The sequence below is a fragment of the Trichococcus palustris genome, assembly GCF_900114465.1.
Lineage (GTDB): Bacteria > Bacillota > Bacilli > Lactobacillales > Aerococcaceae > Trichococcus > Trichococcus palustris.
Genome location: NZ_FOTD01000010.1, coordinates 1 through 99,439, shown reverse-complemented (window position 1 = coordinate 99,439; position 99,439 = coordinate 1). Strand labels below are relative to the sequence as shown.

Genomic DNA, 99,439 nt, shown 5'->3' with positions numbered 1-99,439 from the left:
ACCACAAGCTAGCAAAAGCCATCAGCGACTCCAGTTGGTCCCAATTCCGGACCATGCTGGAATACAAAGCGTGCTGGTACGGCAAGCAGATTGTTGCAGTGGCCCGAAACTTTCCGTCCAGCCAACTGTGTTCTGGGTGCGGATACCAAAATAAAGACGTGAAGAATCTCGCCGTCCGTGAATGGGAGTGCCCAAAATGTCACACCCAGCATGACCGGGATTTGAACGCAAGCATCAATATCAAGAATGAAGCCTTAAGGCTTCTAACCGCAGGAATCTGCGGGGATAGCCTACTCAATTAACCGGGGGATACTTCGGTGTTCGTAGGAATCCCCCACCTCTAAGCGAATGCATAGATGGGGGTAGTTCAATAGGCAGTTACCTAAATGTAACCCCAGATCCATCAACGCACAAAAAAAGAGTGTGACAAAAAGCGTTTAGACCCGAATAGCTTAAGCATCCGAGTTTATGGGCTCGGCCGTAGGCAAAATAAACGGATAGGTGGCACATATTCGGGTATTTTAGCTTTGGCGACCAAATCGATGTAGGATAATTGCCAAAATTTAGGGATGCCTCGAATAGTCCCAGCCTATTTTGAACCGCACAGGGTGCTAAGTCCCCTATATGACCAACATGCAACTTTCTTTCTCCCCCGTAGGATTGCAGGACTTTTTGTAGCTGCAATGATCGCACAGGGAACGTTTCCCTGTCTCAAAAAGCGGCAACGATTCCCCGGCGGCAACTTCCGTCAACCGGACTTCCACCGATCTTCCTCTGTATATAAATCCGGCTTTTTTTGCTTGTTCTGCTTGCAGATGCTTTGGAACCGTATAGCTTTTCCCATCCTTCACAAAATGATTTCCCGTCTCTATGAATTCAAAATTCACATTGTGTTTCAAGCAGCTTCGGTATAATCGTTCCACCCACTCATAATGGCAGGGACGTGCCCCTTCATAGTTCTCCCCACCAACAATGACGTGGGCCAGTTTACCGGTCTTCAGATAATCGTCGAGCCTGACTTCCCCGATAAGCGGCGCTGCCATAAGCCCCTTATGTTTAAACGGCAACGCTAGTAATTGGGGGATCCGGCGGTCGGCTGCCCGTTGATTCTCCACCGAGACGTTCAGCCACACATTCTCCCAGCCGTCCCCCCAATCTTGCGGCAGGCATTCCGGGACACGTTCGATTCGTTTCGTCAACAAAAAGAAAAAGACATCGGAACGTTTTTTTATCATCGACCAGACCTCGTCCCGCCAACCGTCCGCTTCCTTCAAAAAGAAATCCGAAGTCATGCACACTCTGATGGTAGAACCTGACGGGATATAGAATTCCCCTCTTTTATTCCGCTGGAGCGGAAGATCGAAATTCCCTTTTACCTTGTAGATATCTGACCCTTTCCTGTCTCTTTGTTTGTCCAGACTATACATATAGCAATTTCGGCAGCCTTCGCTCACTTTCTTGCATCCATGCCAAGGATTCCATATATCACTCATCGCCCTGCTGCTCACCCCTTGTTCGAACCATTATCTTTAATTTATATGAATGAGCTGCCGCAGTAAAGTAGGCACATTTTTGTAACCCGGACCCATGCCATTGAATGTTCGGTAAATTTCCTTTCTCGAGGAAATAAAAAAAGCCCGTGAAAGACTATTTTTTAGTCTCTCTCGAACTTTGGAAAACAAGGGAAGGCGCTACTCTGGTGCACTTTCAGCCTTGAGTTCTTCTTTATTCAATATATAGTTGGTGCCCCAAGCCTGCATAGCCGTGATGATAGGACGCAAAGAATCGCCTAATTCACTGAGGGAATATTCTACTTTAGGCGGTATGACGGGATAGACGACCCTGTCTACAATCCCATCCCTTTCCAATGCACGCAGGTTCTCTGTCAAAACTTTTTGGCTGATCCCGTCAACGGCACGTTTTAATTCGCTGAATCGTTTTGTCCCGGCCAATAATTCTCTTAAAATCAGCAATTTCCACTTATTGCCTATCAGGTCAACCGTAGTGGCGACTGGGCAATAAGGAAGTTCCTCTTTTGTCAGCATCATGCATCCCCCTTTATGGTTACGATTAGTAACTTACATCCAGAATTATACCGTCAAGAAGAACCGATAGCAATGCCCAACTGCCTAATAAAAAAAGGAACATCCCTTATGCGAAATGTTCCTTCCCCTGTATTATCAAGCTAAAACATTGATATTAGCCCTTTCTTTCTTGCCGTGCAGTAAAAAGTAAAGAATAGCAGTTGCCAAGACCACAACACCTAAGATAGCATACAGGCTACTGTAGCTCGTGGATGGAATGATAAATCCAAGCAGATAAGGGCCAAATCCAAGACCTGCATCAAGGAATATAAAGAACGTCGACGTTGCTAGTCCCATACGATGAGGTGGAGTCAACTTTACAGCAATCGCCTGAGTGCAGGACTGCATATTACCAAATCCGAGTCCAATCAGGATACCCGATAATAATAAAGTGATGCTGTTGTGGGTTAAACTTAAAAGCAGCATTCCGGCTGTAAAGAGAATAAAGGCCGGATACATGACATAGTTTGCTCCTTTCACGTCCATTAAACGGCCTGTGAATGGGCGCGAAACCAATATGGCTATTGAATATACGAGAAAGAAGAAGCTTGCTGTACCAACCAGGTTAATTTCAAGGGCATAGAAATTAATAAAAGAAAGGACGCTAGAGTAACAGAAAGCTACAACCAGAGTAACCAATGCAATCGGAACTGCTTTCGGCTCAATCAAGCTGGAAAGTTTGAATCCTTTTGTTTCAGCTGTTTTTGTGGATGCTTCCAAAGGCGGAACATCAACAAAGAAGGCTGTAATCAAACTGACGATCCCCAAAGCTAGGCAGACACTAAAAATCATTTGAAAATTTGTATGCTGGCTCATATATATTCCAACGAATGGCCCGATTGCCGTAGCCAAGGTCGCACTCATGCTGTAATAACCAATCCCTTCTCCTCTGCGTGTCACCGGGATAATCTGGGCTACGATCGTCCCTGTTGCTGTGCTGGCTATACCCAGCGCAATCCCATGCAAGAAACGATTAATAAGCAGGAAGGTGATACCGTAATTGAAAAAATATAAAAGTGTCATCAAAATAAAAAGGATTAACCCGATGAATAACGTTCGCTTGCGCCCAATGGACTCGATGCTGCGGCCGATAAACAGCCGTCCGATTAAAGCCCCGATAATAAAAATCCCGGTTACAAGACCAGCTTGGCTTGCAGAAGCATTAAATCCCTTTACTGCATAGACCCCCATGATTACGATCAACAAATAAAAGACCAATGTTAAGAAAAAATTGATAGCGGAAACAATGATAAAATCTTTCGTCCATAATTTAGCTTTACTCACTTTTGTTACCCTCTCCATTTCTGATATTATGCTGTATTTTAGGAAGAATGTGAAAAGCAACCTCTTGCTCTTCTTTGGCGATGCCTTCCATAACACTATTTTCTAAATCAGTTATTTTCTTTCTGCACGTTTGGTAAATCTCTTCTCCTAATGCCGTTAACTGAGTGATCTTCTCACGTCTGTCTTTACTAGGAATTTGCCTTACCAGTTGCAGTTCTTCTAAACGATGTACCCTTCTTGTAATCGTTGGCTTTTCCACATTGTAATAATTTGAAATATCTACAAGTGTAGAAGGCCCCTCGTTTTTCAAATAAAATAGAACCTGCCACAAAGAATAAGAAAGCTGGTACGGGGCCAACAGATCATTCAAATTTGTAACCAATGGACGATACAGACTTAAAAACCGGCGAAAAAAACCTTCCAATTCTTCCACTTCCTTCCACATAAAATAATTACCACTCACAACTGTTACCCAAGGTAACTATAAATCGTTTTAAAAAATATGTCAATGGGGTTTCTTTAACATAGTTCCGAAAAAAGTCTCCCGTCTCACAAATATTTACGTCCCTCAGGACGAAAATATACAAACAACTCCGAAAATTTTGCATGACGGTAAGTTCGAAGAAAAACTATCACAATAATCAGGAAAATAAACCGCTATAGAAACGAACAAAGGAATCTTTACCGCTACTTCGGCAAAGACTCCTGTATAAAATGTTTGCAACTGAACCGTGCTTCCGAACAGCCACGCAGCGTCCGTTCCTTTAGCCTATTTCCCCGATAAGGCATCCACCATGCGGATGGCGGCTGCTACATCTTCCGCGCCGATCGATGGGCACATCATCCCGATTTCGGATGTCAATGACCCTGTCTTTTCCGAAAAAATGATGGGCGATGGCTTCGGCATCATACCGGATATGAAGGATGGCACTGTCTACTCGCCAGTCGACGGCGAAATCGTCTCGGTCTTCCCGACCAAACACGCGCTGGGCATCCGGACAACAATCCGGATTGGAAATGATCCTCCATGTCGGATTGGATACCGTGAACCTGAACGGCCAAGGCTTCGAAGCCCTCGTCAAAGAAGGCGACGTCGTCACCGCCGGTCAGCCATTGCTGAAGGTGGACTACGCCTACCGGATGAAGGAAGAAAAAGACACCGTCACCTTGGTCGTGTTTACGAACCTCGTTGAGAAGGCCATCCACTTGCTGAACACCGGAAAAATAAAACATAACCAAGACGTCGTAGTCGATTTCGACTGATCGATTGGAAAGCACCAAGACTTAACTGAAATAAAAAATGCCCGACTTGCCAAACTCCAGTAGCTTGGCAAGTCGGGCATTTTCGTGTAAATGAATATTTACCGAATGGCATTTCTGCATGACCAGCCGGGACAAAGAAGTCCAGCCGCTCGCTTATAACAATGTTTCGATTGCCGTATAGGCCAATCCAAGCGATTCGGCGACATCTTTATTGGTCAACTTGCCCCTGTGGACGTTGAATCCCGTCAAGATGGTCGGATTGTCGGCTGCTTGCAACGCTCCTTGGTTCGCTATTTCCAATGCGTATGGCAGTGTAACATTCGTCAGGGCGATGGTGGCGGTCCGCGCCACGGCACCCGGCATATTCGGCACCGCGTAGTGCAGCACGCCATGCCTTACATAGACAGGATCATCGTGGGTAGTCGTATGATCCTCCGTTTCAAAGATGCCGCCCTGATCCACCGAAATATCGACAATCACGGATCCCGGTTGCATGCTTTTCACCATCTCTTCCGTCACTAACGTCGGTGCTTTCCGACCCGGAATCAAGACCGCTCCGATGACGACATCCGCATCCTTGAGGGCATTTGCGATGTTCCACTCGTTCGATAGCAGCGTGATGACCGCATTCCCGTACAAGTTCTCAATTTCCGTCAGTGTTTCCGGCTTGATATCCAGGATGGTGCAATGTGCGCCTAGTCCGAGCGCAATCTGCAGAGCATTGCGTCCAGCAACGCCGCCGCCGAGGATGACGACTTCCCCATTTGGAACACCCGGCACGCCGCTCAAAAGGACGCCTTTCCCACCGTAATGCTTTTCCAGGAATTGCGCACCGATTTGGACAGACAAACGGCCCGCAACGACACTCATCGGAGTGAGCAACGGCAAGTCGCCTTTTTCCCCTACCATGGTTTCATAGCCGATAGCAGTCATCCCCGATTGCAGCATTGCCCTCGTCAACTGCGGTGCCGCCGCCAGATGCAGATAGGTAAACAAGATGAGGTCCTCACGAAGGTATTTGTACTCGGACTCCAGGGGCTCTTTTACCTTGACAACCATCTCTGCAGCCCATATCTGAGCAGCATCGTCCACCACCGTCGCTCCCGCTTTTTCATACTGTTCATCTACGAACCCCGAGCCGATGCCGCTTCCGGATTGTACCCTGACCTGATGGCCGTTTTGGACCAACAAGTGCACGCCTGCCGGTACCACTCCCACCCGATTTTCATTGTTTTTGATTTCCTTTGGCACGCCGATAATCATAAGATCATCCCTTCCATTTTTGAGTTTCCATGAAGGCTTATGCAAGTCATGTTCCGCAGTCAGCCTGGATGCAATTCTATTCCGGTGGGGTTCAGTTTTTGACCAAAGCATCCACAGCAATGATCGCTTCCGCAACTGCTTCTGCCGTGATGTGTTTGCTCAAATTATCCATTGTGTTGCTTTCGGCAATGGCAAGCCGTCCCACTTCGATGAGCTCTGCTCGCGTCGTAGTCGTTAAGTGCATTTCTTCCAACGTTGTCGGCATTCCGATGGCTTGGAAGAAATCGATGTATTTTTTAATTTCTCCATATGGGCGATTTTCCAGCACCAACTGCACGAGCACCCCATAAGCCACTTTCTCGCCGTGCGTCAAGCGATGGATCTCTCCTGTCAAAGCAGTAAAACCGTTATGGATGGCGTGAGCCCCAGCCAAACCGCCATTCTCGAAACCCAAACCAGACAACAAAGTATTGGCTTCCACGATTGCTTCAACAGCCGGTGTCACCACACGTTTTTCGACGGCGCGCAAAGCACTGATGCCATCCCGGAAAAGCGTTTCCTCACAGGCTCTTGCAATCGCGATCCCTGCAATCGTCGGATGCCCTCCGGCAATCGTTGTTCCGCCGGACTTTTTCGTTGCCGCTGCTTCCACACACGTCGCCATCGCGTCTGCCATGCCGCTGGCAAAAAAACGGATCGGTGCTTGGATCACAATTGCCGTATCGACCAGCACCAAATCCGGATTTCTATCGTAATAACGATAAGCTTCGAAGGAGCCGTCCTCGGAGTAGATGACGGACAATGCACTCGTTGGCGCGTCCGTGGAAACGGACGTGGGCACGATCACCACCGGTAGGCCGCAGTCAGCGGCGACTCCCTTCGCCGTATCGATGATTTTCCCGCCTCCGAGGCCGATAATCACCTCCGCCGCTTCTTTTGAAACGACTTCACCCAAACGGACCATTTCTTCCCGAGAGGCTTCTCCATTGAAAGCTTCATAGTAATAGGGGAAGCCCCCTAAGCTGTTCTCCACTTTTTCATGGATAAGGCCCCAGACAACATCATCAGAAATAAGAAAGCCTTTTTTTCCATATACGGATGCTTCCTTTCCCAATGCTTCTATGACTCCAGCCCCTTGAATGTACAAGCTTGGTGATCGAAATGCGTAACGAACCATGCAGAAATCCCCCTTACGATTTTTTATCCAATTTTTATCATATATCCTGGAATATTCACGCCTTCCAGCACGAGAGGCCCAACCGATTGCCCATCATATATTCTGGCTTGATAGGCTTGCATCATTTTCGTATTGGTTTCTATTTTGGAACAATTTATCCTCATATTTGAGGACGCGCTCTTCATAGCCATCGATTTTGTTATCCAATCGTTCCAGCACGCTCTGCAGTTCGCTGATCCGCTCGGCCAGCAACCGGCGTTGCTCCAGCAATATCTGTTTGCGTTCCGCAATGGTGTTTTTCCCTTGCTGAAAAAGCGAAATGTATGTCTTCAACGCTTCCACTGAAATGCCTGCGCTGCGCATAACCAACGTGAAATAGATCCATTCGCAGGCTTCATCATCGTATTCCCGATAGCCGCTCTCGTTCCGCTTCACGTATGGAAGCAAGCCGATGCGCTCATAGTAGCGCAGGGTATCCGGACTGATGCTGAACTTCTTGCTGACTTCTGCTATGTTCATTTTGCATCTCCTTCGCTGTCTTACTCTCTTTCTCAAAAACCACTATTATGCTTCTACTTTATTCAGGAATTGCATCCGCGAAGACAGTCCCTTGCACCAGCTGAATCCCCTTTCCTTTTGCACATGTTCCATTTTTTTCAGTCTACCGCTTCAGCGCTCTTTTCGCAAGCGCATTCATATGGAAGCAACACAAACACAGGGTGAAGAAGTACCCGAACATCGGACCGCGTTATGCCAGCGCAGAAAGCACATTCATGCAAAACGAATGATTCCCAGTCACAAGAACTATGCAGGAAACCAGCTTTCAAGCTCTTAAGCGCTGCTTTTATTTTTTCGAAAAGATGGATGAGTCAGCTTTTACAAAAGCGAAAAAGAGCAGTATGATAAACATGTGAAAGCGTAATCTTTCCTGAAAGGCATCCTATTGCCTTTCTTTTCCAGCCCATTCCTAAGCCAAGTATGCAAGATTCCCCCTGCCAAGCACTTGTTGAAAGAAAAGGTCTCAAACTACAAAAGCCGGATACATTTAGGTTAAGAGAGGAAATGAACAAGAGATGACTGCATTCAAAAAAAGTATCTTCATCGATGCCCCGTTGGAAAAAGTCTATCAGTACACGATAAACCCTGAAAACTGGTCACACTTCTACAACGGCCTATCTGAAGCAGAAAGCATCAGCGGTAAAGGCGAAGTCGGGACCATCGTCAAAACCAAATATTCGATGTTGGGCATGCACTTCCCGGTAACGATTGAAGTAACCGCGTGCGAAATGACACCCGAAGGGGCAAAATGGAGCGGCGAGATGACCGGGAACTTCCCCAGCAAACAAACCAGTACGTATGTACCAAAGGACAATGGTACCGAGTTGACTTTTGAAATTGACAGTTTCGGCACCCCGGACAGCTTATTCGGTAAGATCATCGATAAACTGGTGACGGACAAGATGGAAGAAAATTCCGCTATGCACACCTTGGAAAACATCAAAGCAATTTGTGAACACTCCGATGTGAAAAACGCTTAACCCAACAAATAATGCCCGCCTTGTCAAGCTTCAATAGCTTGATAAGGCGGGCATTTTCTGTTTCTTTACTAAACTCAGACCCGGCATTCATTAAACTTGCACAGCACGGAATCGCTGCAAAAATTGTTTGGTTCGCTCTTCTTGCGGATTGTCGAAGAAGGATGCCGCATCGCCTTCTTCCACAATATTGCCGTCCGACATGAACACGATATGGCTGGCGACTTCTTTTGCAAAGGCCATTTCATGGGTGACGACCACCATCGTAGTACCCTCATCCGCCAGCTTGCGGATGACTTGCAGCACTTCCCCGACTAATTCCGGATCCAAAGCTGAAGTTGGTTCATCGAATAAAATGACGTCCGGATTCACCGCAAGAGCGCGGGCGATCCCTACCCGTTGCTGTTGCCCTCCGGATAGTTGCGAAGGATAGTAATCTAAGCGATCGCTTAAGCCTACTTTTTCCAACGCTCTTATGCCGGTTTCAACAGCTATTTTTTTCGGCACTTTTCGTCCGATGATAAGCCCTTCGGTGACATTCTCCAAAACCGTCTTATTATCGAACAGCCCATAATTTTGAAAAACAAAAGCGGATTTCTTCCGTACTGCATTGATTTCCTTTTTGCTTGCTTTCGAAAAGTCGGTATGGATGTCGTCGAAAAGCAAGGTCCCTTCATCGGCGCGTTCTAAAAAGTTGATGCAGCGCAATAAAGTTGTTTTGCCCGAACCGCTCGGTCCTAAAATAACGACGATGTCACCTTTTTCAACCTGGATATCCACACCCTTCAATACTTCCACATCACCGAATTTTTTATGAATATTCTTCAACGCCAACATGAAATCCCTCCTTTATCGTCCCCTCGAAGGGCACCGTTTGGTTTACTGCCTTTTTGGGGGTTGCCCGGCCTTTTTTATAAATAGATACTCGTTGTTCCAACAGCTGGAAAATCACTTGAACAAGCGAGCAGAGTACGATATACACAATAAAAATAACAAGATAGGACTCCAAATAATTGTAGCCAAATGCCGCCTCCGTTTTGGCGATGGCCGTAATATCCTGAACGGACATCAAAAAAGCCAATGAGGTTGATTTCAGCAAATTAATGGTTGTATTACACATATTCGGCAAGGCAGCCACCAACGCCTGCGGGATCAAAATCCTGCGATAGGCCTGAACCGGCAACAGACCGATCGAAATGGCTGCTTCAAACTGCCTCTTATCCACCGTTTCAAGCGCCGACCGGAACACTTCCGATAAGGTAGCGATGGTATTGAGCGTAAAAACAATATAGGCGTAGTAAATGGGGTTTATCCCGAATACATCCAATTCCAGGCCCCCTTTTAGCGCAAGGGCATTCAACAGGCTTGGAACCAGACTGTATATCACTAGAATCTGAACGACTAAAGGCGTTCCTCTTATGAAGGAAACATAGACTTGAACGATTCGTGAAAGTATCCTCACGTTCCTTTGCCTGACTACTGCAAAAAGAAAAGCGAGCGGCAACGCGATGAGCAATGGGATGACTGTCAAACGCAGCGTTGTCGGAATACCGTTTAAAACAAGAATCAGGATTTCCTTCACATAGGGTAAATCAATGGCCATCTGGTTTGCTCCTTTCTATTGCACGCGTACAGGTTGCTTTCCGACCGAAAGTTTCGCCTCCGTCAGGCTGAACAGCTTTTCAATGATCAGCGTCAGCACCCAGTAGATGCCGGCCAACGCAATGTATGTTTCGATGGAATAGCCACCGAAGTTACGGGCAATGATCAACTGCCCTTTCCCCATGATATCAACAATGCCGATCGTAAATGCCAAGGCTCCCTCCTTCATTAAACCGATAAAAGAGTTGCCGAGATTCGGCAGCGCACTTACTAAACTTTGCGGCAAGACGATCCTGCGGAAAGCCTGGGCTTCCGTCAAACCGATACTGATGGCAGCTTCACGCTGCACTTTATTAACGGCTAAATAGGAGGAACGCATAATTTCCGAGCAAGGAGCTGAAAATAAAATAGACAATGAAATAATGACGAAATACAGGCGATTCCAACTATTGATATCAATATTGAAGACGCCGAGCAACACTTCCGGCAAGCCATAAAACACTAAAAACATCATGACAATGGCGGGTGTACAACGAATGATCCAGATGTAGCCATGGACAATCCCTTTTAACCATTTCGGGCCGCTGATTTTTGCCCAAGCCGACAAAAAACCTAAAATGCCACCGAACACGATCGTACCCAACAAAAATTGGAGGGTAACGCCTAACCCGGATAATATTTCCGGTACAGCCTTCCAAATATAAGTTAAATCAAATGGACGATTCATGCATCCTGCCCCCTCTATTTATTAAATAGTCTCTGTATGACCATAGGAGACACCCCTCTCACAGCTTAACGCACTGCTGTGACTAAGTTTGTCTCCTGATGGCAAAAGCTTGTTATTTTTTGATGTATTGGAATGTGTTTTCTCCCAAGAATTCATTCATCAATTTATCGATTGTTCCATTTTCTTCCAATTGCACAAACGCTTTGTCATAAGCATCCGCTAAAGCTTGTTGGTCTTTGTTGAATAGCGGCCATGTTGGCAAAGCTTCATAGACGAAGTAAGAAAATTTATCTTTGTACTGACTGTACGGTGCCCCTTCTTTCAACACATTCGCTTCATAAGCGGTTTTAACACTGAAGAACCCATCATAACGTCCTTCCAGCAACCACGTATAGGCATCAGCAACTTCAAACGTATCTGCCGGAGTCAATGCGATTGGCGTATCCGGATGGTTGGTATTGAAATCTTCGATCACGTTATATTGCGCATTGTTTGGCGAAATCGGAACCAAGCTCTTTCCGGCTGCCGCAAACGATTCTAAGTCCGTTATTTTAGCTGCGTCTTCAGAACGGATGAGCATCCCGATACTGCTCGCTCCGATATAATGTTGAGGGAATAGGAATTTTTGGGCGCGTTCTGCTGTATACCAAGCGCCTTTGGTTCCGACATCGTATTTGCCGGACTCAACCCCGATCAGCAAATCTTCATCCGAAGTAGGGACATATTTAAATTCATACTGTGGCAACAGGTCATCGATCGCCTTCAATACACTGACTTCGTACCCTGTTGATACGCCTTTGTCATCGACATAGTCCATCGGTACCGAATTTTGCGTATGGGCCACTGTAACGGTTGTCACTTTAGTGCTTTCCGCTGCTGTTCCGCTTGTCGCTTCACTCGTTGTATCCGCATTGGTTTGGCCGCATCCTGCCAGTAAGGCTATTCCTAATAAGCTCGCCGTCGCAAAAAATCTTTTTCTCTTCATAATTTATTCCTCCAAATTAGTTTATTTATACTTTTGTGGCCCAAACTTCTTTGGCTGCAGCGCCAATACGTTGATAAGCTATATCGCTAGCTTCCAAGGAAATCGCACATCCCGGTGCAAACACAACACCCGTGTCGCCCGTTTGGGCAAGGATGCCTTCCAAACGATTTGTTAATAATTCGCCAATTTCTTGTGGGTTGTCCGAAAAGGTTAAGTCATTTTTCGGCGAAATTCCCCCGACCAATACTTTATCCGTTAAGGAGCGCAGTTTCTGGAAGCTCAAACGGGATGGATTTCCCGGTTCATCGCCGCCGTCTTCCCAGTTGTAGGCTTGCACATCGTAGTCTAAAATCCGATCGACAGCGAGGTCATCGTGACCATGGGCATGCAGCACATTGAACCAAGTGCGCTCTTTGATATAGGCCAATAAATCTTCCGTATAAGGCTTGCTGAAAATAGCGTAGTCGTCTTCCGAAATATCCCCGCTTTGGCTGTATTGTTCAGCGATGAAAAACCCATCCACGCCTGCATCGATCAACGCATCCACCAATACTTTATTGGATGCATGCAGAGTATCCAATGCCGTTCTCAATTCCTCGCGATGATCCTGCAGGAACTCTTTGATCGGACTTTCTTCCGGCCCATCGACGATATGTGCAATCGAATCATTCCCCGGCGTAAATTGCTTCACCCAAGATAAGGGTGAAAATACTGTTCCAACCACCACTTTTTCTTTTTGATAGTGTTCCACAATGTTCCGGGCAAAGGCAGCTTCCCGCTGGATGATGGCATTATCTGCCTGCAGTGGTTTCAGCTTCGTCAGATCTTTCGCTTCCTGAATGGGATATTTCAAAATTTTGCCTGCCCATTCTTTCGCATCCGTAGAGAAAGTGATCGGTGCTCCGTATGCTTCGACAAAGAATTGCCCTTGTGACATGAGTTTGATCAGATCCCAGTCATTCTCATCGGTAAACGCGATAGTGGCTTTGGCGAAAGCCTCGACATCGCGGTCGACCAACGGCATGTGGCGCCAGCCTGAGATGGCAGGTCTGTCCAATGGCTGTTTCGCTATAGCCGCTTCAATCCGTTTCCGTCCATTAAATCGTTCTGTCATCGTTCATCCTCCTCATGTGTGATCCTTGTCCATGCTTGTGTCTGTTGCGATTCATACGCAGCGGCTAATACGCGTAAAGCCAGCGTGCCTTGTTCGCCTGTTACAAAAGGCTCTGTATCTTGTTTGATGCTTTCGACAAATTTTTCGATGATGGGTGTCAGCGGCTCTGCGTATCCTTCCGCTTGTGGCGGATAGTGCAGCTGCTCCCTCGCTCCGTTTTTCCGATAGAGAGTGACAGAATGGTCATCCGCATAGGTTACGGCAGTGCCATTTTCGCCGTAAAGGATGGTTTGCCTATCGTTCGAATAATCAAACCAATTCGTCAGCAGCGTGCCTTGTACACCCGATCGATGTTGCAATTGTAAGGTTGCATAATCTTCGTAGGGAACCGGATCGCCATCTGCGAGTGTTTTACTTTGCGTAGTGCTATGTGTTCGCACCTGCACAATGGGGTCTTCACTGAATAAATAATTCAATAAGTCGATGCGATGGATCCCCACTTGCGCCAACGCACCATTCGTGTGACCGATGCGATCATAGAAATCCGGGGCGGCGTTTCCCTCTTCATCGATCTCCTGGCCTTGGTTGGCCAACGTTGTCCGATAAGCATGGATTTTCCCGAGGGTCCCCTCCGTAATCAGCCGTTTCAATAATTGATGCCCGGGATATAGCCTTTGATTGTGGATGATCATCAGTTTTTTCCCGCTTCTGTCCGCTGCCTTCTGCATTCGTCTGGCTGCGGGCACCGAATCGGCCATGGGCTTTTCGCACAGGACATGTTTGCCTGCTTCTAATGCGGCGACGCTGATGTCGCTATGCGATTGTTCATTTGTCGCAACAATGACGGCCTCCACCGCTTCATCAGCCCAAACATCCGTTAATGTTTGATAGACTTTCCCACCGTATTGTTGTTGAAATTCTTCGGCTTTCGCAACTGTCCGATTGTAAAAACCGATCAATTCTACCTCTTTATTGCGGTGACATAACGGAGCATGTCTATGTTTTGAAACATCTCCACAGCCAATAATGACGATTCCGACCACAACACCACACCTTTCCCCGTTATCTTCCCGGTCTATCCGGATATTTTCTCATTGTAATCTAATCTCGTTGCTTTTATGGTCATGATTGTAGCATGTCCATCTTGGTAAGAATAATACCGATTCGCTATCAGAACTGACCGCTTTTTCCGAACACCGCAATGATTTAGGCAATACGAGTGTTTTTAATGATGTGATGCTTCTACCGGTTCTTTTTTGTTGCCGGATACACCGGCTGCTGTTTCACGCACCAACGCTAACCGATCCAGATCGATTTGAGGATTCACGGTGCAATCCGCCCCGATGATGACGCCTGTTTCACCGGTTTCCTGGATGATATCGACCGTAAATCGGGCAATCTCCGCTTCGCTTCCGGCATCCAGCAATGTGCCGGAATTGTTGTCGAAGCCGCCGATCACCGCTTTGTTTCCGAAGAAGGCTTTTCCATCCTTCAAGCTGATTTTCTCGGTATGGACTGCCCAGTTGTATGCTTTCGCCTCATAGTCCTGGTAGAACGTCAGATCATTTTGGTGGTGCTCATATCCGCAAATATGCAGGATGTTGTAGTCGCTCAAGCTGTTCGCCGCAGCCAATACCGCCAATTCGCTCGGTGCGACATATTTTTGATAAGCTTCTTTGGTGGCCGCTTTGCTTTGGACATTCTGAACGCTCAGATAGATGCCGTCCACTCCGGCTTCCGCAATCACTTTTTGGGTCAATGTCGCGATGTCTTTGGCGATTTCATTTTGCGCATGGGCAAGTGCTTCCGGCTCCGTTTCGAAGAAGCGGATGAACTTGTCATAGTCCTTGTCCCAGGCTTCAAACTTGATGCGGATATAGTTTGCCGGCGAAAAGATATTGTAGAAGGTTGCGATCTCCCCGTTGAAGGATTCCTTGATTTCCTTCACCAGCTTGACTTGCTCGGTGATCCAAGGATGTTCCGGCCCTACCGCCTTTATGTTGTACAGGTCACTCGCTTGATTGACTTCGTTAGCCAGCAGACTCGGGTGCCCGAAAAAGCCGTCGCTCATGATTTTTACGAAATCAGGTTGGAATTTATCGTAAAATTCCTTGTGCCCTGCGATCACCTCAGCCAGTATTTCCTTCTTCTCTAATCCGCGGAACTGGTCATCCCCAAGCACAAAATGATACCAAAACCCTACCGGCACCCGTTCGGTTGCCTTGTTGTCGAATGCGTCAAAAATCAATTTCCTTCTGTTGTTTGCCATGTGTTTTCCTCCTATCAATTTGTAAAAAAAATCGCCTCCCTGGATCAGCTCCAGAAAGGACGACGTATTTATCGTGTTACCACCTTTTTTCGCGGCGACCTTGCGGCTGCCACCTCTAACGGTGCAAAGAAGAAAAAAACTTCCTGATACCGTTGCATGTTTAACGGATGCATCCGGACGCACCTAAGGGGTTACCCTGTCAGCGCATCAACTCCGAGGCCATTTTCCCTATGCTTCCGTCCACTCTTTTTCACCAGGCAAGAGCTCTCTGCAGAACGTTTCAGCAAGTACTTTCCTCTTCTATGTCTTTTTTTGTATATCTCAATTCCATAGACAAAGTCTACCATCCGAGAGACTTTGTGAAAAGCACACGTTTCCGAACAGTTTTGACAGGCAAAAGCGAACACCGCTTTGCCTGCTTCCCGCCCTTCTAGCTTAATTTGACAAGCGAAGAGTTGTAGATTCCTCTGCGGACAGCAAAAATGTTCTTCTCGGTGGATAGTTGATCGGAACAGCAGCCCGGCCCAATAATAAGCCCTCTTCCACCCACTTCATCGATCGCTTCAATGACATGCTCTTCAACCTCTGAAACCGTCCCGGATACCAATAAGCTTTCCCGGATGACCTCGTTCTTTTGATTATAGTAGGGAACTTCGCGGATGCCGCCCAACAAGCACTTATCTGTCCTTTTCCTTGCTTCCGTCAACGAGATCGATGTCCAGCGATCGTGCCAATTGATGCAATTCACCGGGTATTTTTCAATTAAATCGAACATGACATTATCGCCATGAATATGCGCCACATTGAAATAGGTTACATCTTTATACGCATTAATCACCTGCAGATCATAGTATTGACCAAATTCCAGGTATTCCTCTTCCGTCAGAAAGTCATAATTCGCGCATTGCGTAGCGAAAAAGAAGCCATGTACACCCGCTTCGATATTGGCTTTGACAAAATTGATCGTTGTCTCGGTAATGGCCTGCAAGGCTTGTTTGACCAATTTCGGATTTTCCTTCATATCCCATAGAATTCTGTCGCCGGCTAATTTTCTTGCGTTTGTGAGCGGACTGAATATCGTTTGTATGAAGGGAATCTTTCCTTGCGTCAATTTGGCTGTATGCTGCGCCAGCTGAACTTGCTTGCCGAATGTTCCATAGTATCCGGGAAGCACGTCAATCTTTCCCCAATCATCGATTTCATGGATGCCGTAGTCAGCAACGATCGGCGGTTCATTGACCTTGTTGAATATCTTAACTTTAGCGCCATAATCCTGTACGCCATACAGCCCGAAAGGCATCAGTTTTATAAAATCAAAATTATATTTTTGGGCAAACTCGGTTTGTGCTTCCGCTAAAGTCCGGGGATCCTGATCGGCCGCTGAGTAATGCATCCAAATATTTGAGGGTACATAATCAACTTCCTCTGAATTTAGCGCTGCTTTAATTCTATCGATTTTATCCATAATTTTCGCTCCCATTTTTTATTGGTGGTGAAGATGCCTTCAGAATGTCTTGCCTCTAACTTGCTGAACAACAGTGTCAGCACGCAACACAAAGCCCAATAGAGTATCCCTGCTGCTGTGTACGATTCTAAATAACCGAAATTGACGGCGGAACTCAATTTTGCCTGCGCCAACATATCAACTAAGCCAATGGTAAAGCCTAATGACATCCCTTTAATGATGCCTAAATACATATTGAAAAAGGCCGGGATGGCAACTCTCAATGCCTGCGGGAACACAATTCTCATCATCGTCTGAAATCTTGTCAATCCGATCGAATAGGCTGCTTCATATTGACCCGGTTCCACGGATAACAATGAGGCCCTGATGTTCTCTGACTGCGTGGCGGAAGTATACAAAGAATAGGAAATAATGATCGTCCATACAGGCGAAATCGATAGCTCGGACGGACGCTCAAGCACGTTGGGAAGATCGTTCAATAATTTCGGCAACGTATAATATGCTATGTAAAGGTGGATGATTAACGGTATTCCCCTTACATACGAGACAAAGGCACGAACTAATTTGTCGAATACCGGTACTTTAAATAGCCTGATGACTGCCAAGATTCCGCCGATGATAATGCCGGATAGTAAAATTACCAATGACATAGACAACGTGCCTGGAATGACAGTTGCTATAGAGAACAGGTCTTCAAATAAAAGATTCCATTTAAACATAGTTCACTACCCCCTACCCGCTTAGATTCTGACTGCCGGTCAAGTTATACCTTTTCTCAAACCCATTGATTATTACATTGGATAGGTTGGTAATGACCCAATAAATGATGCCTGCTGCAATATAAACCTCTAATTTTTTCACCCCGTAATCACTCGCGATCAGGAGCTTTGATTTCCCCATGATGTCAATCAATCCTATGACGAACAATACCGATGTATCTTTTATTAAATCGATCAGGGCATTCCCCAAGCCGGGAAGCGCAATGGGAACCGCCTGAGGTATGATGATTCTGTGAAGCTTCTGAAACTTGGTTAAGCCGATGCTGTCGGCTGCATCATGCTGCTCTTTGTCGACCGCCAAATAGGCAGGCCTCAGAATTTCTGAAAGATACGCACCATTAAACAATGCCAACGACAAAACGGCAAAGACCGATTTATTCCACGAGCTGATGTCTATGCCTATTTTGCTTAATACTATCGGCATTCCATAGTAGACCAAAAATAGATGGATCAGAGCGGGCGTACTTCGAAAAAAAGAAATGTATACCCCTATTAATGGATTTAATCCTTTTATTTTGTTTATTCTGATTGCCAGGATCAAGACTGCCAGGAATAGACCGGCTAGACCGGAAACCAACATGATCAGCAGTGTGTAAGGCACTACCTTCATTAACTTAACCAATACTTCAATTACGTATATAAAATCTATTCCCAGCACCATCCTGACCTCCTCTCTATCTAATAAATTTACTCTTGATAATACGTAAACGTATCTTCACCAAACCACTTGATGGAAAGCTCCGATAATTTCCCGTCTTCTCTCAGTTCTACGAGCGCTGCATCCAGCTTCTCCTTGAGATCGGTCTGGTCTTTGCCTAAAACAAAGTAGGTTGGATTCACTTTGACAGGCTCTGCAACTGCCTTGACCTTCAGGTTCAGCGTTGCTTTAATTTCATCAAAGCCAAGATTATTAGGCAGTACGATTGCATCATATTCACCCGAAGCTAACGACTTGAAACGATCAGCCACGGAAATTCCCTCAGCCGTATTGATGGTAATTTTTGCGTTTGCATGTTCTTCGTTATAGGCCGTCAAAAGATTGTATATCCCGCCATTCGGACTTGAAGGAGCAACTTTTTTCCCTACCAAGTCATCCAATGATGCAATGCTGTTGTCATCCTCTCTCACATAGATGTTGATCAGACTGACGCCGCTTATTTCATCCGGGAAAAGATACTTTGCTTCTCTTTCAGGGGTTTTATAGAGTCCCCCGCCGATTAAGTCATATTTCCCTGCATCCAGCCCAACTTGCACTGAGTCTTCCTCAACGGATTCCAAATTGAAATCATATTCATCAATTTTGTCATCCGCTGCTTCAAGCAGTTCCACTTCATAGCCTGTAAGTTTGCCGTTTTCATCCTCGAAGCTTAACGGTTTTGAACCGGCGTTAAGCGCTACATTTACCGTTTTCACCTCGGCTCCCGCGCTTTTTTCGGTGTCTTCCTTTACATCTGCTTGGGTATTGCCGCAAGCTGTGAATACCCCCGCAAGGCTTAACGTTACTAGTGTTTTAATTAATTTTTTCATATTATCTCCCCTATTCTTAAATGATATATGTGAAATTCTGATATATTTTGTCTATGAACTGTTTTGTTCTTTGCTCTTTTGGATGGGTGAAAATCTCACTTGGTAAACCTTGTTCGATGATTCTGCCATCATCCATAAAGACCACTTTATTGGCGACTTCTTTTGCAAACGACATCTCATGGGTTACGATTATCATTGTGATGCCTGTTTTAGCTACGTTTTTTATTGCACTCAGTACTTCACCGACCAGCTCCGGATCAAGGGCTGATGTTGGTTCATCGAAAAGGATGACATCCGGCTTCAATGCTAACGCTCTTGCTATGCCGACTCTTTGTTGCTGACCGCCTGATAGTTGCGATGGATATGAATTTATTTTGTCACTCAAGCCGACTTTCTCAATTTCCTCCCTGGCAATTTTTATAGCCTCTTCTTCAGGGAGCTTCTGAACCGTAATCAATCCTTCTAATACATTCTCAAGTGCCGTTTTATTTTTAAAAAGATTATAGTGCTGAAACACCATTGCAGTCTTTCTCCTTAGCCTGTTTACATCCTTTTGGCGTTTGTGGCTGCTGTCCACCGATAAACCGCCTATCGATACTACCCCACTATCCGGTTTCTCCAAGTAGTTCATGCATCTGATTAGCGTTGTCTTTCCAGCACCGCTTGAACCGATCAATGCAACGATGTCTCCTTTTTCAACTTTTAAATCTACCCCCTTAAGAACTTCATTGCCACCAAATGATTTGTGGATATCCTCTAGTTCAATCATACTTTCTCCCCTCTCAAAGAACGGATAGCCGAAGGTGCTGCAACAGCTACCTCTTCTTGTTATTCTATTCACAGACTTTCTGAATAGCTAATGAATGAACGCGTCAAAAATCAATTTTCTTCTGTTGTCTGTCATGTGTTTTCCTCCCATCAATCTGTAAATAAAAAAATCGCCCTCCCTGGATCAGCTCCAGAAAGGACGACGTATTTATCGCGTTACCACCTTTTTTCGCGGAAACCTTGCGGCTGCCACCTCTAACGGTGCAAAGAAGAAAAAACTTCCTGATACCGTTGCATATCTAACGGGTGCGCCCGGACGCACCTGAGGGGTTACCCTGTCAGCGCATCAACTCTGAGGCCATTTTTCCTATGCTTCCGTCCACTCTTTTTCACCGGGCAAGAGCTCTCTGCAGAACGTTTCAGCAAGTACTTTCCTCTTCTTTGTCTTTTTTTGTATGTCTCAATTCATAGACAAAGTCTAACATCTAAATGACTTTGTGAAAAGTATCCTTTTCCGAACAGTTTTGACAGGCAAAACCGAATATCCCCTTCAGCCGGCCTAAAATATACGGCAAAGAACCCGGAAACCTGCCGAGAGGTTTCCGGGTTCTGTTTCCCTTATTTTGGAGATGTATTATTTTGCACTTGCAGCTCGATAATCCAATTCACCGGTCATGCCATAGTCAATATACAGAACCTGACCGCTCAGATAACTAAATAGGTCGCTGCCGATAAACACCAGCGGATAGCCCATTTCTTCCGGCAAACCTGCACGCCCATTCCAGCTCTTCAGGAACAGATCGTACATTACTTTTTCGCCGCCGGCTTCCGTGCCATCATTGCTGGCAGCCAGGTTAAACTCTTTGATCAAAGCCGTAGAAGTAAAGCTCGGGGCGATAGCGTTGATCCGGATTTTGCGGCCGATGAACTCCGGTGCACGCGTTTTTTCTTTTACGTATGCGCTGACGCATTGTTTGGAAAACTGATAAGGATCCGGGGATTGTCCATCTGTAAATAGATCCAAGTGCTCATCAACCCATTTTTCACTCGCTTCAAAGGTTGAACAAGCCAACACTTCACCAACATGCTGCATATTATGCTCCCAGCCATAACCACCTGTCGATGAAATGAACGTCACCGATCCGGCATCCACCAATCTCGGCAATAATTGCTCAACCATGTAACGTTGGCCAACAAAATTAACCATCTGGATGAATTTTTCTTTGCCTTTGCCGATGCCTACACCATGACACATAAACAGAGCGTCAATCTTCGCGGGTAATTGTTCAACAACCTCATCAATGGTCACTTTTTTGCTTAAATCACCAGAAATGAATTGAAACACGGGCAAATCAGTCTCATTGCGATCGACCACATAAACTTTCGCTCCTAAGCTCAATAATAATTCTGTGGCAGCCTTTGCCATACCGGAAGCCGCACCCGTGATTACGACTGTCTTATTTTGATATCCTAATAATTCCTCGATACTTTTCATGATTAGCATTTCCCTCCTTTTGTTTTCAGCATTCATCAAATGCAAAGCAGCATTGGTGAACGCTTAACGTCTGAAGCCCCCGATAGGCGCCCTATAGTCAGCACCAAAACCGTCCAAAGCTTCAATTACAGCTGCATTCGGTGCGCCATAAACGACAAAATTTGTCGCATCGCCAAATGTCATCAAACGAGCAGCATATTTTTCTTTAAACATCGCAAGATGCGCTAAAGTAGCTTCATCACTCGCATAACATTCATAAATATGGCAAATTGTCCCATCTTCTGAAACAGTCCATTCGTAAGCTAGTGTTCCGGGTTCATTTTCCTTTGTTGCGTCTACCATTTCATTCATTAATTCTTTCAGCCCGGACAAGTCCTTACTGTTTAATGTCACCTCAAAAATCCAAGAGATATGTTCAAACATGTTCCCAACCCCAATCAAATTTAATAATCATTATCTTATCTGACAACCTTACGGCTGACTAGTACGCACTTTTTTGTAACCCACTAATAAAAAAGTACCTACTTACAAAATGATAGCCGGGATATCTATAATACATTCATGGGATAAATAGCCCATTCCATTACTATCAAATTTATTAGGAGGAACTTAAAATGAACATTACAATCTTCGGAAAAGGCAATATAGCGGCAGCAATCGCAAAGAATTTTGAAACTGCAGGAAACGTCGTGAAATACGTTGTCCATGAAACTGATGCAAAACTCGATGAAATCATTGTATTGGCAGTACCTTATCCTGCTGTCGATGATGTGATCAATCGATTTGAACTACCCCCACCTACGCATTCGCTTAGAGGTGGAGGATTCCTACGAACACCGAAGTATCCCCCGGTTAATTGAGTAGGCTATCCCCGCAGATTCCTGCGGTTAGAAGCCTCAAGGCTTCCTTCTTGATATTGATGCTTGCGTTCAGATCCCGGTCATGGTGGGTGTGGCATTCCGGGCAATCCCATTCACGGACGGCGAGATTCTTCACGTCTTTGTTTTGGTATCCGCATCCGGAACACAGTTGGCTGGAGGGAAAGTTTCGGGCCACTGCAACAATCTGCTTGCCGTACCAGCAAGCTTTGTATTCCAGCATTTTCCGGAACTGGGACCAACTGGAGTCGCTGATGGCTTTTGCTAGCTTGTGGTTCTTGACCAGGTTGGAAACCTGCAGATCCTTGATGCCGATGATGTCGTGGTTTTTGATGATCTCGGTCGATATTTTCTGCAGGTAATCGGTTCTGGCATTGCTGATTTGTTCATGGATTCCGGCTACTTTAGCGCGTTGTTTCTGATAGTTTTTTGATTCGGAGAGTTTGCGCCCATCTTTTTTGGCTTGCTCCCACCGTCTGGAAAGCACTTTTTGTTCCTTGGCAAGTTTCCGTTCCAGTTTGCGGAAAGGCCGCAGATTCTTGTATGCGGTTTCATCGGAAAGGACGGCAAAATCCTTCAAGCCGACGGATTCCGCCTTATGGTGGCGCTCAGGATCCTTCCGTCCACTTCCTTGGACTTGGCAAAAGGGACCAACCCCAATTTGGGCAGTTTCAGTTTGTTTCCCACGATAGCAATATTCCCGTTCGTTTGCTTTGTTGTGTAGGACTGGACGGGGTTCCGTTTGCTCTTGAAGCGCGGCGCACTGTTCTGCTTTTTGAAAAAACGGTCGAAGGAATCGCTGAGATGCCGCAAAGAGGACTGTAATGCGATGCTATCCACTTCCTGCAGCCAGAGGGTGTCTGCTTCCTTCTTCAGCGCTGTCAGATTGGCCGAGCATGTGGCATAGCTCAGACCTGTTCCTGTATCCTCATAGGTTTGGTTCCATTCGGACAGAAAGTGATTGAACACGAAACGGGAGCAGCCAATGGTCTTCCCAATCAGAACCTGCTGTTCGTTCGTAGGGTAGAGTCGGAACTTGTATGCTTTGTGGATGATCATGGCTGCTCACCTCCTTATATCATATATTATACACGAACGTAAGTTCGCTATCAAATGCAAAGGTGCAGGAGGTCAAGGATTTTTCGACAAACAAATAGGCTGACGCCTACCGACATTCATCTCCCGCCTACTCAGTGGGCTATGCCCCTATCATTCCTTGAGGTGGGAGTCTTCTGTCGGATTGAAGATAAAGAGCAATTGGAAGGAAAAGTAGTCATCGATATCACCAATCCATTAAACTTTGAAACTTGGGATGAACTTGTTGTGCCTGCGGACGGTTCTGCTGCTTCGGAAATCCAAAAGAAACTTCCAAACAGCAAAGTGGTCAAGGGCTTCAACACAAATTTCGCAGCAACCTTGGATTCCGGTAAAGTCGGCGGTGAAATCCCTACTGTCGTGTTGCTGGTTTCTGATTTCAACGACGCTAAAGAGCAATTGATCAGCGCACTGAAAGACAGTCCTTTAACTGTCATTGACGCTGGCAGCTTGAAACGCGCACGCGAACTGGAAGCTTTTGGGTTCCTGCAGATGACATTGGCCATAAAAGAAGAAATCACTTGGACCGGTGGCTTCGGCATCGTTAAATAATGTAAGCAGGATGATTCCTGGAAAGGCACGACAATGCGTTTTGTCTTTTCACAGTGAGAAGCTGTTCCGAACAAATTCCCGCCCCTTCAGGTTCATTCACCTGAAAGGACGGGAATTTCTTATTTATACCAGCTCATCATTCTGCAACATAGGCCATCCGGAAGCACATGGGAATACCGACCAGTTGTATTTGGATATCCTTCAAAGAAGGATCGATCAAAATGGCGTTCTTTCCTCGACAGGGAGAAACGCTCAAGAATATTTTCTATTTTTTCCAAAAAAAGGTTACACATTTATCTTTTCCTTCGTCTTTATTAATGACGGCAATAATCGGCGTCGCAGATGCGGCTGCCCGTTGCCGACTACATAACGAAAGAGGGCTAAGAAATATGGAAAAAATGATGGGAAATTTAGATGTATTGTCGATGGGTTACGGAGTCATCCCGAACAGGATGATAAGCGATCGGCACTTGAGCATCGAGGCGAAGGGAATCTATTGCTACATCGCCGCCTGTACGGGATCCGGGGAAACGGACTTTCCATCGGTCGAGTTGATCTGCAGTGATCTGAAGATCAGCAATCAACGTTTCCGGAAACACAAAAAAGAATTAGTGGAAAGAGGCTATCTCACCATCGAGAGCGGGCAGCACAAAGGTAAATTCATCAACAATCGTTACATTTTAGGAAATGGGAAAGGTTAATCATACCATCGCAGTATATGATGCTGCTTTTGAAAATTGAGCTTTCCACTAGATATGAAAAAGATGCTCCCTCAAATTATTTTTTGAGAGAACATCCTTTTTTGTCTTCTAATAGATTTTTGTTAGTAAAAATTTGTGTAAAAGCCATTTTAGAGTTGTATCTTAACAAATAACCCGAAAACTAAAAACTCGTTTTTCGACTGGCTGTCTCAAAACCAGAATAAAATATCTGGTTGAGGAAGCCCTTCTCTTATTGGATTATTTATATCTTCAATATCTATCCATTTTTATTTCGTAATCAGCTCAAGTGGCGAAGCGATGTATTTTTCGACAGTCTTACCAGCGAAATAATCATATGCTGCTTGTATGGCAAGTTTCCCCATTTCTTCGGGTTGTTGCGCAACGGTTGCACTTAGAGTTCCAGCTTTTACGGCAGCGAGCCCATCTTCTGTCCCATCAAATCCAACTACTTGAATTTTTCCTGTTAAACCTGCCGCTTCAATAGCTTCGATAGCTCCTAATGCCATTTCGTCATTTTGAGCAAATACGGCTTTGATGTCTGTGTGAGCTTGTAGCATATTTTCCATAACCGTTAGACCTTCTGCACGGTCAAAGTTAGCGGTTTGGCTATCCAAAAGATTCAATGATGTTGCGGCGATATTAGAGAACCCTTCTCCTCTTTCACGTGTTGCAGACGCACCTGGGGTACCTTCTAATTGAACGGTGTTGGCCTTTTCGCCAGAGATTTTTGTGATGTAGTCAGCTGCCATTTTTCCTCCGGCCGCATTATCAGAAGCGACTAAGGTTACCACTTGTCCCCCCTCGCTGGAACGGTCAATCGTGATTACTGGAATTCCGGCACTATTAGCGGCTTCGACTGCTGGAGCAATCGCTGCTGAATCAACAGGATTAATCAACAGGATATCTACCCCTTGTTGAATCAGATCATCGATATCATTCGTTTGTTTTGCTGTATCATCCTGTGCATCCACACTGATTACTTTCGATCCGTTTTCTTCCGCTAAACCATTGATTCCTGCTTCTAGAGAGATAAAAAACGGATTGTTCAGCGTCGATAAGGAAGCACCGACGACCAACTCGGAAGGCTCTTTCTCTTTAACAGCTGTGCTTTCAGCATTTTCACCTTCTAATGTTGCACCGCCACATCCTGCCAATAGTAATAGTGCTGCCGCCGTCATCCCAAATAATTTTTTCATCTTTTTTCCCCCTATTTTTTGTTTTTGCGATCAATCAATACGGCAATAATAATGACTATGCCTTTTACAACCTGTTGGTAGAAGCTGGATACTCCTAATAGATTTAATCCGTTATTCAATGTCCCTATAATCAATGCCCCAATCAATGTTCCGACCAGTCTTCCACGACCACCTGATAAACTAGTTCCACCTAATACAACGGAAGCGATCGCATCCATTTCATAAGCATTACCCGCAGTGGGTTGAGCGGAATTCAGACGCGAGGTGATGATGATACCCGCAACAGAAGCCATCAAACCCGAAATCGAATAGATTGCGATTTTTATGCGATCGCTCTTAATCCCAGCAATGTAGGAAGCTTTTTCATTGCCCCCTAGTGCAAATGTTTTTCTGCCGAATGTCATTTTGTGGAGCACGACATATAGGATGGCGAAGAAAATCAACATCAATACAACTGGGAATGGAACGCCTAGCAGATAACCCCGACCCATGAATTTGAAGATAAAGCTATCGCCGATTCCTGTAATGGGATTTCCGTCAGTATATACTAAGGTAAGTCCGCGAAATATCGTCATCGTTGCCAAAGTTGCAATAAACGGAGCCATCTTCCCTTTGGTTATCAATAACCCGTTACATGCTCCAAGAAAGGCCCCAAGCATTGCTCCAACTGTCATGGCCAATACTGGATCTAACCCTGAAGCAATCAAACCCGCCATCAAGGCACTGCTGAGAGCCAATGTTGAGCCAACAGATAAGTCAATGCCTCCCGTGATGATAACAAAAGTCATCCCAAATGCAATAAGGGCATTTGTTGATACTTGTCGTAAAAGATTCAATAGATTTGTCGTCGCAATGAAATTAGGATTTAGTATGGTAACAAAGACGATCAATACGATTAATGCAAGTAAAGGACCCAACTTCCCTAATAAATCCTTGGAATTTGTCTTATTTTTAGCGATTTTAATAGTTTTCGTTTCTGAATTCATTTACATTACCCCCGTTGCTAGTTTCATGATTTTTTCTTCGGTTGCCTCCGTTTTAGACAATTCTCCAGCTATGTTCCCTTCATGGACAACAATGATACGATCACTGACACCTAAAATTTCTGGCAAATCACTAGATACCATGATGATTGCAACTCCTCTATCTGCCAATTCATTCATCAACTGATAGATTTCACGTTTCGCACCAACGTCAACGCCTCGGGTTGGTTCATCCAAAATCAAGACCTTTGATCCGATTCCAATCCATTTGGCTAAAACCACTTTCTGTTGGTTTCCGCCTGATAAACTGGAAACAACATCTTCTTGCCCCTCAGCCTTCACGTTAAGTCGTTGCATCAGCAGTTTCACAAAGTCTTTTTCAGCCTGAATATCAATCAATCCATGTTTACGAAAGCCATCAATAGATGGCAAACTGATATTGTCCCGAATAGAATAATCAAGAATCAATCCTTCTTCTTTTCTATTTTCGGTCAAAAATCCAATACCTTGGCGAATCGCATCACTGGGATTCGTAACCGTAATCTTTTTCCCTTCGAGATAAAGCTCGCCACTTTCCAGCGCGTCGATGCCAAAAATGCTTCTCATCATTTCGGTCCTGCCGGCTCCCATCAGCCCAGAAAAACCGACGATTTCACCTGATTTGACTTGGAAAGAAATATTATTGAATTTTCTGTCCCCCATCAAATTCTTGGCTTCAAAAATGACTTTCCCGATTTTGGATGTTTTAGCGGGATAATAATCCTCCAAATCCCTTCCCACCATTTTACGAACCACTTCATCATTCGTCGTGTTTGTCGTTTTGACGGTATCAATGGATACGCCATCACGCATAACGGTAATCCGGTCGCTGATTTTAAAAATTTCTTCCATTCGATGCGAGATATAAATAATGGCTACTTGCTTCGCTTTCAACTTACGGATGATTTTGAACAGGACGTCAATCTCTCGTTCTGTTAATGCAGCGGTTGGTTCATCCATGATGATGACTTCACCGTTTGCCAGTAATGATTTGGCAATTTCAATCATTTGTTGTTGTCCAACCGACAATGTTTTAACTTCTCTATCCAAATCCAATTGAACGCCCAACTCCTCAAAAGCCTTCTCGGCAAGCGCTCTCATTTCATTGGTTTTGATCCACCCTAATTTATTTTTGATTTCGTTACCCATAAACAGATTTTCGAGAACCGTCAATTCTGGCCAAGTGTTCATCTCTTGGTGAATAAAGCTCAGGCCATATTCTTCTGCCTCTTTTGGATTACGGAATGTCTTTGCCTCTCCATTAATCAAGACCTCACCTTCATCTGATTGATGGAGACCCGTTAAGATGTTCATCAACGTGGACTTGCCAGCTCCGTTTTCGCCCATCAACGCATGGACCTCACCGGCTTGGATATTAAAATCCACCCCTCTTAAAACAGAGTTGCTTCCAAAGCTCTTCGTGATTCCTCTCATTACGACTTCCATGTTTTCACCTCCTAGAATAGGACTCCTGATTGCAAAATAATATTTGAATAAGGTGTAGCTTCTCCTGTACGAATAACGGCTTTTGCCTGTCCGGTTTGTTTTTTGAACGCCTCATGCGTAACAAATTCAATGTCGACGCCTTCTATTCGCTCTTTGACAGCCTGGAATTGCCCACTGTTCTGGTCTTTTATCTCTTCGGCTAAAATGACTTTTTCAACTTCCATTTCCTTCAATAGAATATCCAATACTTTCTGAAAAGAAGGTTCATGCAGTTGCAGGGATAAGTCGATTTTTTTCACACCATCCGGCACCGGCAAGCCAGCATCTCCGATTACGATCTGATCCGTATGGCCCAAATCAGCCAATACCTTGGCAATCTCGCTATTCAATATTCCATGTTTTTTCATATTTATCATTTCCTTTCATTTCTTCTAATGTTGGCATGCCGCCTTGAGCACCGAACTTCTGAATCGATAAGGCTGCGGCTAGATTGCCGAAATGCAAGCTTGCTTCCATATCCAACCCTGAGGTAATCCCAACGGCAAAGGCGCCGTTAAACGTATCCCCTGCTCCTGTGGTATCTACCGGCGTTACGTGATAGGATGGGATAATCCTCTCTGAAATGCCATCATGGTAGCAGACACCTTTCGAGCCAAGAGTGACGATCAATTTCTTAGGATATTTCTTAACCCCTTCCGAAACCGTTAAACCAGGAAACATCAGCTTGAATTCGCTCTCATTTGGTGTGATGAAAGTCACTTTTTCAAGACTATCTTCATCCAAGGTTCTTGCAGGTGCTGGGTTATACAAAACTTTGACATCTTTCTCGTAACAAACCGCAATGATTTTATCAACGACATCCTGAGGCAGTTCATTCTGGATGATAACCAAGTCTGTCTGTTCCATCTCGGCAGCCAACTTCTCTACTCTGTCGAGATCGAAGGCATTATTTGCGCCTGGAATATAGACGATGGCATTGTCCCCGTCCACAATCGTGATGTGGGCCGATCCGGAAGGGAAATGTGTAACCCGTTCCACATTTTTTACAGCTATTCCATTAGTCGCTAAATTCTTTACTAGCTCTTGTCCAAAGATATCATTTCCGACGGTCCCTACCATCGACACGTGGCCACCCAAGCGTGCACTTGCGACAGCCTGATTGGCCCCTTTTCCTCCAAACGTTGTTTTAAAATCTTTTCCAGTGATTGTTTCGCCCGTCTCGGGGCGTCTATCTGCAGTGACCACAAAATCTGTGGAAATACTCCCTACAACCATGATATTACGCATCTTCATCCTTCTCTCTCAGTGATTCTCTTATTATTAAGGTTACAGGTAACTGAATCCTTTTCTTTTCAATCATTTTATTTTCAATGCATTTACACAACAGCTCTGCACCTTTATAGCCTATTTCATATGCAGGTTGCGCAATCGTCGATAAGCCCGGGAACATTAATGCACTGAAAGGCATATCATCATAACCGATGATCTGTAGCTCATCCGGGATACGAATTCCTCTTTTTATCGCTTCCCGCATGACCGCTAAAGCATACACGTCATTCGAAGCAATGACACTATCCGCATTAGGGAATTGATCTAAGAAATGCTGCGCCGTTTTTTCGGCAGAGTCAAACTGATAGGTATCGGTTTGGAATAATTGATAAGGAATTCTTGCTTTATTCAACACTTTTAAATTTCCGGCTAAACGATCATGTGAACTCGGGATATCTTTTGGCCCTACCATGATGACAATATTTTTCGCCTGCCTTTCCACTATTGCTTGTGCAGCCAACTCTCCACCATGATGATCATCCGTATGAACTGCATAATCGGTTTCATTATTCACCCTGTCCAATAATACAATGGGAATACCATTCAGCTCCTTGGTGTTCCCTTGCACAGCCGATAAGACGCCGGCAACATTATTTTGTGCAAAAATCTTAAGATATTCCTTTTCCTTTTCCAAATCACCTTGGACATTGCCCAAAATTAGGCTATAACCCCTTTCGTTCACTTTATCTTCTACACCTTTGGCCACTAACGGGAAAAATGGATTTGCAATATCAGGCAACAATAACCCAATCAACTTGGACTTCTTCTGATAGAGTGATCGGGCCACCTCATTGGGATAAAAATCCAACAACTTTATGGCTCTCTCAACTTTTTCACGTGACGCTTTCCCGACATACCCGCTATTGTTCAACGCTCTCGAAACCGTCGCCACTGAGACACCAGCTAATTCTGCCACTTCTTTGATTGTCGCCATTTCTTTCACCCCATCCATCAACTACATTTGTGTAACCGATTACATAAATAGATTAACATACCATGTTAACGATTGCAACCGAAATTTATTAAAAATTTCAAAAAGGATCCCAAAAATAACCAGAAAACTTTACACTCGAAAAACGAGTCTTTAGTTTCCTGGTTATCCTTCGTTTATGATTAAGTCATTTTATCTTTTTTCTCTAATCCTTTATATTTTTTTCCGCATGCTCTTCTCAACTACAAGTTCTTTGTAGTTTTTATTCATCTTCGGATTATCTTGTCGGTAAACTTTCAACGCTATACTCGAAGCAATCAAAGCCGCTGCGATGATCCAGACGCTGTTGTTGAACATGGAAAGTGCAAATAATAGGCATCCTGCAAATAGGCTCAGATTAAAGACAAACTCTCTCTTCTTCATTATGATCACTCCACTAAATTGTATTCGTAATCTTCTACTTCCATGTTATGGATGCCCAGTCTGTCAAAAACCATTGATTTATAGGCGATGTAGGCATTATATTCCAGTCTTTCCAATGAATCATATGCTCTGTTGAGCGTTGTGTCCAAAACCAATACCCCGTGCTGTTTTAACAACATTGCTTTGGACTTTACATCGTCCCCCAGAGATTCAACATACGTCTTTACTTCCTCGGCTAATTCAGGAGAACACGCTGGATAGAAGTCCAGGCAAGGAATTCTTCCAAATTTTTGGGTTGCTTCGGTAAGATTCGGCATCTCCATCCCCATTGTAGCGAATACCATGGATTCTCTGGCGTGACCATGAATGACCGCACCGATATCTTTATGCGTTTTGAAGCAGGCCATATGCATATTGATTTCGCGCGTCAGTCTGCCATCGCCTTCGATAACGTTCTCATCCATATCCACAACCAATATTTGATAAGGGGAAATATCGCATAAATGATCTTGCGACATGAGTGTCGGTGTCATAATGATGTGTTTATCGTTCATCCGCACGCTGACATTGCCTCCAGCCGCATTCGTTTCAAATCTATCAAACATGGTTCTGACAATCTCAGCTAATCTTTCTCTCTCTTGTTGGTATAACATGCAATCCGCTCCCTTTTCCTATAGTCTGTTTATCGTTACTTCCCGTTGTAAGTCCAATGCATCTTCGATGTCAAAACTAGTACTGTCATTGTTCTTCACTTTGCTTGCGGCACACCCACTTGCAAAACGTAAACATTCTTCGATCGGCTTTTTCAGGTAGAACATGGACAGAAATGCCCCCACAAAGCAATCGCCAGCTCCGGTATCATTGACTTCCTCAACCTTGGGGGCGATGACTTGAAATTGTTCGCCCTGATACTGGCAAAAGCTGCCTTTCTCCCCTTGCGAGGCGATCACGCAGTCGACCCTTTCGGATAGTGCCTCCAGATTTTCCGTAAGACTCTGATTTTTCGAAACGATTTCCTGCAATTCAAATTCATTCGGCTTGATGAAATGAACGCCTACTTCGACCGCTTTCAGCAAAGCCTCCCCGGATAGGTCGCAGGCAATGAAGCAGCCGCTATCCTTCAAAACATACAGAAGCTCTTCCAGGTCTGAAATAAGATAATTCTGCGGGAGAGATCCGGCTATCAGGACCATGTCTTGGCTGGTTACCTTCTGCCTTACTTTCTCCAATAAATTTCTTTTTTCAAACTCAGAGACAACCAGTCCTTTCTCCGTGAACATCGTGCTTCCGCTGACCCCCTCTTCTAAGACGATATAGCATTCCCTTGTGGACTCATCGGCCACCTCGGTAAATTCGTGCCTGATGTTTTTTTCAGTCAAGATGTCGTACAAAGCGGCTTTGTTATTTGTCCCGCACAGCCCCATCGCCAGGTTATCGATCTTAAGTTTACTCATCACGTAAGAGCCATGGAGACCTTTGCCGCCTAAATCGTAGGTTACTTTGCTGATCCGGTTTGTTTTTCTTTTGACAAGCTCCTCACCGATAAACAATAAACGATCTATCGCTGGGTTTAACGTAATTGTATAGATCATCCGTATCCCTCACTTCTTTACTTTTTAAGCTTCATTCGGTTCCATATCCCAGGATTCCTCGTTGGGAACGACGGGTTCATTTGCTGCGCGCTTTTTCATGACTTTGAAGTAAAGGACAAACAAGGCTACCCATATTGCCGCTAAAACGAATCCGATAACTTTAAATTGCAACAGTTCCGTCAATACGAAGCGGACGTCCGGTAATTCCAATGTGCTCCAAGTGATTTTTTGCCCTTGAGCAAGTTCGACCGCACCGGTATCACTTGCCAATTTTGTGATGGTATTAGCGAAATGGGACGCTGCATATAAGAAGACCGGAGTCCCGATGACGCTGAGGATGAACATCCGGATCAAGTTCCCGCCAGTTACGACTAACGCCGGGACAACCATTCCGATATTCAAGATGCCCGCGAATGGAAGGACTGCGTTTCCAGGCAAAATGAAGGCAAACAGTAGCGTTACAGGCACTACGAGAATCAGGATAACCCAAACCTCACTGCTTCCTGCAAGAATCGGCCAGTCCAATCCAATGAACATTTCGCGATCTTTGAATTTATTCTTCATAAAGTCAGACATCGCTTCAGAAATCGGGGATAGGGCCTGCATGAATAGTTTCGATACCATAGGGAACAAGGTCATCGCTGTTGCTGCTTGCATACCCAGCATCAAGGATGCTCCGACTGAATAGCCGCCGCCAAGACCTAAGACAAACCCGATGATGAATCCCATGACATGATTCTCGCCGAACATACCGATTTTTTCTTTTAACATCGTCGCATCCATCTCTTTGTTAAGAGCCGGTATTCTTCTCAACAATAAATCAAACGGCATCAATAAAGCTCCCAGCATCATCATCCCATGGGACACGGTTACGCCAGGGATACCTGATAATCTTTCGATTTCCGGCTGGTTGATGTCGGCGAACAGCAATTCCAACACGACTGTTATCGCAGCGCCGATAAATGCAAGATACAGATTATTTGTCACACCGACGATCAAAACGGCAGTAAAAATTTTCCCCCAGACATTCCATAAGTCGACGTTCAATGTTTTCGTTTTATTCATCGCAAGCATGATTCCATTGATCAGCAGCTGCAACGGGAACATCAGGAAGGCATATGGCCATGCCCATGATAGCGTCGCCATGGATGTCCACCCGCCATCGATGACAGTCAACGAAATACCGGTCCGTTCAGCCAATGCCTGTGCTGCAGGTGCCAACGCACTCATCATGAAGCCGATGACTAAGTTCATCCCGATAAAGGCTACCCCAAGCGTGATACCTGCACTGATTGCATCCTTTGATTTCATCTTGACCAATAATCCAATCAGTATCATTAACGCCGGAATAAAAACTGCAGATCCTAAATTTAATACATTCTGTATAATCTGTTGCAAAGTCTCCATTGTTTTTCTCTCTCCTTCAAACTGATATTGGTTTTACTTCAAAGCATCGACTAATTTCTGTGTTTCTTCCTCAATGCCCATGCCGGTTAAAAATGCGATGCCATTTAAAGTTGGAATATTATATGTTTTCGTTGGCTTCGTAATGGAAATGTAAACGTCGCTTTGTTTAACATATTGATCCAATGATTTAATATCGACGGCATCGACGACTGCATTAATTTTCTTTTCAGTCAGAATGCGTTTCACTTTTGATGCTACGGTTTGACTTGTTGCTACACCACTGCCACATGCTACGATTACTCTTTTCATACTTCAACACTCCCAAATTCATTTTTTAGTAGTTCTTCCATTTTTGAAATATTCACCATGCTGTTAAATGCATCAATGAAATGTTTGTCTCTGAACTGTGTCATGATATTTGATAATAACCCTACCTGCTCTTGCGGTTCTTTGATGCCCAAGAAAAATACCGTGTCAATATCCACCCACTCATCGAATGTTCCCATTTGTACGAATTTGACAGGCTTGGTTAACGTCACTACGAATATGAAGGGTTTTTTCACATGGATCACATCCGTATGGGGAATCGCTAAATTCACCATATCGGTTTGCAGCCCGGTTGGGAAAACCTTCTCTCTTGCCGTAACCGCTTCAAAGAAAGTATCTTCTGTGTAGTCCTCTTCCTCCAGTATGTCACTTACATATTCGAACAATTCTAACTGTGATTCAAATTCCTTATTCAATCTGATCAACTTGCTGTCAAATAAATCGGAATATTCCATCTACTTCACCCTCTCCTAAATATATCCAACACTTCTTCCATATCATTGGATTCCAATATTCTATTTTTTTGTTCGTCGTTCAAAAAGGTATCATTCAGATTCAATAGCCACGGCACATGTTCGTTATTCCTGCATGGCGCAAGCGCTACAATAATATCCACTTCTGATCCATTCGGCGCATGTATGGCCTTTTTCAGGATAAGTATCTGGACATCCGCTTCGATGACACCCTTATCCGGAGCTGCATGCGGCAAAAATACATTAGGACCGATCACCATCGTTTCATAGGATTCATAGAAGATCTTTTTGCACTCTTCCACATAATCCTGCGTAATGGATTGTCTGTTGCCCATCTCATAAAAAGCCAAATCGATGATTTCATCCCAAGGGACATTCTCATGAACGATGGTTATTTGGGACGAATCTTTCAACAGATCCACATTTTTTTCTTGTAGTGGGACCGGTAATTTTTTATCTTCAAAAAATCCTTCCACTTTCCCGGAAATCAAATCCATTTTATCTTTCGGAATGAGTTCCGCTAAATAAGCCATTATTTCCTTCGCTTGTTTGGATGCATCCGATTCAATGGCCTCTTCCACCTGTTTCCTTAGTCTGAACCGCGATAATTCATCCAGCAGCGAGGGGACCAAAAAATTCACTATATCCGTATGGATAGGGATGGTTGAGAAAATAAAATCGACAGCCGGTGGTTGCGCCTCAAATTTCCTTAGGGAATAGACATCAATGAATTTTATTTTCGGAAATTCTTCCTTTAAGGTGCCGAGCAATAATTTTGATATGGATGTCCCGCTCCTGCAAAGGACCACCGCAGTAAACACCGGTTGAAGTTTCTCCTCATAGGTTTGATAGATTTCTCCTAAAAATATCATGGCAATCAAGGCGATTTCATCATCCGTGAAGGTTATCCTTAATTCATCTTCGAATAACCGCAAGGCTTTTTTGACAACCAGATAAATGGCATGATGTTTTTCCATGAATTGTCCAGTCAATGGATTATAGACGTGAAGTCCTAATTTCAGCCGGTAGATAGCCGGTTTCATGTGCATCAGTAATCTTTTCTTGAGATCTAGGAACTTCGGGAAGCTGATTGCCATATTTTCCTCGATCGATTTGATCAATCCGCAAACGAGTTCTTCCATATTCATTTCACTGTACTGGATGATCTCTTCCCTGAAATCGATGATGCTGGAGGACAGTACTTGCATCGTCAGATACTTCAGATCCATTTCAGACAGGAATGAGTAGCTCCAAAATATCGATTTGATCCTTGGATACTCTTTGGTCCCTTTTATGTCATGTGCAATATCAGAGAAATCCAAGTTTTGCTTGCTGAACTTAGCTCTTAGGATCGTTCCCATAAGCAAGTATGGCAGCGCATCCAAAACCTCGTCCGAAAAAAATATTCCCAGCTCGATCTCAATCTTCTCCAACCTTTTTCTTAAATGAAATATTTCATCTTTCTCCATAATGCCCTTTTCAAACAATATGAATTTCCCAGCGGGTATTTTTAACAACGTATGGATAGAATCAGCTAGTGTATTCCGGACATCACATTCATGGCCTTGGATATTATACCCGCAGCTCCTGGAGTATTTAATTTCTATACTCTCCGAAATGTCACTTTTCAATTCTTTTATATCCGCCAATGCCGTATTTTTGCTGACATACACATAATCTGCCATTTCCTGGAGCGGGTTATATCCTTCGCCGATCAACAGCTTAATGAGAATAAGCGTCTTCCTTATCTTTGGACTGTAGAAGGAATACAGCTTTTGATTCTTTTTCAAAACATATTGATACGTTACATCAACTCCCTCTTCAGTCAAATATAAGTGGCTTCTTTTACGGACGATGACAGTATCGCCCAATAGAGCGTTGATATTATCCAGTTCGTCACTTACTTCTTGTTCGCTCATGCTAAATGTCTTCATTAAGCTGTTTAATGTTACTTCTTCACTAGTCAAGAAATAAGACATCACATCCAGCGAATATGTTTTGATCATATTTCATTCCTCCTTACACATAAAATATTACCAGACAAATCTTTTATTTTTGGATGATTCATCCCAATTAAAAATAGCGCTTTCACTATTTGTTGTGATGAACTTCCGAAAGGTCCATTCAGTCCTTATTAAGCAGCGATAAAAAGAAAAAAATAAAGACCATCACAGTCCACGTATAGTAATTTTCATATCACTATACTGATGAAAAGGAATTGTCTCTATTCTTAAAATTATAACAGGAAGCGAACTTTTATTAAAGCGGTTCAAAGATAGTTTGGTTTTCGAACACATTTACGAGTTTTGTCCGCTATAATTACGTAAAATAAAAATAAACGCTACAAAAAATTGTTTACATTCCTATAAAAGCCTCACAATCAGTTCATCCAACTACTTTCTGATTGTTTCGAACTTAGCATTAATCCATCTCGGCCTATGTACTCACTGGGAAGCTTACGTCAAGCCGTCTCAAAAAGACCCAAAAAACATTTCCCCATCTCCCTAAACACCTGAGAACTTCCCTGCTGTCACTATGTCTTTATAGAAACCTCGGCCCAATGTTCCTTCTGTAATATTATATGTATTAGAGAATGGTAGTTTTGTTTCTTTTAATTCGGCAATCTCTTCTAACTCACCATTTAAGTACGCTGTTACACGGTCAATTGTCGTATCCATTCTTGCGATTGTTCCGCCGTAACGGATATCCAACACTTCCCATCCAAACGGTTTATTGTGTTCCATCCAAGCCTTGCGATGTGCCAATCTCAAGTTATTAAGCGATCCTTTGAGAGTGATAGCCGTATCCAGACTTTCCTGAAGCAGTTCTTTATCATTGCTGTCGTATGCTTTTTTCAAGTGAAGACCAATTTCTGCTTTCAGACTCAAAGTTTCGGCGAGTTGTTGATAAAATTCAAAAATAGAAGTTAAATCTGAATTTGGGTGGGCTAATTTCCCCAGATCCTCAGCTAACTGCAGATAATGTTTCTCCATACTCAGCCCAGCGATGTTCGCATCAAAGAGCCCCAAAAGCGGATCTTGCCATAATAGAATCTTGGATCCAGCGGATGTATTGATATTATTTTTCGCTACACCAGGCGTTTCATCAAATTGATTCAAAAGCCCGAATTCTGCTAATGCATAGCCAGTATTATGTTTGAACTCTTTCGACATCTGCACCTCATCAACTTCATCCCGGTAAGACATATCAGCAAACAATTGTAATCCCGGCAGGGCTGATAAAATAGGGGTTTCGCCACCATCATCACCCCATAACGTTGCGAATACTTCTTGAATGCCATTCCGCTTGCAACTCCTTAAAGATGCTTTTGTGGTTTCAAAAGACTTCCCATAGTTTGGCGCCACCCCATTCCAAGTCCAAACGCCGCCAGCAAAAATAACTTTTTTCTTCATCGTTTGATGCTTTCTCAATAAGATATCATAGGTTTCTTCACTTTCGTGGTAATAATCCCATAAGACCATATCAACATTCGGTATACCATCAATGATTTCGGTGGGGATATTACTGTCTAAATCATAATAGTCACCCGTCTTGGATCCAAAGCGGTAATACATATCGCTCCATATCATCGGTTCCAAACCGTATTTCTCCGTAATCTTAACCACTTCCGCTAAGTGCTCGTTCATTATCTCAAAGCGATTCCGGCTACCATTTCTCATGTGATAGACACCGGTTCCTAAGCCGAATGCCTCATCCATGCCTATATGGATCCGTTTGGAACGGAATGGTTTTGAGGCCGAGTGAATCAGTTTTTCCAAGAATTCATAAGTCTTCGGCTCTCCGACTAACACCACATCTGAAGTATCCCTGATACTCCTTACATACTCGTATTTTAAGGCTGACTCCAAATGTCCGAGCGTTTGGATGCATGGAACCATCTCAATCCCTAAGTCAAAGGCATAATCATCTAATTCTTTTAATTCCTCTTCCGTGTATCGTCCGCGCAAATAACCAAAATAGGGGTATTCCTTTACTTCATAGGTATCTTCGGTGTACAGCATCGCTAAGTTCAATCCCAGCTTCGCCATATACTTCAAAAGTATTTTCATTCCATCAAGATGTAATACGGCATTCCGGGAACAATCGACCATGACGCCGGCCTTCTCAAATTGGATGCTTTCCTGTTTATTAAAAAATTGTCCTTGGTTATATTGGTGAAGCCATAAATTCAAAAGGCGGAAAAAGGAAGTTTTGGAACTATATTCAATCACCCCATATCCCCCATCGAAGCGATAATTCAATTTCTTCGAGTTAACTTTTTTAACCTCAATGGGTATGCCCGCTTCATCGATTTGAATATCCAAAGATTTGGCCAGCAATTTCAAACCATTTGCCACTTCTGTCATATCACCTAAAAAACTCAACCTAATCATGCTGCCATTCCTCCTCTACGATTAATAGTTGTTCACTCAATCCCATCTTAAAAGAACATGGGAACCTTTACAAAAAATACATATCTTGCAACATCTACACATTCGCAGATCTATCGGTTTATTCAACCAATTGTAGCACTTAGCAAAGACGTTAGCGCCCATGTTTATATCCGCTGAAGGATAATACCTGAAAAAATAAATTTTTCGATAGCCTTTAGAAGTCCCATGTTCCCTGAAATCATCATATCTTCTAACGTCAAACTGATTTATGAGGAGTTTCATGCGTATTTCCGTGGAATTCTCCACACCAATCTTTGATTGTTTTTTACCTTTCAACTAACAAAGGAAAGAACCATTTTCGATGCCGTATTCAGATAAAAGGTTTAAGTGGAATTTAAGCTACTTTTTCAGCGCCTCGCGGCTTATGCAATCAGCTTTTTTATGTGCTATAGGTATCCATGTTTCTCGATCTGTATACAGCTATTTTTGGTTCGAAATTGCTATTTAGATATTATTAAATTGAATTCATATACTATAATAGTTGCTATTATAGTATATGAATTCAATAGGAACACGGCTGTCATCAAAGGTTATTCGCTCTTTATATAAAATTGGGAAAGAACTTTCTTTGTTGAGATATTCCTGGATTTTAGGACTGGCACTGAAGAATAGTGCGCTCGAAACAATCATTCTATTCCTGAGAATTGAAAAAACCCAGTGTTCGCCAGGATGAGTGTCATTCTGGCCAATACTGGGTTTTTATCCTTTTTTACGTATCAAACAGCAACTCTGGCATTATTAACCTATTTAGTTGCTCCTTCCACTTTAACGGTTATATTCTTTCTCAATTTCTTTAATCATCTCTACACGATTTTGATGCCTGCCACCTTCAAATTCGGCATTTAACCATTCAGAGACGATCATTTTAGCTAATTCAATTCCTACAACTCTTGACCCAAAAGCCAGAATGTTCGTATTATTGTGTTCTTTTGATAGTTTTGCGGAATAAGGTTCACTACAAACTACTGCTCTAATTCCTTTTACCTTGTTCGCAGAAATTGAAATACCAACTCCCGTACCGCAGATTAGAATACCCGCATCAAAATTTTCAGCAACTACCTCTTCAGCAACTTTTTTCCCATATTTAGGGTAGTCCGTTCGTTCAGATGTATAAGGACCAAAATCTTCCACTTCATGACCTAATTCTTTTAAATATTCGATAATAACGGGTTTTAATTCAAACCCGACGTGATCGCTCCCGATAGCAATTTTCATAATAATTTCTCCCCTTCTATACAAATAATTTATCTTTTTTTAAGCGTGAAATAATTTCATTGTAACTTTCTTCTTTACCGAACAATGCTGAAGTACCCAATACAAATCCATCTACCCCGATGTTACTTAGTTTCTCAATTTTTTCAGGCGATATTGCCCCGTCTACCATAATCTCAAAATTAAATTCTTCTTTTAACTCAACCAATCGTTCAATTTTTTGATCAGTAAAATCCAAGTATTTCTGTCCAGCAAAACCAGGATTAACCGTCATAACCATCACATAATCAACTAATGGCAAAAGATCCGTTATTGTTGAAACAGAGGTTCCTGGATTGATTGCGATACCAGCTCTTTTCCCTAAACTGCGTATTTTATCTAGTGTCCTTGTCGGATGAATATCCGCTTCTGGGTGGATATAAATGATATCCGCTCCTAACTCTGAGAACATTTCCACATAATTTCCTGGGTTCATAATCATCAAGTGAACATCTACAAGTTTGTCGGTACTTTTTCGAACAAGCTCAAAATCTTGTAATCCCATTCCAAAATTTGGAACAAAACATCCATCCATTATGTCCATATGAAAAATATCAGTGCCAGCTTTATCCAGTTCTTCTACATCCTTCTCTAAATTCGCAAAATCTGCACACATCATAGACGGACAAATAATTCTTCTCATAAAAATCAGCTCCTTAATTTGAGTAATCGTTTACCCATTACCCAAAAAAATAAATCCGATATTTTTGGGTAATCGTTTACCTATCGCACGTAAAATATACCACTGATAAATCAATCTTGTCAAGCCTAAGTTTGTACTTCGTTTTCAACTACATCTTTTATTTTTTGAGAAAATAGTGTAAACTCATGGGAAGATGGGTAAACGTTAACTCACGAGAGGTGAAAAATTTGGAAAATATTTCGATGAAAGACATTGCAGAATTAAGCGGAGTTTCTATTGCGACGGTTTCAAGAGTCCTTAATAATAATGGCCGATTTTCAGAGGAGACTAAGGAAAAAGTATTAAAGGTAATTGAAGAAACCGGCTACCAAATAAACTACTCGGCAAAAACATTACGGATGAATAAGAGTTTTTCGATTGGCATTTTGGTGCCGGATATTACGAACTTATTCTTCGCAAATGTCGTTGAACAGATTGAGGAAATTCTTTTTGATAAGGGATATTCAACAATTATTTGTAATACAGCAAGGGATGCCAAAAAGGAGAAAGCTTACTTATCTGTGCTAGTAAGTAAACTAATTGATGGTCTTATCATTATTTCTGGGGCTGATGATTTTGAGTTTGAACATCAATCGGCGAAGAAAGAAATTCCTTATGTATGCATAGACAGAGAGCCTAAGGATAAAGATAGAACGATCTTTATTTCATCTAACCACTATCAAGGTGCATTTGAAGCAACTGAAAACTTGATCGCGAATGGTGTCAAACATCCTGCAATAGTTCTTCATAAAAAAAGTTCTTCTAGCTCAAAAGAACGTTTTAGTGGATTCAAAGACGCGCTAAAGAAGAATAATATAGATTTCTCAAACGAAGAGAACACATTGTTCTTTCATACTAATAAACAAGAGAACAAAACCCTATTGAAAAATTTCGTTAATGATCATCCTGATACAGATGGATTATTTACGGTAAATGACAACATTGGATTGGATATCATCTTATTCCTCAAAGAACTGAACATTGATGTACCCAAAGACATAAAAATTATTGGATTTGACAACGTCCCTACTTGCGAATATTCCAACCCAACATTAAGCTCAATCAAACAAGATACAGAAAAAATTGCCAAAAAGGCAGTAAGTTCATTGATTAAACTAATCGATGGCCAAACAGAAGATAAAGGAAAAATTTATTTACTTCCAGTACAATTAATTGAAAGGGAGTCCAGTAAACTACAGTAAAAAAATACGCAAGATCCATCATCTTTCATGATGGCCCTTGCGTATTTCTGTTTTTTTATTTATTGCTCTTGAGAGCATCGACGCTTCCCACATGCATTCATTCTAAAATCTCAATATGAGCCATCGGCATATTAACCTACCAGCTTAACAAATCCAACATATTCATTCTCTGGATTTGTAGTTAAAGTAAATTCTCTACTTTCTAAATTGGTAATAATAACCATAACATCTGGGCTTTTGTTATTCTTCAAAATATAATCAAAATCCACTCTTCCCAATAGTTGTCCCTGCTTGATTATTTCTCCTTCATTAACAATCATGTCAAAGCCTTTTCCTTGAAGTTCAACCGTATCAATGCCTATATGAATTAATACCTCTAGTCCATTGGTGCTTTTCATTGCAATCGCATGCTTTGTAGGAAACACACTTAGTATTTCTCCATTTATTGGTGAAAATATTTCTTTTTTATTTTCCCCAGCAACCATCGCATACCCGTCACCTAACGCTTTTGAAGAAAATAATGGATCATCGACTATAGATAGCTCTTTAGTCTCCCCATCTACTACTTTAGTGAAATATTCTTTTTCTTCAGCTACAATAGTCTGCTTTTTTTTATTAAATAAATTTTTAAACATGCCTTCGCACCTTCCTTGCACTATGATAATTTAAATATTTCTTCATTTTGACTGTCACGGTGTTTGCATCCTGAATTCCGCCAGCAAACATAGGATTCTTTATACCACCTAGATCAATAACATCTCCGTTTGAAGCATTATAGATTTCTGCGCTTTTTCTAAACAGTCCCATCATGTTTCTCCGTTATTCAGAAATAATTGTCATTTCTTTTTCCAAATCTTTATCTGACTTATCAGATATCAGAACAATATCGCCTAAATCAAATGATTTTATAGTAGATACTTTATGGAATTTTGAACTGTCACACAGTAGAAAAGTCTTTTTAGAATGTTTGAAGACTTCTTTTTTCTTGGTTGCTTCAACCAAGTTTGGCGTTGTCACACCGAAAGTTAAATCTATCCCATTAGCGCCTAAGAATGCCTTGTCAAATATATAGTTTTTGATATTTGCTTCAGTCAAGGGGCCGCTTAATGACGATATATTGGGATTGTATGATCCTCCCAGGACGGTGATATCTGCTTCAATTTTCCCAGTTATCCCTAAAACGTTTGCATTTGTAGTGATAATATGGATTTTTTTATTGAGCAATTCTCCTAACAGAATCGTACAGGTGGATCCGGAATCTAAGTAAATTGTTTCACCTTCAACAATTTCTCTCATCGCAAGTTCCGCAATATATCTTTTTTCTTTCGTTTGTAAAGCTGTTTTTGTAGACATGGGTAGTTCAGAAATACTCGAACAAATCTTTACAGCTCCGCCCGATAACATCTGAACCTTATTGGCATTCTCCAGTTCCTTTATGTCTCTTCTCAGAGTGGAAACGGAAACACCCGGAATAAATTTTTGCAGCTCTTCTATTCTGATAAGTCCCCTATTTTCCAATACTTCTAATATTCTTTCTTGTCTTTCATATGGAATCATATAAATCTCCTTTCGACTATTTCCATAACTATATTATCAGCGCGAAACATTTTTTTCAAAATGGTGTATTTCATCAAAGCAATAATCCATGCTCTTTTAAAATACCACATTCATTCATAATATAGTAATGTAAATATTCATTTTGAAAGGAGACGTTTTTGATTCATTTATTCGAATAACGCATCATCTTTGTTTGTAAAGATATACCCTAGTACAGCCGAAACAATTAACGAAATAGCCAAGCCGATCATAGCTTGAATAAAATTCGATGAGTTTTCACCAACAAAAGCCGGGAAGGTTGTAACACTACCAAATACAAATGCGTTAGTGACAACTTTCATCAGACCTAGGTACGCGCCACCAACTGCTCCACCAATAATTTGAGCTAAGAATAACTTCTTATTTTTTACTAATAATCCAAAAAGTACTGGTTCAATAATCGCAGATAAGGCAATGGTAACTAACCCTGTGACTGCAAAATTGCGTAATTTTTTATTTCTTGCTTTAAAATATACTCCAATTGTTGTACCAATAACCGCAAAGTTACAAGCAAACGTAAAGGGTACAATATAGTCAAAACCATAAGTTGAGATATTATTGATCATAATTGGATTAACTGCCCAGTGAATACCTAAACTTACAAGAACACTCCAGCCGCCACCAATTAAGATTCCGGTTAGAACGCTGCTGCGTTCAATTAGCCAGTTAACGATGTTAGCGACAAATTCACCACTATATACACCGATTGGCCCGATTACAATCATTGTTAGCGGAATCATTATTGCCAATGAAACTAGCGGAACCACTACAAGCTTTAATGTTTCTGGGACCTTGGCATCCAAAAATTTGTACAGATAAGAAAAAGCCCAAATGGATAGAATGATCGGAACGACCGTTGAGTTATAGTTCATCAACACTACTGGAATCTTTAAGAAAGTTGTTGTAGCGCCATTACCAGTATTACCCATCAGAGCAATGAAATTAGGATTAAGCAGAGCAGCGCCGATTAGAGCTGAGAGATAAGGACTGGCTCCAAATCTCCGCGCGGAAGAAAACGCTAACAATACAGGCAAGAAATAAAAGACGCTAGTCGAAGCAACAGATAAAATGGTATACGTTCCACTGGTGTCACTTACCAAACCTAATTGTACGGCTAAAATTAATAACCCACGTAAAATCCCTGAACCTGCTAACGCTGGAAGCAAGGGTGCGAAAATTGCTGAAATCGCGGAGAAAATATTACTGATGATACTATCTGATTGCTCAGCTCCACTGCTGTCTATCTGAGCATTCGCATCACCTTTCACCAACGCCTCAAACTCATCGTATAGTTTTGGAACTTCAATGCCAATTAAAATTTGGTATTGACCAGCTTTGTTAACAACATTGACTACTCCATCAACATCTTTTACTGCTCTATCATTCGCTTTGGACGGATCCTTTAATGTCAATCTTAGACGAGTAGCGCAATAAGACATATTTGATATGTTCTCTGCTCCACCAACATTTTCCAGAATTCCTTTTGCGGTTACTTTATAATTCATTTTTCAACTTCCTCCTAATAAAATGATTATTGCTTAGTATTAGCAGTATTAGAAATCTTAGCTTAAGATTTCTAATACTAAATCGCTTACTTTTACTGCGCTATTTTGACTAATGATTTCCCCGATATAATCCATGCCTAATCTATCGATAAGAGAATCAATTTTTTTGATCATACGCATGTTTCTTTCACATTCTTCAGCTGGATCTTCAATAACTGGGAAAGTATCAAAAAAGTATGCGTGATCATAATTATGCAGTTTCGTATAATACATGAATTCAATTGTCTTAACCAGACTAGTTGTGCCAATCATCAAACCATCATCGTTCAACCCATATCCATCATTCAGATGAATACCAAACAATTTTCCTCGACTGCCTAAAATACTTGCCCCATAAGCCGGATTCTCATGTTTCATTAACATATGACAATAATCTAAAGTAATACCGATATTTTCTCTGTTGATCTCATACATCATTGACATCGCTAATCCCAGGCTGTCAATTAAAGCATACGCTCTTGGTTGAAATGGTTTGTATTCGATACTAATTTTAACATCCGGCGCATAATCTGCAATTTCAATCATACAGTTTTTGACTTGATTCCAAACTTTTTCATAATCGATTTGGAATGAATAGTCAAAGCCATCATACCCTAACCAAATAGTTACTACTTCTCCATCAATAGCACGGCAATAATCGCATGCATCTTTACATAACTGTAATGCATTATCGGAAATGTTTTTATCTGCATTTCCTAATTCTCCATTGATGAATTCATTTCTGAATCTTAACGCTACCCCATTTGCCTTAAGGTTATTGTCCTCTAAAAACCCTTTCATCTTCTCAGCAGAAATATCCTCAACGTGTTCGGGATAGTTCAAGTCTACATGTGTCAAACCAATTCGACTGAATTCTTTCAAAACTTCCTCTAAATCATTGTTGAATTTTGGCAAAAACGAATTGATTCTTGTCGCTAACTTCATCTCTTGTTCCTCCTTATTCTTTTCTTCCACATCATAATAGCATGCTCTCCCTCCAAATACAATCATTTATTTCCATTTTATTTCACTTTATTTCACTTTTTGTCAAAAAATAATTAAATGGCAAAAAATTTTACTACACGAAAAAAATGTAATTCGAATTTTATTCGCCCGTATAATCTAAACAGTATGTGGCAAAAACCGTTTTATCAGCCTCAAGGATCCTCCCAACGGACTATTTCTATTTTTCGGGGAAAAAATAGTGCGGCGAGAAACATTCCTGTACGAAGATTAGTATCGAAATGATATAATAGAAGCATATGAATCCGCTGCCAATAACGATTCAGAAATGGGAGGGCACCACTATGAACGAGTCTGAACTACTAGCGCAAGGTTATCGAAAATATACAGGGGAAAATGTCGATGTCTACTTCAACTTAAGCGTCTGCACACATTCGGGAAACTGCGTCCGGGGGAATCATGCCATCTTTGACATGAAAAGAAAGCCTTGGATATTACCTGATGCGGATTCGGCCGAGGAAGTGGCGCGCGTCATCCACACTTGCCCATCCGGAGCACTGAAATACAGACTGAAAGGCCAAGAAGAAATTCTGCCGACCTTCCCATTGGGAAATGTAAAAAAATAATTTTCAGTGAAATCTGAACACAGCGAAATGGGATATGTGCGATGCTGATTGTCAATGAAGCTCAGAAACAGCAAGCCCGTATTCACTTTTCAGCGAAAAAATAACCCGCGAAGGACGTCTCTGCGTCTTTCGCGGGTTATCTTATTTCACTCTAATGATGTTCGTTTCGAACCCTTCTGGAATCACTCCGCCACAAGCGGCTGCTCGTCTTCGACCGGCTTTTTCGTGGCCAACACCACCCCGATCAGCGCCAAGATGACCATCATGGCCGCCTCGATGAAAAAGATATCGCGGACGGAGCTCACAGGGTATACCCGTTCCAGCAGAGCGATGCCGTAGGGAGAAAAGGCGGAACCGAAATTAAACCCGACCAACAGCAAGGACGTCCGGTAGCCTGCATTTCCAGCGGTGGAAGCATTGATTTTATTGAACAAGTACGGGATGAACGTCCGGACGGAAAAGCCGCAAATGATCGCTCCTATGCCAGTCTGAAAAATACTGTTGGATGAACCGATCAGCAGCATCCCGATGCTCATAAAGAAAAAAGCCAGCGGAAGTGTGTATTTTTTCGTGACCCGATAGACTTTCCCGAAAAGAAAGCCGGCGGCCATGGCGCCTACCCCGATCAGAGCCAAGATGTTGCTGCTGTCAGTCGCATCGCCGTATCCTAGAGTAGTCATCAGAGTCGTAACCTTTACTGCGATGGACATATAGATGACGACAACGATAACCAACAGCACGATATAGCCAAGGAAGGCTCTTTTCCCGACTTCCGCTTCGTTGTTGGCCTTATTATTCGCCACCCTTTTCACGCTTGTGTTGAGTGATTTTTCTTTCCTGATTTCATCATAGGTGACATTCGGAACGAACAATAGGAATAGGATGAGGACTGGCAATGCGCTCAAATAAACCCAAAAAGAAGTTTGCCAATCGATCTTCAACAGCTGCCCCACAGCGAAAGTTGCCGTCATTCCACCCAAGCCTTCAAAAGCGCTCTGGAAACCGATCATGGCTGACCGCTCGTCACCGTCATAAAAATGGCTGATAATCGCAATGAGCAGAGAATTGAACAGCCCTATACCAATGCCGAACAGCGCCCGCGAAATAAAGATGATCCAAAAATTATTTGTAATGGCCGGGATGATGCCGGAAACCAAGACAATCGCTATCCCGATCGCGATTGTCCGCTTATATCCCAAATACCGCGCAATCGTATTGCTCATCAGCACCGAAACGATGATGAAGAGCGCCGGGATCGTCGATAACATCTCGACTGTCGATAAAGGGACATCAGCGAATGTCTTGGCCATGGCCGGGATGTTGGCTGCGACAGCCCCTCCCGAGACGACAATAAACGAGACCGATAGGATCGATATTTTCTTCAATAGTTCGTTCTTCATAAGGAATCCGCCTTTCCGCGTTGTATGCTCCTCTGTATTTTTTCTGGAGCGAGTGTCCGATTTCATCAATCCTAACACCTGGAGTGCACTCCAGGTCAAGACTATTTAAAAAGGTTTTCTCTTTTTAGAAGAATACTTGACTTCGAGTTAACTCCAGGGTGTAGAGTATGTTTGTAGTAAAAGATGGTGGCGGCGAAAAAACATAATAAAATATAAATTTTTTCTTTTAGATGCTCCACCTCTTGACTTGGAGTCAACTTCAAGTTAATGTAGTCGTTAACGAGGTAAGATCCATCTTTCCGGAGGAGGCCATTATTTGAAGAAGACTTTTTATTTGATGCGGCACGGGCAGACACTATTCAATGTCCGAAGAAAAATACAGGGATCCTGCGATTCCCCTTTGACCGAACTCGGCATCCAACAAGCCAAAGTAGCATCCGCTTATTTCAGCGATATTTCGCTGGACCACGCCTACAGTTCCACAGCGGAACGCAGTAGCGATACGTTGGAAATCGTCACCAATAATGAAATGCCCTATACGCGGCTAAAAGGCTTGAAGGAAATGCATTTCGGGGCGTTCGAAGGCGAAAGCGAAGACCTGAATCCCGAAGATAAGAGCACCTTTTTCCTTCAGTACGGCGGCGAGTCTGGGGAACAGGTAAGGGAACGGGTAGTCAAAACCTGTAAGGAAATCATGGAGCAGGATGACCATCACAGCGTCTTGGCCGTTTCCCACGCTGGGGCTTGCATCCATTTCTTGAGCGCCTGGCAGGATCCGCATGAAGTCCTGCAGAAAGGAGTTCCCAACTGCTGCATTTTCAAATATGAATATGACGTCACCGACAAGAACTTCACCCTGCTGGAAGTCATCCAGCACGGTATTTAGAACATACCCACACTTCAGACAACGGGAGGATCCATTATGAACATTGCAGAGGTAAGCAGAATCAATGGTATTTCAAGCGACACGCTCCGCTACTACGAACGGATCGGGCTGATCCCAACCGTCAAGCGGACCCAGGGCGGAATCCGGAATTACGATGAGACAGACATGAAATGGATCAACTTCGCCAAATGCATGCGCTCTGCCGGCTTACCAATTGAAGTATTGATCGAGTACGTCCGTCTGTTCCACGAAGGCGATACAACACTGGAAACCCGCAGAACGTTGCTGATAGAGCAACGGGAGCAGCTACAAAGCAAAATGCAAGACATGCAGGCAACACTGGACCGACTGGACCACAAAATCGAAAACTACGATACGGTCCTGCAGCAAAAAGTCGGGGAACTTATGATTTAATATGCTTCAGATAAAAAACATCACCCAAAAATATATTTCGGGTGATGTTTTTTTGTCTTCCTATAGAAATTTGCATCCGACTAACGATGCTTTCGCTGCTTACTGTTGCTTTAAGTGGTCAACCACTTTGATGGTTGCCTTGGCTGCAACGACAGTAAGGAATAGCCGGATTAATCCTTTCCCTACAAGTTATCAACTTTCACATAGCTGATGGACTCATCAAAATCGACCAGTTTGTTGCTGACGTCATTCAAGTTCAACTTATCCGATACTTGCGCCCGATAAGTGAAACAATTGATCGTATCACCTTTCGCATTGTACTCCTCCCGGAAGTCCATCTTCAGGATGTCCATCCCCATACCCTCAAACAGCTGGGAAAGCTTATTTTTAAAATCCTTCGGGCCTTTGAAGTACACAGTAAGCTTGATGGTCTTTTTGCTTTCGAATATTTTTTTGAGGACACTCAACACGATATAGATGATCGAACAGCCCGTGAACGCGAGATAATAATAGCCCATTCCGACGGCTATGCCTAGCCCCGCCACAGACCAGAGCGAAGCGGCGCTCGTCAGACCGGCGACCTTATTGTTTTTGGTCACCAGGATGGTACCCGCGCCGATGAACCCGATTCCGGAAACGATTTGGGCGGTTATCCGCGTGAAGTCGGTGCTCAGTACGGACTGCAGCGCTTCATTTTGCAAGGCAAGCGCAACGACTTCCTGACTGGACAACACCTGGATGATGGTTATGATGCACGCCGCAAGGCAGACGAGTATATTCGTACGCAATCCCGCAGCCTGTCCTTTCATTTGCCGTTCCGATCCAATCACCGTGCCTATGACGACGGCGGACAGCAAGCGGATGTTAAGTTCCATTAAATCTAAAGATGCCATAGATACATCCCTCCTATCTTTTTTCGTTCCATACATGTTTCCATTAAATATACCCTATGACGAAAGCAGAGGATAGCACTATCTTGCGGAAATGGCTGCATTCATTTTCAAGTCGTCCGTTATCGTGTTTTATCTGTTCAATTTGATGATGAGACGGGATTTATAGACGAACTAGGGCTTCGTCGGGGATTTAACGTACTTTTCTCTTTTGTTTCCCGATGAGGTGGGCCTCGTCGATAATTTGACGTACATTTCTCTTGTAATTATCGGCGAACAGGGCTTCGTCGGGGATTTAATGTAAAAAAGTCGATTCCTCGTTGCAAGAAATCGACTCTTTTTATTTACTTACTAAATTCTTTTTGCTCCATTCGCCCATGCTCTGCAGGATCGGGATGAAACTTTGCCCCAATGGCGTTAAGGAATATTCTACTTTTGGCGGAACTTCCTTATAAACTTCTCTATGAACCATCTGATCTTCTTCCAATTCCCTCAATTGCCTTGTCAGTATCCCTTTCGAAATATTAGGCAACAACCGTTGGAGCTCATTGAACCTTCTTGTCTGCGTGCTTAAATTCCATAAGATGATGATCTTCCATTTCCCCGCAATGATGTCTTGCGTTTGCGTTACGGGGCAAACCTCTATTTGCTCCCCTGCAGGTTCACCAAACCGACTTCTTGCCATAATAAACCCCTCCCGTTCTTAATGGTACTGTTTTTGTGACTAGGTCATTAAAAAGTGCCTACTTTCAAAAAGATGTCTATTGTTATACTATTAGCTTACTATAAAAAAGTAAACAAAAAAAGGGAGAGATGCATGATGAAATTATTAGTAACCGGAGCAACTGGAAAATTCGGAACCAAGGTTGTAGAAATGCTGTTGAAGACTGTACCAGCCAGTCAACTGGCTGTCAGTGTTCGTAACCCGGAGAAAGCGGAAGAATTAAGGGCACGTGGAGTGGAAGTCCGACAAGGGGATTTCGATCATCCGGAAACATTGGATGCTGCTTTTGCAGGTGTCGATCGTTTATTGCTTGTCTCTGCAGATGGGGATAATGAAACAAGAATCCGCCAGCATGCCAATGCGGTAGCTGCGGCAGAACGCGCCAGCGTCGCTTTCATCGCGTATACCAGTTTAGCGAATGCAAAAGAAAGCAAAAATTTATTCGCTCCCACGCATCAGTTCACAGAAGAAGCGATCTTGAAGACAGGGATCCCCTACTCCTTCTTGCGCAACAACTGGTACTTGGAGAATGAAATTTCAAGTATTCAAGGTGTCCTGGCAGGATCTCCTTGGGTCACATCAGCAGGAGCCGGCAAGGTCGGCTGGGCATTGCAACAAGATTATGCAGAGGCTGCGGCTGCCGTACTTTCCGGTGACGGGCACGAAAATACAATCTACGAGCTTTCTGGCAAGGTATCGACTCAAGAAGAAATAGCAGCAGCTCTCGGAAGCGTACTAGGTAAAGAAGTAAGCGTGCAACAGGTTGATGACGCTGCCTATGCTGAAATCATGCAGGATGCTGGTGTGCCGGATTTCGTTATTCCTATCCTTGTTGAGATCCAAAAAAGCATTCGAGTAGGCTCCCTGGATGTTGAGAGCAACGATTTCGAGAAACTGCTTGGTCGTCCGGCAACCCCGATCAATGAGGCGTTGAGCCAAATCGTAAAGGAAATCACGCAAAATAAATAATTGAATTGTGCCTAACCTTTTCAGCGTAATTGCTTGTGACCCTGAAAAGTTATAGTTTTGGCTCTATAAAAAATGAGGCCCCTTATACCAGTGATCGACTGGGTATAAGAAGCCTCATTACTTTTTAAAATAGGGTCTTTCTTCGGCAGCGCACCCATCTACCAATCTATTCGATGACGGCATTGGATATTAAGAAATCCGATAGATTTCCGCACCGAACGGCATCAGTGCCAATTTGGCATGCTTGAAATGCTGCAGCCCAAAAGGAATGCCCACAATTGTTAGGCAGAAAGCAACACCCAGGATGACTTCTTCAGCCGCCAATGCCAATCCGCCCAACAGCATCCAGACAATGTTTATGATCAAAGATGTGCCGCTGTCGCTTATGCGGATTTCCCTGCCGAAGGGCACTGCCGCCATTACCGCGAACTTGAAGCATTGCATGCCGACAGGAGTCCCGACAATTGTCAGGCACCACAGGATTCCGATCACAATCCAGGAAAAAAAGCTGATAAACCCACCCAAAACAAACCAAACCAGATTCATTAAGAAATTCATGATCCTCAACCTCTCTTTCCTTTACATTATAATCCCTGTTGAGTGCTTAGGCATCGGTCTAAGTACTGAATTTTCCACTCAAAGATGCACATTCACGTGCGAGAATTCCTTACTTCCCAACCCATCAAGTGCTAAAATAAGACCAATACCTACTAATGTCGGCTGGGAAGACGTGTACCACTTCTATCAGCCCACGGATTTTGAGAAGGCCAAGGAAATCTATGAAAAAGGCCTTGCCCAGACGACGGATTTTGCTGAGGACAGAGATGTGTTGGAAGAATGGCTGGAGATACTGAAGAACGAAATGAAATAATAAAAAAGCCAAGAGCATTCATCAGAGTTAGTTGTCGTTGGAACCATTTGTGATAATCCCGAGCTGACCAAACCAAAGAATCCAGCCTTAGAGATAGCAAGTAATTTGGATACTTATCGTAAACTGATTGAAGAAAAAGTCGCGGAAGGATATCCCGCTATACCTATTTATTCTCATTAAATGGCAAGATTACTTAGCGAAAGTCAAACTGATAGATACTTTTTTGTATCGTGATTTGAATAATTTCCAGATCATATCTGTCAAGTTATATAATACAAAAGCAAATAATAGGATTAGAAACATTATAAAATTAATGTCTCTAACCCCTTTTTATCAATCTAATTGTAAAAACCCGTGATAAATAATTAGAATCAAATCATTGTACATTCATGTACACCTTCACAAAAGATTGGACTCATGTCTGAAAAGTGTTACCCCCACTAAAGCGTTCTCAATTTATTCAACAAATCCGTATAGTCTACCTTAGAAAAATCAGACACATCATACTCATACAGTTGACCTAATGAGAACTCGTTATATTGTCGCGTTTCAATAATGTTCCTGAATTCTTCTTCCGTAATCAGACTATCTGCTTTTGAACGATCATCCAGAGAATCTCCAAAATGATAGTGTGACATTACATGACTCAAATGCCTATCATTTTCGATATCTCGCACTTTTCTTCTGGCCCATAAAGCATCAAAATCGGCTACTAGTCTAATCGTTATAACTTTATATGAATATTTGTTTGCTAAACTTTCTAAGGAAGAGCGTTGTTTATTGGAGAACGGATATTCCGATAAAATGAATCGTTTGCCCGCACTCATATATAGATCCAATGCCCCATAATAGAATTCCCAAACTTTTTTTTCTAATTGTGCCTTCTCCTCCAAGCTATCAAAACCTACTGAGTCGGCGAATATCTCCTTTCCTTCATCCGGAGTAAGGATGAACATGTCTGGTAGAACTTTTTTTATCAAATTGATTAAGTAGCTTTTTCCTGTTGCTGGACTCCCTGCTATTAAAATAAGATACTTATCCATTTGAAGCCTAGCCTATCTTTAATGGACTATCTACATTCATAAATAATCCGATTTTATGTTTTACAATCTCTTTCACTTTCATGTTAGCAGGGATGACATTGTGTCTGAGTGATTTGTTCAGTTCAGTGGTGCTAAAACAGTCTTTTGCCTCTTTGTTCCAATTCACTAATAATTCAGTACCTACGTTAAATTTGCGGATACCATTATTGATCAGTTCAGGATAATCTTCTTCCTTCACGCCGGTACCGCCATGGATCACTAAGGGCACATCAACTACGGCATTGATTTCTTTGAGCAATGGAATATTTACCTCTGTTTTGGATTTGAATTGACCGTGGTTAGTCCCAATCGCAATAGCTAAAGCATCTACACCCGTTTTCTCAACAAACTCAACGGCATCCTCCGGTTTAGTGTAAACTTTGTCATTTTCCGCAACTGAGATACCTTCTTCTGTTCCTCCGATTGTACCCAGTTCACCTTCTACAGACACACCATGGGCATGTGCATATTCCACGACGGCTCTTGTTTTCGCTATGTTTTCTTTGAACGGCAAATGCGAACCGTCATACATTACGCTTGAAAACCCTGCATCGATAGCTGCCTTGATCTCATCGAAATCTCTCGCATGATCCAAATGTAGAACTACATCAACCATCTCGTCTGCTGCTATTTCTTTAACTACAGCAACGATGAGTTTATAGCCAATATATTTTGCTGTATCGATACTCGTTTGAATAATGATCGGGCTACCCATTTCTTTTGCTCCGCGAATCATTTCTGGTAACATTTCTAGATTGTGCGTGTTGAATGCGCCGATTGTCATATTCAGTTCTTCTGCCATAGCAGTAACTTCTTTTAAATTTTTATACATATTTTCATCATTTCCTTTGCTGTATATTATTTTGATCCTGATATGGTTACTTTCTTAGCAATCTGTCTCATGTTATCCATTTTCCCCATGTATTCTTCGATGCCTGCATCACTGCCGTTTCTTGCTGCTTCAGCTCGTTTGGCATTGTAGATGCTCATTAATTTTTTGTAGCCATCCCCAATCGTCAATTTGTAATCCAAACTCTTTTCTAAAGTGGCAAGAGCCTGATCATCCTCACCCAACTCAGCATAAGCCAACCCTAATTTTTCATGCAGCGAAGCCAACAACACGTTTTTTTGTGTATCTGCTGAATCAATTTCTTGGATTTCCGTAGTGGTTTTTTCGATTACATCCCGTAATTCGGAGATGCGCTCATCAGATAACTGAATTTTTTCTTTAACTTCTTGAACTTTTTCCTTCTTTTTTCCAAAAAAGTTAAACATTGATTTTTCCTCCAATACTTACTGATTAGAACGCCTTTAAGATTGGGCTCAAGATCCATGCGTACAACATTGCAGCTGAAACTGTATCAACGTCTGTTGCTGTAGCGTTTATGAATCCCATACCATTAAAGATTGTCACTAGAAGTGCTGGCAATAATGTAATGAAGAATCCATGGGCAATACCGCCAATAATTGCTCCTCTGCGGCCGCCTACAGCATTACCAAAGATACCTGCTGTACCTCCAGCGAAGAAGTTTGTCAGCATTCCTGGCAAAATCATTGCTAGTCCGAATACTGGAAGTGTGAACATTGCGATAATTGTACCGATTGTTGTTGTGATGAATCCCAAAATTACCGCATTTGGAGAATATGGGAAGAATACTGGGCAATCCAATGCAGGGATAGCATCCGGCACTAATTTCATTGCAATACCTCTGAATGCTGGCACGATTTCTCCTAGCAATAAGCGTACACCGGCTAATAATACATACACCCCAACAACGAACTGGATTGCTTGTAGGAACGCGAACATCAAGTAATGTTGTGACCCAGGATCGCCTACACCAGGACCAGCAAAGGCTGCTGTGATGATGTATAGAGGAACCATAACTACCATTACAGATAGATAAGTATCTTGTAGGAATTCAAACGATTCAGGTAATTTGATATCTTCAATCGATTTTTTGTTTTCCCCTTTTTCGCCAAAAATCTTAGCAACGCCTGCTTCGAATAAATAACCAATGGTACAGAAGTGACCTAAGGCGATATCATTTGATCCAGTAATCTTACGAATGATAGGTTGGGCAAGTGCTGGCATAGCTACTGCAAAAACACCACCTACAAATCCGCCAACTAGTATTAGCACAATACCTCTTAGCCCGGCAAAGAAACCGAATACTGTGGTCATTGTCGCCATCCATAGAATTGCCTGACCGGTTAAGAAGATATATTTCCATTTAGTGAAGCGAGCAATCAGAATATTAAATATAAAGATAGCTAAGAAAGTAAGGGCAATATCTCTGCCTAGCCCAAGTTCATTCATTGCTTGACCGTTAATGGCTTCAATCGATGGGATAATCCCTTGCATATGGAAACCCGCTGTAAATATCTTCCCAAAATAAACCAAGCTACCTACAATGATGCTGGAACCCGCACTCAACACTTGGAATCCTAGCAACGTTTTTAAAGTGCCTGATATAATTTGTCCGGCCGCCTTCTTCTGAAGCATTAAACCCATCATAGCAATTAAAGCAATCGTAATTGAAGCTTGTGTGAGAACGTTATTAATAATAAAATTTACAACACCCATTAATATCACCTCTTATAATTTTTAATTATAGTGCGCCTTTAGCTTCTAGAACCGGTAAAAGTTTTTCTTCAATTTCAGATTTAGATACGATGTTTTTCAAGTAAACAATGGCTGTCTTTGTTTCATCAATACTGAATTTTTCGAACTGGGATTTAAAATTTTGGGCTGTAATGATGATGTCCGGTTGCAAGGATGCCGCACTGGATATATCTACGTGATCCAACTTTGCTTTTACATTGTGACTGTTCAATACATCCTCCGCTGCCATTTGGGCTGCAAAACTACTGCCTAACCCTGCTCCACATACGAATAGAATATTTACTTTTTTACCCATAAAAATCACGCTCCTATTTCATTTTTATATTATGGAAATCATTCCCATTTCCTAATTACCCAAACAGCACTTGCTTGAATTCCTCTTCAGATTTCACCTCAGCTAATTGATCGATTTTCTCCTCGTCATTAATCAGATCAATCAGGTTCTTCATAATGTTCAAATGGGAAAATGAGTCGATGGCTGATAAACAGAAAATAATCTTAACCGGATCATTCGTCTCGTGCCCAAAATTTACCGGCTCTTCTAAAGTTGCTACACTCAATCCAAGCCTGTTAGCTCCCTCTTCCGGTCGTGCATGTGCTAAAGCAAGATGTGGACCAATTACAATATATGGACCAAACTCCTTAACTGTGTCTATCATTGCTGTTACATACTGATCTGTAATTGTCCCATCATCAAGCAGTGGTTTTGAAACAATTGTTATCGAATCTTCCCAACCACTCGCTTTAGCCTGGATTATGATATCCGTATCCTTCAAAATGTCTTTGATCATAGGCTGAATCTCCCTTGTATTGAATGACAAACGATTTTTTCTAAAGATTTCTTCCACATCACTATAAATCTCTTTCGTAATCTTAATGTCCTGCTTCTCCATCAAGTTAAGTATGGAAGAAAACATCTGCGTCGCATTTTCATGATGACTTATTAATCGTTTACAATCAGAATTTTGATTTAAGAAGTTGTATATCACTTCTTTGCTCTCCCGCTTTATTATTGGATCGATTACCAACAGTGGTTTTGACACCTCTGATATAGGTACAGTAGAAAAAACCAAATCCACATCTAATTTATTAATCAATTCAGTCTCTCTAGAGCTAAGAACGGCAAGAACTTCAATATTAAATAACTCCTTCAGATTCTCTGCCAAGAGTTTTCCAGTAGCCACACCATGATTACAAATAACCACCGCTCGATAACAATATTCAATCTCCTGGTTCAATTCACTTAATGATGTTGAAAAGTGAATAGTCAGAAATGCGACTTCATCTTCAGTAATTTCTTTATCCAGGGTTGTGCTCATTACTTTCGAAAAGCCCTCGACTGCTTTGTAAATTTCGCCATAATTGCTTTTGATGTTGCCTTTCATCGGATTAGCGAATTGGGTGTCATAGCGAAGCCGATTCAACAACCCCCCGATATGTTTATACAGCCCTTCCTGTAAAGCCGCTTCCTTCTTGGAGAATGGTATTTTTGTTGTATTCTCGACGTACTGAATCAGCTGTATAGACAGGATCTGAGCCTGCGCCCACTCAACTGAGTTGTTCATGTCCTTAGAATTGAATGTATTTAACATAAATACCAAGTAGTTGAATTCATTTTTATCTGGTGCTAATCCGAACTGTTCAAAAATAGCGGTTACAAAAACATGCAAGCCATTGGGAGCATTTTCCGTAGCTCTTACCCAATTTGTATTCTTAACATAAAACCCCATGTTGTACCTGACCATCCAAATACCAGTAAACAGGATCCGGTTTTTTCGGTACAAATTTTCTTCACTAGAAGAAATAGATTGATCATATATTTGATTGATTTCATTTATGATTCCCAGAGGAATATATTTGAAAATGATCTGCTGTAATGTAGATTGATTTTTTATGTTATCTATCAGAGCAACGTTATCTATAGCCTTATTGACCAGAGAGTACAGCATGGTTCGGATAATTCTTTCCTTACCTTCAAAAACTAGACCTTGTTTCGGTATGCTTAACACCTCAACACCATATTCTTTTAATAACGTTCTTAACCTCCTCATGTCTTCATCTAAAGTGCTTTTAGATATTTTGTATTCCTCTTCCTTTTGATACAGGAAGACTTTATTTTGCCCTAGTGCTATGTCTAAAACTAAATCGATTATTCTTTCATCCCTGCTATAAAATTCGTCTTTTAAATCACTCCCAAAAAGGCCCATTAAATCAATCATTTGACTTTTACTCAATGTCAATAGAAATCCCTTTCCTCTAACGGTCTCGATGATAGGAAATTCATTATTCATCAAGCAATCATTCAGGTTCTTTATCTCACTCCTCAAAGTCCTCTGACTCAACTTGAATTCCTCGCACAATGTCTCGATGCTAACTGGAAAATCAGAAGCAACAAATTTTCTCAATAGTTCTAATGATCTATCTCTCATATTCTTTATCTCCTTGCTTGATTGAAGTATACGTTCCCTTCAAAAAATTTGTTAGTAGATATTATTGCCATCTAATTTTGCAAAAATGTAAACGCTGTCTTAACCTGTTCCTGATTAGCTCATTTTAATTTAAATTATTCGCAGCTTCTTTAACATTGAGCATGCAAAAAAATCCACACTAGGCTCTAGAATATTGGTGAACCCACCAACATTCAATACCTAGTAGGATTTTTATGTTCGTAAAAAATTAGTTTAACTTACCCCATTTGGATTTAAAAGTATTATTTTGTTTTGTGCTAACAAAAGTGTGCAATGGTTTTCAGCGCAACAAAGCCTTTACAAAATTAAGTTCATTTTGAAATCATGCCCCAAAACAAAAACACAAGCCACCTTGTTTCCAATCACTCACTGGAAACAAGGTGGCTTGCATTATTTTATTCAGTATCCAACAGCACTATTCTCAGAGCCTTATGACAGTCTCCCGCTCAATCACTTCATGCGGCACGATCATCTTCGGCAGCAGCAGGCTCGGTTCGTGCAGTTGCCGCAGCAGTTGCGTCGCTGCCTGTCTGGCCAATTCCTGCACATGGATATCCACGGTCGTCAGGAACGGATGGGACAAGGTCGCGAATACGGAATTGTTGAAGCTGATCAGGGAAATGTCGTCCGGCACCTTGTAATGATCCAGCTGCAGATACTGCAGGACCTTCAGGGCCAGGCGGTCGTCACCGACGACCAGTCCGGTCGGTTTGGTCTCTTCGAGGAACTCTTGGAAGGCCATGAAATCATCCGGCGTTTCGAAATAGAGTGCCGGATGGACGATCAGATCGGCGTCCCGTAGGGCATCGGAGTAGCCCTTGTAGCGCTCCTTATCGACCACCTGGGAAGGCGTCAAACCGACATAGCCGATCCGTTGGTGCCCGTGCTGGACCAGATAGTCCGCCGCCGTCTTGCCGGATAAGCGGTTGTCGTTGTCGACGTAGATCGTCTCGTTCTCGTAGGCATCCGGTTTCCCAAGCAAGGCATAGGGAATCTTCTCATCATGTAGGAATTTCCGGATCGGATCCTTCGCCTCCGAATACAGCAGGATGAAGCCGTCGACCAGTTTGCGCTGATGCATCAGGCGTACGCTGTCCTTCAATTCCGCCATCGTTTTTCCGGTCGCCAAGGAGATCATGTACTTCTGTTCGTTGCACACGACCCCGATTTCCTGGATCATCTCCAGGAACAACGGATTCTGGGCCGGGTTCCCCATCGTCGCCACCGGCAGGATTACGCCGATTGTCTGCGTTGATTGATTGGCCAGATTCTGGGCGGCGAAGTTGGGCGTATAGCCGAGTTTCTGCATCGCTTGGCGTACTTTTATTTTTGTGTTTTCGCTGATCAGCGGGCTGTCCTTCAACGTCCTTGAAACGGTCGAAGTGGCCACGCCGGCTGCTTTTGCGACATCTTTTATCGTAACGGTCATAGGCGGATTACCTCAGATTTCATTTTTCTCACCTAAGATTACCACGTAAAGTGATAATTTTGAACCCTTTTCGCCAAAGTGTGGGGCTGCAGGACAATATTGTCCCACTCCGGATGACGGATGGCATCCGGCGCTTCCTGCGCCTCGATCGCCAATCCCAGATGGCTTTCCATCGGGCGGCCGTTCACAAGGTACGGCTCGTTCATATCCGTCGTCGAAAAGAGGACGATGCTGCTGCGGTTGCTCGAAAGGATCAGCTGACGGCCGCTTCCTTCATCCCTCAGGATCAGTTGCGGTTGCTTGCCCGGTCGCATCCAGAAAACATCGTCAAACCCTTGCTCGCGTTTGCCGATGGCTTCGCCGATGCTGCGCGCTTGGCGGAAATCGAAAGCCGTGCCGGCCACCGCTTGTCTGGTTCCGGTCGGCAGCTTATCGGCATCGAGTGCCAGTACTTCCTCGCAGGCCAACTGCAGCGTGTGGTCGGTTATGCGGCGTTTCGCGTCCCCGCTCAGATTGAAGTAGATGTGGCTGGTCGGGTTGAACAATGTTTCCTCGGCGCTGATTCCCTGCATCTCGACCGTCAGCCCGCCGGCCGCATCGAGGGTATAGCTGACTTTCGCCTGCAGCTTGCCTGGATAGCCGACCCTTTCCGGTGTCGAAGTCAAGGAGAAGGTGACCGTTGCGGCCTCTTCCGTTTGTTCGGTCGTGTAGTCCCAGAATTGTTGGCCCCAGCCGCGGCTGCCGCCATGGATATGGTGGTCGCCGGCATTTTTCTCCAGCTGCACCGCTCCCCATTTCCCGACGGCAATCCGGCCCGCGACCGGCCCGACGGTGGCGCCGAAGGAAGCCTGATCTTTGCCGTATGCCTCCGCATCGGCAAGTCCCAAGACGACGTTTTCGCTTGTCCCTTCCCGATCCGGCACAAGCAATCCGGTCAGCCGCGCGCCGTAGTTGATGCAGCTGACGGCCATCCCGTTCGGTTGGCGCATGGTGATGCGCATGACTTTTTCCGGTCCGATGCTGCCCCATTCGGAAACAGCGATGCTAACCATTGGCTTTCGCCTTCATCCATGTTCGGCGCAGGACGGCAAGCGACAGATTGGCCGTGCTCGGCAGGACGTGGTCAGCCAGCCACAATACTCGTTCGTCCCCTACCGCGACCGCCGCGATGGCGGCAGCCTTGATGGCTTCCACGCCTGAAGCGGCATCCTCTACGCCGATGCAGTCAGCGGGCTGGACACCGGCCAAGCTGGCGCCCGCCAAAAAGATGTCCGGCGCCGGTTTCCCGGCCGCAACAGTTGCCGGATCGACGATGTCGTCGAAATAATCCCTCACCTGCAGGAGCGCCAATATCCCGGGGGCGTTCTTGCTGGCGGATGTTATGATTGTTTTCAGTTCCGCTGCCCGCAATTCCTCCAGCAGCGGCAAAATGCCCGGCAGAATATCGTCCGGCGTCATTTCCTGGATCAGTTCCAGATAATGCTCATTTTTCTTCGTGCACAGCGTTTCTTTTTCGGCCGGGGAATATTTGTCGGAAACCCCGCCCTGCGCCAGAATGCGTTCCAAGGAATCCAGGCGGCTGACGCCCTTCAACTCCTCGTTGAATTTTTCGTCGACCTCAATCCCCAACTCAGCCCCCAACTCGCGCCAAGCCAGAAAATGGAATTTGGCTGTATCGGTGATCACACCGTCCAAATCAAACAATACTGCTTTCATGTCATCGTCCCTCTCCGTTTTCGGTTGCCTGCTCATCAGGCGTTCACCGTTTCTTTTATGGCGACTTCGATTTTAGCCGCCAGCTGCATTTCTTTTTCATAGACCTGGACGGTCATCGGTTCGCCCTTCACCAGCGTCAAGCTGACCGTTTCGCCGGTCACTGCGATCAGGATCAGACGGCCGCGGTAGTTGATGTGGAATTGGTAATGCGTCCAATCCTTCGGCAGGAACGGTGCAAAGCGGAGACCATCTTTGGCGCGCATGCCGGCGAAGCCTTCCGCGATCGTCAACCAGCTGCCGGTCATCGACGTGATGTGCAGGCCATCTTCCGTATCGTTGTTGTAGTTGTCCAAGTCCAGGCGCGCCGTCCGTTGATACAGCTCGACCGCTTTCTCTTCCTTCTTCAATTCGGCGGCCAGGATGGCATGGATGCACGGCGACAAACTCGATTCGTGGACCGTCATCGGTTCATAGAAGTCGAAGTTGCGTTCTTTTTCCGCTAGCGTGAATTCATCCTCGAACAGATAGATGCCCTGCAGCACATCGGCCTGCTTGATGAAGCAGGAACGCAGGATTTTATCCCATGACCAGTGTTGGTTCAACGGCATTTCGGCCGGATCCAAGGCGCTGACCGGTTTCAGATCCTTGTCAAGGAAGGTGTCGTGCTGGACGAAGACCTGGCGCTCCTCATCATACGGGAAGTACATACGGGCGATGATGTCCTGCCATTTGGCTTTTTCTGCATTGCTTATTCCCAACGCTTTTTCGCGCTCCGGATATTTTTCCAGACTTTCCAGCGTATAGCGCAGCACCCAGACGGCCAATTTATTCGTATACCAATTGTTGTTGATGTTGTTTTCGTATTCGTTCGGCCCGGTCACCCCGTGGATCATGTAGCATTGTTTATGCTGCGAGAAATGGACCCGGTCCGCCCAGAAACGGCTGACGGCACTGAGCACGTCCAAGCCTTCCTCCGCCAGATAGCTCTCATCGCCGGTATAGGCTGTATAATTGTAGATGGCATAAGGGATCGCCCCGTTGCGGTGGATTTCTTCAAACGTGATTTCCCATTCATTGTGGCACTCCACGCCGGTGAATGTCACCATCGGATACAAAGCGCCCTTCAGCCCTTGCTGGGCCGCATTATGGTAAGCGCCCGGCAATTGGTTGTGGCGGTATTTCAGCAGGTTGCGGGTGACTTCCGGCTTGGTCAAAGCCAAATAGAACGGCACCCCGTACGCTTCGGTGTCCCAATAGGTTGCGCCGCCGTATTTCTCGCCAGTGAAGCCTTTCGGTCCGATGTTCAAGCGGTCATCCTCCCCATAGTAGGTGGAGAACAGTTGGAACAGGTTGAAGCGGATGCCCTGTTGCGCTTCGTCGTTGCCGCCGATGACCACATCCGCGTGCTCCCAACGTTCCGCCCATAGGTCTGCTTGTTTCGCTTCCAGCTCCGCAAAGGTTTCGGGCGCTACTTTTGTTGTATGGATGAAAGCGGCGGCGGTCAGCACTTGGTCTTTTGGATAGTCCCGGCTTGTTGTCACCGTCACGTATTTCTCCAAGGAGACAGTCTGGTCTTTGCTTACGGTCCCTTCAAAGACTTGGGAAACGAACAGGTCCTTGCTGTTGCCTACCTTTTGTTCCAAGCCGACCGCTTGGTGGTGCATATTAGCAGCCACCGTGAAGCGGTCGACGCCGAATGGGTTCGGGATCGTTTCGACGACAAGCGCATCTTCGCCTTGCTCGATTAATTCCCAGAATATTTCTTCATAGTTCGCGTCTTCGTTGCGGACATTTCCGTCCAAAGCGCTCTCGATCCGGATGGCGGCATCCGCTGAAGCGGTGATTTCCACCTTGATGGCGCAAAGCTCCTTCACGTCGATGCTTAAGAAGCGCGTGAAATGGACGGTCACTTCCTTGCCGTTCTTCATGACTGTGTAGAAGCGGTCCAACCGGCCTTTTTCCATATCCAAGGTGAGCGCAAAGTCTTTCACCTCATCCTGATGCAGGTCGATCTCTTCCCCGTCCACCCAAATGTGCATATGGATGAAGTTCAGCGCATTGATCACTTTGCCGAAATATTCCGGGTAGCCGTTTTTCCACCAGCCCACACGCGTTTTATCGGGATACCAGACACCGGCCAGATAGGTCCCTTGATGATGGTCGCCTGAATAAGCTTCCTCAAAATTCCCTCTCATTCCCATATAGCCATTGCCCAAACTCGTCAGGCTTTCTTGCAGGCGACGGTTCTCTTTATCCAGCTGATGCGTGGTAATCTTCCATGGATCGATCTCAAATATTTGCTTAGTCATCATTTTCGGTTCCCCCTTAGTTGTTCTTCTCCCATAGCTTACGTGCAATCGGTTGCATTGTCAATGCATAATTTGCATATTTTTATTTTTACGCTTCCCGCGCCTGCCCCATCGGCTTTCCGAATCTTTTTTCAAAAGATGTGAATTTTCTTTGATAAACCGCTTGCATAATCCCAGAATCTATTTTATACTGCGAAGCGTAAGTACTGCAATCGATTGCACAATCATATTGAGAGGGGAATGGAAATGAAGAAAATATTTACGTTTGATTTTTGGCAGAAGTTCGGCAAGGCGTTGATGGTTGTCATCGCGGTCATGCCGGCTGCCGGTTTGATGATCAGTATCGGAAAAATGATTGGCATGTTCGCGGGGGATGTGCAACTGCTCATGCAGTTTGCCGGTGTCGTCGAAGATCTAGGTTGGGCCATTATTGTTAATTTACATATCTTATTCGCAGTCGCTATCGGGGGTTCATGGGCCAAGGAACGCGCAGGCGGTGCCTTTGCCGCATTACTTGCCTTCATCCTATTGAACCGCACGACCGGTAAAATTTTCGGTGTCACCTCCGCTATGCTTGCCACAGACGGAGCAACTACCCACACTTTATTCGGCCAAAAGATTTTGGTGAATGGTTATTTCACTTCCGTCTTGGGTTCGCCAGCCTTGAACATGGGTGTTTTCGTCGGCATCATCGCCGGTTTCCTCGGCGCCGTCATCTACAACAAGTACTATAGCTACCGCAAATTGCCTGAAGCTTTGTCTTTCTTCAATGGTAAACGCTTCGTGCCTTTCGTCGTCATCTTGTGGTCTGTCATCGTTTCCCTTGTAATGGCAATCGTTTGGCCGGTCATCCAGACCGGCATCAACAGTTTCGGCATCTGGATCGCCAACTCAGCCGATACCGCCCCGATTCTGGCGCCGTTCGTCTACGGCACGTTGGAACGTCTCTTGTTGCCGTTCGGTTTGCATCATATGTTGACGATTCCGATGAACTATACTTCATTGGGCGGAAGCTACACAATGTTGACCGGCGCAGCTGCAGGATCGCAAGTTTTCGGTCAAGACCCGCTTTGGTTGGCTTGGGCCAGCGACTTGGTGAACTTGAAAAATTCCGGTGATACAGCCGGCTATACCCAACTGCTGCACGCATTCACCCCGGCACGATTCAAAGTCGGCCAAATGATCGGCGCTGCCGGCAGCTTGATGGGCTTAGCCTTCGCTATGTACCGCAACGTGGATGCAGACAAACGTCCGAAATACAAATCCATGTTCTTCTCGGCAGCCATCGCCGTTTTCCTGACCGGTGTGACAGAGCCGCTTGAATACATGTTCATGTTCGCTGCCCCATTGCTTTACGGTGTATACGCAGTCCTGCAAGGAGTTGCCTTCGCAATGGCCGACGTCATCAGCCTGCGCGTCCACTCCTTCGGTATGCTGGAATTCCTTACCCGCGTGCCGATGTCCTTGAAGGCCGGCCTGTGGTTGGATGTCGTCAATTACCTCTGGGTCACGCTTGCCTTTGCCGTCATCATGTACTTCGTCTCCAACTTCATGATCAAACGCTTCAAATTCGCGACGCCGGGCCGTTTGGGCAACTATACCGACTTGGATGGCGAAAGCGAAAGTGAAACGGAAGGCGTTGCTGTTGCTCCGGGAGCAGCACAGGTTCTAGCCAGTGGTGACCAAAAAGTCTTGAACATCATCGAAGCCTTCGGTGGCCAGGACAACATTTCCGAAGTCGATGCCTGCATGACCCGTTTGCGTGTCACCGTCAAGGACGAAACGCAGGTCGCCGAAGATAAGAAATGGACATCCTTGGGCGCAAGAGGCGTCATCCGCAAAGGAACGGGAATCCAAGTCGTCTATGGTCCTCAGGCAGATGTCCTAAAATCTGATATAATAGATGTATTAGGAAGATAGAAAGGTGAGGACTACATGAAACTACTGACGTTGAATACGTATAGTTGGGTCGATACCGCAGATGTTGCCGCATACGCTGCCCTGATTACGGACATTCTGGAGAACGAATACGATGCGATTGCCTTACAGGAAGTGAACCAGCTCTCTTCCGGCCCGGCAATCAGCAATCCGCAAGGCTATCTGGCTACCCAGACCGAAATCCCCATCAAGGAGGATAATTTCGCTTATTTCTTGGTAAAGGCTCTGGCAGAAAAGAATCTTTTCTATCATTGGTCTTGGGTTCCCTGCCACGTCGGTTATGTCCGTTTTGACGAAGGCATCGCCATCCTCAGCAAAGAACCGATTCAAGCCGTCGAGCAGATTCAGTTGTCGACCATCAATGATTTCCAGAGCTACCATACGCGGCGCGGCCTGCTTGTTCAGACCGAATCGGCCTGCTTCGTCTCCGTCCACCTGTCCTGGTGGAAAGACGAGGAGGAAAACCCATTCTTGACGGAATGGCGTTCATTGGAAACCGCGGTCAAAAAAACACAGGACAAACCCGTTTACATCATGGGCGACATCAACAACCCAGCTGATATCCGCAACGAGGGTTACGACCTGATTACTCGATCCGGTTGGCACGATGCCTATGCCAACGCCGCTGTCCGCGAGGGAGCCGCAACCGTTCCGCCAGCGATCGCCGGCTGGGAAGAAAATACGCGACCGTTGCGCATCGACTACATTTTTTCAAACCGGGAGCAAGCGGTCGCAAAATACGAAATCAAGTTCGACGGAAACAAACAGCCTTGCGTTTCCGATCATTACGGTGTTGCGGTAACCTATTCCTGAGCTGGATGTTTTGGTCTTCATTAAATAACGCAGAGAGAGAGCCCTAAATCACGGGAAATGATTTAGGGCTCTCTCTCTTTTTGCTTATTTCAGTTTATTGAAAGGGCAGCTATATCATTGGCAATAACGAGACTAACATACGAATTGGATAAATCCTACCTAATAGCTTGTGTATCTTTTGCATTGTTAAAAGATATTCATTTTTTCGCCTCTATCGTGACATCGGATGTGTCTGTTATTCGTAAACTTGGCAAACCTCCATTATAATAGATCTATCAGTGAAATAGGAAGGTTGAGGAAAATGAAACTACTGACATTGAATACGCATAGCTGGATCAATGACGCGGATCCTGCCACATACGCTGCACTGATCCAGGATATTCTGGAGAACGAATACGATGCGATCGCCTTGCAGGAAGTGAATCAGCTTTCTTCCGGCCCGGCAATCAGCAATCCGGAGGGCTATCTGGCTACCCAGACCGAATTCCCCATCAAGGAGGATAACTTCGCTTATTTCTTGATAAAGGCACTGGCGAAGAAGGAGCTTTTCTATCATTGGTCTTGGGTGCCCTGTCACGTAGGCTATGTCCGTTTCGATGAAGGTGTTGCCATCCTCAGCAAAGAACCGATCCAGTCCGTCGAGCAAGTCCAATTATCGACCAAAAATGACTTTCGAAGCTACCACACGCGACGTGCACTGGTTGTGCAGACCGCATCGGCCAGTTTCATTTCCGTCCACATGTCCTGGTGGAAAAAGCTGTGGAGAAAACCTTTTTTGACAGAATGGCGGTCATTGGAAACCGCGGTCAAAAAAATACAGGATAAACCCGTTTACATTATGGGCGACTTTAACAATCCTGCCGATATCCGCAAGGAGGGCTACGACCTGATCACCCTTTCCGGTTGGTACGATGCCTATGCCTATGCCGCTGTCCGCGAGGGATCCGCAACCGTTCCGCCTGCAATCGACGGCTGGCAACAAAGTAAACTGCCGCTGCGCATCGACTACATTTTTTCGAACCGGCCCCAAGCTGCCGCAAGATACGAAATCAAGTTTGATGGAAACAAACAACCTTGCGTTTCCGACCATTACGGCGTTGCGGTAACGTATTCCTGAGCTGGATGTTTTGGTCTTCATTAAATAACGCAGAGAGAGCCTACATCATGGCGCAACATTCATCACATGATATGACAACTTGAAAATAATACAACAAAACGAAATGAGGGGCACATCAACAGGATGCTCCTCATTTCGTTTTGTTGTATTTCATAGTGTCTGGTTTAACGTATTGTACGATGGAGATTGCGCGCGTTCACTCACCTATTTCCTATCATTTATAAGTTGGTAGATAATCGCCATGGGCAGCGATCAATTCATCCACCATTGCTTTTATTTCTGAAATAGACAATTCTGAATTCGCATGAGGGTCCAACAATGCTGCTTGATAGATTTTATCTTTTTCAAGTGTCATTGCAGCTTCAACCGTTAATTCTTGTACATTAATATTTGTTCGATTCAATGCAGCTAATTGCGTAGGAAGGTTACCTACATAGGTAGGTTGAACGCCATTTTTGTCCACCAAACACGGAACTTCCACACAGCAATTTTCAGGCAAGTTAGTGATCAGACCTTTATTCAAAACATTTCCAGCAATCACTGTTGGGGTCCCTGTTGTAATCGCATCCATAATATAAGAGGCATATTCGCGGCTTCTTGTATGTTCCAGCGAACCGTTATTGACGATCTCTTCTCTTTGAAGTTCCCAGCCTTCGATTTGTGTAACACATCTTCTTAAATATTCATCAATTGGGATTTGCAATTGATCAATCAATTGCGGATAATTTTTTTTGATAAAATAAGGATGGTACTCTGCATTATGTTCGCTGGATTCTGTGATATAGTAGCCAAAATGTTTCATCAATTCAAAGCGCACAGAATCCTTATGTGGATTAGCGATTTTTGAAGCCAGACTGCGAATTTCAGGGTAGAAATCTTTTCCGTTTCGGTTGATTTCCAACAGCCAAGCCATGTGGTTGATACCGGCGATTTTCCATTGGAATTCATCCAGATTGTATTGATCTTTTATCCCCAAATGTTCAAATAATTCTGGCACACAAACTTGAACACTATGACATAATCCAACCGTTTTGATTTTCGTTGCTTTCAGCATACCCATCGTTAAAATGGCCATAGGATTGGTGTAGTTCAATAACCATGCATCCGGACAAACCTCTTCCATGTCTTTGGCAATTTCAAACATTACGGGAAGTGTGCGCAATCCTCTGAAAATACCGCCGATACCAGTCGTATCCCCAATCGTCTGCTGTAATCCGTATTTTTTAGGGATCTCAAAATCGATCACAGTGCTCGGCTTGTATCCACCAACTTGAATCGCATTGATGACGAAATTCGCACCTTTCAAAGCTTCTTTTCTATCGCTGAAAGATTTTATTTTAGCGCGGTTTTGGTTCGAGTTGTTGTTGATAGTCTTAAGCATCAATTCGGATTCTTTTAATCTTTTTTTATCTATATCGTATAACGCAATCTCTGCGTCTTGGAGACTTGGTGTCAACATCGCGTCCCCTAAAACATTCCTTGCAAAAATTGTACTGCCTGCACCGATAAAACAAATTTTGACCATGTTCATGCTCCTTTTCCTTTTGATGTCTCCAGTATAGTTTATTCTTACTGAAACAAAAGTGCATGATTTTAGTTACAGGGTACAATTTTGTAGTTCTTATTTTTCAGCCTTATATCCGGTCGGCGAACTGTGAAATCTGCTCTTGAAGGCCCTTGAAAAAGAGTGCCTGTTCTGATAACCTACTGCGTTTGAGATTTCCTCAATCGATAATTCTGTTGTTTTCAACAGTTGGCTGGCCTTGTTCATGCGGTACAGGTTCAAATATTTGAGGGCGTTCAAACCCAACTCCTCTTTGATCACCTGGCTGAAATAGGAAGGGTGCAGGTACATCGATTTCGCAATTTCTTCAATCGTCAAATCCTCCCGATAATAATTATTTTCCACATACAATAAAAAGGCTTCGCTGTATTTTTTCCTTTGGCTGACTCGGACTTCCATTTCAATATTTTCATTATGGATTTTGAAGAAAGAAAAAATGTCATAGAAGAAAGCCTGATTTACTAGTTTTTGCGAATCATCAAAAAAATCGGATTGCATAAAACTCTCGAATTTTTCCCGCAATACTTCTTTCGTGTCAACTTGCCCAATATAGTCTTTAGCTCCGATGCCGTTTGTCTGCAGGATTTCTTTCACCTTGTTGCCCGAAAATCCTATCCAATAGTATTCCCAGGGCTCTTCCGTATCCGCTTCATAATCGACCAGTTCATTCGGACGAATCAGAAAAAAATCACCCGCACCCAAGTGATGCGTTGCATCGTTCACGGTATATCTTCCTTTTCCGCTGATCACAAAGTGCACAATATAGTTATCCCGTAACGAAGGGCCAAACCGATGCCCACTCTGGCACTTCTCGTATCCAACATTAAAAAAATAAAAATCCGAGAAATAATATTCTTTAAAAAATAAATCCTTAAATGGTTTTTCATTCATGGCGTATCCTCTGTTATCTGTTTATTTATCATAACCCTAAAAGCCGGGCAACGCTGCTTTCCGATTGGACCGGCTTCGATGGTGTCATTCATCAGTACCGTTATACACGTAGATTTTAGCACAGCATCTATTAAAGGTGATATAAAGGAACCTGAAACTCCGCTAAATAGGCAGTTGACTGCAGATTCATTAGGAGCGTACTGATCTTACTATTATATATCCTTCACTCCCAAAACAATATATCGTAGTCTTATTCAAACCTGTATCCACAAACAATCACAAGCGTAACCGCTTTTCAAACGATGTCGGATGCTATAATTAGAAACCGCAGTCAAAAAAATAGAGGACAAATCCGTTTACATTATGGGCGACTTTAACAATCCCGCCGATATCCGCAAGGAGGGCTACGACCTGATCACCCAATCCGGTTGGCACGATGCCTATGCCGACGCCGCTGTCCGCGAGGGATCCGCAACCGTTCCGCCTGCAATCGACGGCTGGCAAAAAAGTAAACTGCCGCTGCGCATCGACTATATTTTTTCGAACCGGCCCCAAGCTGCCGCAAGATACGAAATCAAGTTTGATGGAAACAAACAGCCTTGCGTCTCCGATCATTACGGGGTTGCGGTAATCTATTCCTGAGCTGGATGTTTTGATCTTCGTTAAATAGCAAAGAGGTAGCCCTAAATCATGGGAATTGATTTAGGGCTACCTCTTTTTTATATTTCGGGCCTACGTTTTTATTGCATCTTATTCCAAATAAAAAGTCGTTGCTCTCGTTTTCCATGCGTAATGATTGGACATTGTAGGTCATAGGTGGCCCTCATTCCGACACATGATTTTATGTAAAATAGTGTATTTAAAACTACTAATCTTAGTATGTTTTATATATGGAATAGCAATATTTTTTTCTAATTAATAAATATCTATTAACTGTTCAAGAAATCAATTGCAAATTTCGCTGTGGCCGCTACACCGTAGTAAAGGGCATCTTCATCTACATCAAAATGATCATTATGATGTTCTGCGCCACTTCCTAGTTCCTCATTTCCTACACCAACAAAAGCAAATACAGACGGTGCTATTTGACTATATCTAGAAAATGATTCAGATGCATACCATACTACATCGTGAACAAGGGATTCCGGTAAAAGTTGATTCACTCCATTTTGGGCAATTTCTGCCAGTCTAGTATCATTAATCAATGGTGTACCGATGACACCAGTGTTTGCGAATTCTACTGTACAGTTATGGGCTGTTGCGGTTAATTCAGTTACTTTTTTCAATGCATTAACTGCCTTTACGCCTTCGTCATTATCAAAAAAGCGTAAGCTACCACCAACATATACTTTATCTGGAATTATATTATTAGCAGTACCACCATGAATTTGTGTTAAACCAAGCGTAACAGTTTTACTTACATCAATTTGGTTGCTCCAAGCACTGGCTATACCGCTTAGAACTTGTGCTGCGGCAAAGACTGGATTTATAGAAAGATCTGGTCGGGAACCATGACCACTTTTCCCTACTACATCAAATTCAACCGCAGCGTAGCCGGCCATTCTCGGTCCTGCATCTAAGCAGATTTCCCCTGTTTTCATAAACGAAGTAACGTGAGTTCCATAAATTGCATCGATACCTTTATCTTTTAATTTATCTAACATCCCTGCAATCCCGGAACCAATTTCTTCTCCTTCTTCAAAGATAAAGACTATTTTCCCTGATAATCCATCTTTGAGCCCATGAAGAATTTTCATGGTTCCAAGTAGGATAGCCATATGAGCATCATGGCCGCAGACGTGGCTAGCGCCTTCATTTTTAGAAATCCATTTTTTTTGTTTTGATAAATTCACTGGATTTTCTTTAACAGGCAATGCATCTATATCTGTGCGTAGACCTACTGTTTTTCCGGGTTTCCCTGTATCCATCGTCGCAATAAATCCTGTATTTGAAGCCATTTCAATTGGTAATCCTAGTTTTTTTACTTCCTCTTGCAAGAATTTCGTTGTTTCAAATTCGTTCGCAGAAACTTCAGGGTGTTCATGTAGATATCCTCTTAACTCTCTTACATAGACATCAACGTCTTTTACCCTTTCCAATAACTGCCCTTGATCAATTCCTTTAACCATGTTTGCAACTGTCATTATTATAGCCCCCTATTATTAATAGCAACTTTTAATTGTTCAAGTCCTTGAAGCATTGTTTCTGTTGGACAAGCCAGATTCATACGTTCAAATCCATTTCCTTCATCTCCAAAAACATAGCCTTCGTCAAAGAACACTTCTGCTTCCGTATGCAAGAATGTTTCCAGCTCATCTTTATCAAGACCAAGTGCACGAAAATCAAACCACTGCAAGTATGTTCCTTCAATGTCATAGACTTTTATTTGTGGTAGATTTTCACTCATATATTCCTTTAGAATATTATGATTCTCATATATTAATTGTATTAACTGATCTAACCATCCTTCACATTGGGTATAAGCAATTTCGCATGCCTTATAACCTAAAATGTTTAATGTGTTAACTCCATTCTTCTCATTTTCTTTTACAAAACGTTCCCTGATTTCCTTGTTTGGAATGATAATATTTGATAACTGCATACCTGCAAGATTAAAAGTTTTGCTTGGTGCTGTGCATACAATGAGGTTGTTGGCTACATCATCAGATATTGTTGCAAATAGGGTATGTTCATATCCCGGCATTATTAGGTCATTATGAATTTCATCAGAGATAATCAATACATTGTTTCTCAAACAGATATCGGCTACTTTTTCTAGTTCTTCTTTCTTCCAGACGCGACCAACCGGGTTATGCGGACTACAAAATAATAAAACTTTATTATTAGGATCAGCTGCTTTTTTCTCTAAATCATCATAATCAATTGTATATGTCATCCCATCTTGAACTAATGGACTTTTAACAACTTTTCTATCATTTAGTTCAATACCACTATAGAAAGGATAATAGACAGGCGGGTTTATAATTATTCCGTCTCCGGGTTCTGAGAATGCCTTTATGGCAGTGTAAAAGGCGTATACAACACCTGGTGTACTAACAATCCATTCCGGTTCAATTTGCCAGTTATGTCTTTTTTCCATCCAACCACATACCGCATCTGTAAAACCTTTCGTTGGAATTGTGTAACCTAAAACAAGATCGTCAAGATAACTTTTTAAACCTTCAATAATTTCAGGTGGATTTTTCAATTCCATGTCAGCTACGCTAAACGGTATAACCTCTTTACTAACATTGGGGTTCCACCCTTTCATTTGTTCCCATTTATAAGAACCCGTATTGGTTCTGTTAATTAAATTGTCAAAATCATACTTTGTTTTTTGAGCTAGCATCATAAGCTCCTCCTTCTGTTAATAAAAATCACTTTACATGTTTGTTTAATCAAAATATTACCTAAAAGACGATATTTGCTACTATACCTGCTAAAATCGCCGAACAAATAGAGACAGATACAATCCCAGCCACAATCATTTTCGGCATTAAATAATCATGGAGATATGCTTCTTCTTCTTCATTTTCTGCAACACTTTTAATTGCTTCCATTGTGAGTCCATAGTTAAATGGAAAACCTAAATAACAGTTGAGCCCAATTGCAATTGACATTTGTGTTGTAAATCCTAATCTTTTTCCAATTAATGTACTTGCTATCATTAAACCAATTGTCGAAAGAGCCATTAGGATAGCAATTGTTATTAACAATTTAATGATAACGTCCACTGTTGCAAAAGCAAATGATCCCATAAAGCTTACAAACAATGCCAAGGTCAATATACCATTTGATTCCGTTTTGCTTAACGGTTTTGGTTCGAGGATACCTACTAATCTCAATGCCATACCTAAAAGAACTTGGATAATTGCATTGTTTATACCGGTAAGGCCGGTTAAGTACTCACAAATAAAGGCGAAAAATACTAGAACTGTAATATAAAAAGTAGATGTTCTGTATTGTTCCGGGACTAATTCATATAAGTTACTTCTAATTGGTGTAGCTAGTGTAGCAACATTCACTTTAGGAATTGTTTCATTTCTAACATATTTAATACCAGAGTTTCGATATTCAAGTTTCAAACGCTTACTTTCTTTATTTAAAAATATGGCAGTTAATGGGAATCCAACAAATCCATGTAATACAAAGATTAACATCGGTAACATTCCTAATTCCGGTTTGCCAGCTTCTACTGCAGCATTATTCATAATTAATGCTGCCATTCCTCCGCCAGTTAGTGGTGGGATTGCAATTAATGCAGTAGTACTGTCAATAACCAATGGAGCAAGGAAGTATACAAATGCTACTATCCCTACCATTGCAAATAAAACTGTAACAACTGTTTTCCACTCTTTAACGAGGTCCTTCAACTCAAACATTGATCCCACATGGATTAAAATCATACCCATCATAACCTTTGCCAATGTCTGTATCCCACTAATTGCCAGAATATCCTTGGGAAAAATAGTCCAGAAACCAACTAAGAAGATAATCGAAACTACAAGCATTTGTGGAACTAAACCTTTAAGTTTTATAGAGACGACTTCACCTATATACATAGCTAAACAACAAACTGTAAGTGCTAAGAACATTGTCCATTCCATTTTTTTATCCTCCTCGTTCTATTCGCCTTGAGCAATAGCTTCAATTTCTATTAACGCCCCTTTGGGTAATGCTGCAACCTGAAAAGCTGATCTCGATGGGTAAGGGCTTTCAAAAAATCCACTATAAATTTCATTCACTGTATTGAAATCCTTAATATCCGCCAAAAAAACAGTTGTTTTTACAATAGCTGACATATCTAAATTTTGTTCTTCTAATAGTTCTTTTAAATTTTTTAAAGATTGCTCTGTTTGCTCCTCAATATTTCCAGATACAATAGCATTTGTGTTGGGATCAATTGGTAGTTGACCAGAAATAAAAATAAGATTACCAGATTTCCTGTAAGCAGAATAAGGACCGACTGCTTTAATTGTGTTTTGCATGTTAGACACTTCCCTTTTATTTTTTATCATCTTAATAATATTTTATTACCGTATGCGTCAAAACTCAAGCGTTTTCATTAAAATAAATTGCAATTGTGTCTCAATATTGAATTCAACTTAATCTTGTGCAAATTGCCTAGAAGTATAAAGATAACCATCTACGTTCTTATACCAACTATATTTTGAAGAATTGACACTTCTAACGCTCCTTCCGCGATTGATAATTTATTATTAACACAAAAAAAGTTTATCACATGAAAGCGCATTAAGCAATAATAAATTATCAGATTTTAATAATTTATTATCATTAATAATTGAGATAGTGTATAATACTTGCAAGGAGTGATTAATAATGGAAGAAAACAGAAAAATTGAGTTAATTCAATTTGTACATTTTTTAGGAAATATTTTAGGCGATAATGTAGAGATTGTCTTACAGATTATTGAACCAGATCATAACTATATTGGAGCTATAGTCAACGGACACATCTCTGGACGAACTAAAAATGCCCCTTTAACTGGTCTTGCCTTAGAGATGATAAAGAACAAGGTATACAAAAAACAGCCTTATATCCAAAATTATAAAGGCATTACAAAAGACAATAGAGATATTCAGGCTTCGACCTATTTCATTAAGTCACCAGAAGGCGAACTAGAAGCCATGCTATGCTTTAATGTTGATATTTCTCCGTATGTTATTTTGTCACAAAAAATTTTAAATTTAGGGAATATAAAAATGGATGTTCAGTCTGATAAGATAGCTAAAAATCATGTAGATAGTCCTACAAGTAATGGCGTTGAATTTATCGAATATTTTTCTGAGACTCTCAAAGATATCATTTACTCGATTGTTCCCGCAAATGTATTAAATTCTAACGTAGCTTTGAAACCTGAACAAAAAATTGAAATAGTAAAAATTCTTTTTGATAAAGGTTTTTTTGAAGTGAAGGGTGCTGTTTCTCAAGTAGCTGAAATACTGAAAATTTCTGAACCAAGCGTTTATAGGTACCTTAAACAAGTGGAGAGTACCGACGAATCTATGTCTGTTTTTTAAATCTCAATTTCTTTATCCATCCCAAAAGTTAGACATAAAACCTAATGTTTGAGATACATCTATTTCAAAAAAATAAAGTTGATAGCTGGAAAGTATTCTCTTCTCAAGAACTGTACTATAATTTTTTTACAAACCATCGCAAAGAGGAAAGAGGCTGGGACATAACTAGCTGAAGTGAACGAAAAAAGGTTCCAATCACCAGATTGTGGTGGTCGGAACCTTTTTTTGAGGATTTTGGAGCAGTTTCCCTCCTAAGGAGGGCTTCACGGGCAGTGTATTTCCTCATGTTCACTGCCATGAGCGCGTATCCGTGGGATTTGGGAAAATATCTTAAGCCAATGCATATTGTAGCCGGCCTTCAGCTGGCCATTCTTCATGTAATCTTCTTTCATCCGCATGAATGTAGCATCATGATCCGTCTTGGAGTAGCTGTTTCTTTCTCCGAAAATCATCATATCACGCTGATATTTCTGCTTCCGCTTTGCCATCTCCAAAATGAGTTTGCTATACTGCTTCGGAATTTTTCGTTGGGATCGAAGTTGCTTTCTTTCACCGCCTGCCTCCGTCGTCGATATCTCTTGATCAAACTCTGTAATTTTCTCGTCCAACTGTTCAGCCACCTGAAGAAGCTCTGCGGACGAACAGTAATCTTGGATATATTTCCTCAAAATCCGTCCCCGTGCCATAAGCAAACCAAAACAGCAGAATCCCTTCACATCAAGGGATTCTGCTGTTTTGATTTAAGATTTTATCAAAAAGAATGCAATCGCGACTTATGTCATGGCAAGTCAACCTGTTGATCGGCGCTTTTGAACACGTTTATCCTTTGACAGATCCGGAAGTCACGCCTTCCACATAGAAGCGCTGCATGAAGATGAACAGAATCGTGATTGGGATGGCGATCAGCACGCAGCCTGCGGTGAATGCCATAAACAGCGAGTTCGCGGTCGTGCGGGTCATCATCGTGAACAGTCCGATTGCGATCGTGTAGTTTTGGATGTTGTCGCCCATGATGATTTTTGCGAAGATGAAGTCCATCCACGGCGCCATGAAGGCCAGCAATGACGTATACACGATGATCGGTTTGGACAACGGCAGCGTGATTTTCGTGAAAATCTGCCATTTGTTCGCTCCGTCGATCATGGCGGATTCATCCAGTGCCATCGGGATCGTATCAAAGAAGCCTTTGGCAATGTAAAAGCCCAGTGCAGAGCCCGCAGAATAAACCAAAATCAAGGCAAACAGGGTTTCTGTCAAGTTCAGGGCTTTCAGGATGTAATACACGGCAATCATGCTCATGAATCCAGGGAACATGTTCAATACCAGCGCAACTTTCAGGAACGGTTTTCTCATCTTGAAGCGCAGGCGCGACAGTGCGTACGCCATTGCGATCGTGATGAAAGTCGACAGGATGCAGCTGATGACGGAAACAAATAACGTGTTCAAGAACCAGCGGATAAACGGATAATTTCCGGATGTGTTCTGCAGGAGAATCTGATAGTTTTCCAAAGTGAATGTTTTTGGGATGATGTAAGGAACAAATGCGCCGCCTTCTGCCCGGAAGCTGGTCAAAACGATCCATACGATAGGAAACAGCCAAATGACCGACATCACAGCAAGGATGGCATAGACTGCAGCAAGCGAATACCGCCGCTGCGCTTTGTATCCTGTTGTTTTCTTTTCTTTTGCCATGTTTTTAGCCCTCCTTAAATGAATTCGTTCTTGTGTAAGCAAGCAGACTGAATACTGCGGACAAGATGAAGATCAAGATGCCGATGACGGACGCCAAGTTATAGTCCATCGTGTTGACGGTCAAATTGTACAGCCAAGTTACCAGCAAGTCCGTCGACCCCGCGCCGTAAAAATCGGAATTCGAAGGGCCGCCGCCGGTCAACAGAAAAATGACGTTGAAGTTGTTGATGTTTCCGATGAACTGTTGGATCAACGCAGGCATCATGACGAACAAGATTTGCGGGAAAGTGATGTTCCTGAAAATCTGCAATTTATTCGCGCCATCGATCCGTGCCGCCTCGATCTGGTCAGTCGGCAGATTTTGGATGATCCCTGTCGAAACAAGCATCGTTGCCGGAATACCGATCCACATGTTCACGACAACGACGGTAATTTTGGCCCAAATCGGATCCGTCAAAAACGGGATGGCGGCATCGATCAGCCCCAGACTCAGCAGCGTCGCATTGATGGGACCCGCGCCATTCAATAGATTGCGCATCACCAACAGCGAGATGAATTGCGGCACAGCCATCGTGATGACGAAAATCGTGCGCCAAACGCCTTTGAATTTCAGTCCTTTGGTATTGATCAAAAGCGCCAGGAGGATGCCGAAGAAAAAGCAAGTGACTGTTGCAAGCGTCGCCCAGGTCAGCGTCCATCCCAAGACCGGGAAGAACGTGCCCGCCATTTTCCCGGAAATGACGTTGCCGAAGTTCACCAAGCCGACCCATGTGAACAGGTTTTTCGGCGGCAGATGCGTGTGGTCATAGTTCGTGAAGGCAATCGAAACCATATAGAGCAATGGTAGGACCGTGAACAACAGTACGCCCAGCAACGGAATCGCCATCAGGGTGGCGTAGAACCGTTCATTCAGCAAACTCCCCAAATCATCCATCGTACTCGGAATCTTTTCATCCGCTTCCTTCAGTTCATGGATATGCCGCGCGCTTTTCAGATTGATGACGTACATTACAACAAGGAACACACACAGCAAAATGGCCGCAATACCGAATAATAGCAATAACATTGAGTTGTCGCCCTCTTGCAATATTTGGATCCCTAACTGTTCATCAAAAACGAGCCCTTGCTCCTTGGTGCCCAGCGTCGCCAACATGGACAACGCCTGCACGCCATTGCGGATCAACCAATAGAAAAAGGCAATTTCAGAAACTAAAAAAATCAAACCCTTTAAGTATTGTTTGTTGGCAAGATTGGCCGCTCCCATGACAACAAAGGAAAGCTTTGTTGCTAAGTCCCCTTTTTTGAACAATTTCCGAAAGGTCATCTGCTGTTCGTAACTTTTTTTCTTGAACATGGCTTTCCCACTCACTTTCATCATTTAAATAAGAGGGACGAAAGATTCGTGATCTTTCGCCCTCCTTCCTTTTTATTCTTTTACTTCTGTTACTTTGGATGTGTCGCTGACCAATTTGTCCAGTTTAGCCATATATTCGGATGCTGTGATGTTGCCTTTGTAGGTATCATTGATGATAGCATCCATCGCTGGCCAGAATGAAACGATTTCCGGAACCTTAGGCATTACGACTGAATGAGTGGGTTGGGACATTTCCATGACCGCTTTTGCCACCGCATCTTCTTGCACTGCCGCATTTGCCTGAACGACTTTATTGGAAGGGATGACACCCATTTCCTGGAATTCAGTCAACTGGGAAGTTTCATTGGAAAGGTAGTTCGCCAAAGCCATGGATGCTAAAGGAGCATCTGTCTGTTGGTTGACAGCAAACAACTTGACGCCCAAGAAAGCTTTCATTTGAACTTCGCCGCTGCCGAAATCGACTGTCGGGTAGGCCGCAACTCCCATGTTCTCGCCCAACGCTTTGATGACATCATTTTTGGACCAAGGGCCGGAAAGGAACGCATCCGAAACGCCAGATTCCAGATTGGCTAATGCTTCAGCGCCGGATTGGATCACACCCGGATTATTTTTTTGAGCAGCGATCCATTTCAGTACTTCAACACCTTTTTCGCTGTTGAAATTGGTTCCGCTTGGATCTTCGCCGTTTGCGCCGTACAAGTAAAGACCGTTACTCATGAACAAAGGCCCGAAGATATAGTTGGCGCCGTTCTCAGCAAAGTTTGTGCCGATTTTGCCTTTTGCCGACAAGGTCGTCCAGCTCTTGACGTCTTCCTCGGAAAGTTTCGCTTTGTTGTAGTAAAGGACTTGTGATTCAACACCGTATGGATAGCCGTAAAGCTGATCGTTCCACGTTACGCCTTCCACAGCCGACTCCACATTGTTTGCTTTTACTTCATCCGCGTATTTTGTGTTCGGATACAACAGACCCGCTTCAGCCATTTGACCGACCTGATCGTGAGGCATCATGAAAACATCGGCAGCCGCTTTCGGATCTTTCGATACATCCTTTTTCGCATCCGCTGAGCTTCCCGCTGCCACTTCAACCGTAACTTCGGGGAATTCTTTTTCGAAGTCCGCCACAATTCCTTTGAAGACTTCTACATGATCCGTATCAACCCACAATTTAACATCACCTTTGACTGCAACTTCCGCAGAAGTGTTTGCAGCAGCCCCCGTGTCGCTTGTATCGTTTGCGTTTGCATTTCCGCCGCATGCCGCTAAAACCATGGCGGAAGCCCCTAAAATTAAACCGCTTCCAAAATATTTTTTCCAATTCGTTTTCACTTTCATGTCCCCCTTGAAATGAATTTCTTTTACAAGTTCGATTATGCAACCGTTTGCCTAAATAGTCAAGGTGTTTTTATTAAGAAAAAGAAAACACTTCACTTTCCCGAGAGCGCTTATTGATGAATCCCCTTTATAAATTAGGGTTTTATAGTTTTTAAACAGGTTCGAAATCATCAAAAATAAATCTTCCCGCGCAAAATAATATGCAACCGATTGCTAAAAGTTCTTGCAACCGGTTTTCTTATGTGTAACAATGTGGAAAAATAGAAGAATGAAAAGGAGTCGATCGTTATGAACACTTCAGCGCTTTATCATCGCCCAGAAAGCGAGTTTGCCTATTTATATAATCCAGAAACGATGCACGTTCGCCTGAGGACCGCAAGAGGAGATGCCAGGGAAGTTGCTTTGCTTTATGGTGATCCTTACTCTCTGGAAAAAGAAGAATGGCACCGCAGACCGCTTCGGATGACCAAAACACTCTCTACGGATTTATATGATTACTGGTTTGTGGAAGTGGCTGCCCCCTTCAAACGCTTGTCCTACGCTTTTATGCTGGAGGGCCATGATGGCATCTCCGTGTTTTATGGAGACCATGGTGTGTACCCTTCTGAAGAAGAATTTTTGCTGATGCCGAATAATTACTTCAGAATGCCCTTCTTCCATGATGTCGATCGTTTCAAAGTGCCCGAATGGGTCAAGCAAACCGTTTGGTATCAAATTTTTCCGGAGACCTTTGCCAACGGCGATCCGGACAACGATCCAGAAGGAACGCTTCCTTGGGGCTCAAAAGATCCCGATAGGAAGGACTTTTTCGGCGGCGATCTGCAAGGCATAATCGACCATCTTGACTATTTGGAAGACTTGGGAATCAACGGGATTTATTTATGCCCTATTTTTGAAGCTTTCTCTAACCACAAGTACGATACGATCGATTACCTGAAAATCGATCCGTCATTCGGCAATGCCGAAACCTTTAAAAGGCTCGTAGCCGAATGCCATAGGCGCGGCATGAAAATCATGTTGGATGCCGTATTCAACCACATGGGCGATACTTCTCCGCAATGGAAAGACGTCCTTAAGCACGGGAAAGATTCGAAATATGCCGGCTGGTTCCATATCAACGAATTTCCGGTTTCTTACCAAGAAGGTGAAAATTTCGAAGAGGCCTATGACATTACCTATGATGTTTTTGCCTTTACCCCGCATATGCCGAAATTAAATACAGCCAACCCTGAAGTACAGGAACATTTGCTGAACATAGCCCGTTATTGGATCGAAGAATTTGATATAGATGCCTGGCGATTGGATGTTGCGAATGAAGTCGATCATGCCTTTTGGAAAAAATTCCGTCAAGTATGCGATGAAGCCAAAAAAGATTTCTATATTCTCGGCGAAATTTGGCATTCTTCCCAAAGCTGGCTGCAGGGCGACGAGTTCCATGCGGTGATGAATTACGCCTTCACCGATGCAATCATGGGATATTTCGTCAAAAATGAACTATCATTGAGTAAAATGGTTTCCGAAATGAACAATCAGCTGATGCTTTACCGCAATCAGACGAACCAAATGCAGTTCAACATCCTTGATTCCCATGATACGCCGCGTTTGTTGACCGAAGCTAAAGAAGACAAAGACATCATGAAACAAGTAATGGCCTTTACCTACATGCAGCCTGGGGTCCCTTGCTTATACTACGGCGATGAAATCGGGTTGACTGGCGGGATGGACCCTGATTGCCGCAAATGCATGGTTTGGGAAGAAGAAAAACAAGACCGTGATTTGCATCGATTCGTTAAAAAATTAGTCGGGATCCGCAAAGAACACCAAAAAATACTATCCGAAGGGACCCTTTATTGGAGGCAAGTATCCGAAGAGTCGGGTGTGATCGTTTTTGAACGCATGTTAGGCGGTGAGGTGCTCCGCGGTGCCTTCAATACGGGAGAACACTCCGCAAGGGTGGAGTTGATCGGAAATGCCTTGTTTGCGAATCTTGCGGCTGTGTCAGATGGCACCGTCGACTTGGAGCGTAAAGGTTTTGTGCTGATGAAAGAATAATCACTGCAGGCGAGACCGGCAAATGTCTCGGTCTATTTTCTGAAATGAACAAGAGATGAGGACGCAATATGAAAAAGCATTGGTGGCAAGAAGTTGTCGTTTATCAAATTTATCCCCGAAGCTTCAAAGATAGTAATGGGGATGGGATCGGCGATATCGGCGGCATGATCGAAAAGTTGGACTACTTGGAAAAATTAGGGATCGGGGCTGTATGGCTTTCGCCTGTCTACCGGTCACCGAACGACGATAACGGTTATGATATTTCCGATTACGAAGCCATCTTGGATGAATTCGGAACGATGGAAGAGATGGAACATTTTATCGCGGAGGCCGACAAGCGGAACATCAAGGTGGTGATGGATTTGGTGGTCAATCATACCTCGGACGAACATCCCTGGTTCATCGAAGCCAAAAAAGGCAAAGACAATCCGTACCGCGATTATTACGTCTGGGCTGACCCTTCCGCAGATGGCGGCTTGCCGAACGGATTGCGTTCCGCATTCTCCGGGCCGGCGTGGGAATTCGACGAAGCAAGCGGGCAATATTACTTGCATCTTTTCAGTAAAAAACAGCCGGACCTGAATTGGCAGAACAAAAAAATGCGCGAAGAAATCTACGCGATGATGAACCGCTGGATCGCTAAAGGGATCGGCGGGTTCCGCATGGATGTCATCGACCTGATCGGGAAAATCCCCGAAGAAGAAATCACCGGGAACGGACCGCAGCTGCATGAATTCCTGCAGGAGATGAATCAAGCTACTTTCGGCAATCACGATCTGTTGACCGTCGGCGAAACCTGGGGCGCGACCCCGGAAATTGCAAAATTGTATTCCGATCCCGAACGCAACGAACTGTCCATGGTTTTCCAATTCGAACACATCAGTCTGGACCAAAAGCCGGGTGGCGAAAAATGGGATCTGCAGCCGATGAAAGTTTCCGAACTGAAGCGGATTTTTGCGAAATGGCAGACAGAACTCGGGCTGGACGGCTGGAACTCCTTGTTCTGGAATAACCATGATCTGCCGCGGATGCTCTCGCGTTGGGGGAACGATCAGGACTACCGCTCGGAAAGCGCCAAAATGCTGGCGATTTTATTGCACATGATGAAGGGCACCCCTTACATCTATCAAGGCGAAGAAATCGGCATGACCAACACACCGATTACTTCCATTGCGGAAGCAAGGGATATCGAAACGATCAATATGTACCACGAGCGCTTGGCGAAAGGCTATTCCGAAGCAGAGATCCTGGCCGCGATCAACGCGAAAGGCCGCGACAACGCCCGTCGCCCGATGCAATGGAATGCTTCTCCGCACGGCGGATTTACGACAGCCACCCCTTGGATCGGCGTAAATGAAAATTATCCGGTCATCAATGCGGAAGCTGCTCTGGAGGATCCACATTCAATTTTTTATACGTACCAAAAGCTGATCCGTTTGCGCAAAGAGCATCCGATCATGGTTTGGGGCGATTTCGAGCTGGTGGATACGGTGGAAGAAGTGATCAGCTATTACCGGATACATGAAGGCGAACGTTGGCTGGTAGTGACCAATTTCTCCGATAAGGAACAGCCTTTTTCGGTTGATGATGAGATAGCCGAAATGATCGTCCAAAATTATGAGATGGAGCTTACCGATCTGAAGGATATGCAGTTGAAACCTTGGCAAGCATTTGTGCTGAAGGTGAAAGCATGAGCGGATGGTGGAAAAATGCGGTAGGCTATCAGATTTACCCCCGGAGTTTCAGGGATGCCAACCACGACGGCATCGGCGACCTGCAGGGAATCATCGAAAAACTGCCTTATCTGCAGTCTTTGGGCGTGGATTTCATCTGGCTGAACCCTGTCTACGCTTCGCCGAATGTCGATAACGGCTATGACATTTCCGATTACCAGGACATCCATCCCGATTTCGGGACAATGGCCGATTTCGAGGAATTATTGGCTAAAGCCCATGCTTCAGGCATCAAAATCATCATGGATCTGGTTGTGAACCACACAAGCGATCAGCATCCCTGGTTCTTGGAAGCGAAAAAAGGCAAAGACAACCCGTATCGTGATTACTATTTGTGGGCGGATGCCACGGAAACTAAAATGCCGAACGACTGGAAAAGTTTTTTCGGCGGATCGACCTGGACTTACGCCGGCTCGAGTCAGGCCTACTTCCATGTCTTCGCTCCGGAGCAGCCGGATCTGAACTGGAAAAACCCGAAAGTGCGGGAAGAAATCTACCGGATGATCCGCTGGTGGCTCGATTTGGGGATCGACGGCTTCCGTTTGGATGCCATCAGCCATATCCAAAAAGAACCGTGGGATTTCAACATCACCGACAACCCTTGGGCTCCCTTCATGAATGTCGCGGGAATCGAAGTCTATATGAAAGAGCTGAAGGAAATTTTTGATGATTACCCCATCATGACGGTCGGGGAAGCAAGCGGCGTTTCCAGCAAGAAAGCGGCGCACTGGACCAAAGAGGACGGCTATTTGAATATGATCTTCGAGTTGGAGCATAACGTGCGCGAAGGCCAACAGGGCGCGGAACGGCTCAATCTGTTGGGATTCAAAAAGGTGCTGTCCCGTTGGCAGAAGGACTTGGGTGCGAACGGATGGAACGCCTTATACGTGGAGAATCATGATAATCCCAGGATCGCTTCAATTCTGGGGGATGAATCGCCCAAATCCGCCAAAGCGATCGCGACGATGTACATGTTGCTGAAAGGGACGCCCTTCATCTATCAAGGCCAGGAAATCGGCATGACCAACTTTGCTTTCCAGTCGATGGAGCAAATTGACGCCCAGGATTCGCACAAGCTCTATCGCATTCTGTTGGAAAGCGGCTCTTCTCCGGAAGAAGCCTTAAGGAAAGTAACGCATTGGACAAGGGACCACTCGCGCACGCCTCTGCAGTGGGAAGGCGGAATGTACGGCGGCTTTTCCAGTCTGCTGCCATGGATGGCAGTGAACGACAATACCGCTCACTTGAATATTGCTGAGCAGGAAAAGGATGAGCAATCCGTTTTGAATCATTACAAGCAATTGATCGGTTTAAGAAAGAGCCAGTCCTTCTTTTCCGAGGGTACATTCGAACTTATTCTGAAAAATCATCCCCAGGTTTTTGCTTATTTACGAAAGACAGACACAAAGCAGGTCCTCGTTCTCGCAAACCTTAGCCGGAAGTCTTGCCAAATCGACCTGCCCACAAGGGTGTCCAATAAAAAATGGTGCTTACTGCTGGCCAATTCCGATCAGCCGGCTATCGAAAAGCGAATTCTAATGCAGCCTTATGACGCATGGGTATTTGAGGAAGTGACTGCAGCTGCCGGCTGACCGGAGCTGAGCGGCGGAATCGATGCGCCGCTCCGGTGAGAAATCCGCCAACCGGAGTACAGCGGTAACTTGCGGACTCTTCTCCGACGAGTCTGCACTCATCGGAGCGCAGACTTAAAATGTGGGCCGTCCTCCGGCGCAGCCTCCGTTCGCCGGAGGAGCGCGGCGGGATTGCCCTCGTCACAAGTATTAGGCAAGGAAACCCGCAAAACAAGCGAATGGCCACCCAATTCTGGACGGCCATTCGCTTGTTTATTATTTTATTCTAATAACCCAATTTTTCCAATTCAGCGGCTAAGCCGTCCGGGATGATCTGACCCGTTTCTTCGAATTTAGCGGCCTGAGCTTCCATCTTGTCCACTTGTTTTTGTGTGGCTTGGATAATTTCTTCCGCATGCTCCAACGGGATCACGCAAACGCCGTTGCGATCTCCTACAATAATATCCCCAGGGCGCACTGCCACACCTCCGCAGGAAATCGGCACATTCACTTCGCCTTTTGCGCTTCTTGTGCTTCTGCCGCAAGTGTTCGCCCGGGCGTAGATAGGGAAGCCCAGTTCCTCATTCTCTTCGATATCCCGGAAAGCGCCGTCGATCACTACTCCGGCAAGACCGATTTTCTTGGCTACGTGGCTGCGATTGTCGCCCCAAACGGCATTATTGCAGCTTTCTTTGGCATCGATCACGATCACATCCCCAGGTTTCGCTACAGAGAGAGCTTTCGGCACCATCAGGCTGTCGCCGAGCATCAACTGCAAAGTCACCGCAGGACCGATAATTTTTTCCGTTGTCACCATCGGCTTGATGCGGTAATCCATCGCCCGGAAGACATCCATCCCGTCGCATAATTCCGGCACCGTAAATTTATTCAATCTTTCCAGCAACTCGGGTTCAGGCCTCGGAATATCTTCATATACTCTGAAACCCATCTTTTGATTATTTTTACTCATTCTTATGCACCTCGTTTTTATGGTTTTGTCAGAAAAAATGACTTCGGTTCAATGATTTAACCATACCAGAGTAAACTTCTTTTTGTATATATGGTAGATGCATTGAGAACAAAGGAAAAGCACTCCACCGGCAAGATGAACAAAAACAGGCCCCGGAGAAGTCGGGAACAGGTTTGCATACCTTTGTGGAAGAAAAGAAGGATACTGGACTGTTCCAGCACCCTTCTTTTCTTTTATTTTTTATCCCTTATACAAGGACCGGTTCTTTCTTCACTGCATTTTTCACGCTGGCTGCCACAACATCAGCCACTCCCGGAGTAAAGACATCCGGCATGATGTTATCCACGTTCAAGTCTGCATCGCTGACGATGCTTGCGATCCCTTGCGCAGCCGCAATTTGCATTTCGATCGTGATGTCTTTCGCACGGGCATCCAATGCTCCTCTGAATATGCCGGGGAACGCCAGGACATTGTTGATCTGATTCGGGAAGTCGCTGCGGCCGGTACCGACAATGTACGCTCCACCCGCTTTTGCTTCGTCGGGGAAGATTTCAGGGGTCGGGTTCGCCATCGCAAAGATGATCGGTCTTTCATTCATGGATGAAATCCATTCCTTCTTCAAGACGCCCGGTGCGGATACGCCCACAAATACATCGGCTCCTACCACAGCATCCTTCAATGTGCCGGTTCTGTGCGCTTTGTTTGTCACCTTGGCAATTTCGGTATGTCGTTCGACTAATTCTGGATCCGTTTCGGAAATGATACCGCTTTTATCTACGACCATCAAATTTTTGACGCCTGCAGACAGGAACATTTCGCTGATTGCCATGCCGGCCGCTCCGCCGCCATTGACGACCACTTGGATTTCGTTTATTTTTTTGCCGGTCAAGCGCAAGGCATTGTATAGGGCTGCAAGCACGATGATCGCAGTGCCGTGTTGGTCATCGTGGAATACCGGAATATCCAACAGTTCCTTTAGTCTTCTTTCGATTTCAAAACATCTCGGTGCACTGATGTCTTCCAGGTTGATGCCGCCGAAAGAAGGTGCGATGGCTACTACATGGGAGATGATTTCTTCAACGTCCTGCGTATCCAATGAAATCGGCACGGCATCGACATTTCCGAAGCGTTTGAACAGCGCGGCTTTTCCTTCCATTACTGGAATGGCAGCTTCTGGCCCGATGTTCCCTAATCCCAAGACGGCCGATCCGTCCGTTACGACGGCAACCAGGTTTCTTTTTGTCGTGTATTCATATACGGCTTCTTTATTGTTGGCGATCGCCATGCATACCGCAGCAACTCCCGGAGTGTAGGCGATGCTTAGATCTTCCATCGTTTCGATCGGAACTTTTGAGATGACTTCTAATTTACCGCCTAATTTTTTGCTGATTGCCAATGCTTTTTCATTTACGTCTGTCATTTTGAACACGCTCTCTTTCGTTTGTCATTAGATTTTTTGTTTTTATGTTAGATTAAAAAAGGAATCTCAGTAAAGCTGTCATTGAAATAACCGTAATGGCCCCGCCTAGGCGTGTAGCGACTTGTGCAAAAGGCATCAAATTCATACGATTGGAAGCTGACAGGATGGCAACATCGCCTGTTCCACCCATGCCGCTTTGGCACGAAGTAACGATGGCTGCTTCGATTGGGTTCATGTTCATTTTGCCGCCGACAAAGTAGCCTGCCAAAACGACCGTCAAGACGACTGAAATCACGACTACAAAATATTGCCAAGATAGCATGCCGACAACGTCTTTCAACGGGATGTACAGCAAGCCCAAGCCGACCATCAATGGGAAGGTGAAATTGCCTGAAATGAATTTATACAACTGCTTCGATCCTTTTTCCACGTCTTTCGGCAGCAAGCTCAAATATTTGATGGCTGCGGCGAGCAGGATCATCAGAACCGGACCAGGGAACCCTGTAAGCCTTTGCAATAATCCGCCGGCTATGAAGAGTGTGCAGGCAGTCAAAACGCCGGCTCCCATCAATTTGATATCCAAGGGACTGTTGTCTTCTTTCATGGCATCGGCCATCGTATCATCACCATTGCCGCTTAATTTAACCAGTTGGCCTTTTCCGCTTTTCTCAGGATATTTTTCGCCTAAACGATTCAAAACACCTGAACAGATGATGGCGAAGAAGTTACCGATGATGGTTGCCGGAATCAATTGCCCTACCAGATCTCCACTTGCGACGCCTGTAATGGCACTGTAGCCAAGCGATAGCGGCAATATGCCTTCGCCGATTCCCCCAGCGATAATCGGGGTCACGATGTAGAACAAAGTATGCTTAAAGCCTAGCCCCAATAGAGTACCGACCGACGTCCCTACAATCAAAGCGGCTATCATGGCGACAGCCATCGGAATGATCATCCGCATCAGCCCTTGCACCAAAATCTTGCGGTGCATCCCTAAAATACTGCCGCAGACAAGACAGGCAATATAGAAGTATAAAAAATTAGCTTGCTTCATCAGCATGTTCGCCGCATCCAGCGTATTTTGGTTGAATATATTCATGAATACCATAATCGATGGCACCATCAGCGACAGGATGGCCGAACCCCCGAAGTTCTTCAAGCCCGGTATGCTAGCACCGATCCCTCCCAACAGCCAACCCAAACTTAAAATGACCGCGAAGCCGCCCAACATATTGACGGGCAGTTCGCCCAGATAAGCAGAAGCTAAAATAATGGCTGACATCACTAAGTAGGTCGGCAACGGAATAGCCCCTACCTTCATACCCTTGAACCTATCAAAAACTGTCAACTCCGCAATGCCCGGCAGCTTTTCAAGTTCCATTTCTTTAGACGTATTTTTCACTGTCTTTCTCCTCCTTTTAATTAAAACTACGATTATGAAGCGCTTTCTTTAACCTGTTTTCATTATGCTACCGCTTACAGATTTAAAATAGATTATTTAATTAATTTAAGTGTTATTAAATTAATTAAATTGAGAACGCCTACTTTTCATCATGATATAATGGCTATGCAAGCAAGAAGGGGATTTAGTATATGAACAAAAAATGGAAAAATCAGCGTTTATGGGTGAAGCTCACGTTGATGGTTTTGATCACCGTGGCTTTGACGGTCAGCATTTTGTACCTGTTGCTGACGAATCGCATCCTAGAGACAACACAAAAACAGGAAGAAGAGCAACTCCTCACCATCGCAGAGATTGTGGCCAAACAGCCGATCGTTTCCGCCGCTCTCAGCGCCGGTGCCACCAATCCAGAAATACAGGAATATGCCAATCAGATAAACGAAACATATCAATTGGACTTTGTCGTGGTCATGACGATGGACCGCATCCGCTTGACCCATCCCGATCCGGAAAAAATCAACGCCCCTTTCCAGGGCGGCGATGAAGAAGCCGCCCTTTTGGGACAAGAGACAACCTCAATAGCGCAAGGCACGCTGGGACAATCGCTTCGCGCCTTCGTCCCGGTTTTCAATGCGGAAAACGTGGAAATTGGCGTCGTCGCGATAGGCATCAAGACGACAACGCTCGCTTCGATCGCGAAAAAAACGATGCAGCCCTTCTCCGTCAGCTTCGCGGTCAGCTTGCTGTTCGGTGTGGCCGCCGCGATCTTCACTGCTTTCAACCTCAAAAACCAAATGTATAATTTGGAGCCTACCGAAATAGCCAGGCTGCTGGAGGAACGCAACGCGATGCTGGACAACACAAAAGATGCCATCATCGTTACCGACAAAAACAATAAGATCACATTATCCAACCTCGAGGCAAAAAAAATGTTCCACTCCCTCTCTCCCGATAAAGAAATCGAGGGAACTTCCATAAAAGTCTTTTTGCCAACAGCGAAGGAACTGGGCGAGTTGAATGAGAAGAATAAGACAATCGATAAAATCTATCATCAAAACGGCGTGGATTACTTGCTCTCCGTCGCGCCCATCATCGTCTCCAAGAAGATCATCGGTCAGATCATCATCATGCGTGACGCTACGGAACTCTATTTGCTGACGGATCAACTTTTCAACACGGCAACCTACGCCACCACGCTGCAAACCCAGTCGCATGATTTTTTGAACAAGCTGCATGTGATCTATGGTTTGACCGATTTGGAAGAATACGATGAATTGAAAGTGTACCTCAGTAAAATTTTGAAGCCGGCACAGGAATTTTCCCAACGGATGATCTACCTAGTCAAGAATCCCGTCATCGCCGGTTTCCTGATCGGCGAACGCAGCAAATTCACTGAAAAAAATGTTCCGTTTATGATCGAGGTCTATCCCGATATACCGCCGACAACAGACAATACGGCCGTCCAGTGCTGGATCAACATTGTCCGCTCCTTAAACCAATTCATTCTGGACAATGATCTGGGAAATGGCTTGCAGATCCACTTCGGTTTTTGGGACGACCGACTGGAGACCACCTATGAATTGCAGCTGGATAACGCATTGAAAGAGCAACTGACGGCAGAATTGAACGCCCCCTTCATTGTGCAATTGTTGAAAAAAGTGAACGGCCAGATGGACATCGAAACCAGGGATCATTGGCTTTCAGTTTGTCTAAAAACAGAATATCGAAAGGAGGAAAACTGATGGTCTACCATGTTTTGATCGTAGAGGATGATCCGATGGTGCTGTCGATCAATCGGCGTTATCTGGAAAAAATACCGGGCTTCGTCGTGTCAGGGACGTGCGACAGCTTTGATGAAGCCATTCGCCTGACCAGCAAATATACCTATGATTTACTTTTGGTCGATATCACGATTAAGGGAAATTCCGGTTTGGACCTGATCAAGGCGCTGAGGAAAAGGGAATATCCCGCCGATCTGATCATGATCACCGCCGCCGGTGAACAGGAGGCCATCCGGATCGGTTTGCAGTGCGGGATTGTCGATTACATACTGAAGCCTTTCCAGTTCAAACGATTCCAGAAGAGCATCGCTTTGTTTCTGCAGCGGCAGGAACTGCTACACTCCGGAAGTCCCCTTACCCAACAGCAGATAGACCAGCTTCAGTCCCTTGAAGAAACAACGATCGAAAAGGAAGAAGACGCTATCGATAAGGGGCTCACCCCTTCTACGCTGGCGTTGATTCTGGAATGCATCAACCAGCAGGCGGGTGATTTTACCGTAAGCGATATCACGAACCTGACCAACCTTTCCCACGTTTCGGTCCGTAAATATCTGCATTACCTGGAGAGCAAGCAGGTCATCGAGATGCGGCTGGAATATGGCACTGTCGGCCGCCCGACCGCCTTCTATCGCAAGAAAAGCTGAACGGGTTCGTTCAGCTTTTCTTATTCCCTGGCATGACCTTCCGGAATGGTTTTAGGCTTGAGAATACGAGTGCACGTCAAAAGAAGGAACAAAGCTATTCAATACGCTTTGTTCCTTCTTTTAGGGCTTATTCTAGTCAGGCGTTTCAGGAAGCCAGGCTACAATGCAATCTGCATTGTTTAACTTTCAAACTGTTTCGCTGATTTGATTAAATCAAGTTTTTATCTTTTAATGTTTGGATTTTTTCATCGGAAAAGCCGAGAATGTCTTTAAGAATTCTCTCAGTATCATCACCGACATCCGGAGCTCCGCGCCATACTTTACCAGGTGTTTCGCTAAATTTAGGGAAAACTCCGAAACTCTTCGCTTTAAACCCAGTCTGCTTGTTTTCGTACTCTACCCAGTTATCCCGTGCTTCAAAATGAGGATGCTCAAGAACGTCCAACATCGTATTCACTTTTGAACAAGGCACACGATATCGGGACATGATTTCGTCAATTTCATCTGCAGTATGATCCAGACACCATTTTCTGAAATTAGCATCAAACTCTTGTCCTTTTTCTGATTGTAAGTTCGTTGCTCCCATCGCAACTTCTTTGAAGGGATAAGCCTCCTGATCAAAGCTTACAGCCTCAAGCACTCGGTTATAAACCCCTGGACTGGCTGACGCTATTGCTACAAAGGCATTTCCTTTTGCACGGTATAAACCAAACGGTTGAATGGAATCGTTCTCGAAACTGCGCGTTGGGTTTTTGCCTGTTCTTTGCGCTTTAACGTATTCACCGGCAGTAATTCGTGCCATCGCCTCATATTGGGAAACATCAATAATTTGACCTTTACCCGTTTTCTCAACATGGCGCAAGGCAGATACTACACCAAAGGCAACCCATAACGCTGATACGAAATCATTCGTGTATGGCTTTTCAACATAAGGCTTTTCTTCATTACCGTTTAAGCTTAAGTATCCTGAAAAAGCTTGGCCGATGATGTCATATGACGCACGTCCTGTAAATCCTTCAGCACCGCCGAATGCCTCTGATCCGAACCCGGACACATGCGCGATCACTAATTTAGGATTGGCTTCCAATAGCTCTTCATCATAAATGCCAAATTTATCCAACCATACTTGATTTTCCATGAAAACATCAGATTTTTTGATCAGTTCCATGAAAGTCTCTTTCATTTCTGGTATATGCAAGTCCAATTCTAATGTTAAGCTTAAGCGATTTCGAGCTTCTTGATGCCAAATATCCGATAATGTACGCGTGGTCACATCACCTTTACCTGGACGCTCAATATGGATAAATTCAGCTCCGAGGTCAGCTAGCATATTCCCGGCAGACGGCATAGCCACTGCACTCCCGCTTCCCAGCACACGAATTCCGGATAGAGGACCAAATTCAGGGGTTAAAAATGTTCTTTCCATCATTTCTTCATCCTTTCATTTTCCAAGTTATCATTTAATCTAATAAGATTCTGAAGCTCCTGAAATAACATCTACTTCAATATTAGGCAGTTCTTCATCCCAAACAGATACATCTTTTTCTACATAATTTTTATCCGCCACTTGATTAATGATTTTTACAAAACGAACAAAATTATCGAGACAATTTTCTAAAAACTTGACGGTTCCCGGGTCTTTTAGGTTATTAAAATCATCAAAAGCTTTTTTTACATCACCGAGCAAGAATTCATTGCCTGGCAGCACAACAGCATTGACTCCAGGTGCATCAAGAACTTGACGCAGATGTAACTGTGCTCTGGAAGATCCATAAGCAAAGTAAGAGGCTCCGACTATCATCACAGGCTTGCCATCAAAAGGATGCACATCTGACGACATCCATTCCAAAAACGATTTCAATGCAGCTGAAATCGTATGATTATGTTCTGGAGTAGCAATAATAATGCCATCAGCCGCTTCAATCTTGCGCGCTACTGCAGAAACCAAAGGCACTTCCTCCAATGGGATATCCTGATTAAACAAAGGAAAATCCTTGACTTCTACCAGCTGAAGTTCAAATTTATCGTCGAAACGCCGCTGAATATATTTCAATAAAATACGGTTAAACGAAATATCCGATGTTGAACCAACTATTCCTAAAAATTTCATCATCTGATTCTCCTTTCTATTCTTTATTCCAAGAAAATGCCTTAGCAGCTTCTATATTGCCTTGGCGTGCTTTTGAAAGCTTATTTGTGATCTCAGCAAAATAGATAAAGTCTTCAAACAAGGCATTCAACTGTTTGACCAATGCGGGATCTTTTAAATCGCCATTTTTATCAAAAGCGCCTAAAGAATTACCGACCAAAAACTCTGAATTCGGCATGACTCTCGCTTTCAATTCAGGTGCATCCAAAATTTGACGCAAATGTCCTTGAGCCCTTAAAGAACCTAATCGCCCATAAGATGCTCCAGTTAGCATGACTGGTTTATCCACTAAAGAATACAAGCCAAGAGACAGCCACTCCAATAAATTCATTAACGAGGCTGTTATAGCATGATCATATTCTGGCGACGAAATAATCACTCCGTCTGCTGCTTCAATTTTCTGTGAAATTGTCAGAACGGATTCCGGATATTTACCACGATTAAATTTAGTGAATAATGGAACATCATTTATTTCAATTAATTCAATATTGGCTGACTCCGCAAAGTGCCGTTGAATATATTGCAATAATTGACGATTGGTTGACTTTTTTGAATTTGTTCCGACAATCGCTACAATGTTTTTCATAAAATCTTCCCTTTCCTTCCCCAGAGAAACCTTACTCCCCACACATATGCAAAAATATGGCTTTTGGGGTTATATTCTATCTATTGATATCTAAGTTTTTTACCACTTCTTCTGCTTCACTGAACAAATCTTCAATAATTTGTTTGACAGGTTTGATTTCATGAATTAATCCAGCGATTTGCCCATATGTGACAATTTCGTTTTCCACATCACCTTCATTGGCGGCACGAATCAATGATGGAATAGTATAGCCTTCGATTTCCTTCACGCCCGCCTTCAAATCTTGGTCAATTTCAATATGTTTACGTGAAGCTAAATTGCGCTCGATACGAATTGGTCCGCCTGCACGACGACCTGAAACCATTGTCGACGTATCTGTCGCATTGAGAATGGCTTGTTTATAATTATCGTGAATGGGCGCTTCTTTTGATGCTACAAAAATTGTCCCCAACTGAACCCCGTCTGCACCTAGCGCATATGCCGCCACGATACCGTGTCCATCCGCAATCCCGCCTGCACAAATAACCGGAATATCGACGATCTCAGCCGCTTGTCGTGTTAAGGTCATCGTGGTCGCTTCCCCTACATGTCCACCAGCTTCTGTTCCTTCAACCACTACTCCGTCTGCCCCACTTTCTTCCATCTTTTTAGCTACACGGGCAGATGGCACGACAGGGAAAATTTTTCCTCCCGCTTTATGAATAGGCGCGATCAGTGGAATTGGATTACCTGCGCCAGTCGTAAAGAATTTCACCCCTTCTTCTAAAAGAACGGTTAACACCGCTTCTACATTTCCAGAGATGATCGCAATATTTGCACCAAAAGGTTTATTTGTTTTTTCTTTAATTTTTCGAACGTCTTGACGCACTGCTTCAGGGTTTATTCCAGCTGTTGCCAAAATCCCCATACCACCGGCTTCGGATACTGCAATCACCAATTCAGGCTTAGAAATGCCTCCCATAGCCCCACAAAAAATCGGATATTTTATCCCTAACATCTCCGTAACTCTACCCATTAACAATTCCTCCTTTGAATTTTCAAATATTTTTTATCTTATGACGAAAACAGATTTTGTTATGTTAATCACATAACAAATCAATAAAATATGTTTTAAAATCCAACCTGCTTCATTTATCGTTCTCTGAAAAACTGTGCATTATTAAGTGTTGAAGTTCCTTTACCCATTTTCAAATTTCATTTTCATTACATAACCTTACTCACCAAGAGGATGTTTGCGTTTACATTTATCCTAAAACAATGTGCTTGCAACAAAATATCTACCATCATTTTAGTTTTCCCCTCGCGCCTCCTCATGACCCCTTTAGATGAAAATTTTTCATTGAACTTTTTTCACTTAAAATAATTTTAACGATTCTATTTGCTAAAGTCAATACATAAAATTGTTATAATCGAATGCTTCATTTATCCGGTCATAGAGTTGGGTATAGGTGAAGTAGTGGGTTATCAGAAAAGACCGGCGCTATCCGTTTACAAAATGATGTTTTTCGTTTATGCTTATCCCTGAATTGAGTCCTTTATAGCGGTCTTGGGTAAGTCATCTTATCAACCATTGTAAAGGATTTTTTGTTTTGGCCCAGAATGAAGATTGTTTATTTTTATTACAACACTTATGTCGCGTATCATCGATAATCAGAAATATTGCTGATTTTCGAACCCTACGCTACTTTTTATAGAAGGGATGTTGGAAAAAATGGAAAAGAAATTCACGACAAGACAATTGCAGGCTATTGAAACTAAAAATAGAATCAAAGAAAAAGCCCTGGAATTATTTCAAAGCAATGACTATGAAAAAGTTTCCACTACCGATATATGTCAATCTTTGAATATTGCAGTAGGAAATTTTTATAGGTATTACTCCTCAAAAGAGGAAATATTGATGGAATCCTACCCAACGTTCGATAACTACGTAAATACAGAGTTCGTTTTGAATAATTTCGAAAAAAATACAGAGGCTATCAAATATCTGATCTATAAACAGACAAACGTTGCAGAGGTACTTGGAGCGAAAATTTATGCACAAATGCTGAGAGTACAGGTCAAAAACGAAGGTAAATACGTTACAGAAAGTACTCGTGCATTTCATACTTGCTTAAGGAAATTGGTTCAAAATGCAATAGATGACAAAGAAATAATGACCGGCTATTCTGCAGGCGAAATTTCTTCGCTTATTCTGCGAACCTCCAGGGGTCTGCTTTTGGAATGGGCAATGGGAAACGGACAATATTCGGTTAGCGAATATGCTGTACACGATATTGATATGATTCTCAATAGCATGAAATGCCGATGACGGACGCCAAGTTGTAGTCCATCGTATTGACCGTCAAGTTGTACAGCCACGTAACCAGCAGAAAATAGACCAGCTTCAGTCCCTTGAGAAAACCACGGTCGAAAAGGAAGAAGACGGTATCGATAAGGGGCTCCGCCTTCTATCACAAAAAACGCCGACCACTGAGTGATCAGTTTGCCTTCGTTAAAAAGAATCACCCGGAACTATCTTTGGCGATTCCCTTTTTATTCCTTGGCATGACTTTATGAATGGTTATCATTTTGTATAATTTTGCGTGTGGCTTATACTGATTGTGTAAAGTAGTCGCTTTGATTTTAAGTTAGCCACGAAGGATCATCATCGTTTCTATCATCTGGCGTTTGTTGTGAAAGCAACGGAAGTGGTTCGCTTCCGTAGGTATGAAGGGGGAACAGGAAATGGGAAAATTTTCTAGTTTTATCAAAGGGCTTGTCATCGGCGGGGGTATCGCGCTGCTGATGTCACCGAAAACCGGCAAGGATTTACGGAAAGATTTGGCGGAAAAGGCCGATGAAGCCATGGACAAAGTGATGGACTATACGGAAACGGCAAAGGAAAAAGGTTCCGTTGTCGCCGATGCGGCCAAGGAAGCCTCTGAAACTGTGAAAACCACGCTATTCGAAACCGTCGATACGGTGAAGGAAGTGGCAAAGGATACCGCAGAACAGGTCAAAGAGAAAGTGAAAGAAACGACCGACGCCGTGAAGGAAAAAGTGGCAGCCGCAGACGCTCCCAAAAAAGTGATTGATGCAGAGGTTGAAGCACCCGTTACGGAAGCGGAAGATCTGGATCCCATCGAGGAATCCCTGAAGACCCTTTAGATCCGGAAAAGCGTCAAACGTAAATGCAAATAAATAGGATGGGGCTGGGACATAACTAGCTGAAATGAATTAAAAAAGGTTCCAATCACCGAATTTTGGTGGTTGGAACCTTTTTTCGAGGGCCAAGGTGCAGATTCCCTCCCAAGGAGGGCTGTCTGAACAGCGTATTTCCTCATGTTCACTGCCATAAGCGCAAATCCCAAGTCATTGCGCACCTTCTCCTTTCCTCTGACCGAGAATCGAGTGAAGCACAAATTAGCCTTCAAGAATCCGAACACTGGTTCTACATCGATCTTCCGTTTTCCGTAGATCGCGCCAGTCTTTTCATCCGAAAGCAAATCTTTAATTATTTTTTTCTGTTGTTCCCACTTCTCGTTGTAGCGGATGGTGC

The 99,439-nt window shown here is 43.7% G+C and carries 94 protein-coding genes, 6 pseudogenes and 2 other annotated features; of the genes and pseudogenes, 25 read left to right on the top strand and 75 right to left on the bottom strand.

What is annotated here, in order from left to right; all coding sequences use genetic code 11:
- A partial coding sequence (locus BM101_RS08365) for an RNA-guided endonuclease TnpB family protein (protein ID WP_143084447.1) occupies positions 1-302 on the top strand: 302 nt, incomplete at its 5' end.
- Between the two features lie 318 nt (positions 303-620).
- On the opposite strand, the gene BM101_RS08360 is transcribed toward BM101_RS08365, so the two are convergent.
- From BM101_RS08360 to BM101_RS08345, 4 genes are all read right to left on the bottom strand, one after another.
- Positions 621-1,493, bottom strand: coding sequence for a DUF5131 family protein (locus BM101_RS08360; protein ID WP_087033780.1), 873 nt, complete (start codon positions 1,491-1,493; stop codon positions 621-623).
- A gap of 198 nt (positions 1,494-1,691) precedes the next feature.
- Complete coding sequence (locus tag BM101_RS08355) at positions 1,692-2,045, bottom strand: winged helix-turn-helix transcriptional regulator (protein WP_087033781.1); 354 nt, start codon at positions 2,043-2,045, stop codon at positions 1,692-1,694.
- 135 nt (positions 2,046-2,180) lie between these two features.
- On the bottom strand, positions 2,181-3,368 hold the full coding sequence (locus BM101_RS08350) for an MFS transporter (protein WP_218149908.1): 1,188 nt from the start codon (positions 3,366-3,368) through the stop codon (positions 2,181-2,183).
- Positions 3,361-3,801, bottom strand: coding sequence for a MarR family winged helix-turn-helix transcriptional regulator (locus BM101_RS08345; protein WP_218149907.1), 441 nt, complete (start codon positions 3,799-3,801; stop codon positions 3,361-3,363). Before BM101_RS08345 ends, BM101_RS08350 begins: the two co-directional genes overlap by 8 nt.
- Positions 3,802-4,162: 361 nt before the next feature.
- On the opposite strand from BM101_RS08345, the pseudogene BM101_RS14575 reads away from it, so the two are divergent.
- Both BM101_RS14575 and BM101_RS14495 read left to right on the top strand, forming a co-directional pair.
- Positions 4,163-4,312 (top strand): annotated as a pseudogene (locus tag BM101_RS14575) (PTS glucose transporter subunit IIA); the annotation flags it as partial.
- A complete protein-coding gene (locus BM101_RS14495) occupies positions 4,293-4,631 on the top strand; it encodes a PTS sugar transporter subunit IIA (protein WP_409373498.1) in 339 nt (112 codons plus the stop codon). The pseudogene BM101_RS14575 and the gene BM101_RS14495, both read left to right, overlap by 20 nt.
- 153 nt (positions 4,632-4,784) lie before the next feature.
- On the opposite strand, the gene ald is transcribed toward BM101_RS14495, so the two are convergent.
- The 3 genes from ald to BM101_RS08325 all read right to left on the bottom strand — a co-directional run bounded on the left by ald (position 4,785) and on the right by BM101_RS08325 (position 7,590).
- Positions 4,785-5,894 (bottom strand): alanine dehydrogenase, encoded by a 1,110-nt coding sequence (ald, locus tag BM101_RS08335; RefSeq protein ID WP_087033784.1) that lies wholly within the window; start codon positions 5,892-5,894, stop codon positions 4,785-4,787.
- A 91-nt stretch (positions 5,895-5,985) separates the two neighbouring features.
- Positions 5,986-7,071, bottom strand: a complete 1,086-nt coding sequence (locus BM101_RS08330) for a glycerol dehydrogenase (protein ID WP_087033785.1) — start codon at positions 7,069-7,071, stop codon at positions 5,986-5,988.
- A gap of 93 nt (positions 7,072-7,164) precedes the next feature.
- Positions 7,165-7,590, bottom strand: coding sequence for a MerR family transcriptional regulator (locus tag BM101_RS08325; RefSeq protein WP_087033786.1), 426 nt, complete (start codon positions 7,588-7,590; stop codon positions 7,165-7,167).
- A 554-nt stretch (positions 7,591-8,144) separates the two neighbouring features.
- Between BM101_RS08325 and BM101_RS08320 the strand changes: the two genes are divergently transcribed.
- Positions 8,145-8,609, top strand: coding sequence for an SRPBCC family protein (locus BM101_RS08320; protein WP_087033787.1), 465 nt, complete (start codon positions 8,145-8,147; stop codon positions 8,607-8,609).
- Between the two features lie 90 nt (positions 8,610-8,699).
- On the opposite strand, the gene BM101_RS08315 is transcribed toward BM101_RS08320, so the two are convergent.
- From BM101_RS08315 to BM101_RS08250, 14 genes and pseudogenes are all read right to left on the bottom strand, one after another.
- Complete coding sequence (locus BM101_RS08315) at positions 8,700-9,443, bottom strand: amino acid ABC transporter ATP-binding protein (protein ID WP_087033788.1); 744 nt, start codon at positions 9,441-9,443, stop codon at positions 8,700-8,702.
- Between the two features lie 82 nt (positions 9,444-9,525).
- A pseudogene (locus BM101_RS08310) lies at positions 9,526-10,203 on the bottom strand (amino acid ABC transporter permease); the annotation flags it as partial.
- 21 nt (positions 10,204-10,224) lie between these two features.
- Complete coding sequence (locus BM101_RS08305) at positions 10,225-10,935, bottom strand: amino acid ABC transporter permease (RefSeq protein ID WP_087033790.1); 711 nt, start codon at positions 10,933-10,935, stop codon at positions 10,225-10,227.
- A gap of 112 nt (positions 10,936-11,047) precedes the next feature.
- Positions 11,048-11,920, bottom strand: a complete 873-nt coding sequence (locus BM101_RS08300) for a transporter substrate-binding domain-containing protein (RefSeq protein WP_087033791.1) — start codon at positions 11,918-11,920, stop codon at positions 11,048-11,050.
- A gap of 25 nt (positions 11,921-11,945) precedes the next feature.
- The gene (locus BM101_RS08295) at positions 11,946-13,034 is read right to left on the bottom strand and encodes a uroporphyrinogen decarboxylase family protein (protein ID WP_087033792.1); all 1,089 of its coding nucleotides are present in this window, start codon (positions 13,032-13,034) and stop codon (positions 11,946-11,948) included.
- Positions 13,031-14,077 (bottom strand): Gfo/Idh/MocA family protein, encoded by a 1,047-nt coding sequence (locus BM101_RS08290; protein WP_087033793.1) that lies wholly within the window; start codon positions 14,075-14,077, stop codon positions 13,031-13,033. The genes BM101_RS08295 and BM101_RS08290 overlap by 4 nt, the downstream gene beginning before the upstream one ends.
- Before the next feature lie 182 nt (positions 14,078-14,259).
- On the bottom strand, positions 14,260-15,303 hold the full coding sequence (locus BM101_RS08285; protein ID WP_087033794.1) for a uroporphyrinogen decarboxylase family protein: 1,044 nt from the start codon (positions 15,301-15,303) through the stop codon (positions 14,260-14,262).
- 52 nt (positions 15,304-15,355) lie between these two features.
- Positions 15,356-15,615: a binding site (T-box leader), on the bottom strand.
- A gap of 118 nt (positions 15,616-15,733) precedes the next feature.
- A complete protein-coding gene (locus tag BM101_RS08280; RefSeq protein WP_087033795.1) occupies positions 15,734-16,768 on the bottom strand; it encodes a uroporphyrinogen decarboxylase family protein in 1,035 nt (344 codons plus the stop codon).
- Positions 16,735-17,487 (bottom strand): amino acid ABC transporter permease, encoded by a 753-nt coding sequence (locus BM101_RS08275; protein WP_087033796.1) that lies wholly within the window; start codon positions 17,485-17,487, stop codon positions 16,735-16,737. The genes BM101_RS08280 and BM101_RS08275 overlap by 34 nt, the downstream gene beginning before the upstream one ends.
- A gap of 13 nt (positions 17,488-17,500) precedes the next feature.
- Positions 17,501-18,208 carry an amino acid ABC transporter permease gene (locus tag BM101_RS08270; protein ID WP_218149906.1) on the bottom strand — a complete coding sequence of 236 codons (708 nt, stop codon included), beginning with the start codon at positions 18,206-18,208 and terminating at the stop codon, positions 17,501-17,503.
- 26 nt (positions 18,209-18,234) lie between these two features.
- Positions 18,235-19,074 carry a transporter substrate-binding domain-containing protein gene (locus BM101_RS08265; protein ID WP_087033797.1) on the bottom strand — a complete coding sequence of 280 codons (840 nt, stop codon included), beginning with the start codon at positions 19,072-19,074 and terminating at the stop codon, positions 18,235-18,237.
- Between the two features lie 16 nt (positions 19,075-19,090).
- The gene (locus BM101_RS08260) at positions 19,091-19,843 is read right to left on the bottom strand and encodes an amino acid ABC transporter ATP-binding protein (protein ID WP_087033798.1); all 753 of its coding nucleotides are present in this window, start codon (positions 19,841-19,843) and stop codon (positions 19,091-19,093) included.
- A 191-nt stretch (positions 19,844-20,034) separates the two neighbouring features.
- Positions 20,035-20,293 (bottom strand) — a binding site (T-box leader).
- 183 nt (positions 20,294-20,476) lie between these two features.
- On the bottom strand, positions 20,477-21,337 hold the full coding sequence (locus tag BM101_RS08255) for an SDR family oxidoreductase (protein WP_177194448.1): 861 nt from the start codon (positions 21,335-21,337) through the stop codon (positions 20,477-20,479).
- Between the two features lie 63 nt (positions 21,338-21,400).
- Positions 21,401-21,760, bottom strand: a complete 360-nt coding sequence (locus BM101_RS08250; RefSeq protein WP_087033800.1) for a putative quinol monooxygenase — start codon at positions 21,758-21,760, stop codon at positions 21,401-21,403.
- 191 nt (positions 21,761-21,951) lie between these two features.
- Between BM101_RS08250 and BM101_RS08245 the strand changes: the two genes are divergently transcribed.
- Positions 21,952-22,197, top strand: a complete 246-nt coding sequence (locus BM101_RS08245) for a hypothetical protein (protein WP_087033801.1) — start codon at positions 21,952-21,954, stop codon at positions 22,195-22,197.
- On the opposite strand, the pseudogene BM101_RS08240 reads toward BM101_RS08245, so the two are convergent.
- Positions 22,190-23,274: pseudogene (locus BM101_RS08240) on the bottom strand (RNA-guided endonuclease TnpB family protein). The gene BM101_RS08245 and the pseudogene BM101_RS08240 sit on opposite strands and share 8 nt — an antisense overlap.
- A gap of 198 nt (positions 23,275-23,472) precedes the next feature.
- On the opposite strand from BM101_RS08240, the pseudogene BM101_RS08235 reads away from it, so the two are divergent.
- Positions 23,473-23,862 (top strand): annotated as a pseudogene (locus tag BM101_RS08235) (NADPH-dependent F420 reductase); the annotation flags it as partial.
- A gap of 389 nt (positions 23,863-24,251) precedes the next feature.
- A complete protein-coding gene (locus BM101_RS14110; protein WP_177194447.1) occupies positions 24,252-24,563 on the top strand; it encodes a helix-turn-helix domain-containing protein in 312 nt (103 codons plus the stop codon).
- 287 nt (positions 24,564-24,850) lie between these two features.
- Here the strand turns inward: BM101_RS14110 and BM101_RS08225 are convergent, their stop codons facing one another.
- From BM101_RS08225 to rpe, 16 genes are all read right to left on the bottom strand, one after another.
- On the bottom strand, positions 24,851-25,780 hold the full coding sequence (locus tag BM101_RS08225; RefSeq protein WP_087033804.1) for a D-ribose ABC transporter substrate-binding protein: 930 nt from the start codon (positions 25,778-25,780) through the stop codon (positions 24,851-24,853).
- Positions 25,781-25,791: 11 nt separating this feature from the next.
- Positions 25,792-26,766, bottom strand: coding sequence for an ABC transporter permease subunit (locus BM101_RS08220; protein WP_087033805.1), 975 nt, complete (start codon positions 26,764-26,766; stop codon positions 25,792-25,794).
- Positions 26,767-28,248: a sugar ABC transporter ATP-binding protein gene (locus tag BM101_RS08215; RefSeq protein ID WP_087033806.1), complete on the bottom strand. Its 1,482-nt coding sequence runs from the start codon at positions 28,246-28,248 to the stop codon at positions 26,767-26,769. It lies immediately after the preceding gene.
- An 11-nt stretch (positions 28,249-28,259) separates the two neighbouring features.
- A complete protein-coding gene (gene rbsD, locus BM101_RS08210; RefSeq protein WP_087033807.1) occupies positions 28,260-28,655 on the bottom strand; it encodes a D-ribose pyranase in 396 nt (131 codons plus the stop codon).
- Positions 28,630-29,535 carry a ribokinase gene (gene rbsK / locus BM101_RS08205; protein ID WP_087033808.1) on the bottom strand — a complete coding sequence of 302 codons (906 nt, stop codon included), beginning with the start codon at positions 29,533-29,535 and terminating at the stop codon, positions 28,630-28,632. Before rbsK ends, rbsD begins: the two co-directional genes overlap by 26 nt.
- Positions 29,528-30,511 carry a LacI family DNA-binding transcriptional regulator gene (locus tag BM101_RS08200; RefSeq protein WP_087033809.1) on the bottom strand — a complete coding sequence of 328 codons (984 nt, stop codon included), beginning with the start codon at positions 30,509-30,511 and terminating at the stop codon, positions 29,528-29,530. The genes rbsK and BM101_RS08200 overlap by 8 nt, the downstream gene beginning before the upstream one ends.
- Before the next feature lie 210 nt (positions 30,512-30,721).
- Complete coding sequence (locus BM101_RS08195; protein WP_087033810.1) at positions 30,722-30,931, bottom strand: hypothetical protein; 210 nt, start codon at positions 30,929-30,931, stop codon at positions 30,722-30,724.
- A gap of 5 nt (positions 30,932-30,936) precedes the next feature.
- Positions 30,937-31,584 carry a class II aldolase/adducin family protein gene (locus BM101_RS08190; RefSeq protein WP_087033811.1) on the bottom strand — a complete coding sequence of 216 codons (648 nt, stop codon included), beginning with the start codon at positions 31,582-31,584 and terminating at the stop codon, positions 30,937-30,939.
- An 18-nt stretch (positions 31,585-31,602) separates the two neighbouring features.
- Positions 31,603-32,523, bottom strand: coding sequence for a 1-phosphofructokinase family hexose kinase (locus tag BM101_RS08185; RefSeq protein WP_087033812.1), 921 nt, complete (start codon positions 32,521-32,523; stop codon positions 31,603-31,605).
- Between the two features lie 24 nt (positions 32,524-32,547).
- Entirely contained in the window at positions 32,548-33,930 is a 1,383-nt protein-coding gene (locus BM101_RS08180) for a PTS galactitol transporter subunit IIC (RefSeq protein ID WP_087033813.1), read from the bottom strand.
- Between the two features lie 33 nt (positions 33,931-33,963).
- On the bottom strand, positions 33,964-34,239 hold the full coding sequence (locus BM101_RS08175) for a PTS sugar transporter subunit IIB (protein WP_087033814.1): 276 nt from the start codon (positions 34,237-34,239) through the stop codon (positions 33,964-33,966).
- Positions 34,236-34,712 (bottom strand): PTS sugar transporter subunit IIA, encoded by a 477-nt coding sequence (locus tag BM101_RS08170; protein ID WP_087033815.1) that lies wholly within the window; start codon positions 34,710-34,712, stop codon positions 34,236-34,238. Before BM101_RS08170 ends, BM101_RS08175 begins: the two co-directional genes overlap by 4 nt.
- 5 nt (positions 34,713-34,717) lie before the next feature.
- Positions 34,718-36,736: a BglG family transcription antiterminator gene (locus tag BM101_RS08165; RefSeq protein WP_087033816.1), complete on the bottom strand. Its 2,019-nt coding sequence runs from the start codon at positions 36,734-36,736 to the stop codon at positions 34,718-34,720.
- 498 nt (positions 36,737-37,234) lie between these two features.
- A complete protein-coding gene (locus BM101_RS08160; protein ID WP_087033817.1) occupies positions 37,235-39,124 on the bottom strand; it encodes a beta-N-acetylhexosaminidase in 1,890 nt (629 codons plus the stop codon).
- An 825-nt stretch (positions 39,125-39,949) separates the two neighbouring features.
- Positions 39,950-40,399, bottom strand: a complete 450-nt coding sequence (rpiB, locus tag BM101_RS08155) for a ribose 5-phosphate isomerase B (RefSeq protein WP_087033818.1) — start codon at positions 40,397-40,399, stop codon at positions 39,950-39,952.
- A gap of 16 nt (positions 40,400-40,415) precedes the next feature.
- Positions 40,416-41,078: a ribulose-phosphate 3-epimerase gene (gene rpe / locus BM101_RS08150; protein ID WP_087033819.1), complete on the bottom strand. Its 663-nt coding sequence runs from the start codon at positions 41,076-41,078 to the stop codon at positions 40,416-40,418.
- A gap of 227 nt (positions 41,079-41,305) precedes the next feature.
- On the opposite strand from rpe, the gene BM101_RS08145 reads away from it, so the two are divergent.
- A complete protein-coding gene (locus BM101_RS08145) occupies positions 41,306-42,319 on the top strand; it encodes a LacI family DNA-binding transcriptional regulator (RefSeq protein ID WP_087033820.1) in 1,014 nt (337 codons plus the stop codon).
- Positions 42,320-42,450: 131 nt separating this feature from the next.
- On the opposite strand, the gene BM101_RS08140 is transcribed toward BM101_RS08145, so the two are convergent.
- From BM101_RS08140 to BM101_RS08120, 4 genes are all read right to left on the bottom strand, one after another.
- Complete coding sequence (locus BM101_RS08140; RefSeq protein WP_087033821.1) at positions 42,451-42,954, bottom strand: PTS sugar transporter subunit IIA; 504 nt, start codon at positions 42,952-42,954, stop codon at positions 42,451-42,453.
- A 184-nt stretch (positions 42,955-43,138) separates the two neighbouring features.
- Positions 43,139-43,876: a DeoR/GlpR family DNA-binding transcription regulator gene (locus BM101_RS08130; protein WP_087033823.1), complete on the bottom strand. Its 738-nt coding sequence runs from the start codon at positions 43,874-43,876 to the stop codon at positions 43,139-43,141.
- Positions 43,877-44,043: 167 nt separating this feature from the next.
- Positions 44,044-45,420: a PTS transporter subunit EIIC gene (locus BM101_RS08125; RefSeq protein ID WP_087033824.1), complete on the bottom strand. Its 1,377-nt coding sequence runs from the start codon at positions 45,418-45,420 to the stop codon at positions 44,044-44,046.
- 57 nt (positions 45,421-45,477) lie between these two features.
- The gene (locus BM101_RS08120) at positions 45,478-46,404 is read right to left on the bottom strand and encodes a sugar phosphate isomerase/epimerase family protein (RefSeq protein WP_087033825.1); all 927 of its coding nucleotides are present in this window, start codon (positions 46,402-46,404) and stop codon (positions 45,478-45,480) included.
- A 317-nt stretch (positions 46,405-46,721) separates the two neighbouring features.
- Between BM101_RS08120 and BM101_RS08115 the strand changes: the two genes are divergently transcribed.
- The gene (locus tag BM101_RS08115) at positions 46,722-47,048 is read left to right on the top strand and encodes a (4Fe-4S)-binding protein (RefSeq protein ID WP_342746180.1); all 327 of its coding nucleotides are present in this window, start codon (positions 46,722-46,724) and stop codon (positions 47,046-47,048) included.
- 182 nt (positions 47,049-47,230) lie between these two features.
- Here the strand turns inward: BM101_RS08115 and BM101_RS08110 are convergent, their stop codons facing one another.
- On the bottom strand, positions 47,231-48,448 hold the full coding sequence (locus BM101_RS08110; RefSeq protein ID WP_087033873.1) for an MFS transporter: 1,218 nt from the start codon (positions 48,446-48,448) through the stop codon (positions 47,231-47,233).
- 337 nt (positions 48,449-48,785) lie between these two features.
- Between BM101_RS08110 and BM101_RS08105 the strand changes: the two genes are divergently transcribed.
- Complete coding sequence (locus tag BM101_RS08105) at positions 48,786-49,334, top strand: histidine phosphatase family protein (RefSeq protein WP_409373499.1); 549 nt, start codon at positions 48,786-48,788, stop codon at positions 49,332-49,334.
- A 36-nt stretch (positions 49,335-49,370) separates the two neighbouring features.
- Positions 49,371-49,748, top strand: a complete 378-nt coding sequence (locus BM101_RS08100) for a MerR family transcriptional regulator (protein ID WP_087033828.1) — start codon at positions 49,371-49,373, stop codon at positions 49,746-49,748.
- A 182-nt stretch (positions 49,749-49,930) separates the two neighbouring features.
- Here the strand turns inward: BM101_RS08100 and BM101_RS08095 are convergent, their stop codons facing one another.
- A complete protein-coding gene (locus tag BM101_RS08095; protein WP_177194446.1) occupies positions 49,931-50,641 on the bottom strand; it encodes an MgtC/SapB family protein in 711 nt (236 codons plus the stop codon).
- 337 nt (positions 50,642-50,978) lie between these two features.
- Positions 50,979-51,323, bottom strand: coding sequence for a winged helix-turn-helix transcriptional regulator (locus BM101_RS08090; RefSeq protein ID WP_087033830.1), 345 nt, complete (start codon positions 51,321-51,323; stop codon positions 50,979-50,981).
- Between the two features lie 132 nt (positions 51,324-51,455).
- Here BM101_RS08090 and BM101_RS08085 point away from each other — a divergent pair, with 132 nt between their 5' ends.
- On the top strand, positions 51,456-52,331 hold the full coding sequence (locus BM101_RS08085; protein WP_218149905.1) for an SDR family oxidoreductase: 876 nt from the start codon (positions 51,456-51,458) through the stop codon (positions 52,329-52,331).
- 189 nt (positions 52,332-52,520) lie between these two features.
- Here the strand turns inward: BM101_RS08085 and BM101_RS08080 are convergent, their stop codons facing one another.
- The gene (locus BM101_RS08080) at positions 52,521-52,889 is read right to left on the bottom strand and encodes a YccF domain-containing protein (RefSeq protein WP_087033831.1); all 369 of its coding nucleotides are present in this window, start codon (positions 52,887-52,889) and stop codon (positions 52,521-52,523) included.
- Between the two features lie 172 nt (positions 52,890-53,061).
- Between BM101_RS08080 and BM101_RS14250 the strand changes: the two genes are divergently transcribed.
- Entirely contained in the window at positions 53,062-53,202 is a 141-nt protein-coding gene (locus tag BM101_RS14250) for a hypothetical protein (protein WP_179193098.1), read from the top strand.
- A gap of 440 nt (positions 53,203-53,642) precedes the next feature.
- Here BM101_RS14250 and BM101_RS08075 read toward each other — a convergent pair whose 3' ends face one another.
- The 10 genes from BM101_RS08075 to BM101_RS08030 all read right to left on the bottom strand — a co-directional run bounded on the left by BM101_RS08075 (position 53,643) and on the right by BM101_RS08030 (position 64,832).
- Complete coding sequence (locus tag BM101_RS08075; protein WP_087033832.1) at positions 53,643-54,245, bottom strand: AAA family ATPase; 603 nt, start codon at positions 54,243-54,245, stop codon at positions 53,643-53,645.
- 7 nt (positions 54,246-54,252) lie between these two features.
- On the bottom strand, positions 54,253-55,116 hold the full coding sequence (locus BM101_RS08070; RefSeq protein WP_087033833.1) for a class II fructose-bisphosphate aldolase: 864 nt from the start codon (positions 55,114-55,116) through the stop codon (positions 54,253-54,255).
- Between the two features lie 26 nt (positions 55,117-55,142).
- The gene (locus BM101_RS08065; RefSeq protein WP_087033834.1) at positions 55,143-55,559 is read right to left on the bottom strand and encodes a hypothetical protein; all 417 of its coding nucleotides are present in this window, start codon (positions 55,557-55,559) and stop codon (positions 55,143-55,145) included.
- Between the two features lie 25 nt (positions 55,560-55,584).
- Positions 55,585-56,868: a PTS sugar transporter subunit IIC gene (locus BM101_RS08060; RefSeq protein WP_087033835.1), complete on the bottom strand. Its 1,284-nt coding sequence runs from the start codon at positions 56,866-56,868 to the stop codon at positions 55,585-55,587.
- A gap of 25 nt (positions 56,869-56,893) precedes the next feature.
- Positions 56,894-57,202 (bottom strand): PTS sugar transporter subunit IIB, encoded by a 309-nt coding sequence (locus BM101_RS08055; RefSeq protein WP_087033836.1) that lies wholly within the window; start codon positions 57,200-57,202, stop codon positions 56,894-56,896.
- A gap of 55 nt (positions 57,203-57,257) precedes the next feature.
- A complete protein-coding gene (locus tag BM101_RS08050) occupies positions 57,258-59,336 on the bottom strand; it encodes a BglG family transcription antiterminator (RefSeq protein ID WP_087033837.1) in 2,079 nt (692 codons plus the stop codon).
- A 460-nt stretch (positions 59,337-59,796) separates the two neighbouring features.
- Positions 59,797-60,804 (bottom strand): LacI family DNA-binding transcriptional regulator, encoded by a 1,008-nt coding sequence (locus BM101_RS08045; protein ID WP_087033838.1) that lies wholly within the window; start codon positions 60,802-60,804, stop codon positions 59,797-59,799.
- A gap of 38 nt (positions 60,805-60,842) precedes the next feature.
- The gene (locus BM101_RS08040; protein WP_087033839.1) at positions 60,843-61,856 is read right to left on the bottom strand and encodes an aldose epimerase family protein; all 1,014 of its coding nucleotides are present in this window, start codon (positions 61,854-61,856) and stop codon (positions 60,843-60,845) included.
- The gene (gene pgmB, locus BM101_RS08035) at positions 61,849-62,520 is read right to left on the bottom strand and encodes a beta-phosphoglucomutase (RefSeq protein WP_087033840.1); all 672 of its coding nucleotides are present in this window, start codon (positions 62,518-62,520) and stop codon (positions 61,849-61,851) included. Before pgmB ends, BM101_RS08040 begins: the two co-directional genes overlap by 8 nt.
- 35 nt (positions 62,521-62,555) lie before the next feature.
- Positions 62,556-64,832 carry a glycoside hydrolase family 65 protein gene (locus tag BM101_RS08030; protein ID WP_087033841.1) on the bottom strand — a complete coding sequence of 759 codons (2,277 nt, stop codon included), beginning with the start codon at positions 64,830-64,832 and terminating at the stop codon, positions 62,556-62,558.
- Between the two features lie 243 nt (positions 64,833-65,075).
- Between BM101_RS08030 and BM101_RS08025 the strand changes: the two genes are divergently transcribed.
- The 3 genes from BM101_RS08025 (at position 65,076) to BM101_RS08015 (ending at position 68,697) form a co-directional block, all read left to right on the top strand.
- Positions 65,076-66,749, top strand: coding sequence for a PTS transporter subunit IIBC (locus BM101_RS08025; RefSeq protein WP_087033842.1), 1,674 nt, complete (start codon positions 65,076-65,078; stop codon positions 66,747-66,749).
- 15 nt (positions 66,750-66,764) lie between these two features.
- Positions 66,765-67,580: an endonuclease/exonuclease/phosphatase family protein gene (locus BM101_RS08020; RefSeq protein ID WP_087033843.1), complete on the top strand. Its 816-nt coding sequence runs from the start codon at positions 66,765-66,767 to the stop codon at positions 67,578-67,580.
- 301 nt (positions 67,581-67,881) lie between these two features.
- Positions 67,882-68,697, top strand: coding sequence for an endonuclease/exonuclease/phosphatase family protein (locus BM101_RS08015; protein ID WP_177194445.1), 816 nt, complete (start codon positions 67,882-67,884; stop codon positions 68,695-68,697).
- A gap of 214 nt (positions 68,698-68,911) precedes the next feature.
- On the opposite strand, the gene melA is transcribed toward BM101_RS08015, so the two are convergent.
- A complete protein-coding gene (melA, locus tag BM101_RS08010; protein ID WP_087033875.1) occupies positions 68,912-70,222 on the bottom strand; it encodes an alpha-glucosidase/alpha-galactosidase in 1,311 nt (436 codons plus the stop codon).
- A 96-nt stretch (positions 70,223-70,318) separates the two neighbouring features.
- Positions 70,319-71,152, bottom strand: a complete 834-nt coding sequence (locus BM101_RS08005; protein ID WP_087033845.1) for an AraC family transcriptional regulator — start codon at positions 71,150-71,152, stop codon at positions 70,319-70,321.
- Positions 71,153-71,515: 363 nt separating this feature from the next.
- On the opposite strand from BM101_RS08005, the gene BM101_RS08000 reads away from it, so the two are divergent.
- The gene (locus BM101_RS08000; RefSeq protein WP_087033846.1) at positions 71,516-71,794 is read left to right on the top strand and encodes an exonuclease/endonuclease/phosphatase family protein; all 279 of its coding nucleotides are present in this window, start codon (positions 71,516-71,518) and stop codon (positions 71,792-71,794) included.
- Between the two features lie 287 nt (positions 71,795-72,081).
- Here the strand turns inward: BM101_RS08000 and BM101_RS07995 are convergent, their stop codons facing one another.
- Genes BM101_RS07995 through BM101_RS07980 form a run of 4 tightly spaced genes read right to left on the bottom strand, consistent with a single transcriptional unit; the run spans position 72,082 to position 76,140 of the window.
- Positions 72,082-73,296: an amidohydrolase gene (locus BM101_RS07995; protein ID WP_245825806.1), complete on the bottom strand. Its 1,215-nt coding sequence runs from the start codon at positions 73,294-73,296 to the stop codon at positions 72,082-72,084.
- Positions 73,297-73,298: 2 nt separating this feature from the next.
- On the bottom strand, positions 73,299-74,504 hold the full coding sequence (locus BM101_RS07990) for a MalY/PatB family protein (RefSeq protein ID WP_087033847.1): 1,206 nt from the start codon (positions 74,502-74,504) through the stop codon (positions 73,299-73,301).
- A 58-nt stretch (positions 74,505-74,562) separates the two neighbouring features.
- Complete coding sequence (locus BM101_RS07985) at positions 74,563-75,759, bottom strand: hypothetical protein (protein WP_087033848.1); 1,197 nt, start codon at positions 75,757-75,759, stop codon at positions 74,563-74,565.
- 18 nt (positions 75,760-75,777) lie between these two features.
- Entirely contained in the window at positions 75,778-76,140 is a 363-nt protein-coding gene (locus BM101_RS07980; protein ID WP_087033849.1) for a RidA family protein, read from the bottom strand.
- A 352-nt stretch (positions 76,141-76,492) separates the two neighbouring features.
- Here BM101_RS07980 and BM101_RS07975 point away from each other — a divergent pair, with 352 nt between their 5' ends.
- On the top strand, positions 76,493-77,194 hold the full coding sequence (locus BM101_RS07975) for a helix-turn-helix transcriptional regulator (RefSeq protein ID WP_087033850.1): 702 nt from the start codon (positions 76,493-76,495) through the stop codon (positions 77,192-77,194).
- 263 nt (positions 77,195-77,457) lie between these two features.
- Here the strand turns inward: BM101_RS07975 and BM101_RS07970 are convergent, their stop codons facing one another.
- The 4 genes from BM101_RS07970 to BM101_RS07955 all read right to left on the bottom strand — a co-directional run bounded on the left by BM101_RS07970 (position 77,458) and on the right by BM101_RS07955 (position 81,587).
- Entirely contained in the window at positions 77,458-77,814 is a 357-nt protein-coding gene (locus BM101_RS07970) for a hypothetical protein (protein WP_143596845.1), read from the bottom strand.
- 199 nt (positions 77,815-78,013) lie between these two features.
- Complete coding sequence (locus BM101_RS07965; protein ID WP_087033852.1) at positions 78,014-78,886, bottom strand: sugar ABC transporter permease; 873 nt, start codon at positions 78,884-78,886, stop codon at positions 78,014-78,016.
- Between the two features lie 4 nt (positions 78,887-78,890).
- Positions 78,891-80,240, bottom strand: coding sequence for a carbohydrate ABC transporter permease (locus BM101_RS07960; RefSeq protein WP_087033853.1), 1,350 nt, complete (start codon positions 80,238-80,240; stop codon positions 78,891-78,893).
- 72 nt (positions 80,241-80,312) lie between these two features.
- Entirely contained in the window at positions 80,313-81,587 is a 1,275-nt protein-coding gene (locus BM101_RS07955; protein WP_087033877.1) for an extracellular solute-binding protein, read from the bottom strand.
- 294 nt (positions 81,588-81,881) lie between these two features.
- Between BM101_RS07955 and BM101_RS07950 the strand changes: the two genes are divergently transcribed.
- The 3 genes from BM101_RS07950 (at position 81,882) to BM101_RS07940 (ending at position 86,970) form a co-directional block, all read left to right on the top strand.
- On the top strand, positions 81,882-83,645 hold the full coding sequence (locus tag BM101_RS07950) for a glycoside hydrolase family 13 protein (protein WP_087033854.1): 1,764 nt from the start codon (positions 81,882-81,884) through the stop codon (positions 83,643-83,645).
- 68 nt (positions 83,646-83,713) lie between these two features.
- Positions 83,714-85,339 (top strand): glycoside hydrolase family 13 protein, encoded by a 1,626-nt coding sequence (locus BM101_RS07945; protein ID WP_087033855.1) that lies wholly within the window; start codon positions 83,714-83,716, stop codon positions 85,337-85,339.
- Complete coding sequence (locus tag BM101_RS07940) at positions 85,336-86,970, top strand: glycoside hydrolase family 13 protein (RefSeq protein WP_087033856.1); 1,635 nt, start codon at positions 85,336-85,338, stop codon at positions 86,968-86,970. The genes BM101_RS07945 and BM101_RS07940 overlap by 4 nt, the downstream gene beginning before the upstream one ends.
- Before the next feature lie 265 nt (positions 86,971-87,235).
- On the opposite strand, the gene BM101_RS07935 is transcribed toward BM101_RS07940, so the two are convergent.
- The 3 genes from BM101_RS07935 to BM101_RS07925 form a co-directional block, all read right to left on the bottom strand.
- Positions 87,236-87,919: an RraA family protein gene (locus BM101_RS07935; protein WP_087033857.1), complete on the bottom strand. Its 684-nt coding sequence runs from the start codon at positions 87,917-87,919 to the stop codon at positions 87,236-87,238.
- A gap of 247 nt (positions 87,920-88,166) precedes the next feature.
- A complete protein-coding gene (locus BM101_RS07930; protein ID WP_087033858.1) occupies positions 88,167-89,339 on the bottom strand; it encodes an NAD(P)-dependent malic enzyme in 1,173 nt (390 codons plus the stop codon).
- A 52-nt stretch (positions 89,340-89,391) separates the two neighbouring features.
- Entirely contained in the window at positions 89,392-90,660 is a 1,269-nt protein-coding gene (locus tag BM101_RS07925) for a 2-hydroxycarboxylate transporter family protein (RefSeq protein WP_245825814.1), read from the bottom strand.
- Positions 90,661-90,932: 272 nt separating this feature from the next.
- Between BM101_RS07925 and BM101_RS07920 the strand changes: the two genes are divergently transcribed.
- Together BM101_RS07920 and BM101_RS07915 are read left to right on the top strand one after the other, a co-directional pair.
- Positions 90,933-92,483: a Spo0B domain-containing protein gene (locus BM101_RS07920; protein ID WP_087033859.1), complete on the top strand. Its 1,551-nt coding sequence runs from the start codon at positions 90,933-90,935 to the stop codon at positions 92,481-92,483.
- Positions 92,483-93,166, top strand: a complete 684-nt coding sequence (locus BM101_RS07915; protein ID WP_087033860.1) for a response regulator — start codon at positions 92,483-92,485, stop codon at positions 93,164-93,166. Before BM101_RS07920 ends, BM101_RS07915 begins: the two co-directional genes overlap by 1 nt.
- A 208-nt stretch (positions 93,167-93,374) precedes the next feature.
- Here the strand turns inward: BM101_RS07915 and BM101_RS07910 are convergent, their stop codons facing one another.
- The 4 genes from BM101_RS07910 to BM101_RS07895 all read right to left on the bottom strand — a co-directional run bounded on the left by BM101_RS07910 (position 93,375) and on the right by BM101_RS07895 (position 96,916).
- Entirely contained in the window at positions 93,375-94,595 is a 1,221-nt protein-coding gene (locus BM101_RS07910) for a CaiB/BaiF CoA transferase family protein (protein WP_087033861.1), read from the bottom strand.
- Positions 94,596-94,631: 36 nt separating this feature from the next.
- Complete coding sequence (locus BM101_RS07905) at positions 94,632-95,279, bottom strand: NADPH-dependent FMN reductase (RefSeq protein ID WP_245825808.1); 648 nt, start codon at positions 95,277-95,279, stop codon at positions 94,632-94,634.
- 13 nt (positions 95,280-95,292) lie between these two features.
- A complete protein-coding gene (locus BM101_RS07900; RefSeq protein ID WP_087033863.1) occupies positions 95,293-95,901 on the bottom strand; it encodes an NADPH-dependent FMN reductase in 609 nt (202 codons plus the stop codon).
- Between the two features lie 76 nt (positions 95,902-95,977).
- The gene (locus tag BM101_RS07895; protein WP_087033864.1) at positions 95,978-96,916 is read right to left on the bottom strand and encodes an NAD(P)H-dependent flavin oxidoreductase; all 939 of its coding nucleotides are present in this window, start codon (positions 96,914-96,916) and stop codon (positions 95,978-95,980) included.
- Positions 96,917-97,600: 684 nt separating this feature from the next.
- Here BM101_RS07895 and BM101_RS07890 point away from each other — a divergent pair.
- On the top strand, positions 97,601-98,209 hold the full coding sequence (locus BM101_RS07890; protein WP_087033865.1) for a TetR/AcrR family transcriptional regulator: 609 nt from the start codon (positions 97,601-97,603) through the stop codon (positions 98,207-98,209).
- Here the strand turns inward: BM101_RS07890 and BM101_RS14570 are convergent.
- A pseudogene (locus BM101_RS14570) lies at positions 98,199-98,270 on the bottom strand (sugar ABC transporter permease); the annotation flags it as partial. The gene BM101_RS07890 and the pseudogene BM101_RS14570 overlap by 11 nt on opposite strands.
- Positions 98,271-98,625: 355 nt before the next feature.
- Here BM101_RS14570 and BM101_RS07885 point away from each other — a divergent pair.
- Complete coding sequence (locus tag BM101_RS07885) at positions 98,626-99,048, top strand: YtxH domain-containing protein (RefSeq protein ID WP_177194443.1); 423 nt, start codon at positions 98,626-98,628, stop codon at positions 99,046-99,048.
- Between the two features lie 149 nt (positions 99,049-99,197).
- Here the strand turns inward: BM101_RS07885 and BM101_RS14565 are convergent.
- Positions 99,198-99,439: pseudogene (locus tag BM101_RS14565) on the bottom strand (transposase); the annotation flags it as partial.

Excerpts from the sequence above, each read along its gene's own strand:
- BM101_RS08200 (WP_087033809.1), bottom strand. The coding sequence starts at position 30,511 with ATGGCGACAATCAAAGAAGTGGCAGAATTAGCTGGTGTCTCAGTGGCG.
- BM101_RS08005 (WP_087033845.1), bottom strand. The coding sequence starts at position 71,152 with ATGAATGAAAAACCATTTAAGGATTTATTTTTTAAAGAATATTATTTC.
- BM101_RS07975 (WP_087033850.1), top strand. The coding sequence starts at position 76,493 with ATGGAAGAAAACAGAAAAATTGAGTTAATTCAATTTGTACATTTTTTA.
- BM101_RS07950 (WP_087033854.1), top strand. The coding sequence starts at position 81,882 with ATGAACACTTCAGCGCTTTATCATCGCCCAGAAAGCGAGTTTGCCTAT.
- BM101_RS07940 (WP_087033856.1), top strand. The coding sequence starts at position 85,336 with ATGAGCGGATGGTGGAAAAATGCGGTAGGCTATCAGATTTACCCCCGG.
- BM101_RS07995 (WP_245825806.1), bottom strand. The coding sequence starts at position 73,296 with ATGACAGTTGCAAACATGGTTAAAGGAATTGATCAAGGGCAGTTATTG.
- BM101_RS08360 (WP_087033780.1), bottom strand. The coding sequence starts at position 1,493 with ATGAGTGATATATGGAATCCTTGGCATGGATGCAAGAAAGTGAGCGAA.
- BM101_RS08315 (WP_087033788.1), bottom strand. The coding sequence starts at position 9,443 with ATGTTGGCGTTGAAGAATATTCATAAAAAATTCGGTGATGTGGAAGTA.
- BM101_RS08120 (WP_087033825.1), bottom strand. The coding sequence starts at position 46,404 with ATGAAGTTAGCGACAAGAATCAATTCGTTTTTGCCAAAATTCAACAAT.
- BM101_RS08090 (WP_087033830.1), bottom strand. The coding sequence starts at position 51,323 with ATGGCAAGAAGTCGGTTTGGTGAACCTGCAGGGGAGCAAATAGAGGTT.
- BM101_RS08125 (WP_087033824.1), bottom strand. The coding sequence starts at position 45,420 with ATGAATTATAAAGTAACCGCAAAAGGAATTCTGGAAAATGTTGGTGGA.
- BM101_RS08265 (WP_087033797.1), bottom strand. The coding sequence starts at position 19,074 with ATGAAAAAATTAATTAAAACACTAGTAACGTTAAGCCTTGCGGGGGTA.
- BM101_RS08320 (WP_087033787.1), top strand. The coding sequence starts at position 8,145 with ATGACTGCATTCAAAAAAAGTATCTTCATCGATGCCCCGTTGGAAAAA.
- BM101_RS07890 (WP_087033865.1), top strand. The coding sequence starts at position 97,601 with ATGTTGGAAAAAATGGAAAAGAAATTCACGACAAGACAATTGCAGGCT.
- BM101_RS07915 (WP_087033860.1), top strand. The coding sequence starts at position 92,483 with ATGGTCTACCATGTTTTGATCGTAGAGGATGATCCGATGGTGCTGTCG.
- BM101_RS07905 (WP_245825808.1), bottom strand. The coding sequence starts at position 95,279 with ATGATGAAATTTTTAGGAATAGTTGGTTCAACATCGGATATTTCGTTT.
- BM101_RS08085 (WP_218149905.1), top strand. The coding sequence starts at position 51,456 with ATGATGAAATTATTAGTAACCGGAGCAACTGGAAAATTCGGAACCAAG.
- BM101_RS07895 (WP_087033864.1), bottom strand. The coding sequence starts at position 96,916 with ATGGGTAGAGTTACGGAGATGTTAGGGATAAAATATCCGATTTTTTGT.
- BM101_RS08160 (WP_087033817.1), bottom strand. The coding sequence starts at position 39,124 with ATGATTAGGTTGAGTTTTTTAGGTGATATGACAGAAGTGGCAAATGGT.
- BM101_RS08280 (WP_087033795.1), bottom strand. The coding sequence starts at position 16,768 with ATGGATAAAATCGATAGAATTAAAGCAGCGCTAAATTCAGAGGAAGTT.
- BM101_RS08045 (WP_087033838.1), bottom strand. The coding sequence starts at position 60,804 with ATGACCGTTACGATAAAAGATGTCGCAAAAGCAGCCGGCGTGGCCACT.
- BM101_RS08165 (WP_087033816.1), bottom strand. The coding sequence starts at position 36,736 with ATGATCAAAACATATTCGCTGGATGTGATGTCTTATTTCTTGACTAGT.
- BM101_RS07925 (WP_245825814.1), bottom strand. The coding sequence starts at position 90,660 with ATGAAGGTAGGGGCTATTCCGTTGCCGACCTACTTAGTGATGTCAGCC.
- BM101_RS08020 (WP_087033843.1), top strand. The coding sequence starts at position 66,765 with ATGAAACTACTGACGTTGAATACGTATAGTTGGGTCGATACCGCAGAT.
- BM101_RS08030 (WP_087033841.1), bottom strand. The coding sequence starts at position 64,832 with ATGATGACTAAGCAAATATTTGAGATCGATCCATGGAAGATTACCACG.
- BM101_RS07990 (WP_087033847.1), bottom strand. The coding sequence starts at position 74,504 with ATGATGCTAGCTCAAAAAACAAAGTATGATTTTGACAATTTAATTAAC.
- BM101_RS08180 (WP_087033813.1), bottom strand. The coding sequence starts at position 33,930 with ATGGAGACTTTGCAACAGATTATACAGAATGTATTAAATTTAGGATCT.
- BM101_RS08185 (WP_087033812.1), bottom strand. The coding sequence starts at position 32,523 with ATGATCTATACAATTACGTTAAACCCAGCGATAGATCGTTTATTGTTT.
- BM101_RS08300 (WP_087033791.1), bottom strand. The coding sequence starts at position 11,920 with ATGAAGAGAAAAAGATTTTTTGCGACGGCGAGCTTATTAGGAATAGCC.
- BM101_RS08050 (WP_087033837.1), bottom strand. The coding sequence starts at position 59,336 with ATGAGAGATAGATCATTAGAACTATTGAGAAAATTTGTTGCTTCTGAT.
- BM101_RS08305 (WP_087033790.1), bottom strand. The coding sequence starts at position 10,935 with ATGAATCGTCCATTTGATTTAACTTATATTTGGAAGGCTGTACCGGAA.
- melA (WP_087033875.1), bottom strand. The coding sequence starts at position 70,222 with ATGGTCAAAATTTGTTTTATCGGTGCAGGCAGTACAATTTTTGCAAGG.
- BM101_RS07965 (WP_087033852.1), bottom strand. The coding sequence starts at position 78,886 with ATGGCAAAAGAAAAGAAAACAACAGGATACAAAGCGCAGCGGCGGTAT.
- BM101_RS08070 (WP_087033833.1), bottom strand. The coding sequence starts at position 55,116 with ATGTATAAAAATTTAAAAGAAGTTACTGCTATGGCAGAAGAACTGAAT.
- BM101_RS07910 (WP_087033861.1), bottom strand. The coding sequence starts at position 94,595 with ATGATGGAAAGAACATTTTTAACCCCTGAATTTGGTCCTCTATCCGGA.
- BM101_RS08325 (WP_087033786.1), bottom strand. The coding sequence starts at position 7,590 with ATGAACATAGCAGAAGTCAGCAAGAAGTTCAGCATCAGTCCGGATACC.
- BM101_RS08100 (WP_087033828.1), top strand. The coding sequence starts at position 49,371 with ATGAACATTGCAGAGGTAAGCAGAATCAATGGTATTTCAAGCGACACG.
- BM101_RS08175 (WP_087033814.1), bottom strand. The coding sequence starts at position 34,239 with ATGAAAAGAGTAATCGTAGCATGTGGCAGTGGTGTAGCAACAAGTCAA.
- BM101_RS08140 (WP_087033821.1), bottom strand. The coding sequence starts at position 42,954 with ATGTTTAAAAATTTATTTAATAAAAAAAAGCAGACTATTGTAGCTGAA.
- BM101_RS08285 (WP_087033794.1), bottom strand. The coding sequence starts at position 15,303 with ATGGCAAACAACAGAAGGAAATTGATTTTTGACGCATTCGACAACAAG.
- BM101_RS08270 (WP_218149906.1), bottom strand. The coding sequence starts at position 18,208 with ATGGTGCTGGGAATAGATTTTATATACGTAATTGAAGTATTGGTTAAG.
- BM101_RS08055 (WP_087033836.1), bottom strand. The coding sequence starts at position 57,202 with ATGGGTAAAAAAGTAAATATTCTATTCGTATGTGGAGCAGGGTTAGGC.
- ald (WP_087033784.1), bottom strand. The coding sequence starts at position 5,894 with ATGATTATCGGCGTGCCAAAGGAAATCAAAAACAATGAAAATCGGGTG.
- BM101_RS08040 (WP_087033839.1), bottom strand. The coding sequence starts at position 61,856 with ATGGTTAGCATCGCTGTTTCCGAATGGGGCAGCATCGGACCGGAAAAA.
- BM101_RS08295 (WP_087033792.1), bottom strand. The coding sequence starts at position 13,034 with ATGACAGAACGATTTAATGGACGGAAACGGATTGAAGCGGCTATAGCG.
- BM101_RS07935 (WP_087033857.1), bottom strand. The coding sequence starts at position 87,919 with ATGAGTAAAAATAATCAAAAGATGGGTTTCAGAGTATATGAAGATATT.
- BM101_RS08170 (WP_087033815.1), bottom strand. The coding sequence starts at position 34,712 with ATGGAATATTCCGATTTATTTGACAGCAAGTTGATCAGATTGAATAAG.
- BM101_RS08110 (WP_087033873.1), bottom strand. The coding sequence starts at position 48,448 with ATGAAGAACGAACTATTGAAGAAAATATCGATCCTATCGGTCTCGTTT.
- rbsD (WP_087033807.1), bottom strand. The coding sequence starts at position 28,655 with ATGAAAAAACATGGAATATTGAATAGCGAGATTGCCAAGGTATTGGCT.
- BM101_RS07985 (WP_087033848.1), bottom strand. The coding sequence starts at position 75,759 with ATGGAATGGACAATGTTCTTAGCACTTACAGTTTGTTGTTTAGCTATG.
- BM101_RS07885 (WP_177194443.1), top strand. The coding sequence starts at position 98,626 with ATGGGAAAATTTTCTAGTTTTATCAAAGGGCTTGTCATCGGCGGGGGT.
- BM101_RS07945 (WP_087033855.1), top strand. The coding sequence starts at position 83,714 with ATGAAAAAGCATTGGTGGCAAGAAGTTGTCGTTTATCAAATTTATCCC.
- BM101_RS08065 (WP_087033834.1), bottom strand. The coding sequence starts at position 55,559 with ATGTTTAACTTTTTTGGAAAAAAGAAGGAAAAAGTTCAAGAAGTTAAA.
- BM101_RS08000 (WP_087033846.1), top strand. The coding sequence starts at position 71,516 with ATGGGCGACTTTAACAATCCCGCCGATATCCGCAAGGAGGGCTACGAC.
- BM101_RS07920 (WP_087033859.1), top strand. The coding sequence starts at position 90,933 with ATGAACAAAAAATGGAAAAATCAGCGTTTATGGGTGAAGCTCACGTTG.
- BM101_RS08225 (WP_087033804.1), bottom strand. The coding sequence starts at position 25,780 with ATGAAAAAATTATTTGGGATGACGGCGGCAGCACTATTACTATTGGCA.
- BM101_RS08095 (WP_177194446.1), bottom strand. The coding sequence starts at position 50,641 with ATGGCATCTTTAGATTTAATGGAACTTAACATCCGCTTGCTGTCCGCC.
- BM101_RS08275 (WP_087033796.1), bottom strand. The coding sequence starts at position 17,487 with ATGTTTAAATGGAATCTTTTATTTGAAGACCTGTTCTCTATAGCAACT.
- BM101_RS08080 (WP_087033831.1), bottom strand. The coding sequence starts at position 52,889 with ATGAATTTCTTAATGAATCTGGTTTGGTTTGTTTTGGGTGGGTTTATC.
- rbsK (WP_087033808.1), bottom strand. The coding sequence starts at position 29,535 with ATGCGTAATATCATGGTTGTAGGGAGTATTTCCACAGATTTTGTGGTC.
- BM101_RS08015 (WP_177194445.1), top strand. The coding sequence starts at position 67,882 with ATGAAACTACTGACATTGAATACGCATAGCTGGATCAATGACGCGGAT.
- BM101_RS08025 (WP_087033842.1), top strand. The coding sequence starts at position 65,076 with ATGAAGAAAATATTTACGTTTGATTTTTGGCAGAAGTTCGGCAAGGCG.
- BM101_RS08105 (WP_409373499.1), top strand. The coding sequence starts at position 48,786 with ATGCGGCACGGGCAGACACTATTCAATGTCCGAAGAAAAATACAGGGA.
- BM101_RS08215 (WP_087033806.1), bottom strand. The coding sequence starts at position 28,248 with ATGGAAGTCGTAATGAGAGGAATCACGAAGAGCTTTGGAAGCAACTCT.
- BM101_RS14495 (WP_409373498.1), top strand. The coding sequence starts at position 4,293 with ATGGCACTGTCTACTCGCCAGTCGACGGCGAAATCGTCTCGGTCTTCC.
- rpiB (WP_087033818.1), bottom strand. The coding sequence starts at position 40,399 with ATGAAAATTGCTATCGGGAGCGATCACGTCGGGTTTGAATTAAAACCC.
- BM101_RS08330 (WP_087033785.1), bottom strand. The coding sequence starts at position 7,071 with ATGGTTCGTTACGCATTTCGATCACCAAGCTTGTACATTCAAGGGGCT.
- BM101_RS08255 (WP_177194448.1), bottom strand. The coding sequence starts at position 21,337 with ATGAAAAGTATCGAGGAATTATTAGGATATCAAAATAAGACAGTCGTA.
- BM101_RS08260 (WP_087033798.1), bottom strand. The coding sequence starts at position 19,843 with ATGATTGAACTAGAGGATATCCACAAATCATTTGGTGGCAATGAAGTT.
- BM101_RS08195 (WP_087033810.1), bottom strand. The coding sequence starts at position 30,931 with ATGAAGAAGAGAGAGTTTGTCTTTAATCTGAGCCTATTTGCAGGATGC.
- BM101_RS08060 (WP_087033835.1), bottom strand. The coding sequence starts at position 56,868 with ATGGGTGTTGTAAATTTTATTATTAATAACGTTCTCACACAAGCTTCA.
- BM101_RS07980 (WP_087033849.1), bottom strand. The coding sequence starts at position 76,140 with ATGCAAAACACAATTAAAGCAGTCGGTCCTTATTCTGCTTACAGGAAA.
- BM101_RS14110 (WP_177194447.1), top strand. The coding sequence starts at position 24,252 with ATGGAAAAAATGATGGGAAATTTAGATGTATTGTCGATGGGTTACGGA.
- pgmB (WP_087033840.1), bottom strand. The coding sequence starts at position 62,520 with ATGAAAGCAGTATTGTTTGATTTGGACGGTGTGATCACCGATACAGCC.
- BM101_RS08355 (WP_087033781.1), bottom strand. The coding sequence starts at position 2,045 with ATGCTGACAAAAGAGGAACTTCCTTATTGCCCAGTCGCCACTACGGTT.
- BM101_RS08130 (WP_087033823.1), bottom strand. The coding sequence starts at position 43,876 with ATGATTCCATATGAAAGACAAGAAAGAATATTAGAAGTATTGGAAAAT.
- BM101_RS08245 (WP_087033801.1), top strand. The coding sequence starts at position 21,952 with ATGAACATTACAATCTTCGGAAAAGGCAATATAGCGGCAGCAATCGCA.
- BM101_RS08115 (WP_342746180.1), top strand. The coding sequence starts at position 46,722 with ATGAATCCGCTGCCAATAACGATTCAGAAATGGGAGGGCACCACTATG.
- rpe (WP_087033819.1), bottom strand. The coding sequence starts at position 41,078 with ATGAGAAGAATTATTTGTCCGTCTATGATGTGTGCAGATTTTGCGAAT.
- BM101_RS07960 (WP_087033853.1), bottom strand. The coding sequence starts at position 80,240 with ATGTTCAAGAAAAAAAGTTACGAACAGCAGATGACCTTTCGGAAATTG.
- BM101_RS08075 (WP_087033832.1), bottom strand. The coding sequence starts at position 54,245 with ATGGATAAGTATCTTATTTTAATAGCAGGGAGTCCAGCAACAGGAAAA.
- BM101_RS08190 (WP_087033811.1), bottom strand. The coding sequence starts at position 31,584 with ATGTTATACCAACAAGAGAGAGAAAGATTAGCTGAGATTGTCAGAACC.
- BM101_RS08220 (WP_087033805.1), bottom strand. The coding sequence starts at position 26,766 with ATGAATTCAGAAACGAAAACTATTAAAATCGCTAAAAATAAGACAAAT.
- BM101_RS07900 (WP_087033863.1), bottom strand. The coding sequence starts at position 95,901 with ATGAAAAACATTGTAGCGATTGTCGGAACAAATTCAAAAAAGTCAACC.
- BM101_RS08250 (WP_087033800.1), bottom strand. The coding sequence starts at position 21,760 with ATGTTTGAACATATCTCTTGGATTTTTGAGGTGACATTAAACAGTAAG.
- BM101_RS07930 (WP_087033858.1), bottom strand. The coding sequence starts at position 89,339 with ATGACAGACGTAAATGAAAAAGCATTGGCAATCAGCAAAAAATTAGGC.